Here is a 98,329-nt window from a genome sequence, read left to right as displayed (position 1 = left end):
AGGCCCACCAGAGTTTTTTGCAATAGCAAAATAACTTTCAATTATTGTTCCGCAGTAGCTCAGTGGTAGAGCTATCGGCTGTTAACCGATCGGTCGTAGGTTCGAATCCTACCTGCGGAGCCATTTTTATGTCTGGGGAAGTACTCAAGTGGCTGAAGAGGCGCCCCTGCTAAGGGTGTAGGTCGCGTAAGCGGCGCGAGGGTTCAAATCCCTCCTTCTCCGCCATATTTTGGCCCGTTGGTCAAGCGGTTAAGACACCGCCCTTTCACGGCGGTAACACGGGTTCGAATCCCGTACGGGTCATACATAGTAAAAGAAAGGATTTCTCATAAAATGAGGAATCCTTTTTTTTTTTATTTTAAATGTAATATGAATCACATTTACCAATATATAGTGATGAATTACTCTATAGTAGAAGCCAACATAATGCTTGAGAAAGAATGGTAGAATGAATGTCATTCGGGGGCCACCCTTGGATCGAAAATAGTTCAGATATCTGTGTCTCCAAGGAACAATTTTGGTTTTTAGCGGAACTACGTTCGGTATAAAACCAGCATTTATCATCGTGATAATTCATTAATAACGGATTGTGAGTTCGCAAAGGTTGTAATAGGTTAGCTTTATTAAGGAAGTAGCGGAACGTGAGTCCAGTTGAAATGTGAGAAAGAAGAAGAAAAGGGTAACTAAGCTAAAGCAGAAGTTAGCTGGTAAAAATCAAGTAGAACTAGGTAGGCAAACTTTAGCAATGAGCCTATTGCTGAAAAAAGTAGAGTAATCCATTCAAAACAGGAATAGATAAAACAGCAGGATCTCAAGTAAAATAGTAAAAAAAGACTTCACTCCCAATACAAGGAATGAAGTCTTTTTTTTGTAGTTTATAAGAAGTGGGCGATTACTAAACCAATGGATAGCAGTAATCCAAAGAATGTGTTTGTTTGGGCTGTGGCCTTCATTGCGGGCACCATTTGTATTGGTTCTGTTTTTCCAATAAAACCTTTAACAGCGGTTATTGGTTTTGGAATACTAATCAAAATTAATAGAAGCCAAGGAGTAGCTCCTCCAAAAAGAATGAAAGCAATAATCCATACATATGAAACGGTGAACATAGCAGCAAGTAAATTAATTGCCTTTTTGCGTCCAATTAATATTGCAACCGTCTTTCGTCCGTTTTCCTTATCCCCGTCAAGGTCGCGAATGTTATTAGATAACATGATAGCTCCGATAAGAATCATAATTGGTATAGATATTAATATACTGTCTGCAGTTATTTCTCCAACTTGAATATAGAAAGAAATAAGAACAATAATGACACCCATGAAGAATCCTGATAAGAATTCACCAAATGGTGTATAGGCGATTGGATAAGGACCACCTGTATAGAAATAGGCAATTAGCATACAGACAGTTCCAATAACTGCAATCCACCAGGTAGTATTGATACAAATATAAACCCCCAACAGAATAGCAATCCCGAAAAATATAAATGCGAGTCTAAGGACAGTTTTAGGATGTACACCATTCCTTACAATTGCTCCGCCGATACCTACAGATTTTTCATTGTCCAGGCCTCTTTTATAGTCATAGTATTCATTGAACATATTGGTAGCAGCCTGTATTAATAAGGAAGCGATTAGCATTGCAATAAATAATGACACATTAAGATGTGTGTAGTGCAATGCCAATGCAGTTCCTAGAAAAACGGGCACAAAGCCGGCAGTTAATGTATGGGGTCTAGTTAATTGCCACCATATTCGCCAACCATGATCACGTTCTATTGTTGGTGATAATTGTTTACTCATTATAAGTCTCTCCCTTATATTGGTTCAAGGTTATGATAAAAAAGACATAACACTACAATCTAAAGTGTAGGTAAAGGAGAAGGTGGTGTCAATGAATTTTTATATGTATTGCAGTGAAAATATTCCTTTTTCAATCTGATAATATACAATAGCTGATTTATTGAGTCAAAATTATTATAATAGGAGAGGATGGGTGCAAAACTTGTCGAACATTGACTCTATTCTTATGGAGGTGTATCTTTAAGAATGGATGAATTCTTCATTAGTCATGTCCAAATTAGGACTATTTATTTTTATATACACTGTAGTTAAGATGTTATTGCCCTGGGGGAGATTTAAGTGAAATATTTGGATAAACAATTTGAAATGTCTTTAAAACAAGCGAAAGAAATAAATAAAACAATTTTATTCAGCTATACAGAAAAGGTTGCACTTCCACATCCTCTTCCAACATATTCATCTGTTATCCGCAATAGTGAAGATTATTTTTATTGGAAAGACCCTCAAAATGAGACCATTATAATTGGGATTGGCAATGTTCTTCAAATAGTTTCTGAACAGATAGATGAGAGATTCCATTTAGTAGAGGAAAAATGGGATAATATTTTAGAAAACGCTTTCATATATGATTCCGCAAATCAATCTGGGACAGGACCTTTATTATTCGGTGGTTTTACATTTGACCCCAATAATAGAAAAAAACCTGAGTGGGAAACATTTTCACATGCTACTTTTTTTGTTCCAGAAATAATGATTACGCTGAAAGAAAAGGAAAGTTTCCTTACTCTAAATGTCATGGTGAATCCAGAAAACGATACAACCATTTTAGAGCATTTGAAAAAGCAGATGATGAACATACTAAATCGTAAGGAACAAACATCTGATTTGTTACCTGCAATCATAGAGCAGGAAGAAATGAACCCGAAAGGCTGGAAAGAATCAGTTTCGAAAGTAGTTTCGTTATTAAAAGATGGATATTTAGATAAGGTAGTTTTAGCAAGAAAGATGAGAATAAAATTTCAGCAGAAAGTTGTGCCTGAAGTGTTATTAAATCATTTATTGGAACAACAGAAGGGCAGTTATGTGTTTTCGTTCGGTCTTGATAACGATAGTTTTGCTGGTGCATCCCCTGAACGTTTAGTGAAGAAAATAGGGGAAAATGTACTATCTACTTGTTTAGCAGGCTCGATAAAAAGGAGCGGTGATGCGAATCAAGATCAAGCTTTAGGAAAGATATTGTTAGAGGATAAAAAAAATAGACATGAACATCAGTTAGTAGTATCGATGATCGCAGATGTATTCCGTGAGCATTGTAGGGAGGTTGATATTCCAGATGAACCTACCTTAATGAAAACGCCGGATATTCAGCATTTGTACACACCTGTAAAAGGGAAAGTGAAGGAAAACACATCTATTCTTCATTTGGTAGAATCTCTTCATCCTACTCCAGCACTCGGTGGTACACCAAGACAGGATGCAATGAAAGTCATAAGGGATGTTGAAAATATGGACAGGGGCTTATATGCCGGACCTATTGGTTGGATGGATTATCGTGGTAATGGTGAATTCATTGTTGCGATTAGATCAGGTTTAATAAAAGGAAATGAAGCATTTATATATGCTGGGTGTGGAATTGTTGCGGATTCGAACCCAGAGGATGAATATTTAGAAACAAAAATTAAATTTCGTCCTATGCTTCGTGCATTGGGAGGAAAAGAAGATGAATGATCAAGAAAAACTAACAACATATTTAGCAGATTTTATACAGGAGTTGGTCTTTAATGGCGTCAAAGATGTTGTTATTAGCCCTGGATCTAGATCAACCCCATTGGCAATGATGATTGCTGAACATCCGGAACTTACTTACCATATTAATATTGATGAGCGTTCAGCAGCTTTCTTTGCACTTGGAATGGCAAAACAGACAAGAAAACCAGTAGCTCTGCTTTGTACATCTGGAACTGCTGCTGCAAATTATTATCCGGCAATCGTAGAGGCGAAAATTTCAAGAGTACCGTTGGTTGTATTAACTGCGGATCGTCCACATGAATTAAGGGATATAGGAGCGCCACAGACGATTGATCAAATTAACTTATATGGTAAACATGTGAAATGGTTTGTAGAAATGTCAATTCCGGATGAAAATGAGGAACTGCACTATTTTGTTAGGACTACCGCAGCAAGAGCGGTTAATATTTCTACGCAAGCACCAGCAGGGCCCGTCCATTTGAATTTTCCATTTAGGGAGCCGCTTATTCCAAGGCTAGATCCATCACCATTTGGTGAAGCAAAACAAGCAGTTAAAAGCACTCAAGGAAAATTATCTCTTTCAAATGGGGAAATGGAAAGGATTTGCATGGAGCTTGAAACACATCCAAAAGGACTAATTCTTTGTGGTGTTTTGGATGAACCGGGTTTTAAACAAGCGGTTCTAACCCTTTCCAATCAGTTAGGATATCCTATTTTAGCGGATCCGTTATCACAGTTAAGAAGTGGTTTACATAGTGGGGATACAATAATAGATAACTATGATTCCATCTTAAAAGACGGCAAGCATGAAGAGAAACTTTCTCCAGAAGTTGTTTTACGCTTTGGAGCTATGCCTGTATCGAAACCATTGACACTATTCCTTAAAAAGCTGAAAAATGTAGAGCATATTATTGTGGATAGTGGAAGCGGCTGGAGAGATCCTGTAAAAATGGGAACACAAATGGTCCATATGGATGAAGTTCTATTTTGTGAAGGTATTTCATCACTGATTAAACAAGAGCGAACAAGTAAGTGGCTCGAAATGTGGCAAACATTAAATGATAAGACGAGACAAATTGTTACACAAACAATAGAGGATGTTCAGGAACTGGACGAAGGCAGAGTAGTTTTAGAGCTAACCAAATTATTGCCTAATGACAGTACTTTATTTGTTGGAAATAGTATGCCAATAAGGGACGTAGATAGTTTCTTCCATACTAATCAAAAAAACATTCGGATAATGGCTAATCGTGGCGCTAACGGCATTGATGGTGTAGTGTCCAGCGCTGTTGGAGCAAGCGTCTATGCGGAAAATATGTTTTTGATTATCGGAGACCTTTCTTTCTTCCATGATTTAAACGGGCTTCTGGCAGCTAAAATGCATCATTTAAATATAACAATTATAGTCATTAATAATAATGGCGGGGGAATCTTTTCGTTTCTTCCACAAGCGGGTTCTTCCAAGAATTTTGAAAATTTATTTGGAACACCAATTGATATTGAGTTTGAATATGCAGTAAAAATGTACGGTGGAAACTATAAAAAGGTTGCAAATTGGGATGAATTCCAAACTTCCATCACAAGGGCGGTGGAAACATCAGGTTTAAATGTCATCGAAGTACCAACTAATCGTGAAACAAATGTTCAGATTCATAGAAAGATGTGGAATCGTGTTTCACAAGAAAAAGATCAATTTTTAACCGGTGATTCAGGATGTTGATGGATATTCATAATGTTCAATATCATATTAAAGTATTAGGAGAGGGTCAACCAGTCGTATTGTTGCACGGATTTACTGGTGATTTTTCTACATGGACTTTTCTTGCCGACTTTTTAAAAGATCATTATAAGGTAATCCTTGTAGATATTTTAGGCCACGGTAAAACAGATTGTCCTAATAATCCTTCTCGTTACGATATCGAACTGATTGCCGATGATTTAAAAGAAATACTAGATAAATTAGCTATAAAGAGTGCTAGTATTCTTGGCTATTCAATGGGCGGGAGATTAGCACTTACATTTGCACAAAAATATCCCGATAGAACGCGAAGATTAATATTAGAAAGTGCCTCTCCCGGCTTGGAACATGAAAAAGATAGAGCAGCTAGAAGAAAGCAAGATAAAATATTAGCAGAAAGAATAATTAAGGAGGGAATCGAAGCTTTTGTAGATTATTGGTCGAATATTCCTTTATTCGATACACAGAAATCTCTTGATTCCTCTTTACAAAAAAGTATAAGGTTACAAAGGTTATCTAATGATCCTGTTGGGCTTGCTAATAGTCTTTTAGGAATGGGAACGGGTAGTCAGCCATCTTGGTGGGACTCACTAAAAGACTTACCAATGCCCATTCTGTTAATGACAGGCGCTCTCGATTATAAATTTTGCAAGATAGCGGAAGAAATGAAAAATAAGATGCCCCATGCTAAATGGGTAACCATTCCAAATGTAGGACATGCAATTCATGTGGAAAGTCCGAGAAAGTTTGGTACAATAGTAAGGGAGTTTTTAACGGAAGCAGATAAATTAGGCTGTTTTTCGTAACATTTTGCACTATTACTGCAAAAAAATCTGATGGAACGTTAATGAACAAGGAGGAATAATAATGGCAGTAGAATGGATTGCTGAACGTAAATATGATGAAATTTTATATGAAACGTATAATGGTATTGCGAAGATAACTATTAACCGTCCTCATGTACATAATGCATTTACTCCAAAAACAGTAAATGAAATGATTGATGCATTTTCTTATGCACGTGATGATAGCAAAATTGGTGTCATTGTTTTAACTGGTGCTGGAGACAAAGCGTTTTGCTCAGGTGGGGATCAAAAAGTTCGCGGACATGGTGGTTATGTTGGAGATGACAATATTCCACGCTTGAATGTTCTTGATTTACAGAGATTAATCCGCTTTACACCAAAACCGGTAATTGCAATGGTTGCAGGTTATGCCATCGGTGGTGGACATGTACTGCATATTGTTTGTGATTTAACGATTGCAGCTGATAATGCCATTTTTGGACAAACTGGGCCAAAAGTAGGTTCATTTGATGCAGGTTATGGTGCAGGATACTTAGCACGCATTGTTGGTCATAAAAAGGCGCGCGAAATATGGTATCTATGTCGCCAGTATAATGCTCAGGAAGCATTGGATATGGGATTAGTAAATACAGTTGTTCCTTTAGAAAAATTGGAAGAAGAAACAATTAAATGGTGTAATGAAATTCTTGAGAAAAGCCCAACGGCACTTCGCTTCCTAAAGGCATCATTCAATGCTGATACAGATGGATTAGCAGGATTACAACAAATGGGCGGGGACGCTACACTTCTCTATTACACAACAGATGAGGCAAAAGAAGGTCGCGACGCGTTTAAAGAAAAACGCAAACCAGACTTTGGACAATTCCCTCGTTTTCCTTGATTGATTCATGTGAAAGCGCCTTGCCCCGTTGCGTATAGATGAGTGAAATTAGTTCTTCAAATTTCATCTTCGTAGTAGTCTTCGACTGAGAAAAAGAAAGCAGTGAGGTAGTTCACAAGCTTTTGAAAATGGCTTTCCATTTTCACCTGATGGTGAGTTACCGTAGCCGGAAAAATCCGCTAGCCAATAGGCGTTGCAACTGGACAAAAATGATCAAAGAGCTTGGTGGAATACCATCAAGCTCTTTTCTTAGGGTTGTTTTCTTTAAAAAATGGTTGTTTATCGAATCTGTGTTAATTCCTAGCTAGAACTAATCTTTAAGAAAAGATACTGTCTAAGTATTTATGTAGATAAAATGAAGGTGATCTGAATGGAAACAAACATTCCAAACTTTTTAAAGCAGCGTGCTTTTTTAACCCCTAACCGAAATGCACTTGTTTATGAAAATAAAGCATGGAGCTTTATCGAATTGTTTGAAGAGGCAAAAATATATGCTCAAAAAATATCTTCTTTAGGTATAAAAGAAGAAGATACAGTTGCCTTATTAGTGAAAAATCGTCCTCAAACAGTTTTTATCATCCATGCACTACAGCAATTACGTGTAAAGACTGTATTTTTAAATCACCGTTTAACCCCATCTGAATTGATATTTCAGCTAAAGGATAGTCAAGCTAAGTTATTAGTAAGTGACGACGATTTTATAAATATACAAAATGACATTCATTTATTATATGATTCCCTTCAACTTACCACCATTCAAGAGCTGAAACATTTGCCCAAGAAAGAAATGGAAGTTGTAAACGAATATATACTTTCTGATATATGTTCGGTTATGTATACATCTGGGACAACGGGTAATCCCAAGGGGGTCTTACAAACATTTGGAAATCATTGGTGGAGCGCCATTGGATCTGCTCTTAATCTTGGAATCAAAGAGGATGATGCATGGCTTTGTACCGTTCCTATTTTTCACATCAGTGGGTTATCTATTTTAATGAGAAGTGTTATTTATGGAATTCCTGTATATTTAATGGAGCAATTTGACGAGGTAAGAGTGAATAGATTATTACAGACAGGAAATATAACCATTATGTCGGTAGTAGGCACCATGCTGCAAAGAATGGTTACCTCGTTAAATGGACAAGGATATCATGAAAAATTTCGGTGCATGCTACTTGGCGGTGGTCCTGCTCCGCGGCCTTTACTGGAAGCTTGTGCGGAGAAAGGAATCCCTGTCTTTCAGTCCTATGGAATGACAGAGACTTCTTCGCAAATTGTTACTTTAGCGCCAGAAGATAGTATTAGAAAACTTGGTTCCGCAGGGAAACCATTATTTCCAGCTCAATTGAAAATCATTTCAGAGGGGAAAGGAAATATACCCAATGAACCTGGAGAAATTTTTGTGAAAGGACCTAATGTCACTATTGGCTATTTAAATAGACCTGAAGCGAATCAAAATAGTTTTGAAGACGGCTGGTTAAAAACTGGAGATATTGGATATGTAGATGAAGAAGGATATCTGTTTGTCATGGACAGGCGCTCAGATTTGATTATATCAGGAGGGGAAAATATATATCCGGCTGAAATTGAAGAGGTATTATTGGCCCATCCTAATGTCCGAGAAGCAGGAGTAACCGGAATAGCAGATGAGATATGGGGTCAGGTACCAATCGGGTTTGTCGTTTTGAATCATCCGGTATCGGAAGACGAATTACTCTCTTTTTGTAATCAGAAATTAGCGAAATATAAAATACCAAAAAAGATTTTCAAAGCAGAAGCATTGCCTAGAAATGCTTCCAATAAACTGCTGCGAAGAAAGCTAAAAGAAATACTTCCAAAGGATATGGAAAAATGAAGATAATAGAAGCACAGTTATCCATTATAAAAATGCCATTAAGATCCCCATTCTCCACTTCACTAAGCAAAGTAACCGAACGGGAAGCAATTATTATAGAAATAAGTGATGAGGAGGGAAGAGTTGGTTTAGGGGAGGCAGTTCCTTTTTCAACTCCTTGGTATACGGAGGAAACAGTGAAAACCGCCTACCATATGTTAAAGGATATCTTACTCCCAATCATCTTTCAGCAGCCTATCCAGCATCCGAGAGAGGTATCTAAAAGCTTCGAAGCAATTCGTGGAAATCATATGGCTAAGTCGGGTATTGAAACAGCTATTTGGGACTTATATGCTAAACAGCAAAGAAAGCCTCTATGGGAACTTGTTGGTGGTGTTAGAGACAGAGTTCCTGCAGGAGTTGTGGTAGGCACACAGGATCCTAAAGAGGCGATTGAGAATATAGCCATGTATTTACAGGAAGGTTATAAAAGAGTAAAAGTAAAAATCAAACCCGGTAATGACTATCATCTTTTGAATGAAATACGAAAGCATTACCCGACTCTAGACTTAATGGTGGATGCAAATTCTGCCTATTCCTTAAATGATGTCAAGGTCCTTCAGGCTTTGGATGAATTTCAGTTATTAATGATAGAACAACCACTGGGGATTGATGATATCGTTGAGCATTCTATTTTGCAAGAAAAAATAAAAACACCTATTTGTTTGGATGAAAGTATAGTTTCGCTTCATGATGCCAAAAGTGCCATTCATTTAAAAAGCTGTGGGGTCATTAATATAAAAATCGGCCGTGTTGGCGGTTTATGGAATGCTATTCAAATGCACGATCTATGTATTGCAAACAATATTAAAGTATGGTGCGGAGGAATGATTGAGTTTGGCATTTCAAAAGCGCATAATATTGCATTAGCAACTAAAAGCGGTTTTACCATACCTGGTGATATATCCTCGTCAAGCAGGTACTGGGAAGAGGATATAATTTCTCCAGAAATAATAGTACGAAATGGTGAAATAAAAGCACCAACAGGATTTGGAATTGGATATGAAGTAAATAAAAGTCGTTTAGAGAAAGTTACATTATATAAGGAAATATTTTCTTAAAAAAGAAATCGGCATTTTGCCGATTTCTTTATATAATACAAATTAATTTTGTTTCGCTTCAGTACCTATCGGCTAGCGGAATTCTAAGTAAGTCATCATTAGGTGAAAATACCCTTCTGCCTCGTTGAAATTAGAAGAGATAATTTCTGCATCCATTCACTGATAAGCAATGTGCTTGCGTGTTTCTTATTACCAATTTCCTTCAGGCTTAAAGGTTTTACAATCTGTTTCAGCTTGATTTTTGGCTTCGTGCCCTTTATGGCTTACTACATATATTTGATCAGCAGAGCATTTGTTTCCATCTTTCCAATAATGACAGTTGTTAACTTCACACAAAACATCCTTTGCCATCGTCATACCACCTCATTTTTATTAAAATTGATGATACATCCAATATTATTTGTTTGTGGTATGAAAATATTACGGAAATCAAAGGAAGTTTAGTTTAATGCAGTCTTTAAGGTATGAATATTTTTTTGCATTAAGGTAAAATAATCTTCTTTATTTTTTATATCTGCTTCTCTTAGCACAGCAAGATTGTTTAAATAAAGGACCTTCGTGCCAGTTTCTTGTTGGACAACTTTTGCAAGTTTAGATTGGACATTCTGTTCGAATAATATATAAGACAGATTATCTCTTTTTACGGTATCAATAATTTCTTTTAATTTTTTTTGCGAAGGTTCATCCGTTGTAGAAATGCCAGCAATCGCATCCTGCTTAATACCATATCGAAGCTCCCAATAGGTATAAGCAGCATGGGTAACGACAATTTCCTTCTTTTTACTCTGCTTGGTTACATCTATAAATTGCTGATTTAGTTCATTTAATTTTTTTGCAACGTTTGTATAATTTTTTTCAAACTCATCTTTATGTTTTGGCATTTTCTTAGCAAGTTCTTTACTAATAGTATGGGCCATCTCCTTCATGTAGATAGGGTCAAGCCATACATGTGGGTTCACGTCTCCATGCTCATCCCCGTCATTGAAAGAGGCATCATGTGGTAATTTCAACTGTTCCCCGGTTGCAACCATATCAACATTTTGTCCTTTTAGGATGTCTTTCGCTTTATTGGCGAATCCCTCTAGACCTAGCCCTATATATATAAATAAATCTGAATCGGCAAGATCCATCATATCTTTTTGGGAAGGTTCATACGTATGCTCATCTGATCCTGGTGGATAAATGGTTTTTACATTTACATACTTTCCGCCAATTTGTTTTGTAAAATATTCTAGCGGATAGACAGTTGTATATATGTTTAGTTTTTGATTATTTGTTTTTTCTCCTTGATTAGAACAAGCAGTTACCATAATCAAGAAAAAGGTGAATATAATGAGTAGTAATGGTTTTTTCAACAATTTAGCTCCTCTCTGGTAAGTTTCTTCATTGTCAGCCTCGGCTTCTAGTGAAGTCGTATTAGCTTTATTGATTATCGTAATAATTCCGATTTACTTACCAAAAAAATAAGTTTTCAATTATTTTAGAAAATAGAATGATTCCGATTTAGGGAACAAAAATATAATACTAGATTCGTAGCGGTAAAGCAACAATTATTTTTGTTGCTTTTTTGTTGGCCATTCTGTCGGAACTGGATCTACTCCACCTGGATGCAAAGGGTGGCATTTTAATATACGTTTAATCGCTAAATATCCTCCACGAAAAGCGCCGAACCTCTTAATGGATTCTAGCCCGTAATTCGAACATGTTGGATAGAAGCGACAAGTGGGTGGTTTTAAAGGGGAAATAACAAGCTGATAAAAACGAATGAGAAGGATAAATAAATATTTTAGCATGACTGATAACTTCCTTATTTTTCTTTAGATTATTATGTCTCACATGAAAAGTCAAAAGAACCATCCTTATTTATCTGATGGCTCTTTCTCTGCGTTTTTTATATTTGGGTTATTTTCAATCGGATCGATGGTATGCTTATATGAGTAAGCTTTAGATGTTGTAATAACAGCAGCTGCCATAATAACGATGATAATAATAACTGAAATAATTGCAGTCACAATTAACATAAGAGTACCCCTTTTTCTTCGTCCATATTCTTATTTTATCATGAATTTAATATATTTACGTAAGAAATATGGGATAGAAATGAACATCCAGTGAAGGAAAAATAATCTAAAATCAATGAAGATACTTAGACTGCTGTGTATTGTCCATATTACCTGAGTACTTTGCGAATTTATCTTTCAGTGTTTCGGTTAAATACATACTAATAAAAAAATGTAATTCATAATCATTCATTTCTTTCACGATGTTTAATAACTCTTGGCGACTATTATTTTCTACAACTGCTAACGCAATAATGTCTAAATCTTCATCATCACCTGTTAATCGATCGCGATATATTTCAAAAAGTTCATCCACTAATTTCAAATAGAACACCTTCTTTTTTTATGAGTCTTGTCTAGCTCCAGCGCCTATCGGCTAGCGAATTTCTATGTCTCCTCCATGCGATAAGTCAACATCAGTTGAAAATGGAAATACTATTTTCATTCCCTGTGTTTCCTTGATCATAGTCAAAGACTCCGAAATCTTTACCGCCGTTCACCAAGGTGCTTGCGCTTTTATATTTAATAAGAATATTTTTAGTCGTTTTGTGGGAAACGATACATAAAGAATTTTTGTATGTGAAGTGAAAATAATATAGAGGTGAAATAGCCATGGAAGAAATGAAACATACTTATTATGTAGATTTGGGAAGCGGAGAAATATCTAAAAGCAAAGACGCCTCCGTGTGGAATTTTAAAATTGAAGCGACGGATGAGGAAATTACACAATTAAGACAAATTTTCGATTCCAATTATGATGCAGATATAGAAGGATTTTTAAGAGCACATATTCCTGCATTAGAATACCATCATGACCGTTCGAATGATATATCCGATGAAAATTTACTTCGCGCTTACCAAATGTTGTATGACTTAGGGGATGAAGATGCAAAAAGACATATAGATAATATTGGGATATTAAAGGACTTTACATCAAAATAGCAAGGGTGCCAGACAATTAGCACCCTTTTCTATTAAGAATCCTTAATAAGCTTCTTTTCTAATAAATCGACTAATTGATACATGATTGTAGCGATTACCGCTACTATAATTAACGAAAGCATTACAAGGGTAAAGTTAAACACTTGGAATCCGTATATGATTAAATAGCCAAGACCCTTTGACGCCACTAAATACTCCCCTACAATGACTCCTACCCAGGATAATCCGACATTTACTTTTAATGTAGAGATAATAGTCGGAAAGGAAGCTGGCAGGATGGCTTCCTTGAACATTTGTGACCTTGTTGCACCAAATGTTTGGAGTACTTTCAGATAGTTAGAATCCACATCCCGAAATGAAGTGTAGATGACGATGGTTGTAACGATAACCGAAATAATGATTCCCATCGCGATGCTTGAAGATAAACCTGGTCCAAAGATGACTATTAAGACTGGCCCAAGGGCTACCTTTGGCATGGCATTAAAGATAACGAGATATGGGTCTAATATTTTTGAAAGCCTTGGCGATGCCCATAAGATGGCTGCTAGAAGTGCACCTAGTAACGTTCCTAGGACAAATCCCATAATCGTTTCAAATACCGTTACCCCAATATGGCTGAAAATCGTTCCATCTTGAATCTTGTGAACGAATAATATCCATATTTTTGATGGGGAACTGAAAATAAGGGGATTAACCCAATGAAGCCTGCTTGCTGTTTCCCAAAGTCCAAAAAAGGCAATTAAAATAATCAACTGATAAAATCGGACCCATCTTTTTTCAATCTTTAGCTTATTTAAATATTGGCGATAAAGGAAACTTGGTTTATTCGTGGCTTTCAAGAGATTCCAACTCCTTCCAAATTTCCTGAAATAGCACCGAATAGGCTTCTTTACTTCTTACCTCAAATGGACGAATGACTCTTAGCTCATCAGGGACACGAAACGTTTTATATAATCTTCCAGGCTTAGCGGCAAATAATAAAATTCGGTCACTCATGGAAATTGCTTCGCCAATATCATGGGTAACTAAGACTGCTGTTTTTTTGTAAGACTTTAATGTTTCAAATACTAAGTCCTCTAATTTTAATTTTGTTTGATAATCGAGAGCGGAAAATGGTTCATCTAAAAATAAGATTTTAGGATTAATGGCCAATGTCCTTACTAACGCTGCTCTCTGCCTCATACCTCCGGAAAGTTGTCTTGGATACTGGTTTTCAACACCCTCAAGTCCTATTTCCTTTAGCAAATTAATTGCTGTAGCTCGTGATTGTTCTGTTAATTGTTTATTCAGTTTTAGGCCTAAAAGGATATTTTCCTCTATTGTTTTCCAAGGGAATAAATAATCTTGCTGGAGCATATAGCCGATCGATGATTTTAAGGAGATTGGTGCAGCCCCATCGATTAAAACAGTGCCTTCTGTAGGGTTAATCAATCCGGAAAGGATAGATAACATCGTTGTCTTACCGCATCCACTTGGACCAAGAAGAGAAATAAACTCCCCTTCTTCAATCTCAAAGCTTATGTTTTTTAAAGCATCCGTAGCTGATTTTGGTGTAAAGTAGCTATGGTGGACATTTTCTACAGTTAGGAAGCTCATAAAGGCTTTAACCTCCTTATTCTCTAATAGCTTTTTTTGTAATCGAAGTATTTACAAGTGTTTTATAATCAACCTTTTTTGGCAATTCTCCTGCATTACTCATAATATCTTGAAGATTGTTCCAGCCTTCTTCATTCAACACTAAATCAGTGCCGAAGGATCCTTGATTCCGGTAGCGTTCAATAGAAGATGCTAGTATGTCAATATCTGTGTCTTCGAAAAACGGTTGAACTACTTTTGCAACTTGAGTTGAGTCATGATCTTCTACCCATTTTGCGGCTTTGTATAAGGCACGTACAAACTTTTCAATGGTGTCCTTATTTTCTTTCATATAGCTTTGCTTTGCCATATAATCGGTATAAGGGACATTGCCGGATTCTTTTCCAAAAGAAGCAACAATATATCCCTTTCCTTCTTTTTCAAATACCGATGCAGTAGGTTCGAATAATTGTACAAAATCGCCTGTTCCCGAGGCAAAGGCATTCGCAATATTAGCATAATCGATATTTTGAATAAGTTTTAAATCTTTATGAGGATCAATGCCATGTTTTTTAAGAACAAATTCACCGACCATTTGTGGCATGCCGCCTTTTCTTTGGCCAAGGAAGGTCGAACCCTTTAATTGGTCCCAAGAGAAGTTATCCATTTTTTTTCGGGATACTAGGAAAGTACCATCAGTTCTTGTTAGCTGGGCAAAATTGATAACGGGGTCGTCACTCCCTTGAGCATGAACATAAATGGAGGTTTCAGATCCTACAAGGGCAATATCTGCGCCATCTGATAATAAAGTAGTCATCGTTTTGTCACCACCAGCGGTTGTTTTTAAGTCTACTTTTAAACCTTCATCTTTGAAAAATCCTTTCTGAATTGCTACATACTGTGGTGTATAGAAGACGGAGCGAGTGACTTCTGCGACGCGAACTGTTTTCATGCCTTCTTTTTTCGAACATGCTCCTAAAGAAAACAGCAGAATGAATGTGAACAAAAGTGAAAAGCTAATCTTAAGCCATCTTTTCATATATATACCTCCTTATAGGCATTCGTTTATTTGTTGATTTGTTACATATCGTATGATTGTAAAAAAAATGTGTGAATGCCTAGAAGACATGGATAAAAAAGATTGGCACGGAGGAGAGGATTTTATATGAATATACTGAGAAAAATACGATATCCATCTCCCAACCCTAAGGTAAATATGTACATCATTACCTATATGTCCGGTTCCTATAAAGTTAAAGGACTGTTGGCCGAACCAAACGATGATCAAGTTTATGATGGTTTTTTATACTTAAGAGGTGGAATTAAAAGTGTAGGAATGGTAAGACCTGCAAGAATCGGACAATTTGCAAGTGAGGGCTTTATTGTCTTTGCACCATTCTATCGAGGTAACAGAGGAGGAGAAGGGGATGAAGATTTTGCGGGAGAGGATCGAATGGATGCTTATTCAGCATTTGATCTTTTAAAATGGTATCCCCGAGTAGCAAGGAACCGAGTTCATGTGTTTGGATTTTCTAGGGGAGGGGTAATGGCACTCCATACTGCCATCCATCGAAAAGAAACAGTATCCGTAGTAACATGGGGCGGGGTATCTGATATGGAATTGACCTATTGGGAGAGGCAGGATTTGCGAAGAATGATGAAACGGGTAATCGGCGGTACCCCTGCAAAATATCCTGAGAGATACAGGGATCGAACACCCTTGTATTTTCTAGAGGAATTAGAATCACCTGTATTAATTATTCATGGAGAAAAAGATCAAAATGTTTCTTTTGAGCATGCAAAAAGGTTGGAAAACAGATTGAAGATTCTTGGTAAATCAGTGGAAACATGGTATTTTCCAAATTACACACACTATTTTCCGCCTGCCATGAATCGGCAAATTGTTTCCGATTTATGTTCATGGATGAAAAATCAGCAGGTGACATGATAAAATAGAGAAGGAATGATGAGTAAAGGAGAATACTAAATGGGAATGCCTTTAGAATTAAATACGATAATTGTAACAAAAGGAAATGAAAATAGAATCGGCGATAATTTATTTTTGTTGGAGAAGACAGGGTATCGCTTATATCCAATCGATATTCCAATCGATGTCAAAAGAACAATGGATAGTGATTCAAGCGGGACAGCTATTATACAAAAGGTAGAATGGGAGAAGGGGAAAACAACTATTTTTTATCAGCTAATCTCTTTAAATTCTACAAATTAAAAAGGGTGACTATGATTTTGTCACCCTTTTTAAATAGCAATCTGTTCGATGATGTGCACGATCCTTCTGTGTTTTATTATCTTTTCGGTCCACCCAACTCTTCGATTTCTTTCGCAACATGTGAGAACTTTTGAAAATTCACATGAAATTTTTCAGCGAGTTCTTTTGCCTTTTGTGTATATTCCTCTTGGCTGCCCCATGTTTTATTTGGTAATAATACTTCATCAGGTACTCCGGGAACATGTAGTGGAATATTTAAGCCGAATACGTCATCTTGCACTGTTTCAACATGGTGTAATTTCCCCTCTATTGCAGCTTGAACCATTGCACGTGTATAGCTTAATTTCATACGAGATCCAACACCATACTCGCCTCCAGTCCATCCAGTATTAACAAGAAAGACATCGACATCATAGGCGTCGATTTTCTTACCGAGCATTTCTGCATAGACGGTTGCAGGAAGTGGAAGAAATGGAGCTCCAAAGCATGTAGAGAATGTGGCCTCAGGGGAAGTAACCCCGCGTTCTGTTCCAGCTAGCTTTGAAGTATAACCACTTAAGAAGTGATACATTGCCTGTTCTTTCGTTAATTTACTAATAGGAGGCAAGACCCCGAATGCATCTGCTGTTAAGAAAACGATTGTTTGCGGATGTCCTGCAACACTAGGTTGAACAATATTTTCAATCGATTGAATTGGATACGCTGCACGTGTATTTTCTGTTAAGGTATTATCGTCATATATAGCTTCGTGTGTTTCTGGATCGATCATTACATTTTCCAAGACAGCACCAAATGTAATGGCATCATAAATTTGCGGTTCTTTTTCTCGTGTTAAACCAATGCATTTTGCATAGCATCCGCCTTCTATATTAAAGACCCCATTTGCTGACCATCCATGCTCATCATCCCCTATAAGCTTGCGATTTGGATCAGCTGATAATGTAGTTTTCCCTGTACCGGAAAGGCCAAAAAATAAAGCGACATCACCTTCAATGCCTACATTTGCAGAACAGTGCATTGGTAATATACCTGCTTCTGGCAGTAAATAATTCATTATGGAGAAAATCGACTTTTTCATTTCTCCTGCGTATTCTGTTCCCCCAATTAAAATAATTCGGCGTTCAAAGGATATAATGATAAAAGTTTCCGATTTTGTTCCATCTACTTGTGGGTCTGCCTTAAAATTAGGTGCAGATAAAATAGTAAATTGTGCTTGATGATTCAATAATTCTTCTTCAGTAGGGCGGATAAACAATTGATGTGCGAATAAATTATGCCATGCATATTCATTTACTACCTGAATAGGAAGACGGCTTCTTTCATCAGCTCCGGCGAACCCTTTAAATACAAAAAGTTCCTCTTTTTTGCTTAAATATTGGATAACTTTATGATACAGTTTGTCGAAGACTTCCACAGAAATTGGTTGATTGACAGAACCCCAATCTATTTTATCTTTTACCGAAGGCTCTTCAACAATAAATTTATCTTTAGGGGATCTCCCTGTATATTTTCCGGTTTCAGCCTGAATGGCTCCAGTTGATGTTAAAATTCCTTCTTTCCGCGCTAAAACTTTCTCCACTAAACGAGGAACGGATAATTGAGTGTAAACATTATCTTTATTTAACAATTCTCCTAATCCGTTGGATAAACTGATTGAATTCATGAATGCGCTACCATCCTTTATTAAAGAATTTAATTTCATGTTATGTTAATTAGTATAACACAATTATATAAATAGTCTATACTATATCTGCTTAATTTTTTTTAATAAAAAGTTTTAACCATTAAGCTATTTCTTACTATCATATAATTAATAACCGAAATAACTTAAACCTATGTGAAATAGTTGACATGAAAAGACAAATTGCGTATGATTTTACCTTGAACGGATACTCTTATCCCGAGATGGTGGAGGGACAGGCCCGATGAAGCCCAGCAACCAGCTTTTTAGGTGTATATACTAGAATAAAAGTGAAAAACTAGACAGCTTAGAAATAAGATGTTGGGATTCACTTTTATAAACATTCTAAAATGAAAAGGTGCTAACCTGTAGCAAGGAAACTCCTTGAACGATAAGAGTGAAAGGCGTAAAGACGATTTTATAAACCTTTCCTCAGAATTTTTTATTGGGAAAGGTTTTATTTTGTTATACGTCCCCAACCTATGAAATGCAAAATGAGAAGGATGATACTTCCGAAAATAGCATCTTGAAAGAATCGAGGATAAATTCTATTGATTATTTCATACTATTAGGGAATGAGTACCGTGAGGCGTAAATATAGAGCGTGATTTACCTTTAAGGGAGGAAAAAAGATGACAAATAAACGTCGTTTATTCACATCCGAGTCCGTGACAGAAGGCCATCCTGATAAAATATGTGACCAAATTTCAGATGCCATTTTGGATGCGATTCTAGAAAAAGATCCTAACGCACGTGTGGCTTGCGAGACATCCGTGACAACCGGTCTTGTGCTTGTTGCAGGAGAAATTACCACAAGCACTTATGTGGACATTCCGAAAATTGTTCGAGAAACGATTAAGAATATCGGCTATACTCGTGCGAAGTATGGTTTTGACGCAGAGACTTGTGCCGTTCTTACTTCTATTGATGAGCAATCGGCTGATATTGCAATGGGTGTGGATAAGGCACTGGAAGCTCGTGAAGGCCAAATGTCAGATGCAGAGATTGAAGCAATTGGTGCAGGAGATCAAGGTCTAATGTTTGGTTTTGCATGTAATGAGACAAAGGAATTAATGCCTTTGCCAATTTCCTTAGCACATAAATTGGCACGCAGAATAGCGGAAGTAAGAAAAGAAGAAATTCTTCCATATTTACGACCTGATGCAAAGACACAGGTAACCGTTGAATATGATGAAAATGGGAAACCGGCGAGAATTGACACCATTGTTATTTCGACTCAGCATCATCCTGAAATCAGCTTAGAGCAAATTCAACGCAATGTGAAAGAATATGTCATTGGTCCGGTTGTTCCAAAAGACTTAATTGATGACGATACCAAATACTTTATTAATCCAACTGGTCGGTTTGTAATCGGAGGACCACAAGGTGACGCAGGTCTAACTGGACGTAAGATCATCGTTGATACGTATGGGGGCTATGCACGCCATGGTGGGGGAGCGTTTTCTGGAAAAGATCCTACAAAAGTGGACCGTTCAGCAGCATATGCAGCTCGATATGTTGCTAAAAACATTGTAGCTGCCGGTCTTGCGGATAAATGTGAGGTACAGCTTGCATATGCGATTGGTGTAGCAAGACCAGTATCTATTTCCATTGATACATTTGGAACAGGGAAGGTTTCAGAAGAGGAATTGATTGATGCGGTTCGCGTTAACTTTGATCTTCGACCTGCTGGTATTATTAAAATGTTAGATTTACGACGTCCTATTTATAAACAAACAGCTGCTTACGGACATTTTGGACGCAATGATTTAGATTTACCATGGGAAAGAACTGATAAAGCGGAAGTTTTAAGTCAACTTGCCAAATAATTAGAAAGGAGGGGTTACATAATACTTGTAACTCCTTCTTGCTTTTTAGAATAAAAACACTTTGGAAAAAATTATTTGTCGGGATAAGTAAAATGGCTACTGCAAAAATCAAAAAAAAAATGATAGTATAAGATAGTATGATTTTGTTTTAGCTTAAATTAATGAAGTAGGTGACATACATAATGTGTGGATTTATTGGTTGTGTACATGACCGTTCAATTGAACTACGGGATGAAGATAAACAATTATTTAAAAATATGAATGATATTATTACTCATCGTGGACCTGATGATGATGGTTTTTATGAGGATGAACATATTCAATTTGGTTTCCGCCGGCTTAGTATTATTGACTTGGAGGCTGGACATCAGCCATTAACATATGAAAATGAACGATATTGGATTATTTTTAATGGAGAAATTTATAATTATGTTGAACTACGAAATGAATTGATTGAAGCAGGTTTGACATTTGCAACATCTTCCGATACTGAGGTTATTTTAGCGTTATACAGCCATTATAAGGAAAAGGCTGTAGAAAAATTGCGCGGAATGTTTTCGTTTGTCATTTGGGATAAACAAGAACAATCCTTGCTCGGTGCTCGTGATCCTTTTGGAATTAAACCTTTCTTCTATTTAGAAGAAGAAGATCGAGCATTCTTTGCTTCTGAAAAGAAAAGTATTCTATTAGCCATGGAAAATGAGCTATTGAACTATGATGCTGTTCAGCATTATATGACTTATCAATTTGTTCCTGAGCCTGAAACACTGACGGTCGGAATTAAAAAATTAGAGCCTGGTCATTACTTTGTCAAAAAAATAGGAAAGCCTCTAGATATCAAGCGTTATTGGAAGGCAGCCTTCAAGCCGGTTCAAAAGTCAGAAGAGGATTTTGTGAAAGAAATTAGAGATGTTCTTTTCGATTCTGTTAATGTTCATATGCGCAGTGATGTTCCGGTTGGATCCTTCTTATCGGGGGGGATTGATTCCTCTATCATTGCTTCTATAGCGAAACAATACAATCCAAAAATTCAAACCTTCTCCGTAGGTTTTGAACGAAATGGATTCAGTGAAATTGACGTGGCGAAAGAAACAGCAGAAAAGCTAGGAGTAGAAAACATCAGTTATGTCATTTCACCACAGGAATATATGAACGAGCTACCAAAAATCATGTGGCATCTGGATGATCCATTGGCAGATCCTGCATGTGTTCCATTATATTTTGTCGCGAGAGAAGCAAGAAAGCATGTTACAGTTGTATTATCAGGAGAAGGAGCAGATGAACTGTTTGGAGGCTATAATATCTATCGCGAGCCTCAGTCGCTAGAGGTATTTAATAAAATTCCTACAGTGGGAAAATCGCTTCTGAAGGCGTTGGCTAAAATTCTGCCGGAAGGTGTAAAGGGTAAGAGCTTTATCGAACGCGGCGTTACTCCAATGGAGGAGCGGTATATTGGAAATGCAAAAATGTATACAGAAAAAGAAAAGAAAGAACTTTTATCTCACTATAAACAAGGTCTTGACTATACGGAGATTACAAAACCATTATACTCTGAGACTGTCGGGTACGATCCTGTAGACCGTATGCAATACATTGATATCCATACATGGATGCGCGGGGATATTTTATTAAAAGCGGATAGAACAACAATGGCTCATTCCCTTGAATTACGCGTACCATTTTTGGATAAAGAGGTTTTCAAAGTCGCATCTCAAATCCCAACTAGCTTAAAGACCGCAAATAATACGACTAAATATATCCTTCGTAAAGCTGCAGAAGGAATTGTACCAGACCATGTGCTGAATCGTAAAAAACTAGGTTTCCCTGTGCCAATTAGACATTGGTTGAAGGACGAGATGCATGATTGGGCAATTGACATTATCCGCAATAGCCCAACAGATCATATTATCAATAAAAATTATGTATTGAAGCTTCTGGAAGAGCATTGTCAAGGAAAGTTGGATCATAGCCGGAAAATTTGGACTGTTTTAGTTTTTATGATATGGCATGCAGTTTATTTAGAAGAAAAATATGATTTTCAAAAGCAATTTGAAATGAAGTCAGCACAAGCTACTGTATAAGAGGATATATGCAAGGCGCTTAAGTTATACGTATAAACATTTTCAAAAGTTAAAGCTATCGCTTATTTTTCATAAGTGATAGCTTGACTTCCCATTTGCACCCAAGCTTCCTTAAAGGAATCAGCGGGTGCTTTATTTTTTTGTCCTGTAAGCGGGTCATTAAAATAAATATATTTTTGATCATATCCTGTAAGGAGTACAGAATGTTCTTTATAAGTGATGTGTATTTTTCCGTTTTCTGTATTCCATGTTTGGAAGTAAGAAGGCGGTAATTTTTTATATTCTGTATTAATAATCACCCATATTGGACGATTATCGGAAAGATAGATTTTTAAATCTTCAAAGGAATGTCCCGTAAGATTAATGAGTTTTCCTGGCAAGTATTTATTTCCTAATTCGAAGATGGGTTTATTATAAACACCGAATCCTTGTTGCTGAAAGGAATAAATATTACCTACAAATCCTTCGTTAGGGTCTCCATAATATATTTCCCCATGTTTGATTGTTCTTGGTGTAGGGTTTTTCTTTATTTCCTTTGCAAGGGTTAATTTGTCAATATGAATACCGGCGGATTGCAAAAGCATAGCTAAGCTGGTTACTTCGCACCCTCTATCCAGTTCAGGATATTGTGAAATGACTGGTGCATTAATAGATACCTTATCTTTCATTTTAATCACAGTATATGCGCTTGTATCGATATTCTCTGTGCTTTCATGATGAAATGGAATTGACTCTTTCGTATCACGAATAGCGTATACAATTACACCTGTTCCGATTAAAAATAGAAAACATAATAATACAGAGATAAACTGCTTCATTCCTACCACCTAAAATAGAAGATTCTATGTATTACATCGTCAAACTTTCGAAAAAGTTAATGCCATTTTGTGAAAAGATATATAATAAAGAAAGTAGTTAGTATAATTAGGGTAAAATAGAAGGTACTCTAAGAAAAGCGGAAGCGTATTAGAGCTTGGGCTAGACAATAGACTATATTTATTAAAAAATTGTAAAAAGAAAAATCTTTTATGCTCTTATTATTTTACATAAAAGAGAATGGAGGAAGAAGCTATGTGGAAATGGGAAGCAGATGAAGCTCCAAAAGCGGTCATTGTTATGGTTCATGGGGCGATGGAGCACCATGGCCGATACAGCTGGTTAATTGAAATGTGGCGATCTTCTGGGTACCATGTGATTATGGGAGATTTGCCAGGACAAGGAATGACGACACGATCAAAAAGAGGTCATATTGATTCTTTTGACGAATATATAGTTGAGATAAAAGATTGGATTCAAACAGCCTATCAATTTAATGTTCCCATTTTTGTATTAGGACATAGTATGGGAGGTCTTGCTGTCATTCGAACACTACAAGAAACGAAGCTGAAAATTGCTGGGGTAATATTGTCATCGCCATGCCTTGGACTCGTAGATTATCCGTCCAAAATTCTAAGCGGACTTTCTGTAGGCCTAAATAAAATTGCACCTGGAGTGCGATTTAAAAGTCCCCTAACAATTCAAATGTCTACAAGAAATGAGGAAATCATGGAATCAGCAGTTAATGATTCCCTTTATATTACAAAGATATCTGTTCGATGGTACCGGGAATTAGTAAAGGCGATGAAGCTTGCTTTCACAAATATTTCAAAATTTCCAGACATCCCACTTTTGGTTCTGCAGGGAGGAGATGATAAAATTGTGAGTAAGTCTTCTGTAAGTGAATGGTTTAACCAAGTTAAGCTGTCTGAAAAAAATTATAAAGAATGGCCAAAATGCTATCATGAAATTTTTAATGAACCGGAACGGGAAGACATATTTCAATATGCGAAAAATTTCGTAGAAAATCGATTGCGTTTAATTGGATATATCGTTGATTGAGGTGAATAAATAAATGTCTGTACCCTCTCATCCATTTACACTTATGAACCAGGTATATCGGAAGGTAATGCCAAATGTCCATCGTGAATTATTTTTTTGGAAGGACCTGGCAAGCGCTATTCCGAATGTGGAATTAAGAAAACAGGCCCTAGCTAGTATTGAACATAAAACCTTTCATTGCGAGGGAGGATCTATACTAGGTTTATTAAGTTTGGATAGAAAAGAAGAAGCAATTAAGTTCATCGTGGCATATCAAACCATTAGTGATTACTTGGATAATTTATGCGACCGGAGTACATCTTTAGATCCTGTCGATTTTGCCGCATTACATGAATCGATGAAGGATGCCTTAACCGTGGGAGCAGAGCCTAAAAACTATTATCGATATCGTGAGGATCAAAATGATAATGAATATTTACATAAATTAGTGAAAACATGCCAGGAAGTTCTAGCAAATATAGAGTATTATGAAGCAATAAAACCATATTTAATTGAACTGTGCCAATATTATTGCGAACTGCAAATCCATAAGCATGTATGTGTGGAAGAAAGAGTAGAAAGATTGGAAAATATGTTCCATCAATATAAAAATAGTCTTCCTGAAATGGAATGGTATGAATTTTCAGCTTGTTCTGGCTCCACCCTAGGAATTTTTTGTCTTGTTTCTTATGCAATGCGAAGCGACTTTAAAAAGGAATATGCCAAAATTATTAGAGAGGGTTATTTTCCTTATATCCAAGGCTTACATATTTTGCTCGACTATTTTATTGATCAGGATGAAGATAGAGAAGGCGGAGATTTAAATTTTTGCTTTTATTATGATAATGAAAAGCAATTATTTGAAAGACTTATTCATTTTTTAAAAGAAGCAGATAAGCATACTAATAAACTGCCCGATCAAAAGTTCCATAAATTAATAAACAGAGGGCTGTTGGGTGTCTATTTATCAGATGTAAAGGTAAATAAACAAAGGAATGTACAGAAACTATCAAAGAAACTCATGAAATATGCCGGCTCCATTAGTTATTTTTTTTATTGGAATGGAAGAGCGTACAGAGGATTACAAAACTTTATTCCCACTAGTTTAATCAAGGCTTTGTTGAATAATCGGGTAAAAAATGAAAAAAATGTAGTTTAAGAAAAACGATAAGAGCTGAATCTCTTATCGTTTTTCTATTGCTATAATGAAAGGAGGATGGTTCACTTGATTCATGAATTCATATCTTAAGACATGTGCCTTTCTTTGATCGAGTTTCACAACGTACTCTAATAATTCATCGCGTTCCATTGCTCCCTCAGGATGTCCATGGTAGACAACTAAAATAATCATACCCTCTTTTGGCATAATTTCTAATAATTGTTCAATAGCTGAAATGGTTGTGTTACTATGGGTAACGATGTTCTTGTTTCCCCCAGGTAAATAACCAAGATTAAAAATCGCTGCAGTAATCATTGGTTGAGAATCTTTTGGAATAGATTCCTTTATAGTTTCATGTCCTTTGGTAAAAAGAGTAACCCTGCTATCAAGTTGCGCGTCATTCAAACGTTTTCTAGTATTGGAAATAGCATCCTCCTGAACATCAAATCCGTATACATGTCCGGATTCCCCTACCAATTTTGCTAACATCTCTGTATCATGTCCATTTCCAACTGTTGCATCTACTGCAATATCACCGTTTGAAATAGCAGACTGCAGAAGAGAATGGGCAAAGTTTAGTATTTTCTGTAGCTTCATACATTCATCTCCAATGAGTAATATTTTCCCTGCCAACTATTTCTTCGTTTCAATTCCGAATCAATTGCATTCATGACAGCCCATTTATTTGCACTCCACATAGGGCCAATCATTAAATTCAAGGGACCATCCCCGGTTATTCGATGAATGATCATTTCCGGCGGTAATATTTCTAATTGATCACATACTAAGTTTACATAGTCATCAAAAGTCAGGAACTGTAGTAGTCCTTTTTCATACTGTTTAACCATTGGAGTGCCTTTTAGAAGATGCAGGAGATGAATTTTTATTCCTTGCACGTCTAATTTTGCTACTTCTTTAGCGGTTTCTAACATCATTTCCTTATTTTCAAGAGGCAAGCCATTAATAATATGAGTACAAATACGAATTCCGTGCTTACGAAGCTTGGCAACTCCATCCACATAACATTGATAATCATGTGCACGATTAATGAGCAGAGACGTTCTTTCATGAACGGTTTGCAAACCAAGTTCAACCCATAAATAAGTTCTTTCATGTAGTTCCGCTAAATACTCGACAACATCGTCAGGCAAGCAATCAGGACGGGTGGCAATCGAGATTCCAACCACTCCTTCTTGTTGTAATACAGGCTCAAATTTGCTTCGCAAAACATCTACAGGTGCATGTGTGTTGGTGTATGCTTGAAAATAAGCCATGTATTTAGCGTTTTTCCATTTTTTATGCATTGTCGCTTTTACTTCGTGAAATTGCGTAACGAGATCTTTTGCGCGGTCTCCAGCAAAATCACCAGATCCTGCGGCACTGCAAAAGGTACATCCACCATGCGCTACTGTACCATCGCGATTAGGACAGTCAAATCCTCCATCTAAAGCTACTTTAAAAACTTTATGGCCAAAATGTTCTCGTAAATGATAATTCCAGGTTAAATATCTTTTATGATCAATTGCATATGGATATGGATTTATCTGTGTCATAGATCTTCCTCCAATAACGGGACAATTAATAGCTGTTTTCGTATAAACTGTTGTTTCTTATTATCCTTTACGTTTTGGCGTTTTTTAGGGTGCCTACTATTCAGCCGAAAGAAGAAGTTAATAAGATTTTCTTTTACAAAAGCAACAAAGTTTAAGAAAAGAGCCTGTGCTTCATGAAAATAGTAACAGAAACATGGTGTTGAAGCCATAACCAGTTTACCTTGGATTTCCTACATACTCATGCTATTAGTGAACAAACTATTGGTGAAGCATTTGTATGTGCTTCGATTAGCGAATAAGGAGAGGATTCATAAGTGGCCACTAGACAATCAATTGACGAATGCCTCCAAAGGTGTGATAACGCTATTGAGCAAGCTCAAGAACAATATACAGAAGGGCTCCGCCAAGAGCATTATCATGATTTAGATTACACAAACGCACTTCAGCAACTAGAAGCATCTTATAACGAGGTGTGTCAATTAGCAAATAGCTCTAATTCTCAGCAACGAGAAATTTTACATCGAAAAAGACTGCAACTGCAGGCATTACAAAACCAAATGATCCTTCTTAATCATGACAGACCAATATAAACCAATATTTCATGCTGGAGGAAATCATGAAAAAAAGATCGAAGCAGAATAATCCTGAGCAAAAGACACGTAATGGTATAAATAACGAGGATATGGAACTTGGCAGGGAATATGACCCTGTAAAACAGTTAAAGAAATCTAATTCTAAAAAAAGCCAGCCGGTCCGTTCTAAGCAGCATATCGAAAACCCCGATTAATAAGAAAATAAAGAGCGATACGATAAGCGCTGCAGGTAGAAAAAGGAGTGTATTGTACACTCCTTTTTTCTGAATACATAGTTATCTCTTTTACCCCTTGTCGCTCTAATTTAAAAAGAATACAATGAGGAATGGTATAAAATATATATTGGGGGAAGGGAGCGTTTCTCATGCCTAAATCCTTGTGGCTTTTAGTTATCGGGATGATGGTGAATACAACTGGCTCTTCTTTTTTATGGCCATTAAACACTATTTACATCCATGATCACCTCGGTAAGTCATTATCTATTGCAGGAATTGTTTTAATGTTAAATTCGGCTGCAAGTGTTATAGGTAATCTACTCGGGGGAACACTTTTTGATAAACTAGGAGGATACCGAACCATTATATTTGGTATTATCCTGACTATTTTAGCAGCACTTGGTCTCACTATTTGGCATGATTGGCCAAATTATGTTATTTTCCTAACTTTAACAGGATTTGGTTCTGGAATCATTTTTCCTTGTGTATTTGCAATGGCAGGCTCCGTCTGGAAAGAAGGCGGAAGGCGGGCTTTTAATGCTATCTATGTGGCACAGAACGTAGGTGTAGCAGTTGGTTCTGCCTTAGGTGGAGTTGTTGCATCATTATCCTTTAACTATATCTTTTTAGCTAATTTATGGATGTTTATTATCTTTTTCTTTATAGCATTTTTTGGATATAAAAAATTGTCTGTCCAACCAGCTAAGCAGACATCTATTATACAAGAGCATGGATCTATAAGAAATAAGCAAATTTTCAAAGCATTAGTTATTTTATGTTCGGCTTATTTACTTTGTTGGGTTGGATATGTACAATGGCAGGCAACTATTTCAAGCTATACACAAGAAATAGGAATAACCTTGAGACAATACGGATTGCTTTGGACCATTAACGGTGCTCTAATCGTACTTGGGCAACCGATTGTTGCTCCGATTATAAAGAAGTTTTGTGCAAGTTTAAAAGGTCAAATCATTTTAGGAATTATTATTTTTATCGTTTCGTTTGGAGTCGTGAGTGTCGCACATAGCTTAAGTGCTTTTGTTGCTGCCATGGTTATTCTTACACTAGGAGAAATGCTTGTGTGGCCAGCAATTCCAACGATTGCAAGTCAACTTTCGCCAAAAGGCAAAGAGGGGCTTTTTCAAGGGATTGTCAATAGTACAGCAACGGGTGGTCGCATGGTCGGGCCATTAGTTGGCGGTATAGTGGTAGACTTATACGGAATGTCCATTTTATTTATCTCACTCATCGTATTATTCATATTGTCGATTGGGTTATCGCTATTTTATGATAAGCCATTAAAGTCCACTTCTAAACGGGAACAAACCTTAAGTATGTAACAATGGAAAAAAAGGCTTGCAACAAGGACTAAAATTGGCTAAAATGGTTAATAATTTAATCCATAATGAAACGTTTGAAGTAGGAATAGTAATGATGTCCATCTGAAATAGAGAATTGGCGGTTGGTGCAAGCCAATCAGATCCATCATGAACTCGCCTATTAGTTGCAATGGTGAACGGGGGTACCTAAGTAATCTTTGCCGTATTCCGCGTTAAGGATGAATGAAGCGAGTGCGTGCACTAATTTGGGTGGTACCGCGGGAGTAAATATCTAACCTCTCGTCCCTGTTTTGACAGGGATGAGAGGTTTTTTGTTTTAATAGTAACATAAGGAGGCAATTTCATGAGTTACAATCACATTGAGATTGAGAAAAAATGGCAGAAATATTGGAAAGAACATCAGACATTTAAAACAACAGAGGACCAGTCAAAAGAAAATTATTATGCGTTGGATATGTTCCCATACCCTTCAGGTGTTGGACTTCATGTGGGACATCCAAAAGGGTATATTTCAACCGATATTCTAGCAAGATGGAAAAGAATGCAAGGCTATAATGTCCTTCATCCAATGGGATGGGACGCATTTGGTCTTCCAGCAGAACAGTATGCGATTGATACTGGTAATGATCCTGCTGAATTTACGAAACATAATATTGAAACTTTTAGGCGTCAATTGAACTCACTTGGTTTTTCCTTTGATTGGGATCGTGAGGTAAATACAACAGATCCAGAATATTACAAGTGGACACAATGGATTTTCTTGAAACTATATGAAAAAGGTCTTGCATATGTTGACGAGGTACCGGTCAACTGGTGTCCAGCCCTTGGTACAGTACTTGCTAATGAAGAAGTTATAGATGGAAAAAGTGAACGCGGTGGTCACCCAGTTGAAAGACGTCCAATGAGACAATGGATGCTAAGAATTACTGCTTATGCTGATAAACTTCTTGAAGACTTGGATGATCTTGATTGGCCTGAAAGTCTTAAGGATATGCAGCGAAATTGGATTGGAAGATCAGAGGGTGCTGAGGTTACCTTCAATATTGATGGTACAAATGAAAACTTTACAGTATTCACAACCCGTCCGGATACTCTCTTTGGTGCAACATATGCTGTTTTGGCACCAGAGCATCCGCTTGTAGAAAAAATTACTTCATCTGAGCAGCGTGCAGCAGTTGATGCATATCTTGACCAAATTAAATCAAAAAGTGATCTTGAGCGTACAGACCTTGCGAAAGACAAAACAGGCGTATTTACAGGAGCATATGCTATTAATCCTGTAAATAATGAAAAAATGCCGATCTGGATCGCCGATTATGTTCTAATGAGCTACGGGACTGGTGCAATCATGGCAGTTCCTGCACATGATGAGCGAGATTATGAATTTGCTAAAAAATTTGGTCTAACCATTAAAGAAGTTGTTGCAGGCGGTAATGTTGAAGAGGCAGCATATACTGGGGATGGAGAGCATATAAATTCTGACTTCCTTAATGGGCTAAATAAAGAAGAAGGCATCAAGAAAATGATTGCTTGGCTTCAGGAGAAAGGAATCGGGGAAAAGAAAGTAACCTATCGCCTTCGTGATTGGCTATTTAGCCGTCAACGCTATTGGGGAGAACCAATTCCAATTATTCATTGGGAAGACGGGACGATGACTGCTGTTCCAGAAGAGGAACTGCCACTCACACTTCCGAAAACAACGGATATCAAACCATCAGGTACTGGAGAGTCACCTCTGGCGAATATTGAAGAATGGATTAATGTTGTGGATCCCGTTACAGGCAAAAAGGGTCGTCGTGAAACAAATACTATGCCACAATGGGCGGGAAGCTGCTGGTACTTTATCCGCTATATTGATCCGCATAATAGCGAGGCACTTGCGGATCCGGAAAAACTTAAAGAATGGCTTCCGGTTGATACGTATATCGGCGGGGCAGAACATGCTGTGCTTCATCTGCTATACGCCCGTTTCTGGTATAAGTTCTTGTATGATATAGGCGTTGTCCCAACGAAAGAACCATTCCAAAGATTGCTAAACCAAGGAATGATTCTTGGTGAAAACAATGAAAAAATGAGTAAATCAAAAGGAAATGTCGTCAATCCGGATCAAATCGTTTCAAGTCACGGCGCTGATACGCTCCGTCTATATGAAATGTTCATGGGACCTCTTACAGCATCCATCGCTTGGACAACAAATGGACTTGACGGGGCGAGAAGATTCCTTGATCGTGTGTGGCGTTTGCTTGTAGATGATAACGGTGAACTTTCAAGCAAGATTCAGGAAGGCAATAAGAATGTCCTTGAAAAGGTATACCATCAAACGGTGAAAAAGGTAACAGAGGACTTTGAAAACCTAGGATACAACACAGCTATATCTCAACTTATGGTATTCGTTAATGAAGCTTATAAAGTGGATGTGCTTCCAAAAGAATATGTAGAGGGTTTTGTTAAAATGCTGTCTCCAATTGCTCCTCATCTTTGTGAAGAGCTTTGGGAAAAACTTGGCCATGAAGGTACAATTTCATATGAAGCTTGGCCAACATATGATGAATCTAAGCTTATTGATAATGAGGTAGAAATTGTTATCCAGGTAAATGGAAAAGTGCGTACGAAAATCACAGTGGCTCGTGATGCCTCTGCAAAGGAAATGGAAGAGATTGCATTGGACGATGAAACAGTAAAAGGAATAATCGAAGGAAAAACCATTCGTAAAGTAATAGCTATTCCTGGCAAGCTCGTTAATATTGTTGCAAATTAAGGAGAAAGGGGGTTTTTCATTCCCCTTTCTTTGGTTTTGTATAGGTGTATTTGATATAATCAAAAAGATGAAAATACGAAAGGAATGACAGAATTGGAAATAAAACAAATTACACCGGAAGAAGTAGAACAAAAATTAAAAAATGATGAGACATTAAATATCATTGATGTTCGTGAAGATGATGAGGTAGCAGAAGGAATGATTCCTGAAGCGGTACATATACGAATGGGAGATATCCCTGATTCTCTTAATAAATTAGATAAAAACGAAGAATATATCATCACTTGCCATGCAGGAGGACGAAGCATGAAAGTATGTGAATTTCTTCAAGACCAAGGATATCATGTAATTAATATGACTGGCGGAATGTCACATTGGACTGGGGAAACAAAACCAAAAAGATAAATGAATGCAATTAATAATTAAACAAATCTTTGTAATAAAATGACAGCACTATTAAGTGACTGTTATTTTTTTTGATTACTTCTATATAATTGTTTTTTATTTATCGGAATGTTTTAAAGATTACATTTTCCGTCAATGATAGTAATAAAAACAAGAGGAGGGAGACAAATGATTCAAGTAAAAGTATTTGATTATGAACATGAAAAGGATTTAGAGGAAGATGTGAATCAATTTTTAAAAAACATTGATGATAATAAGCTGTTGGATATTAAGTATCATGTGGCTGTTATGCCAGAAGATGATGATGAACAAATTTATTGTTTTAGTGCGATGATTTTATATAAAAAATAAGTAGAGACACTATCCATTATCCGCTGGTAAAAGCAAAGTGATCAACTTTTTAGGTTTTAATAATGACGGACACACGTTCTGTTATTTTGTCCAAAGAGGTTAAGTTCAGAATAATATTGGGAAAATAACAGAATGATTTACCTGAATTCCTCTAAAATATCATATTTTAGGGAATAAAAGATTTAGTGTCCATTAAAAACACGCATGGATTTTTTATCCATGCGTGAATAGTGAATTAATGGCAGTTTGAAGAATATTCAGCAGCATTTGAACCTGCCAACCTTCCTGTTACAAGAGCGGATGTAATATTATAGCCTCCTGTATAACCATATATGTCTAAGACTTCTCCACAAAAGTATAGACCGGGCATTAATTTAGATGCCATTGTTTTTGGTTCAATTTCCTTGATGGAGACACCGCCACCCGTAACAAAAGCTTTTTCCAATGGGAGTGTCCCGTTTACGTTGAATTGAAATTGTTTACATAGTTTAGTAAAAGAACGGATATTTTCCATTGAAACATTAGAAGCTTGCATATTTTCATCAATTCCACTCAAGTCCAGTAAGAATAATAAATATCGTTCCGGTAAAAGACCTTTCAACCCATTTTTTACTGCCTTTTTTGGTTCATCTTTTAGTAGCTTTACAATATGTTGGAACAACTGCTCTTCGTTATAATCAGGTATAGCATCAATACTCATTGTTACCCTCTTTAAGTTCCATTTTTTCATTGCTTTTACAACAAATTGACTACATCTTAAGACTGCCGGACCGGAAATGCCAAAGTGAGTGAATATCATGTCCATTTTATGGGTGATAATTGGTTTTCCTTTTGGATTCAAAACACTAACAGCGACTTCACGAAGCGATAATCCTTGTAACGTTTTTTCTTTTATAAATGGTTCATCGGATGTTACAGGCACTTCTGTAGGAAAAAGCTCCGATATGGTGTGCCCGGCTTTTTCCGCCCATGGAAATCCGTCTCCGGTAGAACCGGTTTGTGGTACCGACTTTCCGCCAACAGCGACCACCACAGCACTACTATCAATTATTTCATCGTTTTCAAGCTCTACCCCTGATGCTTGTTGATTATTATACATAATCTCTTTGACAGGAGTATTTGTTTTGATGGTGACATTCAATTCCGATAGCCTTCTTAAAAGAGCATCAACAACAGATTGTGCTTTATTTGTCACAGGAAACATTCTTCCATGGTCTTCTTCCTTTAGCTTAATTCCGAGATTTTCAAAAAACTGAATGATATCTTCATTATTAAAAATCGAAAAGGCACTATATAAAAAACGTCCATTTCCCGGGATATGCTTTACAATCTCATCAATCGGCAGACGATTAGTGACATTGCATCTGCCGCCGCCTGAAATGGCAAGCTTTCTTCCGAGCTTGTCACCTTTGTCTATTAATAATACTTTTGCGCCACTTTCCCCTGCTGCTATCGCAGCCATTAATCCGGATGGGCCTCCCCCCACCACAATGACATCGTATTTCATAGCTTCAACACCTTTTTCTTTTACATTCCATTCATTTTAGTATGGATAATTTATTTAAGCAAGATTTACTGCGAACTTATCTATAGGAATAAAAAGATTTTTCGAATAAATTGTCAATTGACAAAGTTAGTTGTACACTACTAATTAGTGAATTTATATTGTTTTTGAATCATGATTAAAGTAGGGATTTTATGTCTTCTAAACTTATCCGTGGTACATTTATTTTAACGTTAGGAACATTTATTTCCAAATTTATCGGGTTATTTTATGTTATCCCATTTCACGCTATCATTGGAGGATCGGAGCCGGAAGCTCTTTACCAATTTGGATATGTTCCATATACATTATTTATAAGTATCGCAACAGCTGGGGTTCCGCTGGCTGTTTCAAAATATATCGCAAAATATAATGCATTAGAGGAGTACGCAGTAGGCAGAAAGCTTTTTAAATCCGGAATCATCCTAATGCTGATGACCGGGATTGTCTGTTTTTTAATGATGTATATTTTTGCACCGACCTTTGCGGAATTAAGTATGTCAGGAGTAGAGTCAACAAAGTATTCCGTAGGTAATGTAACGACTATCATTAGGGCAGTAAGCTTCGCTCTAATAATTATTCCAGTCATGAGCTTAATTCGTGGATATTTTCAAGGACATCAATCTATGGGACCTTCTGCAGTGTCACAAGTGATTGAGCAAATTATAAGAATCTTGTTCCTTTTAGTTGGGGCGTTTTTAGTATTACATGTATTTAAAGGTAGTATGGTTACTGCTATTAGTGTTGCCACTTTTGCAGCATTTGTAGGAGGAATCGCAAGCTTAATTATATTATTTTGGTATTGGAAAAAAAGAAAACATCATTTTGATGAATTGCTGGAACATGATAAAGGCACCTTGAACGTATCGCTTAAAGAAATGTATAAGGAAATCTTTATATATGCTTTGCCATTCGTATTTGTAGGTGTAGCTAATTCCCTTTTTCAATATGTGGACCAATTAACCTTCACAAGGGGGATGGCAGCTATCAATAAGGGAAAGGAAGCACTAGAGGCTATTGGGATTCTTAATTTCGATTCTCATAAGCTTGTTATTATACCTGTATCGCTCGCGACTTCCTTTTCCCTAACACTTGTTCCACTTATAACAGAATCCTTTGCTAAGGGAAATCGAGGATCGATGATTCGTCAAGTAGATCAAACCTTTCAAATACTGTTATTCCTAACCGTTCCTGCTGCACTTGGATTATCCTTGCTTGCTGATCCTATTTTTACAGTGTTTTATCAGCATAGCAAATTAGGGGCGGATGTTCTTGGACATTATGCTCCAGTTGCAATTCTTTTCGCCTTGTATTCTGTAACCGCAGCTATACTGCAAGGGATAAATGAGCAAAGATTTACGATATTAAGTTTGTTAACTGGTTTGTTATTTAAGCTAACCTTTAATATTCCATTGATTAAGTTATTTGAAACAGATGGAGCAGTATATGCCACAGCTTTAGGATATTCTGTTTCAATCATCATTAATTTAATTGTCATTAAGATTTTCGCAAACTATCCTTTCAAAACAGTAATTCGGAGGAGCATACTAATTTTAGTTATGAATGCCATTATGGTTGCGGTTGTGTTTGCGTTTTACAAAATCACCACTCTATTTTTATCACCGGCTTCTAAATGGGAGTCATTAGTTATTGTCATAATTTGTGGAGGAATTGGGGCAATTGTATATGGCTATATAGGATTAAGATCTGGTCTTGCTGATAAATTATTTGGTCAAAGGCTGCAAGGAATAAAGAGAAGGCTTCATATAGGTTAAATGGGAAAGAGGTCAACGAAAACGTTGACCTCTAATATAATCTACTTATTTACTTCCAGCCCCTTTAACCGATGAGCAAGGCGCTTTTGTTTTTCTAGTGATGTCCGCCCATTTGTCCCCAATATTGTATTTGGCGTTCAATTTGTGTGACACGACGATTCATACGTTCCACTTGTCTTTCTATGCGTTCCAATCGTCTTTCTAAATTACTTTGACCACCACCCTGATGGGGATAACCTTGGGAAGGCATGTGGCTACCGCCTTGATGCTGCATAGATGGCGGGAAGTTGCTATATTGTTGGCCAGGCATTTGGGGATACATTTGTTGTCTATAATCCATTATTGTTTCACCTCATCATGATATTTAAAGCAATTCGATTATTAGTCGTATTCAATAAGTAGGAATATGAAAAAATGGAGTGCGATTTTTCGATTGTATCTACTTTCTATTTCATTACCCTGTAGAAAACAACTAAAAACTCTTCTTGCCATTCCCTTATAGCCTATGTAGGCATACGTTTTAGGTATGGGTAGCTGCCTAAATAGATATAAATATTCATATGAATACGGATCTTTTCTTAATCATTTGTTGCTCATGTAAAAAAATATCTTTTTAACTACTTCATGCATCTTAAGAATAATTCTTTTTAGAAAAGATGCACTGAAGCCAGGTCTGATTTAGGACTTATAATAAATTAGGAAAACAACAATTTATACATAAACAGGCATAATGAAAAAGGAGTATGGAATGAGACTGGATAAATTACTAGCAAATGTCGGATATGGCAGTCGAAAAGATGTGAAAAAAATTTTAAAAGATGGTGTTGTAAAAGTTAACCAAGTAATTGCAAAGGATGGTAAAATTCAAGTCAATCCAACTGTAGATATTATTACGATTTACGGAGAGTCGGTTAACTATAAACAGTTTATTTATTTAATGATGAATAAACCACAGGGAGTAATTTCAGCAACAGAGGATTATCATGATAAAACCGTTATTGATCTATTGGATATAGAGGATGCGGTTTTAAACCCTTTTCCTGTCGGAAGACTTGATAAGGATACGGAAGGACTTCTCCTAATTACAAATGATGGAGGGTTGGCACATAAGCTTTTATCTCCAAAGAAGCATGTTCCTAAGACCTATTTTGCAGTAATAAATGGCATGGTGACGGAATCAGATGTTGAGGCTTTTCATAAAGGTGTAATTTTAGACGATGGATATGAAACGAAGCCTGGTGAATTGAAAATCCTTAAATCTGGAAATCATTCCGATATAGAATTAACTATAACAGAAGGGAAATTCCACCAGGTAAAAAGAATGTTTGAAGCAGTTGGAAAAAAGGTCATTTATCTAAAGCGTATTACCATGGGACCATTACAACTAGATGAAAATTTAGAGCTTGGTGAATATCGTGAACTGACCGAAGAGGAAGTAGAGCAATTAAAGAATGGTCCAATTGTGGATAAATAATAAAAAATCAAAAGGAGCTGTTAAAATACAGCTCCTTTTATTATGTGTGATTGTCTTTATCCAGCTTCAGCGCCTATCAGCAAGTGGATTCTCAGTCTCCTCCGAATGGATAAGTCAACATTAAAATTACTCTTCCAATCTTACTAGGTGAAATTTGAAATACTAATTTCACCTATCCATATGCTGCTGGATAAGGCGCCTCCGTTTTTCTATTAAGATGATAATTTTACTCGTTTCTTAGTTGTTGTCCATGTTCCACGGTGTGGACTTTTAATTAAGTCATTGTAAGCAAGTACATTCAAATCTCTTTGAATTGTACGTGGAGTTATTCCGAACTCATCGACAAGTTCCTGTGTTGTTACAGTACCATTTTCCTTAATAAACACATAGATTGATTTAATTCGGGTTAACATCCTGTTCGTTGAAGGTTTCAAAAAACCACTCCCTCATCCTTTTTCCTAAAACTTAAGACTACGGACGACTTATTGGTTTTGAAGAAAATCTTCTTCAAGCTTTGCAAACCTTTTTCTGCCAGACAACTCCTTCTTTCATGTCGAATTTTAAATCTAAGGTGTCAGACAATTACATTCTACACCTATTAATTCTAAATTTCCAGTGCATAGTGGGAATTTACAAATATTTTAGGTAATTCCTTTTCCTTTATCATATGTATCTTACCCATATTTATTATTAATATAGTAAAATAATTTAAAGTAAAAATGCTAAAACTAGCCCCAACATTTTTTATTAAGAGGGTCCACGTCGTTAAAATTTATATTATATGGTGGATGTTTTATTGAAGCTTAAAAAGGAGTAAAATAATCTGGAAAACAACAAGTATTACGAATATTAAAGGAGATAGATAGAATGTCAATTCAATGGATGGACGAAGTAATAAAGAGAAAAGATGATCTAATTAAGGATTTACAAGGACTTTTACAAATTAGAAGTGTGCTCGATGAGGAAAATGCAACAGAAGATGCACCTTTAGGGGTAGGTGTAAAGGAAGCGCTGCAATACTTATTGGATTTAGGTAAGAAGGATGGCTTCACCCCAAAGAATGTTGGAAACCTTGCAGGCCATTTAGAAATGGGAACAGGCAGTGAACTAGTTGGAATCCTTTGTCATGTGGACGTTGTCCCAGAAGGAGATGGGTGGACCGTGGATCCATATGGAGGAATTGTAAAAGATGACAAGATTTATGCACGTGGATCTAGCGATGATAAAGGCCCCACTATGGCTGCATACTATGCAATGAAAATCGTAAAAGAACTAGGAATTCCTTTGGAAAAGCGTGTTCGCATGATTATTGGCACAGATGAAGAGAGTGATTGGCGCTGTGTCGATCATTATTTTAAGCACGAAGAAATGCCGAATATGGGATTTGCACCTGATGCAGATTTTCCTATCATTTATGCCGAAAAGGGAATCGCGGATTTTGATATTGTGCAAAATGTAAGCGAAGGTCATTCTAACGATGAGCACAATAAAGTACAATTACTTTCCTTCCATTCAGGAAGAAGATATAACATGGTACCAGATTTCGCACAAGCAAAACTATTAGTTGAAAAAGAACAAACGGAAATCTTACAGAATTACAATGATTATCTTCAAAAAACTAAGCTAAATGGAAAGTATTATGTCGAATCAGGGGAGCTCATCTTGGAATTAGAGGGAGTATCTGCACATGGAATGGAACCTAGAAATGGAAAGAACGCCGGTTTAATTTTAGCGTCGTTTTTATCAAATGTTTCGCTTGATCAGCAAGGGGAAGCATTTATTCAATTTGCAACAAATTATTTATTTGAAAAATCTCGTGGAGAAGGGTTTGGCATTCAATATAAGGATGAGATTACAGGTGATCTTACTATAAATGTTGGGAAAATTGATTATGATAAGGCAGTCGGAGGCAGCTTTGGTCTTAATATGAGATATCCTGTTACATTTGATATGGAACAAGGGAAGAGCAATATGGAAAAATATCTGGAAAAAGAAGGCTTTACTATTCAGCATTTTTCAGATTCAAAGCCTCATCATGTAGATGAGAATGATGAATTGATTCTCACTTTAAAGAAAGTTTATGAAGAACAAACGGGAGAGAAAGCAGAATTGCTGGCTATTGGCGGTGGTACATATGCTCGTTCATTAAAATCAGGTGTTGCTTTCGGTGCTCTGTTTCCAGGAAGACCAGATGTAATGCACCAAAAGGATGAATATATGTTTATTGAAGATTTAGTAAAAGCTACAGCCATTTATGCTCAAGCCATTTATGAGCTTGCAGGTAAAAAAGCAGATTAATATCAAAAAAAAGGGAGAGGATTTTATGGGAAAAGTTATTTATAATGGAGAACTTGTTGAAAGGGAAAATGTAAAAGTAGACATAGAAGATCGCGGTTATCAATTTGGCGATGGAATATACGAAGTTATTCGTGTGTATAATGGAGGCCTATTTACCAAAAACGAACATATCCAACGTTTATATGAAAGTGCTGAAAAGATAGGGTTGAAGATTCCTTTTGAAAAGGAATTTCTTTGCAAAAAGCTAGAAGAATTAGTGGAAGAAAACCAATTGCAGACAGGTATTATTTATTTACAGATTACAAGGGGAGTTTCTCCTCGCCAGCATGGTTTTCCGACACCTGCTGTAGAACCTGTGCTTGTTGCTTACACAAAATCAATGGAGCGGCCAGAAGCGTTAATGAAGGAAGGCGCTAAAGGTTTGCTTGTGGAAGATATTCGCTGGTTAAGATGTGATATTAAAAGTTTAAACTTACTAGGAAATATAATGGCAAAACAAAAAGCCGCCGAATCAGGCTGCTTTGAAGCCATTCAGCACCGTGAAGGCATCGTGACAGAAGGCTCATCTTCTAATGTGTTTATGATTAAGAATGGTATTCTAATAACCCATCCAGCGGTCAATTTAATATTAAATGGTATAACAAGGCAAGTAATTCTAAAAATCTGTAAAAGCAAACAAATTCCAGTTAAGGAAGAGGCTTTTACAGTGGATGATCTTGTAAATGCTGATGAGGTTTTTATCTCGAGTACGACATCAGAAATTATGCCGATTGTTCAACTTGATGGCAATAAGATTGGCCATGGAATTCCAGGAGAATGGACAAAACAATTGCAACAATATTTCATGGAAGAGATTCAAAAGGAATGTAAAAATATTGTTTTTCGTTAAAGGAAAGAAACCCGTCAAATGGCGGGTTTCTTTTCAATCTATTTTTTCGAGCTCTGATCGTGATACTAATTGGATTTGTAGTCTGTAAGGTTGTTTGATCTCACAATAGCCGCTTTCATACAAGTAAACAATTTCACATTTCTCTCCTTTATAGTAAACTATATCACCGATTTTCATGGATATGCACTCCTTATACATGATTTCAAGTAAATGAATTACACTAACAAATAAACCTGAAATCACTATATGTAAATAAAGAGCGAAATATGTCTTATGATAAGAATTTTGTTACAATAAATTTTGTGAAAATGACAAACGAAAGAGGTATACCAAATGGAAGGACATCATTATTTTTTTGCATTACTATTGCCACAGCATATTAAATCGTATCTTCATGAGAAGTGTGAACAAATAAAGATGGAATTTCCTTTTAAGAAATGGGTCCATCATGAGGATTACCACATAACATTAGCCTTTTTGGGTCATGCGCAAGAAGAGCAGCTTGAAAAAGCAGATATGTACGTAAAAGATGTGTTAAGTCACTCTGAGGGGTTTGAATTAGCGTTACATAAGCTAGGGGTATTCGGACGTCAGGATTCGCCAAGAATCTTTTGGGCCAATACGAAAGAGTCACAACAACTTACAGATATCAGGAAGTTAGTGTATGATTCTTGTACAAAGGCAGGTTTTAAACTGGATCCTAGACATTTTGCACCACATATTACTCTGGCAAGAAATTGGGAAGGAAAGGATCGGTTTTCACTAGAAGCCTTAAAACCATTTGCACTGGAAGAGATTATATTTACGGCAAAGCATGTTGTGTTATATGAAACCCATCTAAATAAGACCCCTAAATATGTAATAAAGAAAACATATTTATTATGTTAGCGGACATGAGGAAGGAGTGAGTTGGTTGGCGCAATTAATTAAACTGCAGGATTATGTTTCTCGATATGAGCAGGATGTTTACCGATATCCAACCCAATATTTGCGTTTAAAAAAACAACAATGGGAAAAATTGAAAGAAGCATGGGAAACAAATTCTCTGGAGTTCTCTCAAGAATGGGAAGAGATAGAGGAAAATAAAACTGGTATATTGAACAAAATGGCAAAAATATTTAAAAAGGAGGATAAAACAGAGGTTGAAAATAAAACGGAAGAAAAGGTAGATACTACCCTTTCGTTTGCTCCACTTCTGTCCTATAAACCTGAAACAGAAGTGGATTTAAAGCAATTATATTTAGATCAACTCTACAGCTTTCAATTAAAATGGGCTAGCTCAACTATCTATGAACAGTCAGACGTACACCCTAAATACTATTATGACGAAAGATTGCGAACTTTTTTACAGAGATTTCCAGATAATGGTCTGCTTTTGTACGAGCCAATTTTACTTTTAAAAAAGGCACCGATTGAAATGGAAATAATATTTATAGCACCGATGGAGGTATGGTGTCTTACTTTTCTTGAAGAAGAAAAGGATGCAGTATTTTTAGGCTCCAATGATCGATTTTGGCTGAAGAGGTCGAATCAAAAGGAGAAAAAAGTATTAAACCCAATGATTTCTTTAAATAGAATGTCAAAAATTGTACAACAAATTTTTTTACACCACCATGTAGACCTCCCAATAAAAAAAGCGATTATTTGCAGAAATGGATATATTGATTTTAAAGAAAAACCATATGATCTTTCCATATTAGAAAAAAGAGCATATCCTAAATGGTTCGAACAGATGAGACATACCCATGCTCCTTTGAAACACATGCAATTAAAAGCCGCAAAAACACTTTTAGATTATTGCCAAACTGCAAGTTTTAGAAGATTAGAATGGGAAGAAGAAAATACGGGCGTTTGTGAAGAAGAAAGTTTTCGATGAAAAATACAGGAAATACTAAATTTCACCTTGACGAAAAATGTTAAAAAGCGATAAAATTTATTAAAAGATGGCTATTGTTGTCTATTCTTGTTTCCAATAGCTGTCTTTTTTTCTTTGTTTATCATAGTTACCGATAAATGATTGGGAACAACTATATGGAATTGATAATCGAAAATGATGTCCATATAGGTTTTTAAATCATTTTAGTATATAATATAGTTTTGAGACGAGTCGTATGCATGAAACATGCGAGTGAAACTGAAGGTGAATGAAGTTGGAACACATACTTGGTCAGGGCTGGGAGATACTACCGGCTGGGGGGGCAACAGGAGAAGCATTCTTTGCCAAATATGAGGAACAAAAATTATTTTTAAAAAGAAATTCATCTCCCTTTTTAGCAGTACTTTCTGCAGAAGGAATTGTTCCAAAGCTTGTTTGGACAAAAAGGATGGAAAACGGAGATGTCATTACTGCACAGCAGTGGATGGCCGGCAGAGAGCTAAAGCCTGAGGAAATGGGCCAAGAGCGTGTTGCGAAGCTTTTAAAAAAAATACATGATTCTGCTCCATTAGTTTCGATGTTAGAGAGGCTGGGAAAAGTTTCGTTCAAACCTGAAAAGATGTTATTAGAATTAGAAATCAGCATGGATAAAGAAATGCGGCAAATGCCCGATATCACGTCCGCATTTACCTTTCTTAAAGCGGAAGTGAAAAATATAGAGAACGACAAATTTGTTGTGTGTCATAGCGATATAAACCATAATAATTGGCTGCTTTCCGAGGACAATCAATTATATTTAATAGATTGGGACGGCCCTGTTATAGCCGACCCTGCATTAGATATTGGCATGCTCTTGTATTTATATATTCCCCGTGAAAATTGGTCAGGGTGGCTTGAACAGTATGGTTTATTGTTAACCGATAATTTATTGCTTCGGATGAGATGGTATGTAGTAAGGCAAACATTACTCTCTATCCAATGGCATAAAGACAAACAACGTTATCCAGAAATGGACTATTGGATTCAATTTTTGCAGGAAATAAATAAAAACTACGAATAGGATTCCATATCCTCAACCCATTGTGAAAGATTGGTTTGATTGGATAAAATATGCTCGTCCAAGTTTGGTGTATTTATTCCATTTTGACTGTAGAAATATACTTGTTCTAATGTCGGCTTTATTTGATCATTTATACTAGGATTCACTAAAAGCGATTTTACCAATCTTTCTACTTGTTCACATTCTGCAATCGACCCGCAGCAATCGGTCTGATGGTTTGTTAAAATATCTTTTAATAGTATCAATTGGTCATGATGGCTAAGAGGCATGTTTTTATACATTCCTTTCGTAATTTTGGGTGAAACATGAATCAAATGAAACTGGCGATTTTGCCAGTTTCTTTATTGTGATATAGATAGTTTGCGATTTCTTAAAGACTTTATTCAAAGAAAAGCATATAAACTAATGAATGGATAAGAGGTGTTTATTGTGCGTCTAAGACATAAGCCATGGGCAAAGGAGAAACTTTTGCAATACCCAGATTTTGTAGTTCAAACTCCTGAAGCCTATAAAGGTAAATGGAAAGAAATATTTCAAAACGATCTTCCACTCCATATTGAAGTTGGAACAGGGAAGGGGCAATTTATATATGGAATGGCAAAGGCAAATCCAGATGTTAATTATATTGGAATTGAAATGCAGGATAGTGTAATTGTCTCTGCACTAGAAAAATTATTGGAAGAACCACTTCCTAATTTAAAACTCCTAAATGTAGACGGTACAAATCTAAGGAATTATTTTGCAAAGGATGACGTGGAAAGAGTATATCTAAATTTTTCCGATCCTTGGCCAAAAAACCGACATGAAAAACGTCGATTAACATATAAGACCTTTCTAAAATTATATGAGGATATTTTGGTTGATAATGGAGAAATTCATTTTAAGACAGATAATCAAGGACTGTTTGAATATTCTTTAAAAAGTTTTTCTGAATATGGTCTATTGTTAAAATTTGTTAGTTTAGATCTACACAACAGTGATTTTGAAAATAATATCATGACTGAATATGAGGAAAAATTTTCTGCTCGTGGACAGCGTATTTATCGCTGTGAAGTACAATATCAAACAAAATAAAAGGATATGCTCTCTGCCTAATGTATTGGTAGAGAGTATTTTTTTTGTGTTAAAATAAAAAGGATAAGAGGAGAGGGAGGATAAAAATGCAAACGCTAACAATAGGAGATATTACATTAAAATGGTTAAATGGCGGGATTACCCATTTAGATGGAGGAGCGATGTTCGGTGTTGTTCCGAAGCCATTGTGGTCAAGTAAGTATCCAGTTAATGAAAACAATCAAATCCCATTATTGACGGATCCGATATTTTTGCAGGTTAATGGGAAAAATATATTAATAGAATCCGGAATTGGAAACGGGAAATTATCGGAGAAGCAGAAACGAAATTTTGGGGTGACAGAAGAATCTAAAATCGAAGAATCTTTACAGGAATTAGGGATTGCTCCGGAAGATATCGATATTATATGTATGACTCATTTGCATTTCGATCATGCATGCGGCTTAACAAAACCGGTTAATGATGGATATATTTCTGTCTTCCCTAATGCTGTAATTTATACTTCCAAAACAGAATGGGATGAGATGAGGGCTCCGAATATTCGATCGAAAAGTACATATTGGAAAGAAAACTGGGAAACAATTGAATCACAAGTCATTACGTTTGAAAAGGAAGTGTTTATTGAAGGGGCACTTAGAATGATTCATACAGGTGGTCATAGTGATGGCCACTCTATTATCTTAATAGAAAGCAACGGCGAAAAAGCAATACATATGGCTGATATAATGCCGACCCATGCACATCAAAATCCACTATGGGTATTAGCTTATGACGATTATCCAATGACCTCCATATTTGCAAAAGAAAAATGGATATCCAAAGCTATTCAGGATGGAGCTTGGTTCATTTTTTACCACGATGCAATTTATCGGGCATTAAAATGGGATACAGAAGGAAAGCTTATAGAAGCATTAAAATGTGAGCGCTAAAATATGGGGGAGTGACCAATAAAGTAATCAGGCCACTCCCCTATTGTTCATATGTATGGGTTAAGAAATAGGATAAACATCTAAGACACTGCCTGTAAATGCATCTGCAATAAACTCATATTGTTTTCTTTCCCCATTTTGGCTTGTAGTTATTCCGCCGCGGTATACTTTCGTCTTAATGGCATATTTAGCAAAGTCTTCTTTTGTCATTTGTATCCAGGAACCATCTATCGGCCCTTCTTCTTTAAATGCTTTTTTCACATTTGCTAATACAGTTTCACTGGAGAGAGAAGTGTTCTTTTTTACAGCTTCATTTAATAAGTATCCACTAACGGCTCCTGCTAGAGCACCAGCAATAAAGGTTTTCCAGGTCATGTATTTTAAACCTCCCGTTTTCAGGTTACCTGTCCTATCTTCCTTAAGTATAACATGTTTAGTCATTTTCGTAACATTTAAAAAATAAAATGATTTTTCTTGTAATATTGCCTCCATTTTTTTACTATTAAGAAAGCGGGGTGACATACGTAATGAAAAAGTGGAATGAGTTTACCTTTTATATCATTGCAATAACATTATTAACCATCAAAACGATACTTGTTTATTTTTTTGAATTTGATTTACGAGCTAAATCATTTACCGAAATAATATTATTATTGGTAAATCCAATCGGCTCTGTTGTTTTTTTATTAGGCATCAGTTTTTTCTTTTCAAAAAAAATAAGAATCGTATTTATGTTAATAATGTATATAGTAATGACTGGCGTTCTTATTGGAAACATATTATATTATCGATTTTACATAGATTATGTGACAGTACCGGTTTTATTTCAATTTCAAAATGTTGGCGGATTAAGTCAAAGCACTGTTGAATTATTAAGCTGGACTGACCCGTTATTAATTATCGATATTGTACTTCTTATTATTGCCGCGATCAAATGGGTGGATAAATCAAAACTTATCTCCAAGAAACAACATCGTACTTCTCTGGCTATTAGTATTATGTTGATTTTGGCGGTGTTGGTTGGAGGGGAGTTGGAGGATGCAAACCTATATAAAAAAACCTATGACCGAGAATTGCTCGTTAAAACAATCGGAACTTTCAATTACCATGTATTTGATATTTTATATAATTCAAAAATGCTAGTTCAACCCGCATTTGCTGAGAGCAATGATATTCATAAAGCGGAAGATTATTTGAATAAAGAAAATAATATAAAGTTATCAAAATCCCAATATCATGGGCAGGCATACGGTAAAAACTTAATATTGATATCGTTGGAATCAACTCAGCAATTCGTTCTGAATCGGAAAATCAATGGACAAGAGATTACTCCGTTTCTAAATAAATTGATAAAAGACAGCTATTATTTTCCAAACTTTTACCATCAGACAGCCCAAGGAAAAACATCTGATGCGGAATTTATGATTGACAATGGGTTATATCCCTTATCTGGGGGATCTGCTTTTGTAAGACGGCCACATAATGATTATTATGCACTTCCAGAAATATTGAAAGAGCAAAATTATTATAGCGCTGTTTTCCATAGTAATGATGAAACGTTTTGGAATAGAGGCAATATGTATAAAACATTAGGATATGATCGTTTCTTTGCCAAAAAAGATTATGAAGTGACAGAAGAAAATTCCGTGAATTATGGGTTGAAGGATATTCCATTTTTTGAACAATCTATTCCATATTTAAAAAATCTTCCGCAACCATTTTATGCTAAGTTTTTAACATTAACAAATCACTTTCCATTCTTGCTTCAAAACGAGGATGATCAATTTTTAAATATGGATGAAAATAATGCAGATTTAGTGCATAGGTATTTTGCTACTGTAAGATATGAGGATGAAGCTATAAAAAGGTTTTTTGATTTATTGAAAAAAGAAGGTTTATACAAAAATTCCATCATTGTTTTATATGGAGATCACTATGGAATCTCGAAAAGCTATGATAAAGAGCTTGAAAAAGTCTTAGGAACAAAAATTTCCATTACCGATCAATTAGAGCTTCAAAAAGTTCCATTTATTATTCATGTGCCAGGAGAAAAGGGAAAACAAATAAATTCTTTAGGGGGAGAGGTAGATATTAGACAAACGATTCTCGATATTATGGGAGTTGAACCGAAAAAAGAGACTATTGATTTCGGAAGAAGCTTGTTTTCCACAAATAAGAAAAATCTAGTAGTTTTCCGTGATGGCAGTTTTGTGACCAATAAATATGCATATTTGGATGAAGGTTGTTATGATAAATCATCGGGTAAAAAGGTCAAGAGAAATCTTTGTACGCCTTATTTAGACAAAGTTGAAAAGGAATTAATGTATTCGGATAGTGTTATCTTTGGTGATTTACTCCGTTTTTTGGAAAGAGACGGAATTATTATTAAAAACCCTTCACGCAAAGAATAATATACTCAAATACTGGCAAGCAGTATGAAAGTTCTGTAAAATGAAGAGGTACATATACTATAACTTTGTCTGTAAAGGGGTATAAGAATCGATGGAAAAGGCGACGCTCGAACTTTTTAGAACATTAACAGAACTGCCTGGTGCACCGGGAAATGAACATCAGGTAAGAAAATTTATGCGTGAAGAACTATCAAAATATACGGACGAAGTGGTGCAGGATGGACTTGGCGGTATCTTTGGTGTGAAACGAGGAGATACTAATGGCCCGACAGTTATGGTAGCTGGCCATATGGATGAAGTAGGTTTTATGGTTACTTCCATTACGGATAACGGTATGATTCGTTTTCAAACACTTGGCGGTTGGTGGAGTCAAGTATTGCTTGCTCAGCGTGTCCAGATTATAACGGATAATGGTCCAATCATTGGAGTAATTGGTTCTATCCCTCCGCATTTATTAGATGACAGTCAGCGAAATAAACCGATGGATGTTAAAAATATGCTCATTGATATCGGTGCAGACGACCGTGAGGATGCGAAAAGAATAGGAATTAAACCTGGTCAGCAGATTGTTCCTATTTGCCCTTTTACTGTAATGGCAAACGAAAAGAAGATATTAGCAAAGGCTTGGGATAATCGCTACGGATGCGGTTTATCGATAGAATTATTAAAGGAGCTTCAAGGTGAATCCATCCCAAATATACTTTATTCAGGAGCAAATGTGCAAGAAGAGGTTGGTCTTCGCGGAGCTCAAGCAGCGGCCAATATGATTAAGCCAGATATTTTCTTTGCATTAGATGCCAGTCCAGCAAATGACATGTCTGGTAATAAAGATGAATTTGGGCAATTAGGTAAAGGTACTTTGTTACGTATTTTTGATCGTTCGATGGTAACCCATAAAGGGATGCGCGAATTTGTGCTTGATACAGCAGAGAGCAATAATATCCCTTACCAATACTTTGTGTCACAAGGCGGTACAGATGCTGGGCGAGTTCATACTTCTGGTGAAGGAGTGCCTAGTGCAGTTGTAGGAATTTGTTCTCGTTATATTCATACTCATGCATCGATGATCCATGTTGATGATTATGCAGCTGCCAAAGCTTTATTAGTTAAACTTGTAAAAGCATGTGATAAATCAACTGTTGCAGCGATTCGAGCAAAATAGAACACAGATGAGGGGCATATCGCTCCTCTTTTTTATAGTTAGCCACAAAATAATCATGTAACGTCTAAAAGGAGAGATCGATATGTTAGTTGCAATTGGCTCAAAAAATCCTGCCAAAATAAATGCGGTAAAACAAGCGTTCAAAGAAATGCATATGGAGGTAGAGATTCAACCGATGGATGTGGCTTCCGGTGTTAGGGCACAGCCTTTTTCAGACGAAGAAACCATTAAAGGGGCAGTACAAAGAGCAAAAAACTGTTTAAATAATCAAGAGGTAGAGATTGCAGTTGGGTTGGAAGGAGGGGTAACAGAATCAGAATTTGGATTACAAGTCTGTAATTGGGGAGCTTTAGTAGAAAGAACAGCAGCGCCGATTATTGCGGGGGGTGCTAGAATTATCCTTCCTGAGGAAATATCATCAAGACTGCGTACTGGTGAAGAGCTTGGACCAGTTATGGATAATTATGCAAATAAAAAAAGTGTCGGCAAGAAGGAAGGAGCCATTGGAATATTTACTAATGGACTGGTTACAAGAGAAGAGATGTTTGTTCATGTCATGAAGTTATTGATTGGTCAATATCAATATAGAAATGTGCAATAGTACTTATATGTATTGTTTCCCTTGCAATATATAAGGTTCCGATGTTCTAATTACTTGTCAATTATAAAATAAACAAGCTAAAATAGTAGTAAATATATGGGGAGTTTAGGAGGAACATACTATTTTACGTAAATTATCAATGGGATTACTTTTGATATTGGTAATAGGTCTTATGGGAGGATGCAGCACTTCTTTGAAAGAACAACAAGACGAAGCTGCAAAAAAAGTAAGTGAAGCTCTTTCAGAACAGCCAAAAGCTGCAAAAAAAACAGCTAAAAATGTATATTTCTATCTTCCGTTTGGAATGAAGATTAAAAAAGAATCTCCTAATAATATTATTATGAACAGAGGAAGACAAAATTATCTTTTATTTTACAATCAAAAAGAAGCAGAAACTAGCAAGGAAGTTTATAAAATATCAAAATTAAATAAGAGGCTGCTTGTTGATAAAACTTTTTCATCTAATAAGAGATTTGGCTACCTTCTTATCTCAAAGGTAAAAAAGGACCTTTATGAGGTTATTGTTGGAGTTGGCGGTATTAAAATGACAACTGAAACAAGTATGAAAAATATAGCAAGTGACTCTGAGAAAATGGCGAAAGTTGTTTCTTCTGTAAAATATAAAAGTACTAAATAAGGAGGAAGTAAAATGGAAAAATTAATGTCTGTTGATCAATTTCATGAACTTACGAAGGAAGGAAAACATATTTTTATGTTCTCAGCGGACTGGTGTCCTGATTGTCGCTTTATAGAACCGGTATTACCTGAAATAGAAAAGGAATTTTCTGATTACACATTTGTGTATGTTGATCGTGATCAATTTATCGATCTTTGTGGGGAACTAAGTATTTTTGGAATTCCAAGCTTTCTTGCATATCAGGACGGTAAAGAGATCGGTCGTTTTGTCAGTAAAGATCGTAAAACAAAAGAGGAAATTGAAAACTTTATTAATGGTCTTAAATAGAAATAAAAAGCCTCTGTCTTTTAGATGGAGGTTTTTTCATGTAAAATGAGATAATCAAAATATTACCCAAAGGGATGATAGGTCGTGAAGATGGATACAAAAAAAATGAAGAGAGAACTTGAAAAAAGATTGCAAAAGGAAAACCGCAGTATTTACTATGATCGTGAAAAGGAAACAATTCGATTCGAAAATAAGGAAACTGGTAAGGGAATAACAGTGTCTATAGCAAATGCGGTTTCAAAATGGCATGAAGATCAAGATAAGGCTATAGATGAAGTAGTTTATTATGTGGAAGAAGCGTTAGAAGTAATGGGTACGGAGCAACAGATTTCGGGTAATGAGAGAAAAATATTCCCTGTTATTCGTTCTACTTCTTTTCCACTTGAAACAACAGATGGCAATAAATTTATAACGGATTCCCATACTGCGGAAACTCGTATTTATTATGCATTGGATTTAGGGAACACATATAGGCTGGTAGATGATGAATTATTGAAAAAAGAAGGTTGGGACAAGGAGAAAATCCACGAAATGGCCCAATTTAATCTTCGCTCGTTGTCAACTGATATGAAAAAAGATACAGTTGCAGGAAATGTATATTATTTCTTGAACACAAATGATGGATATGATGCAAGCAGAATATTAAACGAAAAGTTTTTAAAAGAAATGTCAGAGAAAGTAGAGGGAGATATGGCTGTTGCTGTTCCTCATCAAGATGTACTTATCATTTGTGACATACGCAATGACACAGGATATGATATCTTAGCCCAAATGACAATGAGCTTCTTTACGAATGGACATGTACCAATCACAGCATTGTCATTTATATATGAAAATGGAGAATTAGAACCAATATTTATCATGGCAAAGAATCGCAGAAAATAGCACGAAACTTGCTTTTTTATCAGGTATGAAAATTAAGTTAAAAGTAAAAAGGACCAGTAACAGACTGGTCCTTTTACTTTTATCGATTGTTAGGAAACACTCTTTTAATCGTATTACTCATTTGGTCGTATAATCCTCTTACCGGATGACCATTTTGTATCTCATTTCCAAAATCAGTTACACGATTATAAAAATCAGGGTTTGTTGTCACATATACATTATCGATGGTATTGTCTGCTTTTCTGACCTCATTGGCAATCTTGTTCTCAAATGTTTTTGGTAATTCTTTTCTAGAGCGGTCGTTTAGTAAAACTGCCACATATGCATTGTTCCCTGTAACAAGGACATTAGCATTACGAACTTCTTTTAAATTAGATACACGCTGCGCGGCATCTTTTGCAATTCTGTAATTGCTGCGATCATTATTGTTGTAATTTACATCAGTTCCAAGATTGTTATCTCGGTTAACTCCCATATTGTTATCACGGTCGCGGTAGTTTACATTTGCTCCAGGGCCTAGGTTATCGGTATAACTTACCCGATCTAAATTGTTGTTATTATCAGTGTTCGTGTTTGGATTATAACGAACAGGACTTACATTATTTTTCCCTCTGTCGGCATTATTATTGGTACATCCTAATAATAATCCTGAAGCAAGACCAAGAGTTAATACTGTCTTAACGAATTTCAACCTTATCTCCTCCTTTATTTCGTGAATCCTTATTAATTTCCCAAACATAAATGATTTTCATTCTGCTAATTATTGTTAGCAAAGGCAGTAAATTTACTTATTTTGTCTAGTGTAAAAGAAAATACCTCGAAATTTCACTATATCTCTGTATAATGAATAATATAGGATTTTTTAAACATTTCCTTATGAATTTAAAAAGGTTTAACAATAGAAAGAGTGATAACATGGGTTGGTTTAAAAACTTGAAGAAAATATTTGGAAATAATGAAAGTGAAGAATATGAAGAATATGAGGATTATGGAAATTCAGAGTCAGAACGACGTGAACCTATAAATGGACAAATGGAAACAAAGGTTACCTATCAATATCCAAAAGGAAACTTTCGCTTTCCATTACGTGTGGAAGAGAAAAGTAACATTTCGACTCAGACAAGCGCTTCCAAAATACAAGAGAATAATAAACAACATTATCATCAAAATCGACAGTCAAGTTCCATAACGAAAAATCATCCAAACGTGGATAAACCAACAGAAAGAAGCTTTAATAAAACGGTTGAAATATCCACACCTCTTGAACAACGTCAAACGGTACAAACAAAAATACAGCCAAAAATAAAGCAGCCTTTTCGACCAACAGAGATTCCATCACCTGTATATGGTTTTCGTCGTCCGCCAAGAAGGAATACCTTAAATAGTAAGAATCAAACTAATGATATACACAAACAGGAAGACAAGGATCTGCAACTGCATTCAGACCACAAGAGTATACCAACGAGGACAGATGAGGTAAAGACCGATAATTCTGCACTGAAGAAAAAGATTCCAATGAAATTAGACAAGGAAGACCAAAAAGCACTACATGAAATCGAAGATTTGCTGATAAATTCCGAAGAGGAAGTTTCATTACAAAAAGAATTATGGGATGCTAGAAATTTACATACAGTTGAGCAAAGTGATTTAGAAACAGCTTTTCCGAATAGTATGAATCAAACAGAGATAGACGAACAAGAAGCAGAGGATCAATACCTCTCGGAGCAAAGGCATAAAAAGGAAGTTCATACGAACCAACTGGGAACAATGCTCGAAGAACGACAAGAATTACAAGAAATAATTTCTCAAAATATCAATCAAAACCAATCAAATATAGAAACAGAAATTCCCGTGGAGCAAAGGGACCCAGTGGTTGGGGAAACTAAGGAACCACAAGAAATCACAGACCGAAATATTGGTCAAAAGGAATCAAGAATAGAAGAGGAAATGATCGTAGAGCAGAGGGACTCAGTGGTTGAAGAACCTCAGGAATCACAAGAAGTCAGCCAAAATATTGATCAAAGGGATTCAAGAATAGAAGAGGAAATGATCGCAGAGCAGAAGGATTCAGTGGTTGAAGAACCTCAGGAATCACAAGAAGTGAGCCAAAATCTTGATCAAAGGGAATCAAGAAGAATAGAAGAGGAAATGATTGCAGAGCAGAGGGACTTAGTGGTAGAGGAACCTCAGGAATCACAAGAAGTGAGCCAAAATCTTAATCAAAGGGAATCAAGAATAGAAGAGGAAATGATTGCAGAGCAGAAGGTTTCAGTGGTTGAAGAACCTCAGGAATCACAAGAAGTCAGCCAAAATATTGATCAAAGGGAATCAAGAATAGAAGAGGAAATGATCTCAGAGCAGAGGGACTCAGTGGTAGAGGAACATCAGGAATCACAAGAAGTCAGCCAAAATCTTAATCAAAGGGGATCAAGAATAGAAGAGGAAATGATTGCAGAGCAGAAGGTTTCAGTGGTTGAAGAACCTCAGGAATCACAAGAAGTCAGCCAAAATCTTAATCAAAGGGAATCAAGAATAGAAGAGGAAATGATCTCAGAGCAGAGGGACTCAGTGGTAGAGGAACATCAGGAATCACAAGAAGTCAGCCAAAATCTTAATCAAAGGGGATCAAGAATAGAAGAGGAAATGATTGCAGAGCAGAAGGTTTCAGTGGTTGAAGAACCTCAGGAATCACAAGAAGTCAGCCAAAATCTTAATCAAAGGGAATCAAGAATAGAAGAGGAAATGATCTCAGAGCAGAGGGACTCAGTGGTAGAGGAACATCAGGAATCACAAGAAGTCAGCCAAAATCTTAATCAAAGGGGATCAAGAATAGAAGAGGAAATGATTGCAGAGCAGAAGGATTCAGTGGTTGAAGAACCTCAGGAATCACAAGAAGTCAGCCAAAATCTTAATCAAAGGGAATCAAGAATAGAAGAGGAAATGATTGCAGAGCAGAGGGACTCAGTGGTAGAGGAACATCAGGAATCACAAGAAGTCAGCCAAAATCTTGATCAAAGGGAATCAAGAATAGATGGGGAAATACTTACAGAGCTAATTGACCAAGCAGTAGAGGGTTCAGAAATCTTAAATCCGAATCAAACAGACAAAACAAACGAAGCAGAACAGCCGATTATAGAGCAATCGGAATCAGAAGAAGAAATTCCGTCACATCCTCTGATAAATGAAACAGCTGAAATAAGTCCGCATTTACTAGATGAAAATGAAATACAAAATAAAGAAGATCATTCAGAAATACCGGAAGATAAAAATGAAAATGGGATGTATACAGAATTTAAATCTGATTCAATAAATGACCCACAAGATATAGAAGCAGAAAATGTTGAAAATGACGAAGAAATGAATCTTAAGTCAAGTCAAGCACCAGTTCGCACGCATATTCCGTTTAATGTCATTATGTTAAAAAAGGACCGAGAAAAAATAGAGAAAAAACAAGCGGTAGCAGAGGTTCAAACAGCTCAAAAGCAAACAGCTGTTACAGTGAACACAGAGGAATATGTGGAAGAGGATTATGTCTTTCCCGGAATTCAGTTATTAAATCCGCCTGTTCATGAAGAAATGGATAAAGATTGGCTGAATCGTCAAAGTGAGCTCCTGGATGACACACTTTTAAGTTTTAATGTTCGTGCAAGGGTTGTAAATGTTAGTCAAGGTCCATCGGTTACAAGGTTTGAAGTTCAGCCAGAGCCAGGTGTTAAAGTAAATAAAATTACTAATTTAAGTGATGATATTAAATTAAGTCTTGCTGCAAAGGATATTCGCATGGAAGCACCAATTCCAGGTAAGCATACAATTGGTATTGAACTTCCAAATGCAAAGAGTAGACCTGTATATATTAGTGAAATTATTTCCAGCGAAATATTTGAAAAAAGTGAGTCACCTCTAACGGCGGTACTCGGATTAGATATTTCAGGAAGTCCGGTTATTACAGACTTAAGAAAGATGCCTCATGGATTAATTGCAGGGGCGACTGGTTCTGGAAAAAGTGTATGCATTAATTCTATTCTCATTAGCTTGCTATATAAATCAACACCGGATCAGTTAAAACTATTATTAATTGACCCAAAAATGGTGGAGCTTGCACCATATAATAATATTCCTCATTTGGTAAGTCCTGTTATAACAGATGTAAAAGCAGCAACTGCAGCTCTAAAATGGGCTGTAGAAGAAATGGAAAGAAGATATGAACTCTTTGCACATACAGGTGTCAGAGAAATTGGGCGATATAATGAAATGGCAGAAGAAAACAGGCAATTTAATCAAAAACTTCCGTTTATTGTTATTGTTATCGATGAGTTAGCAGATTTAATGATGATGGCACCTGCAGATGTTGAGGAAGCGATTTGTCGTATAGCTCAAAAAGCCAGAGCCTGTGGTATTCACTTAATAATTGCAACCCAACGTCCATCGGTTGACGTCATTACAGGGTTAATAAAAGCAAATGTTCCAACTAGAATTGCTTTTTCTGTGTCTTCTCAAGTAGATTCCAGAACGATTATTGATATAAGCGGCGCCGAGAAGCTGTTAGGAAGAGGTGATATGCTCTTTTTAGGTAATGGAACCTCTAAACCAATTCGCCTGCAAGGAACATATGTCTCTGATGAGGAGATTGATCAGGTAGTGGCCCATGTACGAGCAGAAAGAAAGCCGGATTATTTATTTGAGCAAGAGGAACTTTTGAAAAAAGCCATTATTCAAGATGAGGAAGATGAAATTTTTCACGATGTATGTGAATTTGTAATGGAGCAAGGGGCCGCATCTACATCCCTCATACAAAGAAATTTTAGGATTGGTTATAATCGTGCCGCTCGATTAATGGAGATGATGGAGCAGCAAGGGATTATTTCAGAGGCAAAGGGCAGTAAACCAAGGGATATCTTAATGTCCCGAGAGGAATACGATATTCTCACAGGAGCGACAGAAACCAATTAAGACCAGATTAGAAGAGAGCTAATAAAGGAATTAGCTCCTTTTTTTACATATACACATGAAAAATTTGTGATTATAAGATATATCTATATTAGTTTGGGAAAGATAACTTATATATCCTCCTAAGACCAATTGAAATCCTAAGCTCCAACTTCATTTTTTGAAATTTTGTAGTTCGAATTTCACTTGGTGAAATTTGTAGTTCCAATTTCACTTGGTCACCCAATATAAAAAGTGCTATAATAATTGAGTATGTTTTTTCGTGAACAAAGACATTTAGACAATAATGACTTACATACTATAGAAAATGGCAAGTTTTTTCTTCGCAAAAAATAGTCTTTGTCATATACTGCATACATATAGACATTGTTGGAGGTTCTATTATGACTGTATACCATTTCGTAGGCATTAAGGGTTCCGGAATGAGTTCTTTAGCACAAATACTGCACGATACGGGTTATGAAGTGCAAGGATCAGATGTTGAAAAATATTTTTTTACCCAGAAAGCCTTAGAAGACTCAGGTATAAAAATATTGCCCTTCCAGCGTGAAAATATTCAGCCTGGTATGACGGTAATAGCAGGTAATGCTTTTCCTGATACACATGAAGAAATTGAAGAGGCATTTAATAAAGGAATTCCGGTTATTCGTTACCATAAATTTTTAGGGGAATTCATGCACCAATATACAAGTATTGCGGTTACTGGTGCACATGGAAAAACGGGGACGACTGGGTTGTTAGCTCACGTCATGAAAAATGTAAGACCTACATCCTATCTAATTGGTGATGGTACAGGTAGTGGTGTGAAAAATGCTGAGTACTTTGTTTTTGAAGCATGTGAGTATAGAAGGCATTTTCTTTCCTACTTTCCTGATTACGCCATTATGACCAATATTGACTTTGATCATCCAGATTATTTTGCTAATATTGATGATGTTTTTTCTGCTTTTCAGGAGTTAGCTCTGCAGGTCAAAAAAGGAATATTTGCTTATGGCGATGATGAGCAGCTACAAAAAATACAAGCAAAAGTTCCTGTCCTTTTTTATGGGTTTGGAGAAGAAAATGATTTTCAAGCAAGAAATATTGTAAAAGAAACAACAGGGACAAAGTTTGATGTGCACGTGAGAAATAATTATTATGCTACCTTCGAAATTCCTTCTTATGGAGATCATAATGTATTAAATGCATTGTCCGTAATCGCCATTTGCCATTATGAAGGAATTGATACGGACGCTATTCAACAGCATATTAAATCTTTCCAAGGAGTCAAACGTCGTTTTACAGAAAAACAAATTGGCTCACAAATTATCATTGATGATTATGCCCATCATCCTACTGAAATAAAAGCAACTGTTGATGCTGCTAGACAAAAATATCCTGACCGCAATATTGTTGCTGTTTTTCAGCCACATACATTTACGAGAACACAAACTTTTTTAAATGAATTTGCTGAAAGCTTAAGTCAAGCAGATGATGTTTTTTTATGTGAGATTTTTGGGTCTGCTAGAGAGAATCACGGTAAATTATCGATTGAAGATTTACAAGAAAAAATAGAAGGTTCCAAAATTCTTTCAGAAGAAGACACATCTCCTTTATTGGAACTTGCTAATAGTGTAATTCTATTTATGGGTGCGGGAGATATTCAAAAGTTTCAAAAGGCATATGAGAATTTATTACAATCAAAATAATGCATGAAAGAAGACTGCTAAAAATAGCAGTCTTCTTTTTACTTATTTCAAATTTTCAGGATTTAAACATTCTAATTCAGGAATGACAAACAGGCCATCTTTTCGAATTAATACATCATCAAAGTAAATTTCACCCCCTCCATATTCAGGACGTTGGATTAAGACCATATCCCAATGAATATTAGAATCATTTCCGTTTGGTGCTACATCATAGCATTGGCCAGGAGTGAAATGAATGCTACCAGCAATTTTTTCATCAAATAATATGTCTTGCATTGGGTGTAAGATAAATGGATTAACACCAATTGCGAACTCTCCTACATATCTCGCACCTTCATCCGTATCGAAAATTTTGTTAATTCGTTCCGTATCATTTGATGTTGCCTCTACAATTTTTCCATCCTTAAATGTTAATTTCACATTTTCAAAGGTAAAGCCTTGGTAAGGGGATGGTGTATTATAAGTAATGGTGCCATTTACAGAGTTTCGCACTGGTGCTGTATAAACCTCTCCATCTGGTATATTTAGGCGACCAGCACACTTAATAGCGGGAATATCTTTGATAGAAAAAGTTAAATCGGTCCCTGGGCTTACCAAGCGCACTCTATCCGTTTTATTCATTAATTCCACTAAGGAATCCATCGCTTTATCCATTTTGCTGTAGTCTAAATTACATACGTCGAAATAAAAGTTTTCAAAAGCTTCAGTACTCATTTTGGCTAATTGTGCCATGGCAGAGTTCGGATAACGAAGAACAACCCATTTTGTTTTCGGTACTCGAATTTCTCTATGTACTTTTTTCCCGACTGTATTTCCTTCTATTTTCATTTTTTCGTCCGGTACATCTGCATGTTCGTTTATATTATCACCGGATCGAAGACCGATATAAGCATCCATGTTCTTCATAACATTTGCTTCAAATTCAGCCTTCATTTCGAACTGTTCCTGTACTGCGCCCATTAGTAGGGCACGATCAACTTGTTGGTCCTTCAATGATACAAAAGGATATCCGCCTGCTGCATATGCTTCTTTGACAAGCTCAACCACTAATTCACGCTGCAAACCAAAGTTCTCAATTAGTACTTTTTCTCCTGGCTGTAATTGAACAGAATAATTAATTAGGTTTTTTGCCAGTTTCTCAATGCGTGGATCTTTCACGTTGAATTCCCCCAATAAAAAATTTTACATACAACTATATTTTAACCCAAAATAATAGAAGCTGTTTAATTAACGGCTCTTTTCTAAAACTTTATTGCGTTTGTAAAGGGGAATTTTAATATATTCCCAATATCTTAAGATTCTTTCTAAAAGAAGAATTCCCGAAGGAAAGTCTAATTTAGAATTTTTAGTGCAATTACATAAAGCCACAATCTAACGAAACAGCTAATTAGTAGTCTAAATAATTTAATATTTGGCGAAAGCGCACGAATATGAGAAAATAGAAGAAAAAGGGTATCTCGAATTAGGACGTTTGTGTAACAAAAACGTATGAAATAAAATATGTTTAGTTTGTCCATAATTGGGGAAATGTTTAGGTAAATGGAGGTTTGCAGATGATTATTATTCTTTATTTAAGTGTTGCACTAATCGCAGTGGCATTTCTAATTCTGGTTATTAGTCTTACGAAAACATTGAAATCCATGAAAATAACAATGGACAGAGTTTCAAAGACAATGGAGGATCTAGAAGGTCAACTACAAGGAATTACATCGGAAACTACGTTATTATTACATAAGACAAATGAATTGGCAGAAGACATACAAAATAAGTCTGAAAAATTGAATACTGTTGTATATGCTGTTCAAGATATCGGCACCACTATTAAGGAATTTAATGGTTCAATTAGAAAAGTTTCCTCTAATCTTTCCACACAAGTGGTTCATAATCAAGATAAAATTGCACAAGTACTGCAATGGGGGTCCGTATTAAAAGAGTTAAAAGATAAGTGGATGGAGAAAAAGGAAAGAAAAAAAGAGCCGGTTACCTTTGATGAACAAGCAGATGTAGAATTAAGGGAAGTTAAAAGAGTAAGAAGTGAATAGGAGGAAAAGTTTATGGAAAAAACAGAAATGAACAGAAGCGAAGCCCGTGAAAAATTAGATACAAAGACTTTTTTAGTAGGAGCTATCATTGGAGGAGTTGTTGGCGCTGCAACGGCATTATTGCTCACTCCAAAATCAGGAAAGGAAATTCGCAGTGATCTAACCAGTCAAGTAGATACTTTGAAAAACAAAAGCAATCAGTTAAAAGCCATTGCTACGGAAAAAGGAAATGAACTTATTGCTGCCACCAAGGAAAAGTCAACTCAACTTCGAGATTTAACGATTGATAAGGGAAGTAGTCTTGCGGAAACAGTAAAAGAAAAGTCAAAAATCATTGTGGATAAAGGATTAAAGCAATAGAATAAAGTAAAAAAAGTAGAGGTCAAGCCTCTACTTTTTTAGTGAAATACTGTATCCCAAACGATTTCTAACTTATCCCCGTTAGATACGGCTTCATAGAAGGTCGTTTCCACACCATTTTTTAATAGATGAAATTTCCCCGAGCTTTCTTTCGGAATATCTATTTCTACATGTCGAAAGATATCTTGGAAAATAAAAGATTCCATTTCGATTTCTTTTGTTTCAATTTCATCACCATGTGAAATAATATCTGTTTCCGAAAGTTTTGACTCATTGCGATACCATTCCACTCTTGGTTTTTTCATTATTATTTTTTCTCCATTGAAAAAAACACTTAGTTCATAGTACAGTGGTATATTTTTAATGTCTGCAAGCTGTTTAATAGTGCACTGTGTACTCGAGATGACTTGAATATGATCGTTATCTTGGAAGGATTGCGATAGCTTTGCTGATTTTTCATTTAATAATAGTTTACCAGAAAAAGCGAGTAAAAATGTTTCCTTGCCATTTAAGCGAATTCTAAATGGTTGTAAATCAGAGATAAGATGTTCTTGATTTGTTGCCTTGAAAAGTTCTTCTATTGTACTTGGAAACTTAATTTCCAGTTCATCACGATCTTCAAGTAACTCATCCCAAGTCGCTATTTTCCCATTCTTTTTTATTAATGTTTTGATTTCATATTTTTTGTCATTTATAAACACAACTTTTGACTGAATGTCATCCATCATTTGTTGTATGGTTATTTGCGGTGACCCACCATCCATTCCTTTTAAAGCAATAATTTCGTCCCCGTTTTGGACGGGCTCATCCAGTCCGCAGACAAGCCCATTCTTCTTAATAATAGGCGGAAGTCCATGATCCCCAGGAAGAGTAATTTGCTGTCCATTCATTTGTACCATGATGGCCATACCAGGTTTCCCATGTAGAGAGCTTACTTTTATACCGGACGCTAATAAGCAATCTCCAATAGTGAGCTGTTTTACCTCAAATAAACGGACAGGTTGATCGTTAACATAGACTGTAACATAATGAACCGGCGTTTGTTTCGCAGCAATAGCAATTCCGATTGGTGTAATAAATTCTGGCCCTTTTGGAATATCTTCTGAAAAATGCAATCCTTGAATAGCACTTGAATCACGAATGGCAACGCGATTTTCCGGCAACTGTAAACAATTTGCTAATTTTTTTGGCAATTCAGGAGTGAGGCTCCCTCCACCAACCAGCATAATTGCTTTTGGTGACCTTCCGTTATTTAATTGCATAATTTCTTTTGAGATCGCATCAGCAAGTCGGTCAATTGCGTATTCAATTTGACTGACTACATCACTTCGGTCCACTTCTGTTTCAAAACCTAAAATGTCTTGCACTAGAATCGTGTTACGTTCTAACAAATCTCTCTTTGCTTTCTCAGCGAGAGGAAAATCAAGAAGTAATTGATCGCTAATTGCCTCTGTAATTTCATCTCCAGCTATTGGAACCATTCCATATGCAGTGACCGTACCTGATTCTGTTATGGCAATATCAGATGTTCCAGCACCTATATCTACCAAAGCGACATTAAGCCTTCTCATAGATGTTGGAATTAGCACATTAATCGCAGCAATTGGTTCAAGAGTCAAAGCATCCATCTCCAAATCCGCACGATGGAGAGCAGAAATTAATGATTCCACAACAACTCTTGGAAGAAATGTAGCGATAATTTCTACAGTTGCTTCATCTCCCTGCTGGTCTATTAAATTACCAATCTCTTCTCCGTCCAATTGATATTGAAAGACGGAATATCCAACACAATAATAGTTTTTGCTTTTCTCGATTGAATTTTTTTCAGCGGCAATTGCTTGCGCCTTTTGAACTGCATTAAGTTCAAGATGTAATACATCTTCCTTTGTAATCATTGGCTTGCCTTTGATTGCTATGGATGCACATGCCTTTTCCGTTTTTAAAGCACGACCGGCTGCAGCTACACAAACTTTTTTTAAAGGTCCATGTTTTTGCTCCATTTCTTCTTTTACTTCCCGAATGATCTTGGAAACGGCTACGACATCATGAATTTGTCCGTCCAACATGGCTCTTTCAATATGTTCTTTTACAAGTATATCAGCGACATTGTATTGCTTATTTTCTTCTTCCAAGATAATTCCGACAACTGAACGTGTACCAATATCCAATGCAAATATTTTCTTTTTTTCGTCCATTATGATACACCTTCTTATTTAAAATTCATAAAATACTTTAATACTTAAAAGCGTTTAATTGTTAAAGAAATTTTTAGTGACATTTTTATAACAATGGATTATAATGATTCCTAATATATGTTTATGAGTTAAAGTATCTTTCTATCTTAAAATGTAACATATCGACCGGATTTTTTAAACTGAATTGGGAACCGGGTATTAATGGAGCATTTTTGATAGAAATATAGGAGATTGTTTTTTGTCTCTTTAAGCACTATGGATAAAAAAGTTTCACAAGGCCATTTTACTAATCAATTTTCAAAAAAAGTTTTATGAAAAGAAGGGATGTTGGCAATGGGGAATCAAGAACTAAATGAGCTACGAAAACAAGTGGAAGATGTAAACTTAAGACTTTTAGAGTTAATTAATGAAAGAGGTCGTTTGGTTCAGGAAATTGGACGAGTTAAAGAGTCTCAGGGTGTTAACCGTTTCGATCCTGTTCGGGAACGAGATATGCTGAATATCATCAAACAATATAATGACGGCCCTTTTGAAAATGCCACCATCGAACATATTTTTAAAGAAATCTTTAAAGCTGGGTTAGATCTTCAACAAGAGAATCACCAAAAAGCTTTACTTGTTTCACGTAAAAAACAGCCAGAAAATACAATCGTTTCACTGAAGGGAGAAACAGTTGGCGATGGTAAGCCGCATTTCGTATTTGGACCATGTGCGGTTGAATCCTATGAACAAGTTGCTGAGGTAGCAAAATCTGTTAGGGCAAAAGGTCTAAAACTTCTAAGAGGGGGAGCATATAAGCCGCGAACTTCTCCATATGATTTCCAAGGATTGGGTTTGGAAGGCTTGAAAATTTTGAAGCAAATTGCAGATGAATTTGATTTAGCCGTAATCAGTGAGATCGTAACACCAGCGGATATTGAGAAAGCTGTTGACTATATTGATGTTATCCAAATTGGTGCACGTAATATGCAAAACTTTGAATTGTTAAAAGCTGCAGGTTCCATAAATAAACCGGTTCTACTAAAAAGAGGGCTTGCTGCAACCATTGATGAGTTTATCAACGCAGCAGAATATATAATGTCACAAGGAAACGGACAAATCATTCTTTGTGAACGAGGTATTCGTACTTATGAAAGGGCTACTCGTAATACGTTAGACATCACAGCAGTGCCGATTTTAAAACAAGAAACACATCTTCCTGTTTTTGTCGATGTGACTCATTCTACAGGAAGAAGAGATTTGTTACTGCCTGCTGCAAAAGCAGCTTTAGCGATTGGTGCTGATGGTGTAATGGCAGAGGTGCATCCTGATCCAGCAGTTGCTCTTTCTGATGCTGCACAACAAATGGACATTCCACAATTTGATAAATTTTATCAAGAATTGCTTGCTTCACAACCTGTAAGAGTCTAACCCCCGGTAACCCGAGGGTTTTTCATTTTTTAGAAAATATAAAAATGAGCGTTACTTTGTCAAAATTGTGTAATTCGTTGCAGTATAGAAGCATGTGTCGTATGATTATTCTGAGCCATAGTTTTTTCATACATATAATATTGCTAAAATGAAGAGAAATGGAAAATACTAATAAAAATAGTATATAGAAGTTGTAAAAATTGGAGTGAGGAAAAATGAATATTACTATATACGATGTTGCTAGAGAGGCCAATGTTTCGATGGCAACTGTTTCCAGAGTAGTGAATGGAAATCCAAATGTAAAACCTGCAACTAGAAAAAAAGTATTGGAAGTTATTGAAAGACTTGGGTACAGACCAAACGCTGTTGCACGTGGATTGGCAAGTAAGAAGACTACAACAGTTGGGGTTATTATCCCGGATATTTCCAATATCTTTTTTGCAGAATTAGCCCGCGGTATTGAAGATATTGCAACGATGTATAAATATAATATTATCTTAAGTAATTCTGATCAAAATAAAGAAAAGGAACTTCATTTACTAAATACTATGCTTGGAAAACAAGTGGATGGTATTGTGTTCATGGGTGGCAATATTACAGAAGAGCATGTAGCAGAATTCGAACGTTCACCTGTGCCAATTGTTCTGGCAGGATCCATTGAGCCTTTCCGTAAGATTCCTTCTGTTAATATTGATTATAAGCAAGCTGCATATGATGCCATTAACGAATTCATTGAAAGAGGGCATAGAAATATTGCCATCCTAATTGGACCTCTTCATGATCCAATTAATAAAGAATTAAAACTAGAGGGGTATAAAGAAGCTCTTGAGAATGCAGGTATTCCATATAATGAAGATTTAGTCATAGAGGGTGATTATACCTATGACTCTGGAATCGAGGCATGGCAGAAATTACATGAGCAACAAATAAAGCCAACAGCCATTTTTGCTGGAAATGACGAAATGGCACTAGGAGTTGTTCATGGTGCTCAGGATGATGGCATCGTCATTCCTGAACAACTAGAAGTTATTACATCTGATAATACTCGATTAGCATTAATGGTTCGGCCGCAGCTGACTTCGGTTATCCAGCCATTGTATGATATCGGGGCAGTAGCCATGAGACTATTAACAAAATATATGAACAAAGAAAAGGTAACAGAAAATATTGTAATTCTTCCACATAGAATAGAGCATCGAAGTTCAACAAAAGAATAAAAGTAATTCGATTCCCATATGGAATAGGCCAAATACTTTTGGAATCCATTTTATTTTTATGTGGTAAAACTTTTAACAAATTAGAAATAACCAACGCAGACAAGGCATGTGTTGGTTATTTTACCATTTGATACGCATTACTATTTCTGTTACCCTGTTAATATATATGTTTTCATAACATATATATTAGTATAATTGTTTTTTTGCGATGCTTGGAAGAATTTAAAAGGATGGTAATAAAATGAAGAATAACACAAAAAAAGAAGTATTTTCATGGATTAAATCAATATTATTTGCAGCTATTATTGTTTTTGTCTGCAGATACTTTATTTTTGTACCATCTATTGTTGTAGGGCAATCCATGATGCCAAATCTTCAAGATGGAAACAGAATTATCGTTAGTAAATTAAGTAAAATTGAACGATTTGATGAGATTGTCTTTCATGCACCAGATGCGGATGAGGATTATGTAAAAAGAGTTATTGGACTGCCCGGGGATAAGGTTGAAATGAAAAATGATGTTTTGTATATTAATGGTAAGGCGTATAATGAACCATATCTAAAACAATATAAATCTGCGCTTCCTCCCATGCAAAAATTAACAGGCGATTTTTCTCTTCAGGATCCACCAACGAATGCTAAGGTTGTTCCAAAAGGATATTTATTCGTATTAGGAGATAACCGCAAAATAAGTAAGGATAGTCGTATATTTGGATTTGTTCCAGAGAAATCGGTTGTAGGAAAAGTGAAAATTCGCTTCTGGCCACTAAATGAAATTGATTATTTTAAATAGAACTAAAAAACAAGACCAGTTTAGGTCTTGTTTTTTTATGAGTTTAGGCAAATACAAAAGTTTTTATCCATTCCTTCTAATCATGTGCAGTGCTCTTTCAAGTGTTTGTTTATTCTTTTCAGTTATCTCATTTTTTCTTGGAATCGGTTCATACATGTTTTCAGGATCATCCCATGTTGATATTAATGGAACACGTGCTTTTGGCTGCCATTTTTCTAGCCATGCCTGTGGAATGGTGCGCTCAATATTCGTGTTGTTGGTCATCTCGAGCCATAATAGCGACCAGGCTCTTGGAACAACGCGCCAAATGTCGTATCCGCCTCCTCCAACTGCAATCCATTTACCATTACAATGCTTATGTGCTAACTCATGGGCAAGTTTTGGTATCTCACGGTAAATACTCATGGTTGCAGATAAATGGGTGAGCGGATCATAGTAGTGAGCATCTGCACCATTTTGGGTTAGAATGATATCTGGTTTAAAATACTCTGCAATCTCTTTTACAGCAGTTGTATAACACTCTAACCATGATTCATCTTCTGTAAAAGCATCTAGCGGGATATTAAAGGAATAACCATAACCCTTCCCAGTTCCCCATTCATTAACGTGACCAGTTCCCGGGAATAAATATCTGCCTGTTTCATGGATAGAAACGGTGCAAATATTTTCATCATCGTAGAAAGACCATTGAACTCCGTCTCCATGATGCGCATCTGTATCAATATATAAAACTCTAGCATTATATTTTTCTTGTAAGTATTTAAGTGCAACGGAACAATCATTATAGATACAAAATCCGGATGCTTTTCCGCGGAATCCATGATGCAGTCCGCCTCCTAAATGGAGTGCGTGGGAGTATCTTCCGGACATAACTTCATCAACTGCGCTTAATGTACCTCCGACAGATAATGCGCTTGCGTGATGCATATTTTGAAATATAGGGGTATCTTCTGTACCTAATCCAAAGCTTTCGGCTACTTCATTTGTTAACTGAAAACGGCCTGCGCTTTTTACAGCTTCTACGTAAGATGGCTCATGATTTAATAAAAGCTCTTCATCTGTAGCGACACGAGGTGCAATAATGTCTGATTTTGAAATTGCCTTGATTTCTGACAATAAATCTAAGGTTAGTTTGATGCGCATCTGGTTGAAAGGATGATTATCGGAAAAACGGTATGAAAGAAGTTCATTAGAATAAATAAATACGGCATCTCTTTTCATTGTTTAGACTCCTGGTAAGTTCGGCCAAAGTACATGGTGACCATTTTCCTTTAGGTTTTCAATTACTTTAATAGGGTTCATTGTCCTTATACGTAATACAATAATCTTTGAGGCAGAATCAGTCTTATCAGGATAAACAAGAACACTATGGATATTAACATTATTTTTTCGCAAAATACCTGCTACTTCATATAAAATACCAGTCCTATTTGGCACTTTTACTTCAATTTGTGATCCAGGTTGATTTGCACCTGTTAACTCCACCAATGTATGGAGCAAATCTGTACTAGTTATGATCCCAACCAGTTTCTGTTCGCGTAGAATCGGCATGCAACCAATTTTGTGCTCATAAAATATTCCAGCAACCTCTTCTACAAAATCCAATGGATGGCCGGTAATGATATTTGTTTTCATATAGTCTTTTATGGGAGCATCACTAGTCATTTCGGTTTTCCTATGTAGTAAGGAGGGAGCTGCATTCTTAATATCACGTTCTGTAATTAAACCTATTAATTCCTTTTTATCATTAATAATAGGAATATGTCGGATTTTCTTTTGTCCCATTAAAAGAATGGCTGTTTCTAAAGAATCGCTAGGAGTTAGTGTTGTAATTTCCGTTTTCATTATTTCTTCCACGATCATTTTACTCAACTCCTTATACTAGTAGAATAAAAATGGAAATCGACACTTTAATCAAGGATTAGTTGACTGTAAAGAACCTAAAGATTAGTACATAAAACGATTTTTGAATCTAATGCGGTCAAATTGCTGAACGGAATCTTGGTCTACATTTTTACCTATTTTCACCATCAGGCAGTTAGCAGGGTGTGAGCATATCTCTGGATCATCAGTTGCAAACCATTCTAATCCTCCTGCTTTCATCATCTTTTCCATCACTTTTCGATATTCCCAAACATTAAGTCCTGTTCCTTTTAAATCCCAGTGCCAATAATACTCCGTTGTAATCGTGATATAATTTTCCATATAATCATCCATCATAGACACTCTTAATAAATTTTTTCCAACAGATGCTCCTCTATATTTAGGAATTACTTCTATTGCACCTAATTCTATTAAGTTGTTCATTTTTCCTTCTGACCAGCGTTCTAGTGGGTCAGGATGAAGGAAGGTAACATAGCCTACAATGGTATCATGATTTCTGGCAATAATAATTCTCCCCTCAGGTAAATCTGCAATTTCAATTAGTGCTTTGTGCTGTAGGGCAGGGGGGCGAAAAGCGACTAAATCTTGATGGAATTCTAAACTTGCAAGCTGCTTAGAAGGAATTGGCCCTTCAATTACTAGATTTCCTTGTGTAGTTTTCAGCTCCATTGCATTATATGTTTTTTTGTGTTCCATTTAGTCCCCACCTGTCAAATAGTTATTTAGAATTAAACATAGTTATTATAATTATTCGCCTAGTTAAGCGTTTTCAATGGTGTAAACCCTCTTTATTATAACATTTTCTCCCTTGTGGAGAACCCTAAAAAAATTGAGATTTCCAAAACTTTATATTATAATAATTGTGTGAATATTATTTACTAAAATGTTCAAGGATATTGATAGATTACTTGACAGAAGTGAAAAATCTTGAATATTGAACTTTCTTATTCTTGAAAAAAGGGGATGTAATCATGAAAGTGGAAGCGTTACCAGCAATTAAGGGAACCTATAATCTTCAAGACTATGAAGAAACTTACAAAACCTTTGATTGGAAGGAAACTGAAAAGTCTTTTTCATGGTCTCAAACAGGCAAGGTAAATATGGCATACGAAGCGATAGACCGTCATGCGGAATCGTTTCGCAAAAACAAGATAGCACTATATTATAGAAATGATTCAAGAAAAGAAAAGTATACATTCAAGGAAATGAAAGAATTAACAAATAAAGCGGGAAATGTGTTAAAAACATTTGGTGATGTTGAAAAAGGGGATAGGGTTTTTATTTTTATGCCAAGATCACCTGAATTTTATTTTGCAGCACTAGGAGCCATCAAGCTTGGAGCTATTGTCGGTCCTCTGTTCGAGGCATTTATGGAAGGAGCAGTTAAGGACCGTCTGGAAGATAGTGAAGCAAAGGTATTAGTTACTACGCCAGATTTATTATATCGTGTTCCTGTCGACCAATTGCCTGCCTTAAAAACTATTTTTATTGTAGGATCAAATGTACAAGAAGATGGGAAATTTGTCGACTTCTTAAAACATATGGATGAAGCTTCATCAAGTTTGGAAATGGAGTGGGTCGACAGAAATGACGGATTAATCCTTCATTACACTTCAGGTTCTACTGGTAAGCCGAAAGGTGTGCTTCATGTCCATAATGCAATGATTCAACATTATCAAACGGCAAAATGGGTGCTTGATTTACAAGAAGAGGACATTTATTGGTGTACAGCAGATCCAGGCTGGGTGACAGGTACCTCTTACGGAATGTTCGGTCCATGGTTAACAGGTACATCCAATGTTATTATTGGAGGTCGTTTTAGTCCGGATGCTTGGTATAAAACAATTGAGGAATTTGGTGTAACAGTATGGTATAGTGCTCCGACTTCCTTTAGGATGTTAATGGGTGCCGGTGATGAAGTGATCAAGAAATATAATCTTTCCACTCTCCGTCATATTTTGAGCGTAGGTGAGCCGCTTAATCCAGAAGTTATTCGCTGGGGGCTTAAGGTGTTTAATCATCGTATCCATGACACATGGTGGATGACGGAAACAGGGGCGCATTTAATTTGTAACTACCCTAGCATGGATATTAAGCCAGGTTCAATGGGAAAACCGATTCCTGGTGTAGAAGCAGCGATTGTAGATGACCAAGGAAATGTTCTTCCTCCAAATCGAATGGGCAACCTTGCTATTAAACGTGGCTGGCCATCTATGATGCATACCATTTGGAACAATCAAGCAAAATATGATTCCTACTTCTTTCCAAATGGCTGGTATGTTTCTGGAGATTCCGCTTATATGGACGAAGATGGATATTTCTGGTTCCAGGGTCGTGTAGACGATGTGATCATGACTGCTGGAGAAAGGGTAGGTCCGTTTGAAGTGGAAAGCAAATTATTAGAGCATCCTGCTGTAGCAGAAGCAGGGGTAATTGGTAAGCCAGACCCTGTACGCGGTGAGATCATTAAAGCTTTCGTAGCATTAATGGATGGATATGAAGAATCAGATGAACTGAAAGAAGATATCCGCCAATTTGTTAAAAAGGGATTTGCAGCTCATGCTGCTCCTAGAGAAATAGAATTTCGCGACAAGCTTCCGAAAACGCGGAGCGGTAAAATAATGCGTCGTGTATTAAAAGCTTGGGAGCTTGATCTGCCTGTAGGTGATTTATCTACGATGGAGGATTAAATAGAGGAAGCCCGCAGTTATGCAATGCGGGCTTTTTTCTGTGAATCATCAGTGATTTAATCCATCATTAATATCTACATTGTCTTCTTCTTTCTTATTTTCATCCGTTTTTTCTCCACTTTTTTGATGTTCCTTTGGAGGTTCAATCTTCATTTGAATAAAATTGGAATGAATAGACTCATTTCCTGCAACATCTACTGCCACAACGTATACATTTTCATTATTTGAATAATAGGTAAGGTTGGATCCACTTTTCATCGATGCTAAATGAATACCGTCTTTGCTATATACCCGGTAACCTACAACATCTGTGCTAGGTGACTCATTCCATTTAATTTGGTGTCCTTTTATAGTTACCTTTACAGGTAATGGCGGTTTTCCATCATCCGTTATTTTATCATCCGGTACCAATACTTTACTCCAAAGTGGATTATTTGGAATCAATTTTTGCAAATCTTTGATTTGATTCCCTCCGATGACTTTTATAAAATCAGGATTGAATAAAAATCCAGAACCAGTAAATTCGGCCGGGGTTGAATCTAATGCCAAGTAATTTCTGCCTTTAATCGTCACATATTTTCCTGTGATCAAGCTATTATCCACTTTTTGAGGAGTGAACTTTATATTAAATAAATCTGTTTTAACAAGGCCGGCATCCGCGCATAATTGGGATGGAAGATTTCCTGAAATAGCGCAATAGGATTTTCTTTGAATACCACTAGGCATGCTGAAATATTTTTTGGGAGCAACTATACTTGGTTTTGCATCATATGCTGCATTTATTAGCTTACTCCATATTTGCAAATTTCTTAAACTGTAGTTAGGATAATTGGAATCCCTTAAATCACTAGGTGTATCATAGCCTATCCATGTTCCAAAAGTGACATTTGGATTAGTGGCAACAAACCATGCATCCTTCCAATCCTGTGTAGTTCCCGTTTTTCCAGCCCAATCTGCAGAAAATTTAAGCATTCCTTTTACAGATGCCGCAGTTCCGTAACCCAGTACATCACGCATCATATCGATAGTTAAATAAGATGTTTGCGGGCTAAAAACTTGTTCCGGTTTGGTTTTATGCTGATAGATTGTTTTTCCATTTTTATCGACAATTTTATCGATTAAATAGGCATCTACAAATTTCCCTCCATTCGCAAATGTTGCATATGCATTGACATTTTCCTCCACGGTAACTCCATTGGTAATGCCTCCAAGAGATAATGCCGGATTATAGTAGTCTCCATCAGTTAGAGATGTAAATCCCATTTTTTTTAAATAATTTGCAGGTCGCATAGCGATAATGTTTAAATAGGCTTTTGCAGCGGAAATATTGTAGGAGTGCGCAAGGGCTTGTCTTGCAGTTACAAGTCCATATTCTTTCCCGAATGTATAATTTTCTGGGCTCCACTTCTTCCCCCCTGATGTGATTGAAAACCTGGTATCTGCTATCATACTTCCTGGTGAAATTTTTCCCAGTTCAAGAGCTGGCCCATATACTAATAAAGGTTTCATCGTTGACCCGTTTGGCCGTTTCCCTTGTGTAGCATGATTTAATTGTTCTAGTTTAAAGTCACGCCCTCCAACAAAGCTTAATATTTTTCCTGTGCGATTTTCGATCAACATGGCACCAATTTGTACAGGTTCAATTCTACTTTTTTCTTCTCCTGTCTTTGGATCTGTATAGGTTACCGTATTAATCGGCCCGTATCCATGAAATTCATTTTTTGCTTTTTGCATTTTATCATAGATATCTTTCATAACAGTAGTATGAATTTTATATCCATTCTGGCGGATATTTCGGTTTGCCAAGGTTATATATTTTTCATTTAATGCTTTATTTTTTTGTAAATTCACTTCTGAATAGCCGTCTTTTTTTGCCAAAATCGTTGCAATAATATCAATGGCTCTTCTTTCAATCTCGTCCACCAACCAAGGGTATTTTTCCCGAGGATTTTTTTGCGGTGAGATGAAATCCTTTTGGATATTATACTGAAGTGCAGCTTTATATTCCTTATCGGTTATATACCCATTATCATGCATTCTTTTTAATACCGTCTTCATCCGATTAATACCTGGCTGTAAATTTTTCTTTACGGTACCTTGATTGGTAAAAGGTGTATAACCAAACGGACTTTGTGGTAAACCGGCAATGAAGGCAGATTGCGGAAGATTTAAATCCTTTGCGTCTACTCCGAATATCCCCTTCGCCGCTGTTTGCACACCAGCAATGTTTTGCCCCGTTGAATTACGGCCAAAGGTTGTGTTATTTAAATAAGCATCGAGTATTTGATTTTTTGTGAAAAACTTTTCTAATCGAAGGGCTAACAATAACTCTTTCGCTTTTCGATCAAAAGAAACCTCATTTGTTAAAATTTGATTTTTAATGATTTGTTGTGTCAGAGTGCTTCCCCCGGTTTGGTTAGAAGAATTGGTCAGTTCTTGAAAGATAGCACGCAATAACGCCTTTGGCACAATTCCATTATGCTCATAAAAATATTCATCTTCCGTTGCAATAATACCGTTTTTTAAATAATCAGAAACTTTATCGACGGATACTTCCTCTCGCTCTAAATCGGTCCTCATCTTACCAAGATATACATTGTTGGCAAAGTAAAGCTTGGTTGTTTGATTCTCATCCGTAATATCTTTTTTCATTTCTGCATAAGTCCGAACGGGCTCGTCTTTTACCAAAGATGCAAAATAGCCAGCACCTACCCCTCCAGCAAAAGCTAGGCCAATACTTGCGATAATAATGAATATAAGAACTAAATTCCAAATAACCCCATAAGTAATCCGTGATCCTTTTTGTAGCTTTTCATTATGAAAAAGCGCAAAAATCCTTTCAACATAAATCTTTGCCTTATTCCAATTTTCTCTCATCATATCCCCCCAAAATCCACCTCATTATAGCATATATACAGTTATTGAACTGATGAAATCAGAAATTTTATCTTTTTGTTGACATTCTTTTCTTAGTATGTTTAAAATGTAATAAGTTTTATTATAAATTTTATCATAAAATGCTATGAAGGAATAAAGTAGTATCTCTATCCCTGTTCTTAGAGAGTCGGTGGTTGGTGTGAACCGGCACACATAGAGAGGATGAATTACATTCTGGAGCTTTTGCTGTGAACATTAGTAGCAGCAAACGGTGGATTCCGTTAAATCATTAAGTGGAGAATGTTTTTCTCAAGTTGGGTGGTACCGCGATATTTCGTCCCTTCGTTATATAACGAAGGGGCTTTTTATTTTTAAAGGAGTGATTATTAAAATGAATTTATTAGAAGATTTACAATGGCGGGGAATTATTTACCAGCAAACAGACGAAGAGGGATTAGAAAAAACATTAAATGAAAATAAAATATCTCTGTATTGTGGGATTGACCCTACTGCTGATAGTATGCATATTGGACATTTGCTTCCATATCTAACATTACGCCGCTTTCAACAGGCTGGTCACCGTCCAATTATTCTTGTAGGTGGTGCAACAGGGTTAATTGGGGATCCGAGCGGAAAAAAAGAAGAGAGAAAACTGTTAACCATTGAAAATGTGCAAGAAAATGTAAATGGTCTTATGAAACAGCTTAAGCAAATATTTCAATTTGAAGGTGAAAATGCCGCTGTATTGACTAACAACTATGATTGGGCAGGAACAATGAATTTAGTCACTTTCCTACGTGATTATGGAAAATACGTCGGTGTGAATTACATGCTTGCGAAAGATACTATCTCATCCAGATTAGAAACCGGAATATCTTATACAGAATTCACTTACACTATTCTGCAAGCTATCGACTTTTTACATCTGTATCAAAACTATGAATGCAAACTGCAAATTGGCGGAAGTGATCAATGGGGCAATATCACAACAGGATTAGAACTAATCCGTAAAGTGGAAGAGGAAGGGGCAAAAGCATATGGCTTAACGATTCCACTTGTAACGAAGGCGGATGGAACAAAATTTGGAAAAACGGAAAGTGGTACAATTTGGTTAGATCCTGAGAAAACAAGTCCGTATGAATTCTATCAATTCTGGATTAATACTGCAGATGCTGATGTTGTTAAATACTTAAAATACTTTACTTTCTTATCCCGTGAAGATATCGAAGCATTAGCAAAATCTGTAGAAGAAGAGCCGCATCTTCGCAAGGCTCAAAAAACATTAGCAGAAGAAATGACTCGCCTAATTCATGGTGAAGCTGCATTGCAGCAGGCATTGAAAATCACGGATGCGCTTTTCAGCGGGGATATCAAGAATTTAACTTCTGCAGAAATCAAACAAGGCTTTAAAGATGTTCCTTCCTTTGATCTTTCAAAAGATAACGAATTAAATCTTGTCGATTTATTAGTGGAGGCAAAAATTGTTCCTTCTAAACGTCAAGCAAGGGAAGATATTCAAAATGGTGCGATTTATATTAATGGGGATCGCAATACAGAAGTAAGCTATGTATTAGCTGAAAGCGACCGTATTGATGGCGAATTTACGGTTATCCGTAAAGGAAAAAAGAAATACTTTTTAATCCGCTTTATTTAATAGAAAAACCAGCAGAGGAAAATTCTGCTGGTTTTTTTACGCATAAAAAAAGAAGGCCAAGAGCCTTCTTTTTTCATTAACGAGAGTAGAACTCAACGATGAATGATTCGTTAATTTCAGCTGGTAATTCAGAACGTTCTGGTAAACGTGAGAATGTACCTTCAAGCTTATCAGCATCAAAAGTAACATAATCAGGAACATAGTTTGTTACTTCAATTGCTTCTTTAATGATTGATAAGTTGCGTGATTTTTCACGAACGCTGATTGTTTGTCCTGGTAATACGCGGTAAGAAGGAATATCAACGCGTTTGCCATTAACAAGAATATGACCGTGGTTAACAAGCTGACGAGCTTGACGGCGAGTACGAGCTAAACCAAGACGATAAACAAGGTTATCTAAACGAGATTCAAGAAGAATCATGAAGTTTTCACCATGCTTACCTGGCATTTTACCAGCTCTTACGAATGTGTTATGGAATTGACGTTCGTTAACTCCATACATATGGCGAAGCTTTTGCTTCTCTTGTAATTGCAAACCATATTCAGATAATTTCTTACGTTGGTTAGGACCGTGTTGTCCTGGCGCGTAAGGACGCTTTTCTAATTCTTTACCAGTACCGCTTAGTGAGATACCAAGACGGCGTGATAATTTCCAACTTGGACCAGTATAGCGAGCCATGAATGACTCCTCCTCTTTGTTTTTATTTTGTTGTAAAATAAAAACAGATGTGAACATCCATTATGTGTATGATGTTTTCATGTACCATCGCCCTAGCAGCTAAGGGTTACACGATACACCACATTCTAGAGTTTGCGATTAGAAAATTCCTAGAATGGGAACAAAATACGCTCATAAAGTTGTCCGCACAGGCTGCATTATTTTACACAAATTTCATTATATGTTCCTAATACAATAAAGTCAAGGTAAATAATAATTAAATAAGGATATATTGATTATTCTATTTTGGTAAAAATTCCTTATAAATTCTAAACCTTTTTGTGCAAATGAAAATATTTAATAGTATAATAGTACTATAAAGGGAATATTTCTTTAACGATAATTTGGACTATATATAATAGGTGATTGTAGATGGGCATGAATAATGAAAGTTTATATAAGGAATTATTTAGAGTAACAGAAAAATTCCATTCCTCTATGGAAGTAGAGAATGTTTTGTCTGAAATTATTTATACACTTAAACGCGTGTTCCCAAATTTTAAATATAGTTTAATGATATCCAATGATAATCACTACAATCAAGATTTACCTGTTAAACCATTACAATATGACAGTATGGACGATAGAGCTATGCAGGCATTTATCAATGGATCCATTCAAATTGATACGACATGTGACACCAAATTAACAAGACTCTATTCGCCATTGCACGGAAAACAGGGGGTGTATGGTGTCCTTGAGGTAATTACATACGCTTCCTTTAGTTTTGAGCCTAATGAGATTGAATTCATCCGTTTACTTGCTAATACTGCTGGAAACGCAATCGAAAATGCGAAGCTTTATCAACAGTCAAGAAGTTTAATAGAGGATTTGCGCTTAATAAATGAAACATCTCATGTCCTAAATGGAAGTTCAAGCTTGAATGAGACAACTAAGTTTTTAAAGGCACAAATATCTAAATCATTTCATGCTGAAACCGTTGCTTTTATTTTCATTAATGAAGACAATACTAGCTCAATATTGGAAGGCAGCAGCGCAGTTTTTGAGACTTCACATGGAAAACTCTATATTCAATTTGTTTTTGATTCATTAAAAAAACAAAGGGATTCCATATTTATTAGTGATTTAAGTGGGAAAATGAGGGATATACCTTTATCCTTTTTATCCATAATGGCTGTTCCCATGATAGAAGGAAATTCCTTAAAAGGTTTCAGCATTGTCTTACATGAAAAACCGTACTTTTTTACGTTTGATATGTTTAAATTATTTCAATCCTTAATTCACCATTCCACATTAGCTATTTCTAATTCCATTTTGCGTGAAAAATTAGAGAAAATGGTGATAACCGATCAGCTTACGCAATTGTTTGTTAAAAGCTATTTGAATAATCAAATAAAAACATCCATGACAAACGATAAGGAAGGAACCTTTATCTTATTGGATATTGATAATTTCAAGGAAGTAAACGATACGTTCGGTCATCAGGTAGGAGACGATGTACTTGTTCAGGTTGCTAACTTAATATTGGAGAATATTAGAACGACTGATATTGGTGCAAGATGGGGAGGAGAAGAGTTAGCAATCTATCTTCCGGGTGTCCCTTTAGGAGCTGGAGCACAAATTGCCAAAAGATTAGTAGAAGCTGTACAAAATAAAACGAATCCACCAATTACTGTTTCATGCGGGGTATCTTATTGGAATAAAGAAAGAAAAGATGAAGCTAAGAATCTGTTTAATCGGGCAGATATTGGTTTATATGATGCAAAAAATCTGGGGAAAAACCAAGTAGTTATAAAGGAAGATTACCAAATAATATAAAAAGCCATCAATTGATGGCTTTTTAAGTATGTTGATTTGATCATTTACTCATTGCAAACAGAGTGAGAAAGCGTTTATCTTTAAAGATATTTAGCTAATACTTCGACGAATTTTCCTAGTTGGGATTCGTCGATTTCATCGAAACGATTAGTTATAGGGCTATCGATATCAAGGACCCCGATCAACTCTTCATTTTTTATAATCGGAACTACAATCTCTGATTGTGATGCGGCATCACATGCAATATGGCCGGGAAATTGATTCACATCTTCCACTCTAACAATTCTTCTTTCAGCAATAGCAGTACCGCAAACCCCTTTTCCAAACGGAATTCGGACACAAGCTGGCAGTCCCTGGAATGGCCCAAGCACTAATTGATTGTGTTCAACTAGATAAAAGCCAACCCAATTGATCGTATCCAAAAACTGATTTAAAAGAGCAGAGGCATTGCTGAGATTTGCTATTCGATTTGGCTCATCCTCAATTAAGGCCTCTAATTGTTTTATTACAAGCTTGTAATTCTCCTCTTTTGTACCTTGATATGATGTTGTATGAAACATAATATTCACCCTATTCTTTACAAGATTTTATAAAACTCAGCATTTTTCGCCGATAATGATGGAAAGTGTCGATATTTTTTTATAGGAAAAATGCTTTTTAGATAGAAGACTATAAATAAGGCTGTTCTGGTGAAAATCGTTTTAAATCCTGAATTAGACCTAGTTTAAGGAAATCCTTTCAAAAATAGATATCCATTTCTAAGCTGAAATAGGAAAGTATAAGATTTCTTTTCAAAAGCAATTAAGTTTACGAAAAGTGGCCTTAAATAGTAAATTTTTTAAACTGCTTCTTTAAGAAATAGCATATTTCAATTAATAGTACAAGGAAAAAGTATGAAATGAGGGGTTCCATGACGAAAGCAGCTGTGTCGACAAAGGAAGCGATTTTGAATTCAGCGATTTTATTATTTAATACAAAAGGATATGATGGTACATCTATTCGAGACATATCAAAAAGGGCAAATGTAAACCCTGCAAATATTTCCTACTATTTTCATAGTAAACAAGGTTTGCTTGAAGCGTGTTTGGTATATTTTTTTGAGCATTACTTAAAGTACATGGAGGAAGAAGTAAATTCCATACAGTATGATAACCGTAAAGAGTGTTTGAAAAAAGCTATTTATAAGATTTTAGTATTTCAAGGAAAAAATCATTTTTTATCCAGACTCGTGTGGAGAGAAATTTCGATTGACTCACAAATTATAAGAGAAATTACATCATCCTATCTTATGAAGGAACGATATTTATTAAAACGTCTTTTGGAGGAAGAAGAGGAAACCCATCCCATGATTTACTTTAAAATTATTCAATTGAAGAGCATGATTACAATGCCTTTCTTGAACAGTCAATATTTAAGAGAGGTGTTGCATATCTTTCCACAGGAAAAATATTTTATCGAAAAATATTATCGTGTTTTAGAGGAATGGATTGAAAATATAGATACAGAAAAAAAGAAAGGAGCAACAACGCGAATATCAGTACCGTGACAGAACGGTGCTTTTTTTTGCGACATTTATTAAGACATATACAATAATTTTTGCTCGAAGTAAATTTTTGGTGCAAAAATCCTGCTCTTTTTGCAAAAAATAGCGAATTTAATAGTCAAAAAATGTCGTTACATGGTATCATAAATACATCATACATAAAATAACAATAACGTTAAAAATAGATGTATTTCGGATAAACAGGAGGCTTATGGTCATATGTATGGCATCATCGGTATAATCGTACTAATATTAGTTTTATTAGTAATCAGTTTCATCGTACGGAAAAAATATTATAAAGAAATTGATAAGCTGGAAGCTTGGAAAATTGATATTATGAATCGCCCTGTTTTGGAGGAACTGGGAAAAGTAAAACAACTAAACATGACTGGACAAACGGAGGAAAAATTTGAACGTTGGAGAAAGTCATGGGATGAGATTGTCACCGTACGGCTTCCTGATGTGGAGGATTATTTATTTGATATAGAGGAATACACAGATCGTTTTCATTTTAGAAAAGCGAAAAATGAACAAGCAAAAATTGAAGGAGTTTTACGAGATATAGAGGAAAAAATAGAGGGAATTCTTTCCGAGTTAAGTGAATTAATTGGCAGTGAGGAAAAAAATAAAGTTGAAATTGAGGATGTACAAAAAAAGTATAAATCACTCAAAAAGCACTTGCTCATTCACAGGCATACATATGGAAATGCTATTAAGAAATTGGAAGAACAAATTGAGGCCGTAGCAGCTGATATTCAAAAATTTGACGAATTAACAACGAACGGTGATTATCTGGAAGCCCGAGAATTAGTAATCGGACTGACAGCCCAAATGAATAATCTGGAAGAAAAAGTGGAAAAGCTGCCGAATTTATTAACAGAAATAGGCACACTCATACCATCTCAATTAAATGAGATTGAAGAAGGCTATAAGGAGATGGTAGAGCAAGGATTTATTTTGGATCATTTACAGCTTGAAAAAGAGGTTGTACAACTTAGAAAGACATTAACTACTTTTAACAATTATTTGGAACAAACAGAACTCGCTAAAGTAGAAGAAGGTGTCCTTGAAATAAAGGAAAAAATGGAGATATTATATGATCTTCTTGAGAAAGAAGTCCATGCAAAGCATTATATTCAACAACATCAGAATAACATTATAAGTATATTTGATAAATTAAAAGAAACAAATCAAAAAATAAAAGAAGAGACAGCAATTGTTCTTGAGAGTTATCAGTTAGTGGAAGGGGAGCAGCATATTCCGGATAATTTTGAAAAGGAATTGTCTCAGCTTACAAAGAGATATGAACTGCTGGAAGCGAAATTATTGGAGGAGAATTCTGCATATACTCTGCTTAGTGAAGATTTAAAAGAAATCAAGAATTTAATGGAAAAGATAGAAAAGGAACAACAGGAATTTACGGAGCATTTGCAAACATTAAGGAAAGATGAACTGGAAGCACGCGACAAGGTTCAAGAACTTAAAAGAAAAATAGCAGAAATGAGAAGGATGATTTCCAAAAGTAATGTTCCTGGGTTGCCTAATGATTATCAAGCTATTTTGGAAAGAGCAATGGAACATGTACAGGATGTGTTTGTCAGTTTAAATGAAAAACCTCTAAATATGGCTTCTGTACAGCAGCATCTAAACAATGCAGTAGATGATGTGGAACACCTAAATGCTAAAACAGAAGATTTAATTGAAAATGTTGTTTTAGCTGAGAGAGTAATCCAATATGGAAATCGTTATCGTGCGCGTTTTCCGCATGTTGCAAAGGGTTTGCAACAGGCAGAGGAAGCGTTTAGAAGATTTGAATATCGAGCAGCTTTAGAGGAAGCAGCAACAGCACTGGAAGAAGTGGAGCCAGGTGCATTAAAACATATTGAAGAAATGTTAGATGAAGAAGAATAGAGACAAAAGCACCCGGTGTTGCTTTTGTCTTTATTTTTTTGGTACAAATATTCTTCATGATACTTTTTTATAAGTGGAAAATATATCTACTTTATTTTCAATAGTTCTAATTTATGATAAGATTTATTTTTGTTAGCATTTTTCATGATAGTTATTTAATTTATATATAAACGAGGGTGTTCTTTATGATATATTTCGATAATAGCGCCACAACAAAGCCGTATGACGAAGTGGTAAATGCTTTTGTTAAGATATCGACCCAATTTTTTGCAAATCCGTCATCCTTGCACAATCTAGGTGGGCAGGTAGAAGAGTTAATTAAACAGGCGCGATTGCAAATAGCAAATCTTCTGCATGTAAAGGCCTCTGAAATTTTCTTTACATCCGGAGGAACAGAAGGAAACAATTTAGCAATCAAAGGAACTGCATTACAATATTCCAATCGCGGGAAACATATCATTATGTCTGATATTGAGCATGCCTCTGTATATGAAACGGGTGAACAGCTAAAATCCTTAGGGTTTAAGATTACTTATTTACCTGTGGACCAAAATGGCCAAGTAAATGTGAAGGATTTGGAAGCTGCCATTACAGAAGAAACGATATTAGTTTCGATTATGCATGTAAATAATGAAATTGGAACTATCCAACCAATCGAGGAGATTGGTAAAATCCTGAAAAATTATCCAAAAATATTATTTCATGTGGATCATGTTCAAGGTTTCGGAAAAGTTCCGTTGGATTTATATGAGGCACATATTGATTTATGTACGATTTCAGCACATAAATTTCATGGCTTAAAGGGCAATGGCCTATTATTTAAACGCGAAGGGGTAAGAATATCTCCCCTTTTAACCGGAGGTAGTCAAGAAGGAAAATTACGGAGCGGTACAGAGAATACCGGCGGAATTGTGACAATGGCAAAAGCTATGCGAATGATTGAGGAAAAAAGGCATGAAAAAGGAGAAGAACTTCTAAGAATACGTGATTATTTAATGGAACAAATTGGTCACATACCACAAATTCAGCTCAATACAAATCCAACCGTGTCTGCACCGCATATTCTTAATTTTTCTGCGATTGGCTTACGTGGAGAAGTTATTGTTCATGCACTAGAAAAGGAAAAGGTGTATGTATCTACTACCAGTGCTTGTTCATCTAAGCAAACAAAACTTAGCAGAACCCTACTAGCAGCAGGTGTGCCAGAAAATGTGGCAGAAGGTGCAGTGAGAATCAGCTTGTCATATGAAAACACAATGGATGAAGCGAAGGCTTTTATTCAAACCCTTCAACAAGTTTTACAAACATTAAATATGGTAATGAGGGATTCAAAGTGAAATACGACCGTATATTAATTCGTTATGGTGAATTATCCACTAAGGGTAGAAATCGAAAGCATTTTATTACCCATCTAAAAAGAAATATTCGTGAAGTTTTAAAAGAATTTAAAGATATTCATATTCAGGGTGGACATGATCGTATGTACATCTTATTAAATGGTGAAGATAGTAATCCCATTATACAGAAGCTATCCACTGTTTTTGGAATACAATCCTTCAGTTTAGCTGTGCGTTCTGAAAGAAATCTTCAAGATATTCAGCAAGTAGGATTGTCCTTAGTAAAACAGATTTTTAAACCAGGAAATACATTTAAAGTTACGACAAGACGTGGTGATAAATCGTTTGAATATGATACAAATGATATTAATCATGCAGTTGGAGGACATATTTTACAAAATATAGAAGATATAAAAGTTGACGTGAAGAATCCAGATATTAATCTTCTCGTTGATGTGAGACCAGATGCTATTTACTTATCTTGTGATATTATTCAAGGTGCCGGTGGACTCCCTGTAGGTTCTTCCGGAAAAGCAATGCTCATGTTGTCCGGTGGAATCGATAGTCCAGTTGCTGGTTATTTGACAATGAAGCGGGGAGTTCAAATTGAGGCGGTTCATTTTCAAAGTCCGCCTTATACAAGTGAGAGGGCAAAACAAAAAACGATTGATTTGGCAAAGAAAATTTCTGCTTACAGCGGGTATGTAAAAATGCATTTTGTTCCTTTTACCAAAATACAAGAAACCATTCGCAAGCATATTCCAGAAGGTTATACCATGACAGCGACAAGAAGAATGATGCTTCGAATTACGGATGAAATTAGAAGAAAAAATGATGGTTTGGCCATCGTTACGGGAGAAAGCTTAGGACAAGTAGCAAGCCAAACATTGGAAAGTATGTTGGCAATTAACGATGTAACTGTAACACCAATATTACGGCCATTAATTTCAATGGATAAATTGGAAATTATTGATATTGCTAAAAAGATTGATACGTTTGAAATATCTAGTTTGCCATATGAAGATTGCTGTACTATTTTTACTCCGCCATCTCCTAAGACAAGGCCAAAGCTTTCTAAAATTCAATATTACGAAAGTGATTTTGATTTCGGCCCACTTTTAGAAGAAGCGGTGAATAATGTCGAAACCATTATTGTAAATAATGAGGATTCTATTGAAAACGAAGAATTTGCAGATTTATTGTAAATAGAATAGTAAAAATTTTATTATACAAGGAACAATTACCAAACGATTCTTAGTATGAAGGCATGTGTTTTTGCAGAATCTATACTCACAAGGAGGTGAAAACACATGCCAAATAACAATCAATTGTTAGTAAATGGTGCTGAGCAAGCACTTGATCAAATGAAATATGAAATTGCAAATGAATTTGGTGTAAACCTTGGAGCAGATACAACTTCACGCGCTAACGGATCTGTTGGTGGTGAAATCACTAAACGCCTTGTTTCTATGGCTGAACAACAACTTGGTGGACAAATTCGCTAATTAAATAAAGAATGGATGACGGAGTAGGCAAACGCCTGCTCCGTTTTATTTTGTTCTATTTGGGATTTGATAATTTTAAATTTTTAAATTATTATGTATAATAATATAGAAGAATAGTGTTAAGGGGGATTATGGATGAAGCGTGAGGATTTATTGGCACCTGAAAAATATAATATAGTGCAAGAAGTTGAAAGGTTTGCAAAAGATCCTTCTAAAATGGCAATCAAGTGGGAAAATGAAAATGGGGAAAAAAGGGATATAACCTATTCCAATTTAATGAAAAATGTCAATAAAATCGGAAACGTTTTCCTAAAAAGCGGTCTTCAAAAGGGCGATATCATTTTAGTAATGGTTCCTAGATTAATTGAAGCATATGAAATTTACCTTGCTGCCTTGAAAATCGGAATTGTGGTCATTCCAAGTTCCGAGATGTTAAAAGCAAAAGACCTACAATATCGGATTGAGCATGCAGAAGTTAAAAGCATTGTGGCATATTATCCATATTTGGATCAATTTGCAGATGTTAAAGGTACAGATGGTTTGATTAAATTTGTAGTAGGGGATAAGGCGAATGACTGGAATTCTCTATTTGATTTAATGGAAACCTCCTCAGAGCACTTAGAAATAGCAGATACTTCAAAAGAGGATATGGCATTCTTATCATATACCTCGGGTACCACTGGTAATCCAAAAGGTGTCGTACACACTCATGGGTGGGGTTACGCACATTTGCGTACGGCGGCACCAAATTGGCTTTGCATTGGGGAAAATGATGTCGTTTGGGCTACAGCAGGTCCGGGATGGCAAAAATGGATTTGGAGCCCTTTCCTGTCAGTACTAGGATCAGGAGCAACTGGTTTCGTTTATAATGGGAAGTTTGAACCAAAGACCTATTTGAATCTTTTAGAGAAATATAAAGTAAATGTTCTATGCTGTACACCAACAGAATACAGATTAATGGCAAAGGTAGATAATCTGCAAGAATATCACTTGCCACATTTACATAGTGCAGTGTCTGCTGGAGAACCATTAAATAGAGAAGTAATTGAGACATTTAGAAAATATTTTAATATTACTGTAAGGGATGGATATGGACAAACAGAAAATACATTACTTGTTGGTATCACGAAAAATATGGATGTCAAGCCAGGCTCGATGGGAAAACCAACTCCAGGCAATAGTGTCGAAATAATCGACGAAAATGGCGAACCTTGTGGAGTAGGTGTGGTTGGGGATATTGCAGTTCATATTGAGACACCAGCTTTGTTTAAAAATTATTATAAAGACCCGGAACGAACTGCCAAGCAGTTTAGAGGGAACTATTATGTTACTGGTGACAGAGCAAGGAAAGATGAAGACGGCTATTTTTGGTTTGAGGGAAGAGCGGATGATATCATTATTAGCTCTGGATATACTATTGGCCCATTTGAAGTGGAGGATGCCCTAGTGAAACACCCATTTGTAAAGGAATGTGCGGTCGTTGCAAGTCCTGACGAAGTTAGAGGGAATATTGTGAAAGCATTCGTAGTACTTCAAGATGGCATTAATCCGGAACAATCTAATTTAGTTAAAACGCTGCAAGACCATGTAAAAGAATTAACAGCACCATATAAATATCCTCGCCAAATTGAATTTATTAATGAGTTGCCGAAAACGACATCCGGGAAAATTCGCCGTATTGAATTACGGCAGCAGGAAATGGAAAAGGTTAACTAATGTTTATTGCCCAAAAAAAGGTGGACGGTATACACTGTCTGCCTTTCTTTTATTATAATATTTAAGTTGAGCTAGTACATCAACGACATCGAACTGAGAAAAGAGGAGAGGAAAAATGGAACAGGATGAAAAAAAGGGAATCATGTATGCTGCATTTTCTTATATTTTTTGGGGAGTATTACCGATTTATTGGAAATGGTTGCAGCATGTTTCAGCAGATGAAATATTAGCAAACCGAATCTTATGGTCTTTTATTTTTATGATCATTCTATTAGTGATAACAAAAAAATGGAAAAAATTCGTTGATACATTAAAAAATATAAAATCCAATCGGAAAATAGTCCTATCTTTGATTGTGGCCTCTATCTTTATTACCTTGAACTGGTTTATTTATATTTGGGCAGTAAATGCGGATCACATTGTTGAAGCAAGTCTGGGTTACTATATTAATCCTTTAATTAGCATCTTATTAGGTGTGTTTGTATTAAAAGAAAAACTAAGCATTATACAAATTATTACCTTTTTACTGGCGGCGCTTGGTGTACTTATTCTTACATTATCGTATGGACATTTTCCGTGGATTGCTTTTGGTTTGGCATTAACTTTTGGTTTATATGGACTTGTTAAGAAGGTTATTAAGGTGGATTCTTCTATTGGGTTAACTTTAGAAACGATGACCGTAACACCGTTTGCACTTATGTTTCTAATTTATCTTTCTGTAAAGGGGAACTTAACGTTTTTTACAGGTTCGGCTGAAACAGATCTGTTATTAATAGGCGGCGGGGTTGTGACTGCTACTCCATTGTTGTTTTTTGCAAAGGGTGCCCAGGCAATTCCAATGTATTTGCTAGGTTTCCTACAGTACATTGCTCCGACCATTATGCTCATCTTAGGAGTGTTTTTTTACAGCGAACAGTTTACGAAGGCGCATATGTGGGCATTTATTTGTATTTGGTCCGCAATTATTATCTTATCAGTTACAAATGTATATAAAAGCAGTAAATGGAAAAAGACTAATAGTCTTAGTGCATAAATATAATGATTTAATGATCATTAAATGAAACCTTTGCCCATTTATTTCGTATAAAAAGCAATCGGAATGCACCGATTGCTTTTTATACATAATTTACAAGAAAGTTCTTTTAACCTTTTCCCAGAAGGAGTTGTCTTTTAGCTTAACTGTTTTAATCATTTTGTCGCTAAGTGTAACTTCGACTCTATCAACATGGCGTATACTCAAAGCTTCGTTGTCCATTCCCATTAAGGGGTATTCGTTCCCTTTTCCGGCGACTTTTAAAGTTAATTTCCGACTGCCATCAAGTATAAAGGAAGAACCAAGAGTTCGGTATTTGAAATTATTTAAAGAGGCAATTTCACTCACTTGAAGACAAGGTAACAATGGATCTACAACTGCTCCTCCAACCGACTTGTTGTAGGCAGTACTGCCAGTTGGTGTTGCAATTAGCATTCCATCACCACGGAACGTTTCAAAATGAATGTCATCAATAAAAACATCCATTTCAAATGTTTTAATAATCCCAGAACGGATGCTGAACTCGTTTAAACAATAAAAGGATCCTTGACCATCAATACTTGCTTTAAGAACAGGATAACGGCGGACTTCGATTTTTTCCTGTGTAATTGCGTCTATGATACTGGAAACATGATTAAGATAGAAGTCACAATATAGGCCAAGTTCATTTTGAACGGTAATTCCGGCATACAGACAATCCTGACGGAAATTTGTTTTTCTAACTGCTTGCAGAAAAGTTCCATCTCCTCCAATACTAATAATGATATTGGCATCCTTTGGATCAGGCACCATTTGAAAATGATACTTTTCTGCTAATTGAAGTAAAGCGGTTATTTTTGCATCGGACGGTTCGTTATGAAAAAAATAAATATGATTGCGTTCTGTCATTATTAATACCTCATTTCGCTGGTAAAGTCTTTTACCTAAGTGTAACAAATTTTAGTATATTAAAAAATCTTTTCATCATAGAATGAATAGTAGTTTACAAGGAGGATGAACAATGAGTAAAAAAAGATGGGCTGCACTTGGTATTGCAGCGGCTTTATTTGTGGTTTCTATTATTGTTAATTTTGCCGTTTCTGCTGTGACAACGGATTTTTCAAGTCTTTTTGACAAGGCTTTTGCTACTCCGGACCAGAATTTCACGGAGGATATTATGAAGCAGGGGAAAAGCACCAAAAAAATCGCTGTATTGAATGTGGATGGAGTGATACAGGATACAGGAAGTGCTGGTTCTTTATTAAGCAATGGAAGTTTCAATTTTAAAGACTTTATGGATCAATTAAACTATGCAAAAGAAGATAATAATGTAAAAGGTATTATCATTCGGGTCAACTCACCAGGGGGAGGCGTTGTTGAATCGGCAGAAATTCATGATAAAATCGTCGAGATTCAAAAAGATACAAAAAAACCTATCTATGTTTCGATGGGGGCTACAGCAGCGTCAGGCGGTTATTACATATCGACTCCGGCCAATAAAATATTTGCAAGTCCTGAAACACTTACAGGGTCGCTAGGGGTGATTATGGAAGGTATAAATTATGGTGAGCTTGCGAAAAAATATGGAATTAATTTTATGACTATAAAAAGCGGCACATATAAGGATATTATGAGTCCATCGCGGCCGATGACAAACGACGAGAAAAAAATCCTGCAAAACATGGTAAATGATTCTTATGATGGTTTTGTCAAAGTCATTTCAGAAGGAAGAAAACTATCTGAAAAGCGCGTTCGTGAATTAGCAGATGGACGAGTTTATGATGGGAGACAAGCGAAAAAATTAAATTTAATAGATGATTTTGGTTATTTGGATGATGTTATTAATCATATGAAACAGGATTATCAGTTAAAAGGTGCACAAGTAGTTCAGTATAGTACTGATTTTGGAATAGGCTCACTATTATCCATGACAGCACAAAAAATGATGGGGAAAGAAGCAGAAATGTCCGGTTTGTTGCATGTTCTTGCCCAACCAAATGCACCAAGACTAATGTATTTATATTCAAAATAATAAAGGGGGGCAGAAAATGACTAAAGTAACCAATGAAGGTCAACCTATGCAAGAATATAGTGAATTAGATAACGGAAGGGTGCATAATTCTCAGGTCAGGAAGAATAATTATTATCTTGCCGGTTTTTGGATGAGATTTTGGGCATATTTAGTGGACCTTATTGTAATTGGTAGCATTGATCGTCTGCTTGTGAAAACAATATTCCGTCTTCTTGATATTTCCATAGATAATACAGGGATGTTTTCGCCATTTTCGGTCGCAACTGCTATGGTTTTTTATGTTTATTTTGTCTTAATGACAAAATATACTGGGCAAACGATCGGAAAGATGATTTTTGGATTAAAAGTGATTTCGATAAAAGACTCTACCCGATCATGGAGTACCATATTGTTCCGAGAATTAATTGGACGTTACTTATCTACAACTATCTGGATACTATATATTATTGTGGCGTTTACTCCAAACAAACAGGGATTACATGATATTTTTGCAGATACAACGGTAGTTAGGGAGGATTTAAGAAGGCAATCATTGAAGCCTGCTCTATAAGAGCAGGTTTATTTTTTTGTATTTTGGAGAAAATGGTAGCCTGAAAGGTTGTGTGCCCTGATGATCGTAACCGTAATTATAATCGGAATTCTTATTCTTTTATTTTTTATTATTTGGTTTACGACTGTCACCATTGTACTAGATTACTCTCATCAACAAGATGATGATCATTTTAGAATAAAAATCAAGGCTTGGAAATTCATTCAACATACTTTTGAGGTACCTGTTGTGAAAGTCGATAAAGATGAACCTAATCTTATTTATAAGTTGAAGAATGAAAATGGAGAGCACGAGACAAATAAAATAACACCTTATGAAGTGAGCAACCGAATCTCTGATTATAATGAACTTTTACACCATGTCTTCGATTTAAGTACGGTTATTCGTAAGTTTTTAAAAACGATAAAGATCAAACAGTTTGAATGGCATTCGGTTATAGGTGTGAAGGATGCTGCTTTAACCGGTATTTTAACGGGAACAGCATGGGCATTAAAAGGAGGAATAGTGGGGTTGCTCAGTAAATATATGAAACTTTTGGTGTATCCTGAAATCTCCATTTATCCATCTTTTCAAATTCCCCTCTCCCAAACAAAGATAAAATGTATGTTTAAAATTCGAATCGGGAATGCTATTTTAGCAGGAATAAAAATATTGAAGTATTGGAGAGGCGGTAAAGGATCATTTAATACAAAGCCTTTATCTATGGTCTCTGAAGATGAAAATAATCATTCCATATCATAAATAAGGAGGAGTCAAAATGAGTGGCCATCCAATTGAAGGCTTAATGACAGCCGCTATGGAAAATTTAAAGGAAATGATAGATGTTAATACTATTATTGGTGACCCTGTTGAAACACCAGATGGAAGTGTTATCTTAACAGTTTCCAAGGTTGGATTTGGGTTTGCTGCTGGTGGCAGTCAATTTAATACTAATGGCAAACCTAATTCTGGTGAGAATAATCAGGGACAACAAGGTGGATCCTCGGGTCTTCCATTTGGAGGAGGAAGCGGTGGAGGTGTTTCAATTACACCGATTGCTTTTCTGATAGTGAATTCGACTGGTGTTAAAATGTTGCATCTTGATGAAAGTACACATCTTCTTGAGAAAATATTAGATGTTGCTCCAGGCGTTGTGGATAAAATTCAATCCATGATGAAAAAGAATAATCAAAACAATCAAAATAACCAAAACTCAAATGGTTGGAAGACACACCAGCCTACCCAACCGAAACAAGATTTTGATTTTTAAGGTACTACTTTTCTAATTCTATGTTTATGATCAAAACAGGATAAACACTATTAATTCGTTATAAAGCAAATAGTCTGCCCTTTATATTAACTCTCGCCATTACCTGGCGAGGTTTTTAATTGGAAAAATAATAAATTCTTCAGTATGATAAGGATAGGAATTGAAATTTTTTTCTTAAGGAGGAATTGAAGAAATGGCATCTGTAACTTTTAAAGGAACCAAAATGACTTTACCCAGTAACGAGGTGAAAGTTGGCGATAAAGCGCCTAATTTTACTGTATTAGCAAATGATTTATCAGAGGTAACACTTGACGATACGAAGGGCTCTGTTCGTATCATTAGTGTTGTTCCATCTATTGATACAGGTGTTTGCGATGCACAAACACGCCGTTTTAACGAGGAAGCATCAAAATTAGATAATGTAAAAGTTTTAACGATTTCTGTTGATTTGCCATTTGCACAAGCTCGTTGGTGTGCAGCTAGCGGTCTTGATAATGTTGTTACATTATCCGATCACCGTGATCTATCATTTGGTGAAGCGTATGGAGTTGTTATGAAGGAATTAAGATTATTAGCAAGATCCGTTTTCGTAGTGGATAGCAATGATACGGTTACATATGTAGAATACGTAAGTGAGGGAACAAATCATCCTGATTACGATAAAGCATTAGAAGCTGCAAAACAAGCCAAATAAGGTTATTTTAACCCCGATTTTAAATCGGGGTCTACTATTGTAGGAGGATAATTTTTAATGAAGTTAGAAGGTATAGAAATAATTTTTAATGTTTTAAATGAAACAGCAGAGATTTTGCAAGCCGAACTTTCTTGCTCTTATTTAGAGGCTTTGGCAGAAACAGGGGAAAATCTTTTTCATGAAGATATTCTCCAAGAGGAACTGAGTGAGCTTACCACAAAAAGACTCAAAAAAATATATAGTGAAATCGCATTGAATCAGTTCACTAATGAACAAATTCGTAAAGGCTATCAATTGGCAATCTTAAAAGGGATGAAGGACAGTGTCCAACCAAACCATCAAATGACACCTGATTCTATTGGGCTTTTTCTAGGTTACTTAGTCAATAAGTTTTATGAAAACTCTAAATCCCTTTCATTGTTTGATCCTGCAGTCGGAACGGGGAATCTGCTAACTACCATATTAAATCACTTGACCTCAAAAGAAATTCACTCTATCGGGGTAGATGTAGATGACCTCCTAATCAAGCTTGCCTATATTGGAGCAAATTTACAAAGACAACCTATTCAATTTTTTCATCAGGATTCGTTGCAACCTTTGTTTATAGACCCTGTAGATGCTGTTGTTTGTGATTTGCCAGTTGGTTATTATCCGAATGATGAAGGGGCACAAAAATATCAATTAAAAGCCGAAGACGGTCATTCTTATGCCCATCATTTATTCATTGAGCAAAGCATCCATCATATTAAGCCGGGTGGATATTTATTCTTTCTCATTCCAAATAATTTATTTGAATCGACGGAAGCTCCTAAACTTCATGTCTATTTACAAGAACATGTCCATATTCAAGGCATATTACAGCTACCGCTATCGATGTTTAAAAATCAACAGGCGGCAAAGAGTATATTTATTTTACAGAAAAAGTCAGAAAATGTAAAAGCTCCGAAACAAGTGCTTTTTGCATCATTGCCTACACTTTCCAATCAGCAATCCATGGGAAGTATACTTCAAAAGATTGATAAGTGGTTTGCGGAAAATAAAAATTAAACCGGTTATTTAACACCGGTTTATATTTTTTGTGAAGATTTGTATATATTTTTTAAAAGTGTAACCGATTGCAATTAAGGCTTTAGCTTGATAATCAATTTTTATCATGTTTAAATGAATCGTATAGATAAAAACATCGGACAAAAGTTGACTTAAGCAAAGAAGGGACGGTATCAATGTCAAAAATAATTGCAATAAATGCCGGAAGTTCTTCCTTAAAGTTTCAATTATTTGAAATGCCAGAGGAGAAAGTAATTACAAAAGGTCTTATTGAGCGTATCGGTTTGAACGATTCCATTTTTACTATAACGGTTAATGATGAAAAACAAACGGAAATTTTTGATATACCAAATCATGAAGTAGCAGTTAAATTAATCTTGGAAAAGCTGACATCCCTCGGAATTATTAAATCCCTTAACGAGATTAATGGTGTTGGGCATAGGGTAGTTCATGGAGGGGAAGTTTTCTATGATTCTGTTTTAATAAATGATGAGGTTACTAGACAGTTAGAGGATTTATCTGAATTAGCACCTCTTCATAATCCTGCAAATATTGTTGGTATCAAGGCTTTTCAAAACGCATTACCTAATGTTCCGGCTGTAGCAGTCTTTGATACAGCATTTCATCAAACAATGCCGGAAAGTTCATTTTTATATAGCTTACCGTATGAATATTATAAAAAGTATGGGATACGGAAATATGGGTTTCATGGAACATCTCATAAGTATGTATCCACACGCGCTTCCGAAATGTTAGGGCGACCAATTGAGCAATTAAGATTAATCTCCTGTCATCTTGGAAATGGGGCAAGTATTGCCGCAATAGAAGGCGGAAAGTCCATCGATACTTCAATGGGCTTTACTCCTTTAGCAGGTGTTGCAATGGGAACACGATCCGGAAATATCGACCCAGCACTTATTCCATTCATCATGGAGAAAACAGGGAAAACAGTAGATGAAGTACTGCATGTCCTAAATAAGCAATCCGGATTACTTGGTATTTCCGGTTTTTCGAGCGACCTTCGTGATATAGAATCACAGGCTTCAGAAGGAAATGAGCGTGCTGATTTAGCTCTGGAAATTTTCGCCAATCGAATTCATAAATACATTGGTACTTATGCAGCGAAAATGTCTGGTGTGGATGCGATTATTTTCACGGCTGGAATTGGTGAAAATAGTGTCCTTGTCAGAGAAAAAGTTTTGCGCGGACTAGAGTTTATGGGAGTATATTGGGATCCCAAATTAAATCAGACACGTGGAAAAGAATCATTCATTAGTTATCCGCATTCTCCTGTAAAAGTAATGGTAATTCCGACAAATGAAGAAGTAATGATAGCAAGAGATGTATTGCGAATTGCCTCCATATAGAAATGAAAAGGGTACAACCTTCTAATTATTAAGGTTGTACCTTTTTGTTTTCTTTCCCAGCACGATTCTCTTTTGTTATACTTATTATAATAGAAAAATATTCCTTGAAGATGAGGTGAATGGCAAGGATGTCTTGGACGAACAATGAACGAAAAGTTTGGGAGGATATTGAGCATTGGATTCAATCCTTTCAAACATATGAAGAAAATGATTTTCAGAATCTCTATGGTAAATGGGTGGATAAGGCTGTTTCTGCTATACCGGAAAGCTTGACAGAACCTTTTTTCGAAAAGCTGGATACATGGCTGTTTCATTTACATTCCCTTCTTCAAGGTATGCAGATACAGGAGGAAGCCAGAGAGAGAATTCTAAAATCAGCGAAAGCCTTTGATGATTCCATTTTAAGCATTGAAGATATGAAAAAACTATCGATTGATCAATTATCCTACATAGCAGATCAGCATGTTTCACGCCATAAGGTTTATTCTTTGCTACAAGGCGGGATGACTGCTACAGGGCAGCCAATTTTTGTGAGTTCTGATTTTTTAGCCTTAGTTTTAATAAATTTACGGTCGGTACAATTAACAGCAATCACTTATGGGTATGATGTGCGGAAGCCATTTGAAATGATGACAGCTTTAAAAGTTTTTCATGCTGCTTCTCTTCCGAATCGTTTAAGAGGAAGCGGTTGGGATAATTTAACGAATGACTTGGAAGAACAACATTCTTTATATTTTTATGAAGGTATGGAAAAGGTGATGGATTATAGGTGGTTGGAAGAGCCATTTAAACAATTAATGAAAGTATTTTTTATTTCGCTTTTTAATAAAAAAGCTTCGAAGTCATCTTTTGTTTCACTAGCACTTGGGGCGGGCATTAATTATCAATTTTCACGAAAAGTAAATCAATTCGCAGAAAAGTATTACCAATATAGATTTCTACTTGATAAAAGGAACGATTGAATATGAGTGTGGATGAACATAAACAAGCTCCTAAACGCGTGACCTGTGCTGTTATTACTGTTAGTGATTCAAGAAATGCTGAAAATGACAAAAGCGGAAAACTGATGAAGAAACTTTTAATCGAGAATGGCCATCAAGTGGGATATTATCAAATTATCAAGGATGAAGGGGATGAGATAAGAAGAGCTATTCATACAGCTATGGAAAACAGCCATATTAAAGTTATTCTCCTTAATGGAGGAACAGGAATTGCGAAACGGGATGTAACCATCGAAACAGTCTCATGTCTTTTTGAAAAGGAAATTGTTGGTTTCGGTGAATTATTTCGAATGCTTAGTTATATGGAAGATATTGGTTCCGCTGCTATGCTATCCAGAGCAATAGCTGGCACTTATCGGAACTGTATTATTTTTTCAACTCCAGGTTCTACAGGTGCTGTTCAATTGGCAATGGAGAAACTTATCTTACCTGAACTTCATCATGTTGTACGTGAAATCGAAAAGGATAGATAGCCTCATACTTTGTTTTTAGATTACCTTCTATTTTTTACCTTTATCATTTTCGGATATTTTATCATCCTTTACCGAAAATAATAGGGTATTTAAAATGGGAGGCTGTATATAATGAAAAAGCAGGAATATAATAAAAATCTTACTTATGATGAACAAGCAATTGAAGAGACAACAAATCAAATTAGGGATGCTTATGCCAGTGGGGTTGTTGATCAGCCGGATGGACAATTTCATATCTATGGTCAAGATGATGAGAATTAGGAATTAAACCGCCAAGAAGGCGGTTTTTTCTATTATTTTTACAAGTAAAAGAAAATTTAATAGGAAAATACGAATATATTTGTTAAAATGAAAGTGCTTTCTAAAAATTACTTTTTTAATATATTATACATATATTATAAGGAGGTCTATCCTATGCGTATTGGGGTACCAAAGGAAATTAAAAATAATGAAAATCGTGTCGCAATGACTCCAGCAGGTGTTGTTACATTAACAAAAGCTGGGCATGAGGTTTTTATTGAAACTGGGGCAGGATCAGGATCGGGATTTATTGATGGAGACTATGCACAGGCTGGAGCAAAAATTGTGCAAACCGCTGAAGAAGCTTGGTCCATGGATATGGTCATGAAGGTAAAAGAACCTTTACAAAGTGAATATAAGTATTTTAGAGAAGGGCTTATTCTATTTACATACTTACATCTTGCTGCTGAACCAGAACTAACAAAAGCATTATTAGAAAGCAAAGTAATTGGTATTGCATATGAAACAGTGCAGCTACCAAATCGTTCATTACCACTATTAACACCAATGAGTGAGGTTGCAGGAAGGATGGCTCCGCAAATTGGTGCTCAATTCCTTGAGAAAAATCATGGGGGAAAAGGAATCCTGCTTTCCGGTGTGCCTGGTGTACAAAGAGGAAAAGTTACCATCATTGGAGGTGGCATGGCTGGAACAAATGCAGCTAAAATGGCAGTTGGTTTAGGTGCGGAAGTTACAGTGATTGACTTAAACCCGGATCGCCTGCGTCAGCTTGACGATATTTTCGGAAGCGAAATTACAACCTTAATGTCCAATCCATATAATATTGCGGAATCTGTTAAAGATGCTGATCTCGTAATCGGAGCAGTACTTATTCCGGGTGCAAAAGCTCCAAAACTTGTAACAGAGGAAATGATAGCTTCTATGAAACCTGGTTCCGTAGTGGTGGATATTGCTATTGATCAAGGTGGTATTTTCGAAACAAGTGATCGAATTACAACACATGATAATCCAACATATGAGAAACATGGTGTTGTTCACTATGCTGTTGCTAACATGCCTGGTGCGGTTCCACGTACATCAACGATTGCATTAACAAATGTAACTGTTCCATATGCATTACAAATCGCAAATAAAGGATATAAACAAGCTTGCCTAGATAATGAACCATTATTTAAAGGTATTAATACAATAAATGGTAATTGTACGTATCAAGCAGTTGCAGACTCTCTTCAACTTGAATATGTTGATGCGAAAACATTACTTCAATAATCCCCAAAAAAATCCACCCATATCGGGTGGATTTTAGATTACTTAATTATCTGTAACGTTTTATCAAACGAAGTTAACACATCTACTCCATTTTTTGTAACAAAAACATCGTCTTCAATTCGAACCCCAGCAACACCCGGTACATAAATTCCAGGTTCAATGGTGAATACCATACCTTCTTTTAAGACAAGCTCATTCGTATTCGTAACAGAAGGATATTCATGGACACCTATTCCTAATCCATGCCCTAAACGATGAGTGAAATATTCACCATACCCTGCATCTGTAATAATATCCCGAGCAAGCTGATCTAGTTCTTTTGCTTTTATCCCAGCTTTAACCGCTTTAACGGCTTCTTCTTCTGCTTTCAGCACCGTATGATAAATCTTATTCTGTTCATCATTGATATGATCATAAGCAACTGTTCTTGTAATATCGGAGCAATAGCCTTCATACACAACTCCCAAATCAAATAATACAAGATCGCCTTTTTTTATTTTTGTTAATCCAGGATTGCCGTGTGGTGATGCGGCGTTATTACCCGTTAATACCATTGTGTCAAAAGACATTTGGGAGATTCCTTTTTTCTTTAGTTCATATTCAATGGCTGCTATGATATCAAGTTCAGTTTTTCCCTCAGCAATTTCGTTTATGCCAACTTGTACAGCAAAATCAGCGTATTCCGCTGCCTTTTTTAAAATGCTTTTTTCCTTTTCATCCTTCACTAGACGAAGCTCGCGCAGCTTTTCTTCTGCTGCAACAAAGGAAGCATTGGAAAATCTCTTCAGAATTTCCTCATAACGTTGGAGATTAATATGCTCTTTTTCTAAAGCAATTCTTTGTATTTTGTTTACTCGACTATTTATGTTTTTAGCAACAATATCCCAGGCATTCTCTGTATCGGAACATCCAATTACTTCATATTCCCAGCCTGAATGTTTTGCATCATTTACATCTAAGGCAGGACATATTAAAAATGGTTCTTTATCTTGAAACACAGCCACACCAAGTAAACGTTCATGGGGATCACTATTAAATCCACTTAAGTAAAAAACATTCTCAGAAGAAGTGATGAATGCTGCATCAATGTTTTGCGCTTTTAACCATTCCGTTAAACTTTGTAATCGTTGATTCACTACGGTCATCTCCTTAAATAGGTTCTTCTTTAGAATAGCAAAATTCCAGAAGTTATTCTATTATTTAAAATGGAAGGATGCAGGAGGAAATATCAGCATGTTTCCCGAAATAGATAAGGATAAAGATATAGGAGGAGTGAAGAAAGTGAAAGTTTCTTACCATGGACATTCTGTTATAAAAATTGAAACAAATGGAAAAACCATTTTGTTTGATCCTTTTATTAATGGCAATTCCCAAACCGATTTAAAAGCAGAGAATGAAAATCCAGATGTGATTATTTTGACCCATGGCCATAATGACCACGTTGGGGATACTGTGGAAATTGCTAAGAGAAGCGGTGCTCTGGTCATTGGAAATGATGAAATTGCCACCTATATGGCATGGCAGGGTTTAAAGACTCACCCCTTACATATTGGCGGTTCTAGAGAATTTGACTTTGGGCGGGTTAAACTGACCCAAGCATTTCATGGTTCC

92 protein-coding genes, 3 tRNA genes, 1 riboswitch and 2 other annotated features (1 of these 98 running past the window's edge) are annotated in these 98,329 nt (G+C 36.0%); of the genes, 66 read left to right on the top strand and 29 right to left on the bottom strand.

The annotated features are described in order from the left end of the window. Nucleotides 1-48: 48 nt before the first annotated feature. From CWO92_RS14945 to CWO92_RS14935, 3 genes are all read left to right on the top strand, one after another. Nucleotides 49-123 (top strand) — tRNA-Asn (locus CWO92_RS14945). 11 nt (nucleotides 124-134) lie between these two features. Then, a tRNA-Ser gene (locus CWO92_RS14940) sits at nucleotides 135-225 on the top strand. Nucleotides 226-231: 6 nt separating this feature from the next. Beyond that, nucleotides 232-303, top strand: a tRNA-Glu gene (locus tag CWO92_RS14935). A 572-nt stretch (nucleotides 304-875) separates the two neighbouring features. Here CWO92_RS14935 and CWO92_RS14930 read toward each other — a convergent pair. Continuing rightward, nucleotides 876-1,799 carry a 1,4-dihydroxy-2-naphthoate polyprenyltransferase gene (locus CWO92_RS14930; protein ID WP_101355010.1) on the bottom strand — a complete coding sequence of 308 codons (924 nt, stop codon included), beginning with the start codon at nucleotides 1,797-1,799 and terminating at the stop codon, nucleotides 876-878. 339 nt (nucleotides 1,800-2,138) lie between these two features. On the opposite strand from CWO92_RS14930, the gene CWO92_RS14925 reads away from it, so the two are divergent. From CWO92_RS14925 to menC, 6 genes are all read left to right on the top strand, one after another. Beyond that, the gene (locus CWO92_RS14925; protein ID WP_233270002.1) at nucleotides 2,139-3,527 is read left to right on the top strand and encodes an isochorismate synthase; all 1,389 of its coding nucleotides are present in this window, start codon (nucleotides 2,139-2,141) and stop codon (nucleotides 3,525-3,527) included. Further along, complete coding sequence (gene menD / locus CWO92_RS14920; protein WP_101355009.1) at nucleotides 3,520-5,268, top strand: 2-succinyl-5-enolpyruvyl-6-hydroxy-3-cyclohexene-1-carboxylic-acid synthase; 1,749 nt, start codon at nucleotides 3,520-3,522, stop codon at nucleotides 5,266-5,268. Before CWO92_RS14925 ends, menD begins: the two co-directional genes overlap by 8 nt. Then, a complete protein-coding gene (gene menH, locus CWO92_RS14915; protein WP_101355017.1) occupies nucleotides 5,268-6,092 on the top strand; it encodes a 2-succinyl-6-hydroxy-2,4-cyclohexadiene-1-carboxylate synthase in 825 nt (274 codons plus the stop codon). The genes menD and menH overlap by 1 nt, the downstream gene beginning before the upstream one ends. A gap of 61 nt (nucleotides 6,093-6,153) precedes the next feature. Beyond that, nucleotides 6,154-6,972: a 1,4-dihydroxy-2-naphthoyl-CoA synthase gene (gene menB, locus CWO92_RS14910; RefSeq protein ID WP_101355008.1), complete on the top strand. Its 819-nt coding sequence runs from the start codon at nucleotides 6,154-6,156 to the stop codon at nucleotides 6,970-6,972. A gap of 370 nt (nucleotides 6,973-7,342) precedes the next feature. Further along, on the top strand, nucleotides 7,343-8,827 hold the full coding sequence (locus CWO92_RS14905) for an o-succinylbenzoate--CoA ligase (RefSeq protein ID WP_101355007.1): 1,485 nt from the start codon (nucleotides 7,343-7,345) through the stop codon (nucleotides 8,825-8,827). Next, nucleotides 8,824-9,927, top strand: a complete 1,104-nt coding sequence (gene menC, locus CWO92_RS14900) for an o-succinylbenzoate synthase (RefSeq protein WP_101355006.1) — start codon at nucleotides 8,824-8,826, stop codon at nucleotides 9,925-9,927. The genes CWO92_RS14905 and menC overlap by 4 nt, the downstream gene beginning before the upstream one ends. Nucleotides 9,928-10,116: 189 nt before the next feature. On the opposite strand, the gene CWO92_RS14895 is transcribed toward menC, so the two are convergent. The 5 genes from CWO92_RS14895 to CWO92_RS14875 form a co-directional block, all read right to left on the bottom strand. Then, nucleotides 10,117-10,278 carry a DUF1540 domain-containing protein gene (locus CWO92_RS14895; protein ID WP_083489246.1) on the bottom strand — a complete coding sequence of 54 codons (162 nt, stop codon included), beginning with the start codon at nucleotides 10,276-10,278 and terminating at the stop codon, nucleotides 10,117-10,119. 89 nt (nucleotides 10,279-10,367) lie between these two features. Then, nucleotides 10,368-11,282 (bottom strand): metal ABC transporter solute-binding protein, Zn/Mn family, encoded by a 915-nt coding sequence (locus CWO92_RS14890; protein ID WP_233270004.1) that lies wholly within the window; start codon nucleotides 11,280-11,282, stop codon nucleotides 10,368-10,370. Nucleotides 11,283-11,477: 195 nt separating this feature from the next. Further along, nucleotides 11,478-11,720 (bottom strand): membrane protein insertion efficiency factor YidD, encoded by a 243-nt coding sequence (yidD, locus tag CWO92_RS14885; RefSeq protein ID WP_101355005.1) that lies wholly within the window; start codon nucleotides 11,718-11,720, stop codon nucleotides 11,478-11,480. A gap of 66 nt (nucleotides 11,721-11,786) precedes the next feature. Continuing rightward, on the bottom strand, nucleotides 11,787-11,948 hold the full coding sequence (gene ytzI, locus CWO92_RS14880; RefSeq protein ID WP_101355004.1) for a YtzI protein: 162 nt from the start codon (nucleotides 11,946-11,948) through the stop codon (nucleotides 11,787-11,789). A gap of 112 nt (nucleotides 11,949-12,060) precedes the next feature. Next, complete coding sequence (locus tag CWO92_RS14875) at nucleotides 12,061-12,303, bottom strand: DUF6154 family protein (RefSeq protein ID WP_437177554.1); 243 nt, start codon at nucleotides 12,301-12,303, stop codon at nucleotides 12,061-12,063. Nucleotides 12,304-12,599: 296 nt separating this feature from the next. Here CWO92_RS14875 and CWO92_RS14870 point away from each other — a divergent pair, with 296 nt between their 5' ends. Further along, the gene (locus tag CWO92_RS14870; RefSeq protein ID WP_101355002.1) at nucleotides 12,600-12,929 is read left to right on the top strand and encodes a hydrolase; all 330 of its coding nucleotides are present in this window, start codon (nucleotides 12,600-12,602) and stop codon (nucleotides 12,927-12,929) included. 32 nt (nucleotides 12,930-12,961) lie between these two features. Here CWO92_RS14870 and CWO92_RS14865 read toward each other — a convergent pair whose 3' ends face one another. Genes CWO92_RS14865 through CWO92_RS14855 form a run of 3 tightly spaced genes read right to left on the bottom strand, consistent with a single transcriptional unit; the run spans nucleotide 12,962 to nucleotide 15,543 of the window. Further along, nucleotides 12,962-13,768, bottom strand: a complete 807-nt coding sequence (locus CWO92_RS14865; RefSeq protein WP_101355001.1) for an ABC transporter permease — start codon at nucleotides 13,766-13,768, stop codon at nucleotides 12,962-12,964. Further along, complete coding sequence (locus tag CWO92_RS14860) at nucleotides 13,752-14,525, bottom strand: ABC transporter ATP-binding protein (protein ID WP_101355000.1); 774 nt, start codon at nucleotides 14,523-14,525, stop codon at nucleotides 13,752-13,754. Before CWO92_RS14860 ends, CWO92_RS14865 begins: the two co-directional genes overlap by 17 nt. A 16-nt stretch (nucleotides 14,526-14,541) precedes the next feature. Continuing rightward, a complete protein-coding gene (locus tag CWO92_RS14855; RefSeq protein WP_101354999.1) occupies nucleotides 14,542-15,543 on the bottom strand; it encodes an ABC transporter substrate-binding protein in 1,002 nt (333 codons plus the stop codon). 126 nt (nucleotides 15,544-15,669) lie between these two features. Between CWO92_RS14855 and CWO92_RS14850 the strand changes: the two genes are divergently transcribed. Beyond that, complete coding sequence (locus tag CWO92_RS14850) at nucleotides 15,670-16,452, top strand: alpha/beta hydrolase family protein (RefSeq protein ID WP_235851615.1); 783 nt, start codon at nucleotides 15,670-15,672, stop codon at nucleotides 16,450-16,452. Nucleotides 16,453-16,491: 39 nt separating this feature from the next. Next, entirely contained in the window at nucleotides 16,492-16,734 is a 243-nt protein-coding gene (locus CWO92_RS26075; protein ID WP_158176555.1) for a DUF2584 domain-containing protein, read from the top strand. Between the two features lie 76 nt (nucleotides 16,735-16,810). Here CWO92_RS26075 and pckA read toward each other — a convergent pair whose 3' ends face one another. Next, nucleotides 16,811-18,397, bottom strand: a complete 1,587-nt coding sequence (gene pckA / locus CWO92_RS14845) for a phosphoenolpyruvate carboxykinase (ATP) (RefSeq protein ID WP_101354998.1) — start codon at nucleotides 18,395-18,397, stop codon at nucleotides 16,811-16,813. A gap of 229 nt (nucleotides 18,398-18,626) precedes the next feature. Continuing rightward, nucleotides 18,627-18,813, top strand: a riboswitch (SAM riboswitch). Nucleotides 18,814-19,047: 234 nt separating this feature from the next. Between pckA and metK the strand changes: the two genes are divergently transcribed. Both metK and asnB read left to right on the top strand, forming a co-directional pair. Continuing rightward, entirely contained in the window at nucleotides 19,048-20,244 is a 1,197-nt protein-coding gene (gene metK / locus CWO92_RS14840) for a methionine adenosyltransferase (protein WP_101354997.1), read from the top strand. 182 nt (nucleotides 20,245-20,426) lie between these two features. After that, nucleotides 20,427-22,325, top strand: a complete 1,899-nt coding sequence (gene asnB, locus CWO92_RS14835) for an asparagine synthase (glutamine-hydrolyzing) (RefSeq protein WP_101354996.1) — start codon at nucleotides 20,427-20,429, stop codon at nucleotides 22,323-22,325. A gap of 62 nt (nucleotides 22,326-22,387) precedes the next feature. Here asnB and CWO92_RS14830 read toward each other — a convergent pair whose 3' ends face one another. After that, entirely contained in the window at nucleotides 22,388-23,143 is a 756-nt protein-coding gene (locus CWO92_RS14830) for a C39 family peptidase (RefSeq protein ID WP_101354995.1), read from the bottom strand. 253 nt (nucleotides 23,144-23,396) lie between these two features. On the opposite strand from CWO92_RS14830, the gene CWO92_RS14825 reads away from it, so the two are divergent. Together CWO92_RS14825 and tbcS are read left to right on the top strand one after the other, a co-directional pair. Continuing rightward, the gene (locus CWO92_RS14825) at nucleotides 23,397-24,203 is read left to right on the top strand and encodes an alpha/beta hydrolase (RefSeq protein WP_101354994.1); all 807 of its coding nucleotides are present in this window, start codon (nucleotides 23,397-23,399) and stop codon (nucleotides 24,201-24,203) included. A 13-nt stretch (nucleotides 24,204-24,216) separates the two neighbouring features. After that, on the top strand, nucleotides 24,217-25,341 hold the full coding sequence (gene tbcS, locus CWO92_RS14820) for a tetraprenyl-beta-curcumene synthase (protein WP_101354993.1): 1,125 nt from the start codon (nucleotides 24,217-24,219) through the stop codon (nucleotides 25,339-25,341). A 24-nt stretch (nucleotides 25,342-25,365) separates the two neighbouring features. Here the strand turns inward: tbcS and mnmM are convergent, their stop codons facing one another. Both mnmM and mnmL read right to left on the bottom strand, forming a co-directional pair. Next, nucleotides 25,366-25,938: a tRNA 5-(aminomethyl)-2-thiouridylate-methyltransferase MnmM gene (gene mnmM / locus CWO92_RS14815; RefSeq protein WP_101354992.1), complete on the bottom strand. Its 573-nt coding sequence runs from the start codon at nucleotides 25,936-25,938 to the stop codon at nucleotides 25,366-25,368. Next, nucleotides 25,935-26,894, bottom strand: a complete 960-nt coding sequence (gene mnmL, locus CWO92_RS14810) for a tRNA modification radical SAM protein MnmL/YtqA (protein WP_101354991.1) — start codon at nucleotides 26,892-26,894, stop codon at nucleotides 25,935-25,937. Before mnmL ends, mnmM begins: the two co-directional genes overlap by 4 nt. Nucleotides 26,895-27,208: 314 nt before the next feature. On the opposite strand from mnmL, the gene CWO92_RS14800 reads away from it, so the two are divergent. From CWO92_RS14800 to CWO92_RS14775, 6 genes are all read left to right on the top strand, one after another. Next, the gene (locus CWO92_RS14800) at nucleotides 27,209-27,484 is read left to right on the top strand and encodes a YtzC family protein (protein WP_101354989.1); all 276 of its coding nucleotides are present in this window, start codon (nucleotides 27,209-27,211) and stop codon (nucleotides 27,482-27,484) included. 26 nt (nucleotides 27,485-27,510) lie between these two features. After that, complete coding sequence (locus CWO92_RS14795; RefSeq protein ID WP_101354988.1) at nucleotides 27,511-27,681, top strand: glycogen biosynthesis protein GlgD; 171 nt, start codon at nucleotides 27,511-27,513, stop codon at nucleotides 27,679-27,681. A 170-nt stretch (nucleotides 27,682-27,851) separates the two neighbouring features. Then, nucleotides 27,852-29,042: an MDR family MFS transporter gene (locus CWO92_RS14790; RefSeq protein WP_101354987.1), complete on the top strand. Its 1,191-nt coding sequence runs from the start codon at nucleotides 27,852-27,854 to the stop codon at nucleotides 29,040-29,042. A gap of 64 nt (nucleotides 29,043-29,106) precedes the next feature. Then, nucleotides 29,107-29,332: a binding site (T-box leader), on the top strand. A gap of 53 nt (nucleotides 29,333-29,385) precedes the next feature. Then, nucleotides 29,386-31,800 (top strand): leucine--tRNA ligase, encoded by a 2,415-nt coding sequence (gene leuS, locus CWO92_RS14785; protein WP_101354986.1) that lies wholly within the window; start codon nucleotides 29,386-29,388, stop codon nucleotides 31,798-31,800. 84 nt (nucleotides 31,801-31,884) lie between these two features. Next, nucleotides 31,885-32,205, top strand: a complete 321-nt coding sequence (locus tag CWO92_RS14780; RefSeq protein ID WP_101354985.1) for a rhodanese-like domain-containing protein — start codon at nucleotides 31,885-31,887, stop codon at nucleotides 32,203-32,205. A 168-nt stretch (nucleotides 32,206-32,373) separates the two neighbouring features. Beyond that, the gene (locus CWO92_RS14775; protein WP_101354984.1) at nucleotides 32,374-32,556 is read left to right on the top strand and encodes a sporulation protein Cse60; all 183 of its coding nucleotides are present in this window, start codon (nucleotides 32,374-32,376) and stop codon (nucleotides 32,554-32,556) included. A gap of 235 nt (nucleotides 32,557-32,791) precedes the next feature. Here the strand turns inward: CWO92_RS14775 and CWO92_RS14770 are convergent, their stop codons facing one another. Next, a complete protein-coding gene (locus CWO92_RS14770; protein ID WP_101354983.1) occupies nucleotides 32,792-34,063 on the bottom strand; it encodes a BaiN/RdsA family NAD(P)/FAD-dependent oxidoreductase in 1,272 nt (423 codons plus the stop codon). 191 nt (nucleotides 34,064-34,254) lie between these two features. Here CWO92_RS14770 and CWO92_RS14765 point away from each other — a divergent pair, with 191 nt between their 5' ends. Then, a complete protein-coding gene (locus CWO92_RS14765) occupies nucleotides 34,255-35,874 on the top strand; it encodes a putative polysaccharide biosynthesis protein (RefSeq protein WP_101354982.1) in 1,620 nt (539 codons plus the stop codon). A gap of 94 nt (nucleotides 35,875-35,968) precedes the next feature. Here CWO92_RS14765 and CWO92_RS14760 read toward each other — a convergent pair whose 3' ends face one another. After that, nucleotides 35,969-36,214, bottom strand: coding sequence for a hypothetical protein (locus CWO92_RS14760; RefSeq protein WP_101354981.1), 246 nt, complete (start codon nucleotides 36,212-36,214; stop codon nucleotides 35,969-35,971). A 408-nt stretch (nucleotides 36,215-36,622) separates the two neighbouring features. Here CWO92_RS14760 and CWO92_RS14755 point away from each other — a divergent pair, with 408 nt between their 5' ends. Next, nucleotides 36,623-37,348: a pseudouridine synthase gene (locus tag CWO92_RS14755; protein ID WP_101354980.1), complete on the top strand. Its 726-nt coding sequence runs from the start codon at nucleotides 36,623-36,625 to the stop codon at nucleotides 37,346-37,348. A gap of 212 nt (nucleotides 37,349-37,560) precedes the next feature. Here CWO92_RS14755 and CWO92_RS14750 read toward each other — a convergent pair whose 3' ends face one another. Next, a complete protein-coding gene (locus CWO92_RS14750) occupies nucleotides 37,561-37,782 on the bottom strand; it encodes a DeoR family transcriptional regulator (RefSeq protein ID WP_101354979.1) in 222 nt (73 codons plus the stop codon). A gap of 433 nt (nucleotides 37,783-38,215) precedes the next feature. Here CWO92_RS14750 and pepV point away from each other — a divergent pair, with 433 nt between their 5' ends. From pepV to CWO92_RS14725, 5 genes are all read left to right on the top strand, one after another. Further along, nucleotides 38,216-39,646: a dipeptidase PepV gene (gene pepV, locus CWO92_RS14745; RefSeq protein WP_101354978.1), complete on the top strand. Its 1,431-nt coding sequence runs from the start codon at nucleotides 38,216-38,218 to the stop codon at nucleotides 39,644-39,646. A 25-nt stretch (nucleotides 39,647-39,671) separates the two neighbouring features. Beyond that, the gene (gene dat / locus CWO92_RS14740) at nucleotides 39,672-40,535 is read left to right on the top strand and encodes a D-amino-acid transaminase (RefSeq protein WP_101354977.1); all 864 of its coding nucleotides are present in this window, start codon (nucleotides 39,672-39,674) and stop codon (nucleotides 40,533-40,535) included. Nucleotides 40,536-40,868: 333 nt separating this feature from the next. Further along, nucleotides 40,869-41,423, top strand: a complete 555-nt coding sequence (gene thpR / locus CWO92_RS14735; RefSeq protein WP_101354976.1) for an RNA 2',3'-cyclic phosphodiesterase — start codon at nucleotides 40,869-40,871, stop codon at nucleotides 41,421-41,423. A gap of 16 nt (nucleotides 41,424-41,439) precedes the next feature. Continuing rightward, nucleotides 41,440-42,411, top strand: a complete 972-nt coding sequence (locus tag CWO92_RS14730) for an NERD domain-containing protein (RefSeq protein WP_437177553.1) — start codon at nucleotides 41,440-41,442, stop codon at nucleotides 42,409-42,411. A 274-nt stretch (nucleotides 42,412-42,685) separates the two neighbouring features. Then, nucleotides 42,686-43,471 carry a phosphotransferase family protein gene (locus CWO92_RS14725; RefSeq protein ID WP_101354974.1) on the top strand — a complete coding sequence of 262 codons (786 nt, stop codon included), beginning with the start codon at nucleotides 42,686-42,688 and terminating at the stop codon, nucleotides 43,469-43,471. Here the strand turns inward: CWO92_RS14725 and CWO92_RS14720 are convergent. Then, the gene (locus CWO92_RS14720) at nucleotides 43,462-43,740 is read right to left on the bottom strand and encodes a YtzH-like family protein (protein WP_101354973.1); all 279 of its coding nucleotides are present in this window, start codon (nucleotides 43,738-43,740) and stop codon (nucleotides 43,462-43,464) included. The genes CWO92_RS14725 and CWO92_RS14720 overlap by 10 nt on opposite strands. A gap of 160 nt (nucleotides 43,741-43,900) precedes the next feature. Here CWO92_RS14720 and trmB point away from each other — a divergent pair, with 160 nt between their 5' ends. Further along, nucleotides 43,901-44,545, top strand: a complete 645-nt coding sequence (trmB, locus tag CWO92_RS14715; RefSeq protein ID WP_101354972.1) for a tRNA (guanosine(46)-N7)-methyltransferase TrmB — start codon at nucleotides 43,901-43,903, stop codon at nucleotides 44,543-44,545. 86 nt (nucleotides 44,546-44,631) lie between these two features. Beyond that, complete coding sequence (locus CWO92_RS14710; RefSeq protein ID WP_101354971.1) at nucleotides 44,632-45,474, top strand: YtnP family quorum-quenching lactonase; 843 nt, start codon at nucleotides 44,632-44,634, stop codon at nucleotides 45,472-45,474. Nucleotides 45,475-45,534: 60 nt separating this feature from the next. On the opposite strand, the gene CWO92_RS14705 is transcribed toward CWO92_RS14710, so the two are convergent. Next, nucleotides 45,535-45,849: a PepSY domain-containing protein gene (locus CWO92_RS14705; protein WP_101354970.1), complete on the bottom strand. Its 315-nt coding sequence runs from the start codon at nucleotides 45,847-45,849 to the stop codon at nucleotides 45,535-45,537. A 152-nt stretch (nucleotides 45,850-46,001) separates the two neighbouring features. Here CWO92_RS14705 and CWO92_RS14700 point away from each other — a divergent pair, with 152 nt between their 5' ends. The 6 genes from CWO92_RS14700 to CWO92_RS14675 all read left to right on the top strand — a co-directional run bounded on the left by CWO92_RS14700 (nucleotide 46,002) and on the right by CWO92_RS14675 (nucleotide 51,497). Then, the gene (locus CWO92_RS14700; protein ID WP_101354969.1) at nucleotides 46,002-47,885 is read left to right on the top strand and encodes an LTA synthase family protein; all 1,884 of its coding nucleotides are present in this window, start codon (nucleotides 46,002-46,004) and stop codon (nucleotides 47,883-47,885) included. 91 nt (nucleotides 47,886-47,976) lie between these two features. Beyond that, entirely contained in the window at nucleotides 47,977-49,047 is a 1,071-nt protein-coding gene (locus CWO92_RS14695; protein ID WP_101354968.1) for a M42 family metallopeptidase, read from the top strand. An 82-nt stretch (nucleotides 49,048-49,129) separates the two neighbouring features. Beyond that, the gene (locus tag CWO92_RS14690; protein ID WP_101354967.1) at nucleotides 49,130-49,648 is read left to right on the top strand and encodes a DUF84 family protein; all 519 of its coding nucleotides are present in this window, start codon (nucleotides 49,130-49,132) and stop codon (nucleotides 49,646-49,648) included. A gap of 193 nt (nucleotides 49,649-49,841) precedes the next feature. Beyond that, nucleotides 49,842-50,285 (top strand): hypothetical protein, encoded by a 444-nt coding sequence (locus CWO92_RS14685; RefSeq protein ID WP_133120570.1) that lies wholly within the window; start codon nucleotides 49,842-49,844, stop codon nucleotides 50,283-50,285. Nucleotides 50,286-50,297: 12 nt separating this feature from the next. After that, the gene (locus CWO92_RS14680) at nucleotides 50,298-50,612 is read left to right on the top strand and encodes a thioredoxin family protein (protein WP_101354965.1); all 315 of its coding nucleotides are present in this window, start codon (nucleotides 50,298-50,300) and stop codon (nucleotides 50,610-50,612) included. Nucleotides 50,613-50,702: 90 nt separating this feature from the next. Then, nucleotides 50,703-51,497 carry a DUF1444 domain-containing protein gene (locus CWO92_RS14675; RefSeq protein ID WP_101355015.1) on the top strand — a complete coding sequence of 265 codons (795 nt, stop codon included), beginning with the start codon at nucleotides 50,703-50,705 and terminating at the stop codon, nucleotides 51,495-51,497. A gap of 79 nt (nucleotides 51,498-51,576) precedes the next feature. On the opposite strand, the gene CWO92_RS14670 is transcribed toward CWO92_RS14675, so the two are convergent. Beyond that, nucleotides 51,577-52,188 (bottom strand): YhcN/YlaJ family sporulation lipoprotein, encoded by a 612-nt coding sequence (locus CWO92_RS14670; RefSeq protein WP_165786693.1) that lies wholly within the window; start codon nucleotides 52,186-52,188, stop codon nucleotides 51,577-51,579. 224 nt (nucleotides 52,189-52,412) lie between these two features. On the opposite strand from CWO92_RS14670, the gene CWO92_RS26450 reads away from it, so the two are divergent. Then, complete coding sequence (locus CWO92_RS26450) at nucleotides 52,413-56,447, top strand: DNA translocase FtsK (protein ID WP_302466782.1); 4,035 nt, start codon at nucleotides 52,413-52,415, stop codon at nucleotides 56,445-56,447. 380 nt (nucleotides 56,448-56,827) lie between these two features. Then, nucleotides 56,828-58,132 (top strand): UDP-N-acetylmuramate--L-alanine ligase, encoded by a 1,305-nt coding sequence (gene murC / locus CWO92_RS14660; RefSeq protein ID WP_101354962.1) that lies wholly within the window; start codon nucleotides 56,828-56,830, stop codon nucleotides 58,130-58,132. A gap of 42 nt (nucleotides 58,133-58,174) precedes the next feature. Here murC and CWO92_RS14655 read toward each other — a convergent pair whose 3' ends face one another. After that, on the bottom strand, nucleotides 58,175-59,290 hold the full coding sequence (locus tag CWO92_RS14655; RefSeq protein ID WP_101354961.1) for an aminopeptidase: 1,116 nt from the start codon (nucleotides 59,288-59,290) through the stop codon (nucleotides 58,175-58,177). Nucleotides 59,291-59,685: 395 nt separating this feature from the next. Between CWO92_RS14655 and CWO92_RS14650 the strand changes: the two genes are divergently transcribed. Beyond that, a complete protein-coding gene (locus CWO92_RS14650) occupies nucleotides 59,686-60,174 on the top strand; it encodes a DUF948 domain-containing protein (protein ID WP_101354960.1) in 489 nt (162 codons plus the stop codon). Nucleotides 60,175-60,186: 12 nt separating this feature from the next. Continuing rightward, nucleotides 60,187-60,534 carry a YtxH domain-containing protein gene (locus tag CWO92_RS14645; protein ID WP_101354959.1) on the top strand — a complete coding sequence of 116 codons (348 nt, stop codon included), beginning with the start codon at nucleotides 60,187-60,189 and terminating at the stop codon, nucleotides 60,532-60,534. 38 nt (nucleotides 60,535-60,572) lie between these two features. Here the strand turns inward: CWO92_RS14645 and CWO92_RS14640 are convergent, their stop codons facing one another. Then, on the bottom strand, nucleotides 60,573-62,729 hold the full coding sequence (locus CWO92_RS14640; RefSeq protein WP_101354958.1) for a cell division protein FtsA: 2,157 nt from the start codon (nucleotides 62,727-62,729) through the stop codon (nucleotides 60,573-60,575). Nucleotides 62,730-63,062: 333 nt separating this feature from the next. Between CWO92_RS14640 and CWO92_RS14635 the strand changes: the two genes are divergently transcribed. The 3 genes from CWO92_RS14635 (at nucleotide 63,063) to lepB (ending at nucleotide 66,149) form a co-directional block, all read left to right on the top strand. Continuing rightward, a complete protein-coding gene (locus CWO92_RS14635) occupies nucleotides 63,063-64,139 on the top strand; it encodes a bifunctional 3-deoxy-7-phosphoheptulonate synthase/chorismate mutase (RefSeq protein WP_101354957.1) in 1,077 nt (358 codons plus the stop codon). Nucleotides 64,140-64,354: 215 nt separating this feature from the next. Continuing rightward, on the top strand, nucleotides 64,355-65,356 hold the full coding sequence (gene ccpA / locus CWO92_RS14630) for a catabolite control protein A (RefSeq protein WP_101354956.1): 1,002 nt from the start codon (nucleotides 64,355-64,357) through the stop codon (nucleotides 65,354-65,356). Between the two features lie 241 nt (nucleotides 65,357-65,597). Further along, nucleotides 65,598-66,149, top strand: a complete 552-nt coding sequence (gene lepB / locus CWO92_RS14625) for a signal peptidase I (RefSeq protein ID WP_101354955.1) — start codon at nucleotides 65,598-65,600, stop codon at nucleotides 66,147-66,149. Nucleotides 66,150-66,212: 63 nt separating this feature from the next. Here the strand turns inward: lepB and CWO92_RS14620 are convergent, their stop codons facing one another. The 3 genes from CWO92_RS14620 to CWO92_RS14610 all read right to left on the bottom strand — a co-directional run bounded on the left by CWO92_RS14620 (nucleotide 66,213) and on the right by CWO92_RS14610 (nucleotide 68,729). After that, the gene (locus tag CWO92_RS14620) at nucleotides 66,213-67,370 is read right to left on the bottom strand and encodes an acetoin utilization protein AcuC (protein WP_101354954.1); all 1,158 of its coding nucleotides are present in this window, start codon (nucleotides 67,368-67,370) and stop codon (nucleotides 66,213-66,215) included. Between the two features lie 3 nt (nucleotides 67,371-67,373). Beyond that, the gene (locus tag CWO92_RS14615; protein ID WP_101354953.1) at nucleotides 67,374-68,012 is read right to left on the bottom strand and encodes an acetoin utilization AcuB family protein; all 639 of its coding nucleotides are present in this window, start codon (nucleotides 68,010-68,012) and stop codon (nucleotides 67,374-67,376) included. An 84-nt stretch (nucleotides 68,013-68,096) separates the two neighbouring features. Next, nucleotides 68,097-68,729, bottom strand: a complete 633-nt coding sequence (locus tag CWO92_RS14610; protein WP_101354952.1) for a GNAT family N-acetyltransferase — start codon at nucleotides 68,727-68,729, stop codon at nucleotides 68,097-68,099. Between the two features lie 275 nt (nucleotides 68,730-69,004). On the opposite strand from CWO92_RS14610, the gene acsA reads away from it, so the two are divergent. Continuing rightward, on the top strand, nucleotides 69,005-70,723 hold the full coding sequence (gene acsA, locus CWO92_RS14605; protein ID WP_101354951.1) for an acetate--CoA ligase: 1,719 nt from the start codon (nucleotides 69,005-69,007) through the stop codon (nucleotides 70,721-70,723). Nucleotides 70,724-70,771: 48 nt separating this feature from the next. Here acsA and CWO92_RS14600 read toward each other — a convergent pair whose 3' ends face one another. Then, nucleotides 70,772-73,600, bottom strand: a complete 2,829-nt coding sequence (locus tag CWO92_RS14600; RefSeq protein ID WP_101354950.1) for a transglycosylase domain-containing protein — start codon at nucleotides 73,598-73,600, stop codon at nucleotides 70,772-70,774. A 136-nt stretch (nucleotides 73,601-73,736) separates the two neighbouring features. Further along, nucleotides 73,737-73,945: a binding site (T-box leader), on the top strand. A 46-nt stretch (nucleotides 73,946-73,991) separates the two neighbouring features. Here CWO92_RS14600 and tyrS point away from each other — a divergent pair. Next, nucleotides 73,992-75,254, top strand: coding sequence for a tyrosine--tRNA ligase (gene tyrS, locus CWO92_RS14595; RefSeq protein WP_101354949.1), 1,263 nt, complete (start codon nucleotides 73,992-73,994; stop codon nucleotides 75,252-75,254). Nucleotides 75,255-75,330: 76 nt separating this feature from the next. On the opposite strand, the gene rpsD is transcribed toward tyrS, so the two are convergent. Beyond that, nucleotides 75,331-75,933: a 30S ribosomal protein S4 gene (gene rpsD, locus CWO92_RS14590; RefSeq protein ID WP_055739012.1), complete on the bottom strand. Its 603-nt coding sequence runs from the start codon at nucleotides 75,931-75,933 to the stop codon at nucleotides 75,331-75,333. Nucleotides 75,934-76,344: 411 nt separating this feature from the next. Between rpsD and CWO92_RS14585 the strand changes: the two genes are divergently transcribed. Continuing rightward, nucleotides 76,345-77,751: a sensor domain-containing diguanylate cyclase gene (locus tag CWO92_RS14585; protein ID WP_101354948.1), complete on the top strand. Its 1,407-nt coding sequence runs from the start codon at nucleotides 76,345-76,347 to the stop codon at nucleotides 77,749-77,751. An 80-nt stretch (nucleotides 77,752-77,831) separates the two neighbouring features. Here CWO92_RS14585 and CWO92_RS14580 read toward each other — a convergent pair whose 3' ends face one another. Next, nucleotides 77,832-78,311, bottom strand: a complete 480-nt coding sequence (locus tag CWO92_RS14580; RefSeq protein ID WP_101354947.1) for a GAF domain-containing protein — start codon at nucleotides 78,309-78,311, stop codon at nucleotides 77,832-77,834. A gap of 350 nt (nucleotides 78,312-78,661) precedes the next feature. Here CWO92_RS14580 and refZ point away from each other — a divergent pair, with 350 nt between their 5' ends. The 7 genes from refZ to rarD all read left to right on the top strand — a co-directional run bounded on the left by refZ (nucleotide 78,662) and on the right by rarD (nucleotide 86,796). Then, nucleotides 78,662-79,297, top strand: a complete 636-nt coding sequence (gene refZ / locus CWO92_RS14575; protein WP_101354946.1) for a forespore capture DNA-binding protein RefZ — start codon at nucleotides 78,662-78,664, stop codon at nucleotides 79,295-79,297. Nucleotides 79,298-79,513: 216 nt separating this feature from the next. Then, nucleotides 79,514-81,205 (top strand): septation ring formation regulator EzrA, encoded by a 1,692-nt coding sequence (gene ezrA / locus CWO92_RS14570; RefSeq protein WP_101354945.1) that lies wholly within the window; start codon nucleotides 79,514-79,516, stop codon nucleotides 81,203-81,205. A gap of 185 nt (nucleotides 81,206-81,390) precedes the next feature. Beyond that, entirely contained in the window at nucleotides 81,391-82,542 is a 1,152-nt protein-coding gene (locus CWO92_RS14565; RefSeq protein WP_101354944.1) for a cysteine desulfurase family protein, read from the top strand. Beyond that, nucleotides 82,539-83,747, top strand: a complete 1,209-nt coding sequence (thiI, locus tag CWO92_RS14560; protein ID WP_101354943.1) for a tRNA uracil 4-sulfurtransferase ThiI — start codon at nucleotides 82,539-82,541, stop codon at nucleotides 83,745-83,747. The genes CWO92_RS14565 and thiI overlap by 4 nt, the downstream gene beginning before the upstream one ends. A gap of 105 nt (nucleotides 83,748-83,852) precedes the next feature. Beyond that, nucleotides 83,853-84,047: an alpha/beta-type small acid-soluble spore protein gene (locus CWO92_RS14555; RefSeq protein ID WP_101354942.1), complete on the top strand. Its 195-nt coding sequence runs from the start codon at nucleotides 83,853-83,855 to the stop codon at nucleotides 84,045-84,047. A gap of 135 nt (nucleotides 84,048-84,182) precedes the next feature. After that, nucleotides 84,183-85,763 carry an acyl-CoA synthetase MbcS gene (gene mbcS / locus CWO92_RS14550; protein WP_101354941.1) on the top strand — a complete coding sequence of 527 codons (1,581 nt, stop codon included), beginning with the start codon at nucleotides 84,183-84,185 and terminating at the stop codon, nucleotides 85,761-85,763. Between the two features lie 115 nt (nucleotides 85,764-85,878). Further along, nucleotides 85,879-86,796, top strand: coding sequence for an EamA family transporter RarD (gene rarD / locus CWO92_RS14545; RefSeq protein WP_101354940.1), 918 nt, complete (start codon nucleotides 85,879-85,881; stop codon nucleotides 86,794-86,796). 93 nt (nucleotides 86,797-86,889) lie between these two features. Here rarD and CWO92_RS14540 read toward each other — a convergent pair whose 3' ends face one another. Further along, the gene (locus tag CWO92_RS14540; protein ID WP_101354939.1) at nucleotides 86,890-87,684 is read right to left on the bottom strand and encodes an NAD kinase; all 795 of its coding nucleotides are present in this window, start codon (nucleotides 87,682-87,684) and stop codon (nucleotides 86,890-86,892) included. Nucleotides 87,685-87,796: 112 nt separating this feature from the next. On the opposite strand from CWO92_RS14540, the gene sppA reads away from it, so the two are divergent. The 11 genes from sppA (at nucleotide 87,797) to ald (ending at nucleotide 96,718) form a co-directional block, all read left to right on the top strand. After that, entirely contained in the window at nucleotides 87,797-88,807 is a 1,011-nt protein-coding gene (gene sppA / locus CWO92_RS14535) for a signal peptide peptidase SppA (RefSeq protein WP_101354938.1), read from the top strand. Between the two features lie 16 nt (nucleotides 88,808-88,823). Then, nucleotides 88,824-89,357, top strand: coding sequence for an RDD family protein (locus CWO92_RS14530; protein ID WP_101354937.1), 534 nt, complete (start codon nucleotides 88,824-88,826; stop codon nucleotides 89,355-89,357). Nucleotides 89,358-89,417: 60 nt separating this feature from the next. Next, nucleotides 89,418-90,098 (top strand): DUF2953 domain-containing protein, encoded by a 681-nt coding sequence (locus CWO92_RS14525; RefSeq protein ID WP_101354936.1) that lies wholly within the window; start codon nucleotides 89,418-89,420, stop codon nucleotides 90,096-90,098. 16 nt (nucleotides 90,099-90,114) lie between these two features. Beyond that, nucleotides 90,115-90,606, top strand: a complete 492-nt coding sequence (gene ytfJ, locus CWO92_RS14520) for a GerW family sporulation protein (RefSeq protein ID WP_101354935.1) — start codon at nucleotides 90,115-90,117, stop codon at nucleotides 90,604-90,606. A 193-nt stretch (nucleotides 90,607-90,799) separates the two neighbouring features. Next, complete coding sequence (tpx, locus tag CWO92_RS14515; RefSeq protein WP_101354934.1) at nucleotides 90,800-91,300, top strand: thiol peroxidase; 501 nt, start codon at nucleotides 90,800-90,802, stop codon at nucleotides 91,298-91,300. Between the two features lie 57 nt (nucleotides 91,301-91,357). Next, a complete protein-coding gene (locus CWO92_RS14510) occupies nucleotides 91,358-92,347 on the top strand; it encodes a class I SAM-dependent methyltransferase (RefSeq protein ID WP_101354933.1) in 990 nt (329 codons plus the stop codon). A gap of 176 nt (nucleotides 92,348-92,523) precedes the next feature. After that, entirely contained in the window at nucleotides 92,524-93,714 is a 1,191-nt protein-coding gene (locus CWO92_RS14505) for an acetate kinase (RefSeq protein WP_101354932.1), read from the top strand. Nucleotides 93,715-93,842: 128 nt separating this feature from the next. Next, on the top strand, nucleotides 93,843-94,676 hold the full coding sequence (locus CWO92_RS14500) for an EcsC family protein (protein ID WP_101354931.1): 834 nt from the start codon (nucleotides 93,843-93,845) through the stop codon (nucleotides 94,674-94,676). 2 nt (nucleotides 94,677-94,678) lie between these two features. Continuing rightward, complete coding sequence (locus CWO92_RS14495) at nucleotides 94,679-95,188, top strand: MogA/MoaB family molybdenum cofactor biosynthesis protein (RefSeq protein WP_101354930.1); 510 nt, start codon at nucleotides 94,679-94,681, stop codon at nucleotides 95,186-95,188. Between the two features lie 111 nt (nucleotides 95,189-95,299). Further along, a complete protein-coding gene (locus CWO92_RS25475) occupies nucleotides 95,300-95,449 on the top strand; it encodes a hypothetical protein (RefSeq protein ID WP_165786692.1) in 150 nt (49 codons plus the stop codon). A gap of 153 nt (nucleotides 95,450-95,602) precedes the next feature. Further along, nucleotides 95,603-96,718, top strand: a complete 1,116-nt coding sequence (gene ald, locus CWO92_RS14490; RefSeq protein ID WP_101354929.1) for an alanine dehydrogenase — start codon at nucleotides 95,603-95,605, stop codon at nucleotides 96,716-96,718. 38 nt (nucleotides 96,719-96,756) lie between these two features. Here ald and CWO92_RS14485 read toward each other — a convergent pair whose 3' ends face one another. Next, nucleotides 96,757-97,854: a M24 family metallopeptidase gene (locus tag CWO92_RS14485; RefSeq protein ID WP_101354928.1), complete on the bottom strand. Its 1,098-nt coding sequence runs from the start codon at nucleotides 97,852-97,854 to the stop codon at nucleotides 96,757-96,759. Nucleotides 97,855-97,999: 145 nt separating this feature from the next. Between CWO92_RS14485 and CWO92_RS14480 the strand changes: the two genes are divergently transcribed. Next, nucleotides 98,000-98,329: the start of a metal-dependent hydrolase gene (locus CWO92_RS14480; RefSeq protein ID WP_101355014.1), read on the top strand. It continues 351 nt past the right edge of the window; only the first 330 of its 681 coding nucleotides appear in the window; it begins with the start codon at nucleotides 98,000-98,002; the stop codon falls past the right edge of the window.

Origin of the sequence: Heyndrickxia camelliae (assembly GCF_002844575.1) — a bacterium.
GTDB lineage: Bacteria > Bacillota > Bacilli > Bacillales > Bacillaceae_C > Margalitia > Margalitia camelliae.
This window is presented reverse-complemented; position numbering and strand designations above follow the sequence as displayed.

Coding starts and splice junctions, on each gene's coding strand:
- CWO92_RS14930 (WP_101355010.1), bottom strand. CDS start 1,799: ATGAGTAAACAATTATCACCAACAATAGAACGTGATCATGGTTGGCGA.
- menD (WP_101355009.1), top strand. CDS start 3,520: ATGAATGATCAAGAAAAACTAACAACATATTTAGCAGATTTTATACAG.
- menH (WP_101355017.1), top strand. CDS start 5,268: ATGGATATTCATAATGTTCAATATCATATTAAAGTATTAGGAGAGGGT.
- menB (WP_101355008.1), top strand. CDS start 6,154: ATGGCAGTAGAATGGATTGCTGAACGTAAATATGATGAAATTTTATAT.
- CWO92_RS14905 (WP_101355007.1), top strand. CDS start 7,343: ATGGAAACAAACATTCCAAACTTTTTAAAGCAGCGTGCTTTTTTAACC.
- menC (WP_101355006.1), top strand. CDS start 8,824: ATGAAGATAATAGAAGCACAGTTATCCATTATAAAAATGCCATTAAGA.
- CWO92_RS14895 (WP_083489246.1), bottom strand. CDS start 10,278: ATGGCAAAGGATGTTTTGTGTGAAGTTAACAACTGTCATTATTGGAAA.
- yidD (WP_101355005.1), bottom strand. CDS start 11,720: ATGCTAAAATATTTATTTATCCTTCTCATTCGTTTTTATCAGCTTGTT.
- ytzI (WP_101355004.1), bottom strand. CDS start 11,948: ATGTTAATTGTGACTGCAATTATTTCAGTTATTATTATCATCGTTATT.
- CWO92_RS14870 (WP_101355002.1), top strand. CDS start 12,600: ATGGAAGAAATGAAACATACTTATTATGTAGATTTGGGAAGCGGAGAA.
- CWO92_RS14860 (WP_101355000.1), bottom strand. CDS start 14,525: ATGAGCTTCCTAACTGTAGAAAATGTCCACCATAGCTACTTTACACCA.
- CWO92_RS14855 (WP_101354999.1), bottom strand. CDS start 15,543: ATGAAAAGATGGCTTAAGATTAGCTTTTCACTTTTGTTCACATTCATT.
- CWO92_RS14850 (WP_235851615.1), top strand. CDS start 15,670: ATGAATATACTGAGAAAAATACGATATCCATCTCCCAACCCTAAGGTA.
- CWO92_RS26075 (WP_158176555.1), top strand. CDS start 16,492: ATGGGAATGCCTTTAGAATTAAATACGATAATTGTAACAAAAGGAAAT.
- pckA (WP_101354998.1), bottom strand. CDS start 18,397: ATGAATTCAATCAGTTTATCCAACGGATTAGGAGAATTGTTAAATAAA.
- metK (WP_101354997.1), top strand. CDS start 19,048: ATGACAAATAAACGTCGTTTATTCACATCCGAGTCCGTGACAGAAGGC.
- asnB (WP_101354996.1), top strand. CDS start 20,427: ATGTGTGGATTTATTGGTTGTGTACATGACCGTTCAATTGAACTACGG.
- CWO92_RS14830 (WP_101354995.1), bottom strand. CDS start 23,143: ATGAAGCAGTTTATCTCTGTATTATTATGTTTTCTATTTTTAATCGGA.
- CWO92_RS14825 (WP_101354994.1), top strand. CDS start 23,397: ATGTGGAAATGGGAAGCAGATGAAGCTCCAAAAGCGGTCATTGTTATG.
- tbcS (WP_101354993.1), top strand. CDS start 24,217: ATGTCTGTACCCTCTCATCCATTTACACTTATGAACCAGGTATATCGG.
- mnmM (WP_101354992.1), bottom strand. CDS start 25,938: ATGAAGCTACAGAAAATACTAAACTTTGCCCATTCTCTTCTGCAGTCT.
- mnmL (WP_101354991.1), bottom strand. CDS start 26,894: ATGACACAGATAAATCCATATCCATATGCAATTGATCATAAAAGATAT.
- CWO92_RS14795 (WP_101354988.1), top strand. CDS start 27,511: ATGAAAAAAAGATCGAAGCAGAATAATCCTGAGCAAAAGACACGTAAT.
- CWO92_RS14790 (WP_101354987.1), top strand. CDS start 27,852: ATGCCTAAATCCTTGTGGCTTTTAGTTATCGGGATGATGGTGAATACA.
- leuS (WP_101354986.1), top strand. CDS start 29,386: ATGAGTTACAATCACATTGAGATTGAGAAAAAATGGCAGAAATATTGG.
- CWO92_RS14780 (WP_101354985.1), top strand. CDS start 31,885: ATGACAGAATTGGAAATAAAACAAATTACACCGGAAGAAGTAGAACAA.
- CWO92_RS14775 (WP_101354984.1), top strand. CDS start 32,374: ATGATTCAAGTAAAAGTATTTGATTATGAACATGAAAAGGATTTAGAG.
- CWO92_RS14770 (WP_101354983.1), bottom strand. CDS start 34,063: ATGAAATACGATGTCATTGTGGTGGGGGGAGGCCCATCCGGATTAATG.
- CWO92_RS14765 (WP_101354982.1), top strand. CDS start 34,255: ATGTCTTCTAAACTTATCCGTGGTACATTTATTTTAACGTTAGGAACA.
- CWO92_RS14760 (WP_101354981.1), bottom strand. CDS start 36,214: ATGGATTATAGACAACAAATGTATCCCCAAATGCCTGGCCAACAATAT.
- CWO92_RS14755 (WP_101354980.1), top strand. CDS start 36,623: ATGAGACTGGATAAATTACTAGCAAATGTCGGATATGGCAGTCGAAAA.
- pepV (WP_101354978.1), top strand. CDS start 38,216: ATGTCAATTCAATGGATGGACGAAGTAATAAAGAGAAAAGATGATCTA.
- dat (WP_101354977.1), top strand. CDS start 39,672: ATGGGAAAAGTTATTTATAATGGAGAACTTGTTGAAAGGGAAAATGTA.
- thpR (WP_101354976.1), top strand. CDS start 40,869: ATGGAAGGACATCATTATTTTTTTGCATTACTATTGCCACAGCATATT.
- CWO92_RS14720 (WP_101354973.1), bottom strand. CDS start 43,740: ATGCCTCTTAGCCATCATGACCAATTGATACTATTAAAAGATATTTTA.
- CWO92_RS14710 (WP_101354971.1), top strand. CDS start 44,632: ATGCAAACGCTAACAATAGGAGATATTACATTAAAATGGTTAAATGGC.
- CWO92_RS14705 (WP_101354970.1), bottom strand. CDS start 45,849: ATGACCTGGAAAACCTTTATTGCTGGTGCTCTAGCAGGAGCCGTTAGT.
- CWO92_RS14700 (WP_101354969.1), top strand. CDS start 46,002: ATGAAAAAGTGGAATGAGTTTACCTTTTATATCATTGCAATAACATTA.
- CWO92_RS14695 (WP_101354968.1), top strand. CDS start 47,977: ATGGAAAAGGCGACGCTCGAACTTTTTAGAACATTAACAGAACTGCCT.
- CWO92_RS14690 (WP_101354967.1), top strand. CDS start 49,130: ATGTTAGTTGCAATTGGCTCAAAAAATCCTGCCAAAATAAATGCGGTA.
- CWO92_RS14680 (WP_101354965.1), top strand. CDS start 50,298: ATGGAAAAATTAATGTCTGTTGATCAATTTCATGAACTTACGAAGGAA.
- CWO92_RS14675 (WP_101355015.1), top strand. CDS start 50,703: ATGGATACAAAAAAAATGAAGAGAGAACTTGAAAAAAGATTGCAAAAG.
- CWO92_RS26450 (WP_302466782.1), top strand. CDS start 52,413: ATGGGTTGGTTTAAAAACTTGAAGAAAATATTTGGAAATAATGAAAGT.
- murC (WP_101354962.1), top strand. CDS start 56,828: ATGACTGTATACCATTTCGTAGGCATTAAGGGTTCCGGAATGAGTTCT.
- CWO92_RS14650 (WP_101354960.1), top strand. CDS start 59,686: ATGATTATTATTCTTTATTTAAGTGTTGCACTAATCGCAGTGGCATTT.
- CWO92_RS14645 (WP_101354959.1), top strand. CDS start 60,187: ATGGAAAAAACAGAAATGAACAGAAGCGAAGCCCGTGAAAAATTAGAT.
- CWO92_RS14640 (WP_101354958.1), bottom strand. CDS start 62,729: ATGGACGAAAAAAAGAAAATATTTGCATTGGATATTGGTACACGTTCA.
- CWO92_RS14635 (WP_101354957.1), top strand. CDS start 63,063: ATGGGGAATCAAGAACTAAATGAGCTACGAAAACAAGTGGAAGATGTA.
- ccpA (WP_101354956.1), top strand. CDS start 64,355: ATGAATATTACTATATACGATGTTGCTAGAGAGGCCAATGTTTCGATG.
- lepB (WP_101354955.1), top strand. CDS start 65,598: ATGAAGAATAACACAAAAAAAGAAGTATTTTCATGGATTAAATCAATA.
- CWO92_RS14620 (WP_101354954.1), bottom strand. CDS start 67,370: ATGAAAAGAGATGCCGTATTTATTTATTCTAATGAACTTCTTTCATAC.
- CWO92_RS14615 (WP_101354953.1), bottom strand. CDS start 68,012: ATGATCGTGGAAGAAATAATGAAAACGGAAATTACAACACTAACTCCT.
- CWO92_RS14610 (WP_101354952.1), bottom strand. CDS start 68,729: ATGGAACACAAAAAAACATATAATGCAATGGAGCTGAAAACTACACAA.
- acsA (WP_101354951.1), top strand. CDS start 69,005: ATGAAAGTGGAAGCGTTACCAGCAATTAAGGGAACCTATAATCTTCAA.
- CWO92_RS14600 (WP_101354950.1), bottom strand. CDS start 73,600: ATGAGAGAAAATTGGAATAAGGCAAAGATTTATGTTGAAAGGATTTTT.
- tyrS (WP_101354949.1), top strand. CDS start 73,992: ATGAATTTATTAGAAGATTTACAATGGCGGGGAATTATTTACCAGCAA.
- rpsD (WP_055739012.1), bottom strand. CDS start 75,933: ATGGCTCGCTATACTGGTCCAAGTTGGAAATTATCACGCCGTCTTGGT.
- CWO92_RS14585 (WP_101354948.1), top strand. CDS start 76,345: ATGGGCATGAATAATGAAAGTTTATATAAGGAATTATTTAGAGTAACA.
- CWO92_RS14580 (WP_101354947.1), bottom strand. CDS start 78,311: ATGTTTCATACAACATCATATCAAGGTACAAAAGAGGAGAATTACAAG.
- refZ (WP_101354946.1), top strand. CDS start 78,662: ATGACGAAAGCAGCTGTGTCGACAAAGGAAGCGATTTTGAATTCAGCG.
- ezrA (WP_101354945.1), top strand. CDS start 79,514: ATGTATGGCATCATCGGTATAATCGTACTAATATTAGTTTTATTAGTA.
- CWO92_RS14565 (WP_101354944.1), top strand. CDS start 81,391: ATGATATATTTCGATAATAGCGCCACAACAAAGCCGTATGACGAAGTG.
- CWO92_RS14555 (WP_101354942.1), top strand. CDS start 83,853: ATGCCAAATAACAATCAATTGTTAGTAAATGGTGCTGAGCAAGCACTT.
- mbcS (WP_101354941.1), top strand. CDS start 84,183: ATGAAGCGTGAGGATTTATTGGCACCTGAAAAATATAATATAGTGCAA.
- rarD (WP_101354940.1), top strand. CDS start 85,879: ATGGAACAGGATGAAAAAAAGGGAATCATGTATGCTGCATTTTCTTAT.
- CWO92_RS14540 (WP_101354939.1), bottom strand. CDS start 87,684: ATGACAGAACGCAATCATATTTATTTTTTTCATAACGAACCGTCCGAT.
- sppA (WP_101354938.1), top strand. CDS start 87,797: ATGAGTAAAAAAAGATGGGCTGCACTTGGTATTGCAGCGGCTTTATTT.
- CWO92_RS14530 (WP_101354937.1), top strand. CDS start 88,824: ATGACTAAAGTAACCAATGAAGGTCAACCTATGCAAGAATATAGTGAA.
- CWO92_RS14525 (WP_101354936.1), top strand. CDS start 89,418: ATGATCGTAACCGTAATTATAATCGGAATTCTTATTCTTTTATTTTTT.
- ytfJ (WP_101354935.1), top strand. CDS start 90,115: ATGAGTGGCCATCCAATTGAAGGCTTAATGACAGCCGCTATGGAAAAT.
- tpx (WP_101354934.1), top strand. CDS start 90,800: ATGGCATCTGTAACTTTTAAAGGAACCAAAATGACTTTACCCAGTAAC.
- CWO92_RS14510 (WP_101354933.1), top strand. CDS start 91,358: ATGAAGTTAGAAGGTATAGAAATAATTTTTAATGTTTTAAATGAAACA.
- CWO92_RS14505 (WP_101354932.1), top strand. CDS start 92,524: ATGTCAAAAATAATTGCAATAAATGCCGGAAGTTCTTCCTTAAAGTTT.
- CWO92_RS14500 (WP_101354931.1), top strand. CDS start 93,843: ATGTCTTGGACGAACAATGAACGAAAAGTTTGGGAGGATATTGAGCAT.
- CWO92_RS14495 (WP_101354930.1), top strand. CDS start 94,679: ATGAGTGTGGATGAACATAAACAAGCTCCTAAACGCGTGACCTGTGCT.
- CWO92_RS25475 (WP_165786692.1), top strand. CDS start 95,300: ATGAAAAAGCAGGAATATAATAAAAATCTTACTTATGATGAACAAGCA.
- ald (WP_101354929.1), top strand. CDS start 95,603: ATGCGTATTGGGGTACCAAAGGAAATTAAAAATAATGAAAATCGTGTC.